This window comes from Actinoallomurus rhizosphaericola, assembly GCF_024055675.1.
GTDB classification, from domain to species: Bacteria; Actinomycetota; Actinomycetes; order Streptosporangiales; family Streptosporangiaceae; genus Actinoallomurus; species Actinoallomurus soli.
In genome coordinates this window covers 1-110896 of the sequence record NZ_JAMXMW010000004.1, presented here as the reverse complement: position 1 = coordinate 110896, position 110896 = coordinate 1, and the positions used below count along the sequence as shown (strand labels likewise).

The window sequence follows — 110896 nt, the reverse complement described above, 5'->3', positions numbered from 1 at the left end:
CGGCTCGAGGTAGCCGCGCGTGACGTCGAGGAGCTCGTCGCTCATCGTGATTCCTTGTTCCACGAGCTCTACGAAACGCGGACACGCGACGCTTGTCAGTGTCACATGAGGCGCAGCGGCGAACGCGTCCTCATACGACCGGCTCGTCACGGTCGCACGCGTCGCCACGAGTCCCACGCGTCCCGTACGACTGGCGCTGACCGCCGCGCGCACGGCCGGCTTGATGACCTCGACGACCGGGACGTCGTAGCGCTCGCGCGCGTCGCGCAGCACGGCGGAGCTGGCGGTGTTGCACGCGATCACGAGCATCTTCACGCCCTCGTCCACGAGGTGGTCGAGAACCTCGAGGGCATAGGCGCGTACCTCGGCGATCGGCTTCGGGCCGTACGGGGATCGCGCGGTGTCGGCGACGTACAGCATGGATTCGTTCGGCAACTGGTCGAGGATGGCGCGGGCGACGGTCAGCCCGCCGACTCCGCTGTCGAAGATCCCGATTGGCGCGTCAGACATGATCCCAACAGGCTAAAAGACCATGCCCTGATCAGCGGGCCGATGCGCCGCACATCACAGTGTGATTTAGAAGAAACTAGCCGCGGCCGACGCGGGCGATCTGGCGGCTCTGCGCGACGAGCCGGCCGGCGGAGTCCCAGACCTCCACCTCCTCGTCGAACCACCCGTCGCTGACGAGCCGGGCGCGGCCGTGGACGGCCAGCATGCCGGGCGCGGGAACGGCCCGCATGTGCCAGGTCAGCTCGACGGTCGGCGCCCAGCCGGACGCCCCGGCGTTCAGCACCACCGGGGGCAGCGCGTCGACGGCGAGCGCGAGGAGGATCCCGTCGGGCTCGTACGGTTCGCGCAGCCGGAGGTGCCCGCGCATCTCGGGCACTCCGGCGGGCCGCCCGTCGAGCCAGCCCATCGTGGCCGGGTCGTACCGCACGTCGACCTGCCGGGCGAAGCCGTTGTTCGGCGCGAACTCCAGACACTCCTCGACCGGCGGGAGCTTCTCCTGTTCCACCGAGTAGGTGGGAGCGGCGTCACCGTCGAGGGTGCCGGTGGTGATGAGGGCCTCGACCAGGGCCTGGTCGTTCTGGATGAGCGTGACACGCGCCACCGCCGCCGTACGCCCCCTCTTCAGGGGCTGGATCTGGACCTCGGCGGGCCCTGCCTTCGCGACGCGCAGGAAGCTCGCGCTGGTGGCGATCGGGTGCGGGTGCGGGGACTCCTCGAGCAGCGCGCGGGTCATCACCGCCATCGAGTAACCGCCGTTGATCGCTTGCTCGATGCCGAAGTCCCCGTCCAGCTCGGCGGCGTAGCGTCCCTCCGCCACCCGTCGCACCGTCGTGGCCGCCGCGAAGCCGCCCATTCCCCCACCCCACAGAGTCGAATCACATTCGGTAATACCCTACCGGCCCGGTGGCGTACGGTCCCGCCCGGAACGCAAATGGGACGATCGCCACATGTCCGGCACCGGCCGGGACTCAGCCCACCGCCCTGGCCGTCCCGGTGAGCGCGCCCGCGTGAGAGGCGACGATCCTGCGCAGCGCCTGCTCCGCAGCCGCGTCGGCCGGCGTGACGGCGATCAGGTACTGAGCGGAGTCGTCGAGCGTGGCCAGCGTCGTGTAACAGATCGTCAGCTCACCCCCGACCGGGTGCCGGATGCGCTTCGTTCCGTTGGCGCGCTCCTGCACCGTCTGGTCGTTCCACCAGGCCGAGAAGTCCTCGCTGCGATGGCGCAGTTCGTCGATCAGCGCGCGCAGCCGGGCGTCGGTGCGGTGGCGCGCGAGGTTGGCGCGCAGGTTCCCGACGGTCTCCCGGGCGATCCTGGTCCAGTCCAGCTGCATCTCGCGGATGCGCGGCACGAGGAACAGCATCCGCGCGACGTTTCCGGTGTCGCCGCTGCCGAAGTCCGCGCCGAACAACGCCGCCGCGGGCTCGTTGCGGGCCAGGACGTCGAAGCGGAAGTCCACGACGTAGGCGGGCAGCAGCGGCATCCCGCACAGGAGCTCCTGGAGGGCGGCTCCGACCGGGGCGGGCCGATGCCGTGACGGCGGGGCCTCCCCTCTCGCGATCAGGTGCAGGTGATGCCGCTCGGACTCCGACAGCCGGAGGGCCTGCGCCAGGGCGTCGAGGACGGTCGTGCCGGGCGAGCCCACCCGGCCCTGCTCCAGACGGGTGTACCACTCGACGCTGATCGCGGCCGACTGGGCGACCTCCTGTCGCCGCAGGCCCGGCGTGCGGCGGTGGCCCGCGACCGGCAGGCCGACGTCCTCCGGCCGTACGCGGGCCCGCATGACCCGCAGGAACTCCGCCAGGTCGGCGTTGTGCCGGCTCATCCGACTCACCCCTGATCCACATGATCCACGCCGCCGGCGCCCGCTGTCCACGAAGGGACCTGGCACTCCGGGTACCAGCATCCCGGCGGCCTTCCTCCGCTCGATCCGCGTCGCGATCGTTGGACGCACGATCGAGGAGGATGAGATGAAGAGATTCGTTCGGACCTTCGCGGCGGGCACCGCGGCCCCGCCGGTGACGGCGGCTACGGCTTCACCGTGATCCGCAAGGGCGTTCCGGACTCGGCGAAGCGGATGACGCTGACCAGCCCGGACGTCCGGGACGGCGGCGTCTTCCCGGCCGCGTCCTGGGCGAACGCCTTCGGCTGCTCGGCGGGCAACCGGCCACTGCGCCTGTCCTGGAGCGGAGCCCCGGCGGCGACCCGCGGCTACGCGGTCACGATGTACGACCCGGACGCGCCGTCCGGAAGCGGGTTCTGGCACTGGCTGGTCTGGGACATCCCCGCCGATGACACCACGCTGGGCGCGGAGCCGCCGGCGGGCGCCGTCTCCGGCACCAACGACGCCGGCGGCACCGGCTACCTGGGCGCCTGCCCACCCACGGGCGACATCGCGCATCGCTACCAGGTGACGGTGTACGCGCTGAACGTCCCGAGCCTGGGCCTGCCGGCCGGCACGCCGCCCGCCGTCGCGACCTTCACCATGAGCGGTCACGTCATCGCGTACGGCCGCATCACCGCCACGGCGCAGCGGTAGGGCGCCGTCTCACCCGGGAACCGGCGGGTGGAGACGCTCCGGTGGGGCTCAGAGCTCGAGATCGACCTCTTCCTCCTCCAGGAGCCGCAGGTTGATGTCCTGCGCCCATTCGGCCGCGAACCGCTTCACCCGCCGCACTTCTTCCAGCGTCAGGCCGTAGGCCTCGAACTCCGCGTCGTCGTGCAGTTCCGCCGCTTCGAGCCGGGAGGCCAGGCGTCGCAGGGAGAAGTCGGATTCGTGTGAGCGGCACAGCCATTCGAGACGCTCGAAGCCGTACTCCCCGGCGAGCGAAGCCGCGTCGATGAGGTCGCGCGCGATGCCGCGATCGTGCACGGCCCTCATCTTCAGGCCGATCGCGTCGTCGAAGCCGAGCACCGGCCAGGAGTCCACGACGACCGGGCTGACACGCAGCGTCGTCTTCATCAGGTCTACCGGGCAGATCTCGCCGGTCCGCGGGTCGCCGACGAGGAGGCGCGCGAACCGTGCGCCGCCCGGCCTGCCCTCCACCGCGAAGCCCTCGTTGCGGTACTCATCCGCGACCCGGTCGGCGAGGTCGTCGACCGGCAGCGGATGGCCGGTGGCGAGGTCGATGTCATCGCTGGGGCGCTCGACCAGCCCGTGTGCCATCATCGCGTAGCCTCCGGCGAGGCACAGCCCGTAGTCCTCGCACAGGTCGCGTCCGGCCTCCAGCAGCCGCCGGTGGAAGGGCGGCAGGCTCAGGCCCATCGGGCGCTCGCCATCGTCTCGGGCATGGGCCCACTATGCCAAGGAAACCGAACGTACACGGGCGCTCACCGAAATCGCATTCGATTCCGGTGAGCGCCCGTGTGGTGTTCGGTCAGGCCCAGAGCTGGCCTTCGAGGCGCTCCTCGGCCTCCTCCAGGGTGCCGCCGTACGCGCCGGTGGAGAGGTACTTCCAGCCGCCGTCGGCGACGATGAACGCGATGTCGGCGCGCTCGCCCGCCTTGACGGCCTTGTTCGCCATGCCGAGCGCGGCGTGCAGGGCGCAGCCGGTGGAGATGCCGGCGAAGATGCCCTCCTGCGCCAGCAGCTCACGGGTGCGCCGCAGCGCGTCCGCGGACGTCACGGAGTACCGCGTCGTCAGCACCGACTCGTCGTACAGCTCGGGCACGAAGCCCTCGTCGATGTTGCGCAGGCCGTACACCAGCTCGCCGTAGCGGGGCTCGGCCGCCACGATCGAGACGCCCGGCACCTGCTCGCGGAGGTACCGGCCGACGCCCATCAGCGTGCCCGTGGTGCCGAGGCCCGCGACGAAGTGGGTGATCGACGGCAGGTCGGCCAGGAGCTCCGGTCCGGTCGTCTCGTAGTGCGCCCGGGCGTTCGCCTCGTTGCCGTACTGGTAGAGCATCACCCAGTCGGGGTTCTCCTCGGCCAGCCGCTTGGCGACGCGCACCGCCTCGTTCGAGCCGCCGGCGGCCGGGGAGGAGATGATGCGCGCGCCCCACATCTCCAGGAGCTGCCGGCGCTCGGCCGAGGTGTTCTCCGGCATGACGCAGACGATGTCGTAGCCGCGGAGCTTGGCGACCATCGCCAGCGAGATGCCGGTGTTCCCGGAGGTGGGCTCCAGGATCGTACGGCCCGGCGCGAGCAGACCCTCCTTCTCCGCCTTCGCGATCATCCAGAAGGCGGGACGGTCCTTGACCGAGCCGGTCGGGTTGCGGTCCTCCAGCTTGGCCCACAGACGCACCTCGGGCGACGGCGACAGCCGTGGCAGTCCGACCAGCGGCGTACGCCCGAGGGAGTCGAGCAGGGAGTCGAAACGCACGTCAGCCGCCGGCGACGGCGGGCAGCACGGTGACCGTGTCGCCGTCGGAGACCTTGGTGCCGAGGCCGCCCAGGAAGCGGACGTCCTCGTCGTTCAGGTAGACGTTGACGAACCGCCGCAGGCCCTTCTCGTCGACCAGCCGGTCGCGCAGGCCCGGGTGGCGGGTCTCCAGATCGGCGATCAGCTCGTCGAGCGTGGCGCCGCCGCCCTCGACCGCCTTCGCGCCGTCGGTGTAGTTACGCAGGATCGTCGGAATGCGAACCTCGATCGCCATCGCGAGTGTGCTCCTTCGTCGTACGGTCCCGGCATGGCTCAACACGGCCGGATGCGCGGGGATTCCGGGCTTGGGGGGAAAAGCTCAGCCCTGGCGACAGTCGTAGACGACTTCGGCGCGGCAGTGGCCGAAGAGGAAGTTCTGCACGGGCGTGACGGGCCGGGCCGGGTTCGGGCGCTCCGTCATCGTCGTCACGGGATCAGTCTACCGAGTCGGTTTCGTACGACTCCACGACGCGGACCTCCTCCTCGTCCACCTTCCCGTCGACGATCCGGTAGGAGCGGAACTCCGTCTCGTCGTCGTCGCGGGTGGAGACCAGCACGTAGTGCGCGTTGGGCTCCGAGGCGTACGAGATGTCGGTGCGCGAGGGGTAGGCCTCGGTCGCGGTGTGGGAGTGGTAGATGACGACCGGCTCCTCGTCACGGTCGTCCATCTCCCGCCACACCTTGAACTGCTCCATCGAGTCGAAGCGGTAGAAGGTCGGCGAGCGCTCGGCGTTCGCCATCGGGATGAACCGGGTCGGACGGTCCGAGCCGGCGGCTCCGGCGACGACGCCGCACGCCTCGTCCGGGTGGTCGGCGCGCGCGTGCGCGACGATCTGGTCGACGATGGCCCGTTCGATGGTGAGCATGCGCAAAGCGTATCGACGGCCGGTCCGGGCGGGGCCCATGGCCCAAGGCGGTCACCCCGGGCGGGAGCCGCGGCGGGCGACCTCGCGGGCCCGGGCCCCTGACGGTCGGCCTCAGCGGGGCCCGTGGCCCATGTGGAGCCGTACGACCGAGCAGTCGGCGCCGGACCGGATCTCCACGAGGTCGCACAGTTGGCGGACCGCCCACATGCCCGCGCCCGCGGGCCGGTGCGGCGTCGGCGGGAAGTACCCGAGGTACCGGTCGTCGAGCGCGGTTCCGGCGTCGATGACGTCGCAGATCAGGCTGCCGTCCGGCGACCAGATCCACACCGATCCGCGACCTCCGCCGTTGCGTGCGACGTGCCCGGCCACCTCGGCCACCGACTGCACCAGGGCGAGGCGGCGTTCGCGGGGCAGCCCGTGGCGCTCGGCCTCCGCCGCGACGAAGGCGCGCAGTCCGGCCAGGTCGCCGCCCGAGAACGCCCGGCTCGTCACCGGGTCCACCGGCGGGGCGAGCGGGGCCCGGTTGCGTTCGGCGTAGAAGACCGCCGGGTCGGTGAACCGCGCGCTGCGCCGGATTCCGCCGGCGCCGATCAGCTCCGGGTGGGTACGGCCGACGTCCTCGGCGACCTCGGTGGGCAGCGAGCGCACGTCGTACGCGCACAGCAGGCTGGTCGGGGTGTCGGCGAACGCGACGTTGAGCAGCGACTCCAGCCGTCCCCACTCCCGGGCCTCCGGCCGGGTGCGCGCCCGCCACACCGGCTCCGCGACGAGGTACAGCGGCCCACGGGACCACCACCGCTCGCGCGCGGACGCGAGGTAGGCGGTGAGGGTACGGGCCGGCGCGCCGAACCAGCCCGGCGCGTCGAGGAACTCCACCCGGCTCGCGCCGCGGCCGAGCCGCCGGCGTACGAGCCCGGCCCGCTCACTGATCACGACCGGACGGCCGCCCCGCATCAGGCCCTCCCGTAAGAAGGGGATCGTCACGTCGAGGAACTCGTCCTCGTGGCCGTACAGCAGGGCCCGGTGGACGAGAACGTCGACGGATTCGGTGGCGGTCACGCCCGCTCCTCCCAGCGCGGAGTCGCCGCCAAACTACCAAGGCGTTGATCGGCGGAGAGGCGAGAACGGCGGATCGACCCCCGCCTTAGGACGAATGCTTACCAAAGGGCTCGAACCAGGTCCTCTTGGAGGTAGGTCAGCCAGTCGTAGGCCGCGAACGGGGCGGTCCGCGGATCGTTCCAGTCGAGCCTGCGAATCCGTTCGAGGGTCTCCTCGGTGATCCCCAGGCGGGTGCCGAGGGCGAGCCGCAGGTCGTTGAGCGACCGCAGCCACACCTGGGCCTGCTCGTCATCGAGGAGGATCTCGCCGCCGTCGCCGAGCGTGTCGAGCACGAGTTGGGCCGCGGCCCGCTTGCCGTCGCGCAGCCCGCCCTCGGTGTAGCGCCGGAACTCCGCCGACGCGGCGCCGTCGTCCTTGTAGGCGTCCGGGAACAGCCGCGCCAGGACCGGGTCGTCGGAGACGGTGGTGTTCTCCGAGAAGCTGAGGTTCGGCAGGCCGTCGTCGCGTGGCCCGGGCGCGGGCCCGCCGAGCAGATCGAGGAGCTGGGTCACCAGCGCCTGGACGACGGAGGCCTCCTCCCGGGTCATCCGCAGCCGTACGCCGCCCCCGTGAACCCGGGTGAACCAGGTGTTCATCTACACATCCTGCCGGACCGTGGCCCACAGACCGTACGAATGCAGGATCTCGCAGTCGCGCTCCATCTCCTCCCGCGTGCCGCTCGACACGACGGCACGGCCCTTGTGGTGCACGTCGAGCATCAGCTTCTCGGCCTTCATCTTCGAGTAGCCGAACACGCTCTGGAAGACGTAGGTGACGTACGACATGAGATTGATGGGGTCGTTCCAGACGATCGACACCCACGGACGGTCCGAACGTACGTCTTCGGCGGCGTCCGGCCGATCCAGTTCGACGGGAGCCGTGCTCACCTGAGTCCCTCCTTCCGGGGTGCTGCCCGCACATGGTGTACACACCACACCGTAATCTGCCACTCGTGGATCATTCGACGGCGCTGCTGACCGACCGCTACGAACTCACCATGCTCCAGGGTGCCCTGACCGCCGGTACCGCGGAGCGTAGGGCGATCTTCGAGGTGTTCGCCCGGCATCTGCCGAACGGCCGCAGGTACGGCGTCGTCGCCGGGACGGGCCGGTTCCTCGACGCGCTGGAGTCGTTCCGCTTCGGCGGCTCCGAGCTGGAGTACCTCATCTCCGAGGGCATCGTCGACGAGCCGACCGCGGCGTGGCTGGAGTCCTACCGCTTCTCCGGGAACATCTGGGGCTACGCGGAGGGCGACTGCTACTTCCCCGGCTCGCCGATCCTCGTCGTGGAGGGCACCTTCGCCGAGGCCGTGATCCTCGAGACCCTCGCGCTGTCGATCCTCAATCATGACTGTGCGATCGCCTCCGCCGCCTCCCGAATGGTGCGCGCCGCAGCGGACCGCCCGCTCATCGAGATGGGATCCCGGCGAACGCACGAGATGGCCGGGGTTGCCGCCGCCCGGGCAGCCTACCTCGCCGGCTTCCGTACCACGTCGAACTTGGAGGCGGGCCGCACGTACGGCGTGCCGACCGCCGGCACCAGCGCGCACGCCTTCACGTTGCTGCACGACAGCGAACGGCACGCCTTCCAGGCGCAGCTCGACGCGCTCGGCGCGGGGACGACCCTGCTGGTCGACACCTACGACGTCGCCCGCGCGGTCGCGGTCGCGGTCGAGCTCGCCGGGCCGGAGCTCGGCGCCGTCCGCATCGACAGCGGCGACCTGGGCGAGATGGCCCGCGAGGTCCGCGAGCAACTGAACGCGCTCGGCGCGCCGAAGACCAAGATCATTGTGACCGGTGACCTGGACGAGTACTCGATCGCCGGCCTCGCCGCCTCGCCCGTGGACGGGTACGGCGTGGGAACGTCGCTGGTCACCGGCTCCGGCGCGCCGACCGCGTCGCTGGTCTACAAACTGGTGGCCCGCGCCCAGTCCGACGACGGGCCGCTGCGGCCGGTCGCCAAGCACTCGGTCGGCAAGCCGAGCCGGGGCGGGCGCAAGTGGGCGGTCCGCCACCGCGACGAGAACGGCCGGGCCCTCGCCGAGGTCGTCTCGCTGAGCGAGCCGGTCCCCGGCCCGCACGACCGGCCCCTGCTGCGGCCGCTCGTCGTCGGCGGCGAGATCGTCGGCCGCGAGCCCCTGTCCGAGGCCCGCGGCCGGCATCAGCAGGCCCTCGCCGAACTCCCCCCGTCCGCCTTCCAGCTCTCCCGCGGCGACGCCGCGATCCCGACCGACTTCCTGAACGGCGCCTGAGCCCGGAGCGGCTCAGCCGTGCAGGTTGCGGCGGAGAAAGCCGTGCCAGGTCTGCTCGAACGAGCGGGTCAGGGCCGACGCGGCCGCGAAGCGGTCCCAGGCGTGGAACGCGCGGGCGTAGAGGTGCAGGTCGACCGGGACTCCGGCGTCGATCAGCCTGCGGGCGAAGTCGATGCCCTCGTCCCGCAGCAGATCGAACTGGGCCACGGCGACGAAGGTGTCCGGCAGGCCGGCGAGATCGGTCGCCCGGCCGGGTGCGGAGTACGGGTGCACGTCCTCCGCGCCGAGCCGGTCGCCCAGGACCGCGGCCCAGGCCAGCCGGATGTCCGGGCGGGCGAAGACGACCTCGGACACGGCCTCGGAACTCGACGGCGTCTCGAGGCGGTCGTCGAGCATCGGATAGAGCAGGGACAGCGAGCACGGCCGCGGAGCGTTCCGGTCGCGCACCATGAGCGCGGTGGCCGCGGCGGGCGCTCCGCCGCCGCTGGCGCCGGCGAGCCCGATCCGGTCCGGGTCGATCCCGTGCTCGGCGGCGTGCTCGGCGAGGTGGGTGTAGGCGAGATAGCCGTCCTCGGCCGCGCCGGGAGCCGGTGTCTCCGGGGCGAGCCGGTAGACGACGGCGGCCAGGACGCAGTCGAGGGCCAGGGCCAGGGCCGTGTGGTACGCGTCGTCGCTGCGGGCGTCGTCGCCGAGGACCTGGGCGCCGGCGTGGAACCAGACCAGGGCCGGAAGAGTGGGCTCGGCACCGGCCGGGCGGTACAGGACCACCTCCAGCTCGGTCCGGTCGTCCCGGGGGATGCGCAGGGCCTCGATCGTCACTCGCGGGTCCGGCGGGGTCGCGGGCATCCGGTCGTACGCCGCGCGCATCTGCGCGCGCAGCCCCGGGATGTCGGAGAGTTCGAGCAGGGTGCCGTTCGCGGCCTTGGGCATCACGGCGAACGCGGCGGCGAGTTCAGGATCGAGCGCGTCGATCATTCCAGGCATCGTGAGGTCCTTTCGGGAGAGGAAGAGTCGGTCTCGGAAGGGCTCAGAAGAGGGAGGGCTGGGCGCTGCCGGCGGTGATGCCACCGTCGACGGGCAGGATGACGCCGGTGATGAAACGGGCGTCGTCCGAGGCCAGGAAGCCGACGGCGGCGGCGATGTCGGCCGGGGTGCTGAAGCCGGTCAGCGCCCGGCGCTGCTCGAAGCGCTCGATCATGCCGGCGTACGTCGTCGCCGCCTCCTCCGGGAGGGTCAGTGACGGGGCGATGGCGTTCACCCGGATGCCGAACCGGCCGAGGTCGAAGGCGAGCCCGCGGGTGAAGTTCACGACCGCGCCCTTGGCCGCGTTGTAGGCGGTGAGCCGGCGGTCGCCGCCGAGACCGGAGGCGGAGGCGATCTGGACGATGCTGCCGCGGCTCTCCTTCAGGTACGGCAGCGCCGCCTGCGCACCGAAGAAGCAGCTGTCGACGTCGGTGGACATGATCGACCGCCAGTCCTCGACCGTGGTCTCCTCGAACTCCTTGGCGAGGCCGAAGCCGGCGTTGGAGACCAGGACGTCGATGCCGCCGAACCGGGCCGCGCCGGCCTCGATCATCGCCTGCACGTCGTCCTGGCTGGTGACGTCGGTGACGACCGGGAGCGCGCGGTGGGCGCCGAGCTCGGCCGCGAGGGCCTCCAGCCGGTCCTTGCGCCGCGCGGCGAGGACGACGTTGGCCCCTTCGGCGGCGAACCGCCGGGCGATGCCGTCGCCGATGCCGGAGCTGGCGCCGGTGACCACGACCGTCTTACCGGCGAAACGCTGTTCCATGATGACCTTCTTTTCGTCAGATACTGACGCTCCTGCGTCAGTGACTGACGGTACAGACCGTCAGTGACTGACGCAATGTGTGTCAGTGACTGACGATTGTGATAGCGTCAACGCCGTGCCACGGAACGGGGATGAAGTGCGGCTGCGGCTCCAGGAGGCCGCCCTGGAGCTGTATCTGGAGCGTGGCTACGACAAGACCACGACCGCGGACATCGCCGCCCGCGCCGGAGTCACCGAGCGGACCTTCTTCCGCCACTTCGCCGACAAGCGCGAGGTCTTCTTCGACGGCGAGGCGGAGCTGCGGGACCTGCTGACCGACGCGGTCGCCGCGGTGCCGGCCGGCACCAAGCCGCTCGCCGCCCTGCGGGCCGCGTTCCACCAGGCCGTGCCGCTGGTCGAGCGAAACCTCCCGGTCACCGAGCGGCGGGTGCCGGTCATCGCCGCCACGCCGGCCCTGCAGGAACGGGCGCTGGCCAAGACCGCGGCCCTGGTCGCCGCGCTCACCGACGCCCTGCGGGCGCGCGGCGTCGCCGAGCCGCTCGCCGCCCTGTGCGCCCAGGTGGGCATGGACACCTACTCGATCGCCATCCGCCGGTGGCGCACCGACCCTACCGACGACCTGCACACCCACCTCGACCGAGCCTTCAACGACCTACGGCTCGCCGCCAACGCCCTGAAGTGACCGGCCGAACCGGCAAGCCGGACGCAACGCCACGGCGGTCTCCTTGCCCCCGCCGCAGCCATCACGTTGCGCGCAGCCGTGACCTCGCCACCGCCGCAGTCCCGTTGTCACCGCAGGCTTGTTGCCGCCAGCGCGGCAGCCTCCTTGTCGCCGTCGCGGTCACCTTGCCGCCAGCGCTGTCACCTTGCCGTCGGTGGCGACGGATGGATGACCGATTCGCCAGGCTTGCTACGTCAGTGGCGACGTCGAAGTAGCCGGTCGGTCCGGCCGGGGAGCTCGCCGGAGTTCGCGCGAGTCAGGGCGCTTCCGAGGCCGGCGGGTCGAGCCAGATGAGCCGTACGTCGGCGCGCCGGGCCAGCAGCCGCCGCGCCCGGTCCGCGGTCTCCGTACGGAACAACCTCTGACCGGCGCCGTCGGTAGGGGCGTACACGATCGCCTCGTCGCCGAAGTCCAGACCCCAGCCCACCACTACGCCGTCGTCGCACTGGACGTCGAGCAGCCCCAGCGCGAACCGTCGCGGAGCCGTCTCGGCCGACAGCTCGGCGAGCTCGGCGAGCAGGTCGCGCTCCGCCTGCTCACGAACCCCCTCCACCGGTACTTCGCACATCCAGAACCCCCGTTCCCGCAGCGACCCTGCCGCCGCACCTGTCGCGCTTGTTGCAGCAACAGTGACAGCGCACAGTTATGATCGCAATACTTTTCGTGACATCGACCTGAGATCGACAGGCGCGCGCCTCTAGGGTCGACAGGCGAGGATCAGCGGAGGGGGCGGAGAATGCCGAGACGGCCCGCGACGGTGCGCGCTCGCGGCTTGGGCGCCGAGCTTCGGGAACTGCGGGAGAAGAGTCACCTCACGACCCGCGAGGTCGCCAGGAGGCTCGGCTGGTCGGCGAGCACGGTGAGCCGCACGGAGACCGGTCATCGCAACATCAGCAGCGAGGACGTCGCCGCCCTGCTCGCCCTGTACGGCGTGGCGGGCAAGGAACGCGATCACCTTCTGGCCCTGGCACGCGAGGCGAACCAGCCGGGCTGGTGGGAGACCCGCCACCCCGGACTGCCCAGCCAGCTCACCGCACTCATCGGCTTTGAATCGCAGGCGACGCGCATCACGGATGTGGCGCTCATAGTGGTCCCCGGTCTGCTGCAGACGGCCGATTACGCCCGTGCGGTGATGAAGGCGGCGGGAATCTCGGCGATGCACGCTGAGACGAGAGTCGCCACTCGGCTCGGCCGCCAGGCGGCGCTCAGCCGCCCTGCCCCGCCTCAATATCTCGCGATCCTGGACGAGGCGGTCCTACGCCGGCCGATCGGCGGCCGGGCGACCATGGCGGCACAACTCCGTCACATCCTCAGCGTCGCCGAGCGTCCCAACGTCGAGGTCAGAGTCCTCGCATACGACCAAGGGGCGCATGCCGGTCTCGCCGGCTCGTTTGTAGTGCTCACCTTCCCGAAGGCCCCGGCGATCGTTCATCTCGAGCACAAACGCTCGTCGCTGCTCCTCGATGAGCCAGGCGACGTCACGGCATTCATCGAGGCCGCAGACTTGATCCGAAACGTCGCGTTTGATCCCATTCGTTCAGCTGAGTTCATCGCCAAGGTGGCCGCCGAGTACGAAAGCTGAGGGCACCCATGGAGCTCTGCCGCACGGTATGGCGCAAGTCGACTCACAGCGCCGAGGAGACGAACTGCGTCGAGATCGCGGTCGTTCGAGGCTCACGCTGACATGATCGCTGGCGGTCGCTGCGCTCTATGGGCAGCGACCGCCAGTGATCAGAGCCCTACTTGGGGAGGGCGTCGGTCCACGCGGTGGTGATCCGAACGCCACCGCCGTCGGGGAACCGCTCCTCTCCGCCGCCGAGGGCGAGGAAGTTCGTCTCACGGACCTGTGCGGTCGCCGGATCGACGACCATGGTGGGCGGGTCGTCGTGGGTCTCGCCGCGGGCGGCCTGGGCCTTGGCCTGCGCTGCCCGGTCCTTCGCCCACCTGGCCGCCTTCTTCCGTTCCGCGGCGGTCGAGGGGGTCGGCCGGGCCGGCTCCGTGACCTTGGGCAGCGTGAAACGCACCACCTGGCCGCCGTTCGCCCGGCCGACGACCTTGACGTTCGGGTACGAAGCGAGGGCGCGGAAGGCCGCGGCGCGTACCTTCGGCGGGGCCGGAAGGGTGCTGAGCAGCATGACGAGCGACTCGAACGCCTCCAGCCGCTGCTCCTCAGCGGTGAGACGGCCGGCGCTGGTCCTCATGTCACTGTGCGCGGCGGAGCGGGCCAGCCATGCCTTCAGCCGATCCGAGTCGGTCGGGAGTCTCTGGATCTGCTGGAAGCTCACGAAGTCGGTGCCCAGGTCGAACGGCCGCCCCTTGGGCCGTCCCGGCAGAACGCCCTCGCGGAAGACCTCACCCTCGGTCTTGAGGTCCCTGCGCCAGACCTCGCCGTCGCGGCGCGTCCATCGTTCCGCGACGGTCGGCTTGGCGTTCGCGCCGTCCCTCTCCTCCTGCTTCACATACCAGTAGGTGCCGGACGTGGCAGGGGCCCTCTCCGCGGTCGTGGCGGCGGCGAGGAGGACCTGCCGGGCGGACAGCGGCGATCCTCCTGCCGTGGACGGCGGGCTGTTGGGGTGCGCGGTGTGCGTCGTCCCGGTCGTGCTCACGAGGACCGCGGTCGCCGCCGTGGCGGCGGTCAGGCCGAGGCCCCCGGCCAGCCGGCCGGTCCGGCGCTTGCGGACGGGGCCGCCGCGCATCGTGTTCTGGAGCCGGTGCCGGCTCCGGTCGGCCGCCCCCTCGGACGGCTCCGGCGCCGCCAGGGCGGTGGCGAGCATCGTCAGTTCCTCATCCATGGAATGCCTCCTTGAGCTTCTTGCGGGCGCGGCTGAGCCGGGAGCCGACCGTGCCGGCGGAGATGCCGAGCGCGTCGGCCACCTCGTCGTAGCCGAGTTGGCCGAGGGCGATGAGCAGGACGACGTCGCGCTCGCCCGGGGAGAGCCGGGCCAGGGCCCGGACCAGCTGCGGCCTCATGTGGGCGGCGGCCACCGACGCGACGACGCGGTTCTCGTGGCTGTCGGCGGCCGGCTCCGTACCGGCACGGGCGATGGCCCTGTAGTGCCGCGCCTCTTTGCGGCGATGCCGGGCCACGAGGTTCGTGGCGATGCCGAACAGCCACGGCCGCAGGGCGCCCCGGCCGGGATCGAACCGCTCGCGGTCGCGGAACGCCACGCAGAACGTCTCGGCGGCGATGTCCTCGGCGGTCTGCGCGTCCAGGCGGCCGGCCGCGTACAGGTAGATGGCGCGGAAGTACCGGTCGTGGACGGCCGTGAAGAGCTCCGGGTCCCGGCGGAATCGTGCGGCGAGCTCGGCGTCGCTCGCCTGTTCGCCGACGTCGGCGGTCATGGGCCCTCCTTCGTCGGAGGGGCGACTCGTAGGGCTGCGCCGTTGATTCCCTCGCTTCGCTCGGTCATGGCCCTGCCTCCGTCATGCGCTACCTCCTGGGTGAGGGATCGTGGTCACCCATGCTTCGCCGCACGCCGGAATCGTCTTCCGTGAGAATCATGAGGCCCGCGGATGATGTTTCCGGTCCCGGCGGGGTAGCTTCTCCTGTGCTGGAGATCTGGCCGGGGAGGCTGCCGTGAGCACGGCGTTCATCATTGTTGATGTGCAGAACGACTTCTGCGAGGGCGGATCACTGCCCGTGACCGGTGGGGCCAACGTCGCGACGGCGATCTCCACCTACCTGCAGGACAACCGACGGGCGTACACGCACGTGGTGGCGACGCGGGACTTCCACCTGGACCCCGGCGACCACTTCTCGGACACTCCCGACTTCGTCGACACCTGGCCGGCGCACTGCGTGATCGGCACACCGGGTGCCGACTTCCACCCGCGCCTCGACCTCGCGCCGATCGAGGCGGTGTTCAGCAAGGGCGAGAACAAGGCCGCCTACAGCGGTTTCGAGGGCGCCACCGACGACGGCACGCCGCTGGGCGACTGGCTGCGCAAGCACGAGGTCGAGTCGGTGGACATCGTGGGCATCGCCACCGACCACTGCGTGCGCGCGACCGCCCTGGACGCCGTACGCTCCGGCATCAGCACGCGGGTGCTGCTGGGGATGACGGCCGGAGTGGCCGAGGAGACCGTCGCGAGGGCGCTGGAGGAGATGGGCGCGGCGGGCGTGGAGCTGGCCGGGCAGCCGATCGTCCACCACTGAGTCCGGGGGCGGGACGCCTCATTTCGGGATCACTCGGTACGTTTCCACCTATGCAGAACCCGATAGTCCTCATCATGGGTGTCTCCGGCAGCGGGAAGACGACGATCGGCGCGATGCTGGCCGGCCGGCTCGGCTGGAAGTACGCGGAGGCGGACGACTTCCACCCGCCGGCGAACGTCGAGAAGATGCACGCCGGCATCCCACTGACCGATGAGGACCGCTGGCCGTGGCTGCGGGCCATCGCCACGTGGATGGCGGAACAGACCGACCCTGCGGTGGTCACCTGTTCGGCGCTGAAGCGCAAGTACCGGGACGTCCTGCGGGAGCCTCGCCCCGACGCACGCCTCGTCTACCTCGACGGCTCCAAGGAGCTGATCGCCGCCCGCCTCGCCGCCCGGCACGGGCACTTCTTCCCCCGGCAGCTCCTGGACAGCCAGTTCGCCGACCTGGAGCCCCCGGCACCGGACGAGGACGCGCTGGCCGTCTCGATCGACCAGCCGATCGAGGCGATCGTCGAGGAGATCCACCGGCGGCTCGACCTCCCGGACGGCCCGTCCCGCCGGTAGCCCCCGTTCCCATCGCCGCCGCGCTCCGCGGCCGGCTCGTCCCTCACCGACCACTCCGCTCGCTCGTCGGCTCGCCGCAGTGCCCTCTGCCGCGCTCCCCTCCTCACTCACTCCGCGGGGGGATCAGTCGCGGACGCGGGGCATCGGGCGGGCGGCCCACTCGCGGATCTTGGCGATGCGCTTGCGGACGTCCTCGCTGCTGGCCTGTGCGCTGGGCGGGCCGCCGCAGACCTTCCGGAGCTCGGCGTGGATCACGCCGTGCGGCTGGCCGGTGCGGTGGTGCCACGCGCCGACGAGGTTGTTGAGCTCCTTGCGGAGCGCGTGCAGGTCCTCGGCGGCGGTGTGGTCCTCGGCGGTCGGCGCCTCGCCCTTCTTGTTCCGGCGCTGGGCGGCCAGCTGCTCGGCCTGCCGCTGCTTCAGCAGCTGCGCGACCTGGTCCGGCTCCAGGAGGCCGGGAATGCCGAGGAAGTCCTCCTCCTCGGGTGAGCCGGGCGCGGCGGTCATGCCGAACTCGCCGCCGTCGAACACGACCCGGTCGAACGTCGCCGACGCCTCGACCGTCTCGAACGGCAGCTCCTCCCCGACGTCGGGGTTGTCGCGCTGGCGGTTCGCCTCGGCGATGAGGTCGTCATCGAGGCCGTCCTCGCGGACCGGGCGGTCCAGGACGTGGTCGCGCTCGGTCTCCATCTCGGCCGCGTGGCCCATCAGCGTGGGCACGGACGGCAGGAACACCGAGGCCGTCTCACCGCGCTTGCGCGCCCGGACGAAACGCCCGATCGCCTGGGCGAAGAACAGCGGCGTCGAGGTCGAGGTGGCGTAGACGCCGACGCAGAGACGCGGGATGTCGACGCCTTCGGAGACCATGCGGACCGCGACCATCCAGCGGTCCTCCGACGCGCTGAACTGCTTGATCTTCTTGCTCGCCCCCGGGTCGTCGGACAGCACGACGGTCGCCTTGGTGTTGGTGAGCTCGCGGATCATCTTGGCGTACGCCCGCGCGGACTCGTGGTCGGTGGCGATCACCAGGCCGCCCGCGTCGGGGACGCCCCGGCGCACCTCGGTGAGCCGCCGGTCGGCCGCGGCGATCACCTGTTTGATCCAGTCGCCCTTCGGGTCGAGCGCGGCGCGCCACGCCTGGGCGGTCTGGTCCTGGGTGAGCGGGTCGCTCAGGCTGGCGGTGATCTCGTCGCCGGCGCGGGTGCGCCAGCGCATGTCCCCGGCGTACGCCAGGAAGATCACCGGACGGACGACCCCGTCGGCGAGCGCCGGACCGTAACCGTAGGTGTAGTCGGCGCGGCTGCGCCGGATGCCGTCGGGACCCTCCTCGTACAGCACGAAGGGGATCGGGTTGATGTCGGTGCGGAACGGCGTGCCGCTGAGCGACAGCCGCCGGGCGGCCGGGTCGAACGCCTCCCGGATCGCGTCGCCCCAGGACCGGCCGTCACCGGCGTGGTGGACCTCGTCGAGGATGACCAGCGTCTTGAGCGTCTCGGTGCGGTTGCGGTGCAGCGCGGGGTGCGCGGCGACCTGGGCGTACGTCACCGCCACGCCCTGGAAGTCCTTGGCCGTACGGCCCTGGGAGTTCTTGAACTCCGGGTCGATCTTGATGCCGACGCGGGCGGCGGAGTCGGCCCACTGCCGCTTCAGGTGCTCGGTCGGACAGACCACGGTGATGCGGGCGACGATCTTGCGGTGCAGCAACTCGGCCGCGAGCCGGAGCGCGAACGTGGTCTTACCGGCGCCGGGCGTGGCGACGGCGAGGAAGTCGCGCGGGCCGGTGCGGAAGTATTCCTCCAGGGCCCCCTGCTGCCAGGCACGCAGCGCGGTCGCGGTGCCCCAGGGTGCCCGGTTGGGCAGCGCGGGTGGGGTGTCTGATGCGGCGAACGTGCTCACGGTGAAAGAAGGCTACCTTGACCGGCCGACAGGACGGGCCCGGCCTCCCGAGGTTCCCGGGACGCCGGAGACCGCGGTCACCGGTGTTCCGGCCCGTCTCACCTGGGGTTTCACCGGTAGCGCGCCTGGCCTCGGGACGACGACGCGCCGAGGCGGTAGGCGGCCCACATGGCCCTGATCCGAAGACCCTGGTCCGGGGTGAAGTCGCGCATGCAGCTGTCGAAGCCGTAGTCCATGAAGTTGTGAACCGGGTCGGTGCCCGGCGCCGGGCAGCTGTCCTTGGACGCCGGGCAGCCGATCGTGGGCACCGACTCGTCGGGCGTGTCGTCGATGCCGTCTCCCGGCGGCTGGCAGCCGTTCTCGAACGTGTGGAACAGTCCCAGCCAGTGGCCGATCTCGTGGACGGCGGTGAGGCCGCGGTTGAAGTGCGGGAACGTGCCGCCGGGAAGGCTACGGTAGTCGACCACGACTCCGCCGACGCCCGGCCGCTCCCGCGCCCACTTGGGGAAGGTCGAGAAGCCGAGCATCTCGAAGCCGACCGCGGCGGTGTAGAGGTTCAACGTGCCGTACCCGCCGCGGGCGAGCGCGCCCTCGATCTCGGCCCGATGGTCGTGGGGCTTGCCGAACCACTGGGCGTTGGTCGTCACGTCGATGCCGTCGAGCCGGAAGGACACCCCGGTGTCGGCGCCCTGCGGCGTTCTGGAGGCCGATCGCACCGCGCCTCCGGAGCCGGCCAGCCGGCCGCCGTACGCCGCGTTCAGGACCGCGACCTGCCGTTCCACGGCGGCGCGGGTGAGCCGGCCGCTCCGGCCGTCGGTCAGGACGTGAAACCGCAGCGGGACCACGATCCGGTCGGGGATCCGGTGCGCGGCGGCGAGGGTCCGCTCGTCGGACGAGCCGTACCGCGTGTGGAGCAGGCCGCTGAACTCGCCCAGCATCGCGCGGACCTCATCGGGGGTGAGGACGTCGCCGTCCGCCGGGCGCGCCGCCCGGACCGTCACCGTACGGGCGGCAGCCGAGGTCCGGCCCGTCACCGTACGGGCGGCCGGACTCCGGCCTGTCGCCGTCCCGGCGGCGGCCGAGGTCCGGGCCGTCGGCGTCCGGCGCGCGCAGGCCGCCGTCGTCCCGTGGGCCGGCTGGACACGTGCGCTGCCGCCGGGCACGGCGGCACACGACGCGAGAACGACTCCGAAGAGCCCGGTAAGACCTCTCCGCCTCATCACGATCCCCCCGAGACGGAGAGGCTAGACCGCCGCGCCGGGGGTCAGCGCCCGACGCGCGGGTCCATCACGCCGATTTGACGGTCAACTCTCGTCGTCGCCGCCGGCCATCGACTCGTAGATCTCCTTGCACTCCGGGCATACCGGGTACTTCTTCGGGTCGCGGTTGGGCACCCAGACCTTGCCGCACAGCGCGATCACGGGAGTGCCGCTGACGGCGCTCTCCATGATCTTGTCCTTCTGCACGTAGTGCGCGAACCGCTCGTGATCACCGTCGCCGTGGGAGAGATCAGGCCTGGTGTCGCTCTCCGGAAGGATCTTCGTACTCACGTGCTCAGTTTAGTGACGGATCCTCGGGAAACGTCGCGACGAAGGCGAGTTCGCCGCCCTGACGCCGCAGAACGGCGGGCCACAGGCCGTCCGGCTCCTCCGCGAACACGTCTCCGGACTCCGCCGAGAGGACGTACCACGCGCCCTCGTCGATCTCCGACTGCAACTGTCCGGTCCCCCAGCCGGCGTATCCGGCGAAGACCCGCAGCCGTGCCACCTCCGGGGCGAGGATCTCCGGTGGCACGTCCAAATCCACGAGGCCGACTCTGGCCACGGCCGGGCTGCCGTTGAGCGCCCGCCAGCCGAGCGGTTCGTCGGTGCCCGGCACCTGCGCCAGGGCGAGCGCGCTGTCGAGCGCCACCGGGCCGCCCTGGAACACCACCGACGGGCCGGTCACCAGCTCCGACCAGGGTGGCAGGACCTGGTCGACCGGTACCTGAGTCGGCCGGTTGAGCACGACTCCGAGGGTGCCGCCCTCCGGCTCGTGCTCAACGATCAGCACCACGCTGCGCCGGAAGTTCGGGTCGGTCAGCTGCGGCGTCGCTACGAGCAGCCGGCCGGTGGAAATGCCGTCGTCCATGCCTTCATCATGCTTTGCTCGGGGACGGTGGGAACACAGGACGGTCCGGTCCGTCGGTTACGCGCGCGAGGAGCGTGGGTAATCGGCAGAATACCGGCGTAGATCATCACCCCCCGGAGGATGCGATGCCGCTGTCGAGGGTCGCGATCGCGGCCGTCTTCTTCATCGTGGGGGCGCTGATCGTGTTCCCGATGCTCACGGACTCCTCACAGCCCTCACGGGCGGCGAGCAGCACTCCCCTGCCCAGCGTCAGCGCCTCGGCGACCGCGAGCCCGACCCGGAGCTCCCACCCCACGCACAAGGCGTCTCACAAGGCCTCGCCGACGCACTCGCCGACGCGGCCGTCGATCGGGGAGCCGTTGCCCTCCGCCGGCTCGTCCTCGCCGCTCAGCGTCGAGATCGGCAAGGTCCGCTGCCCGGGCCGTACGGTCCAGGTGTCGGTCGTCAACGGCAGCTCGCAGGCGGAGGACTACGCCATCCTGACCGACGGATCGATCTCGGTGGCCGACCGCATCCCGGCGGGCGCCACCCGCAGGTCCACCGTCAACGTCAAGGAGGACCGCACCACGACCGTCGCGGTGACCTGGCGCAATCTGCCGGTCAAGAGCGTCGACCGGCGCGCGAACTGCGTCCGCAGGACGTCGGACCAGACGCTGCCCCACACCGGCCCCGACAGCGGGATGATCGTCGCGCGGGTCGCGACCGGCATCGCCGTCATGCTGACCGGCGTCATCATCTTCTGGTACGGCCGCCAGTGGCCACGCCGCCACGGCAAGATGTTCGACCGGTAGGCGGCACCGCGCGGAGGCGGCTCCGGCCCGGCACCGCGCGGGAACGGCTCCAGGCGGGTGCCGCGCGGGAGCGACTCCGCGGCGGAACGACTCCGCGGCGCGGAACGACTCGAGCGGGTGGGCGCCGTTCGGCGCCGCGCCCGCTCACGTCGCGGTCAGGTCACTTGGCGGACTCGGCGGCCTTCTGCACGGCGGCGGCGACGGCGTGCGCGACGTCCGAGTGGAACACGCTCGGCACGATGTAGTTCGGGCCCAGCTCCTCGTCGGTGACCACGCCGGCCAGGGCCCGCGCGGCCGCCAGGAGCATGTCCTGCGTGACCGTACGGCTCTGCGCGTCGAGCAGCCCGCGGAAGACGCCGGGGAACGCCAGCACGTTGTTGATCTGGTTGGGGTAGTCGCTGCGGCCGGTGGCGACGACGGCGGCGTGCTCCCGGGCGGCGGCCGGGTCGACCTCCGGGTCGGGGTTGGCCAGCGCGAAGACCACGGCGTCGTCGTTCATCGTCGCGATGTCGTCGCCGGTCAGGATGCCGGGGGCCGAGACGCCGATGAACACGTCGGCCCCGCGCACGGCGCCGCGCAGGTCGCCGTCGTAGCCCTCGGGGTTGGTGTTCTCGGCGATCCAGCGCAGCGAGTCGTCCAGGTCGTCGCGGCCCGCGTGCACCGCGCCGTGGTAGTCGCAGACGACCAGGTGCTTGGCGCCGGCGTGCATGAGCAGCTTGAGCACGGCGTTCCCGGCGGCGCCCGCGCCGGCCAGCGCGATGCGCACGTCGGCCAGGTCCTTGCCGACGACCCGCAGTGCGTTGGTCAGCGCGGACACCACGACGATGGCCGTGCCGTGCTGGTCGTCGTGGAAGACCGGGATGTCGAGCAGGTCGCGGAGGCGCCGTTCGACCTCGAAGCACCGCGGCGCGGAGATGTCCTCCAGGTTGATCCCGCCGAACGCGGGGGCGAGGATCTGCACCGTACGGACGATCTCGTCGGTGTCCTGCGTGTCGAGGCAGATCGGCCAGGCGTCGATCCCGGCGAAGCGCTTGAACAGCGCCGCCTTGCCCTCCATGACCGGCAGGGCCGCCTGCGGCCCGATGTTGCCCAGGCCGAGGACCGCGGACCCGTCGGTGATCACCGCGACGCTGTTGCGCTTGACCGTCAGCCGCCGGACGTCCTCCGGGTTGCGCGCGATGGCCAGCGAGACCCGGGCGACACCCGGGGTGTAGGCCATCGACAGCTCGTCGCGGTTGCGCAGCGGCACCTTCGACTGCATCTCGATCTTCCCGCCGAGGTGCATGAGGAAGGTGCGGTCGCTGACCTTGTGAATGGAGACGCCGTCGAGCCCCTCCAGGGCGTCGACGATCTCCTGGGCGTGCTCGGTGTCACGGGTGGCGCAGGTGACGTCGATGCGGAGCCGGTCATGGCCCGCCGGCGTCAGGTCGAGCGCGGTGACGATGCCGCCTGCGCCCTCGACCGCCCCGGTGAGCTGGCTTACCGCCTTACCCCCTGCGGGGACCTCGAGACGGACGGTGATCGAATAGGACACGCTCGGCACGGTGGCCACGTCAATTGCTCCTTTGCAAGGCGAGGGTCCGCACGCCCATGGTGTCATCCCCGCGTACGGCGCGACGATGAGGTCAGCTGATCGCGTGTGCCGCCCTCACGACCATGTCGACGCAGGCAGCAGCGGCCAGCCGCGTACTGTCGATGACCAGATGATAAAGGCCGGGATCCGCCGGATCCGTCCGGTAGAAGTGTTTGACGTACGCGGTCCGTGCCCGGTCGTTCTCGGTCAGGAGGCGTTCGGCCTCCTGCGCGGACAGCTCCATCGTCTCCCGGACGCGGGCGATCCGGCGTTTCCGCGGGCCGTCGAGGCGGACGTGGAGGGTGCCGGGATGGCCGGCGAGCACGACCTGCGCGGCGCGGCCGAGGATCACCGCGCCCTCGCCCCGGTCGGCGACCTCCCTGATCACCTGTTCGGTGTGGCGGACGAACTCCTCTTCGGGGACGACGCCGCGCTGCGGGAGGTGGACGTCCATGCCGCCGAGCGTGACGTTCGGCAGGCGCGCGGCGTCGGCCAGGATGCGGCCCAGCCCGTGCTCGGTGCGGTCGTCGTGGGCGAGCGCCTCTTCGAGCGAGCAGCCGATGTCGGCGGCCACGGTGTACGGGATGGCGCGGTCGACGAACGGCACGCCGAGATGCTCGGCGACCGCGGGGCCGATGGCGCTGCCACCCGCCCCGAACGCCGCGGAGATCGTGACGACTGCCGTCATCACCCGCCCATCCCGTCGAGAGGTCTAGAAGAGCGCCGAGGCGAGCCTTCGCCGGGCGCGGGCCACGCGCGGGTCGTCCGGCGGCAGGACGTCGAACAGCGACAGCAGGTGCTTGCGCGCCGCGTCGCGCTCGTCGCCCGTCGTGCGGCGCACCGCGTCGATCAGGCGGTCGAACGCCTCGTCGACCCGGCCCTCCACCAGCTCGAGGTCGGCGGCCTTCGCCTGGGCGGCCGCGTCGTCGGGCCGGTCGGCGGCGTCCTTGCGCACCGCCGCCGGGTCGTACGATCCGGCGCGGCGCTGCAGGTCGACCAGGGCCAGACCGCTCTTGGCGAACGGGTCGTTCGGCCGGGTCTCCAGGATCCGCCCGAACGCCGTGGCGGCGCCGTCGAGGTCGCCCCGCTGCAGCGCGGCCTCGGCCTCGAGCTCCAGCGGGTCGGCGGCCGGCTGCTGCGCGGCGTCCGCGCCGTCGTCCTCGGGCAGGAGACCCTGCTGGCGGAGCGCGGCGAACAGCTGGTCCAGCACCTGGCGTACCTGCGGCTCGGGCGCCGCGCCGTTGAGGACGGGGAGCATCTGGCCCGCGACCACGGCCGCCACGAACGGGATGCCCTGCACCCCCATCCGGGCGAGCTGCTGGCCGAGCGCCGGGTTCGCGTCGATGTCGACCTTGGCGAGCACCCAGCGACCGCCCGCCTCGTTGGCGAGCTTCTCCAGGATGGGGCCGAGCTGCTTGCACGGCTGGCACCAGTCGGCCCAGAAGTCGACGAGCACCGGCACGCTGCGCGAGCGCTCGACGACCTCGGTGTTGAACGTCGCGTCGGTCACGTCGATGACGCTCGAAGAGGAGGAGTCTCCCGAAGCTCCCGAGGCCGGGCGCTGCTGCTGTCTCTGGGCCGCGGCACGCCGCGCGCCGAGGTCGATCGCGCCGTGCAACGAGAAGTCCGATGACGTCATGTGTCCATCCTGCCGCATGCCCCGCCGTACGAATACGCGCGGCCGCCACGAAATCGATCAAGCACGCTCTATGATCACCCGGCTGCGTGCCGTAGTCGTGCAACGACCATTCTGGGAATGTGCCGCCGAACGCGGACGGCCGGCCGCTACGTTGATCGCTTCCAAGATCATCCCCCCGAGGAGGCACCGTGAGCGGATTCCGGCGCACCCTGACCGTGATCGTATGCGGGGTCCCGGCGGCGGCCGGCCTCTACGCCGTGGCGAAGGTCGTTCCCACCGGCACGACGGCCCGCCCGGCGGCGGCGACCGCGCTGCCGCGCTGCCCCTACCTGTTCGGCCACGGCGGGTACTCCGCCTCCAACGATCAGATCCTCGGCCTGAACTCGGTCAAGGCCGTCGATGCCCAGAAGTCCAAGAGCGCCGACGGCGTCGAGGGCGACCTGCGGTTCACCCGCGACGGCACCAAGGCCGTCATGTGGCACAACATCACCACCAACGGCCTCACCGGGCGGTCCGCCGTGGTCCGGAACAGCACCTGGACGTCGCTCCAGCCACGGCGGATCACCCGCGGCCCGTACAAGGGCGAACGCGTGTACACCTTCCGCGAGTGGCTGCTGGAGCTGAAGAAGCAGCACCTGCAGGGCCTGGTGGAGCTGAAGTTCATGCCGCAGAACACCTCCGCGTGGCACGAGCTCGCCACGCCGCTGCGCTCGACCGGCATGGCCTCGCGCGTGATCCTGTACTCCACCGGCGCGGACGACCACAACGGCAAGCAGATCGTGAACGCGGTCCGGGCGAAGATCAAAGCGGGCGTGCTGCCCAAGGTCCGCACGCAGTACTCCCCGGCGACCACGAAGAACGACGTCCACGGGGTCGGCTGGCAGACGGCGCTCAAGGCCGGGTACTACGGCCTCTTCGTCGACAGCGGGCTCCGGTCGACGGCCACGGGCTGGACGCGGGACGACTCCCAGAGCGCCGTCGGCTTCCGCCGATGGGCCGTCGGCCGCTGCGCACGCCCATCGGCCTGATCGCCCCGCCCATCGGCCTGACCACCCGCCCGTCGGATGATCACCCGCCGCCGCCTGACCGCCCCGCCCGCCGTCTGACCGTCCGTGCGAGGTCAGCGGCGCCCGAGGCGGTCCGGCGCGGGGTCAGAAGCGGGCCGGCTCGGCGTAGTCGCCCCACTCCTCGCGCAGCGCGCCGCAGATCTCGCCGAGGGTCGCCTCGGCCCGTACGGCATCGAGCATGGCGGGGATCAGGTTCTCCTCGGTGCGGGCGACGTCGATCATCCGGCGCAGGGCCGTGTCGACGGCCGCCTGGTCGCGCGCCGCGCGCCGCTCGGCCAGCAGGCGGTTCTGCTCGCGCTCGACCTCGTGCCCGACCCGCAAAATCTCCAGAGGCTCCTCGATCGACTCGGTGTGGCGGTTGACGCCGACGATCTTCTTCTCGCCCTTCTCCAGCTGCTGCTGGTAGGTGAACGCGGCGTCGGCGATCTCGGCCATGAACCAGCCGTCCTCGATGCCGCGCAGGATCCCGCCCGTGATGGAGCCGTCCGGGCTCATGTCCTTGATCCGCGCGAAGATCCGCTCGGCCTCCTCCTCGAGGCGGTCGGTGAGCGCCTCGACGTACCAGGAGCCGCCCAGCGGGTCGACGACGTTGACGACGCCGGTCTCCTCCATGATCACCTGCTGGGTCCGCAGGGCGATCTCGGCGGCCTTCTCGCTCGGCAGCGCCAGGACCTCGTCGAGGGCGTTGGTGTGCAGGGAGTTGGTGCCGCCGAGCACGGCGGCGAGCGCCTCGACGGCGGTGCGCACGACGTTGTTGTCGGGCTGCTGGGCGGTCAGCGACACCCCGGCGGTCTGGGTGTGGAACCGCAGCCACTGCGCCTTCTCCGACGTGGCGCCGTACACGTCGCGCATCCACCGCGCCCAGATGCGGCGCGCGGCGCGGAACTTGGCGATCTCCTCGAAGAAGTCGATGTGGGAGTCGAAGAAGAACGACAGGCCGGGCGCGAACCGGTTGACGTCCAGCCCGCGGGACAGGCCGAGCTCGACGTAGCCGAAGCCGTCCGCGAGCGTGAACGCCAGCTCCTGCGCGGCCGTCGATCCGGCCTCCCGGATGTGGTAGCCGGACACGCTGAGCGGCTTGTACGCCGGGATGTCCCGGGCGCAGAACTCCATCAGGTCGCCGATGAGGCGCAGGTGCGGCTCGGGCGCGAAGAGCCACTCCTTCTGCGCGATGTACTCCTTGAAGATGTCGGTCTGCAGCGTGCCGTCGAGACCGTGGACGTCGACGCCCTGGCGCTCGGCCGCGACGAGGTACATGCAGAAGATCGGCACGGCCGGGCCGGAGATGGTCATCGAGGTCGTGATGTCGCCCAGCGGGATGCCGTCGAACAGCACGTCCATGTCGGCGGCGGAGTCGATCGCGACGCCGCAGTGCCCGACCTCGCCGAGCGACCGGGGGTCGTCGGAGTCGCGGCCCATGAGCGTCGGCATGTCGAAGGCGACGGACAGGCCGCCGCCGCCCGCGCCGAGGATCATCTTGTACCGCTCGTTGGTCTGCCGGGCGTTGCCGAAGCCCGCGAACTGCCGGATCGTCCAGGTCCGGCCGCGGTAGCCCGTGGCGTACAGGCCGCGCGTGTAGGGGTACTCCCCCGGCCAGCCGATGCGCTCGAAGCGCGGGTCCTCGGCCGGCGGCCCGTACACCGGGTCGACCTCCAGGCCGGAGAGCGTGGTGAAGTCGGCGTCGCGTCGGCGGGAGGCGTCGTACCGCTCCTGCCAGCGGCGACGGCCCTCTTCGATGTCCCGGATGTCCATGAGCGCTCCTCAGGCCGGTGGCTCTCCCTAGATACTAGGATGTCCTAGTATCTCGCCGCCAATCATCCCGGCCGGGTGACACCGGTACCGCTCAGTCCTCGAAATCCCCCGCCGCGACACGGAGACCGCGCAGCATCCGGAACATCCCCTCCAGCTCGGCGGCGTCGTACGCGCCCAGCCCGAAGTCGGCGGCGAGGAGGTCGGCCGTGGCGCGCTCCACGGTCTCGCGGCCGCTGTCGGTGATCTCCGCGAGCACGCCCCGGCCGTCACGGGGGTTGGGGCGGCGCCGGACGTAGCCCTGGCGCTCCAGCCGGTCGATGGTGTTGGTGACGCTCGTCGGGTGGACCATCAGCCGCTCGCCCATCCGCGACAGCGGCAGCGCGCCCTTCCGGCTGAAGGTCAGCAGCACGAGCGCCTCGTACCGGGCGAACGTCAGGCCGTACGGCTTCAGCAGGGCGTCGAGCTCGGCGATCAGGATGGCCTGGGCCCGCATGATCGAGGTCACCGCCAGCATGGCGGGCGACCGGCCCCAGCGGCGTTCCCAGAGATCCCCGGCGCGGGCGATCGGGTCGAAAGGCAGGTTGAGCGGCTTGGCCACTCACATACGTTATCGCCTGACCGGCCCGACATCGGCCGAATCACGCTTGATATAGGCGCGATCGACCTGGGAATCCCGCGAATCAACCGCAATCCCGGCGGCCGCCTAAGGAACGCCGACACGCATCATCAAGGCAAGTTATAGTTCCATTGTCGACGCGTGCGGACGACGGCAAAGAGGGGCGTCGCGCAGCGGTTCAGCGCCGCGATCGCCCCCGCCCTCGCGCACGCGTCGCCAATTCGGGGGGTAATTATGATCGTGAATTCTTCCGCGATCGTGGCACGGGGCCTGGGGATCCGCCGCAGACGGCGGTGGATCCTGCGTCCCACCACGGTCGAGGTGGCATACGGTGTCGTGGGCCTGGCCGCTCCGGCGGGCCCGGCCAGGTCGGCGGTGCTGCAGACGCTGGCGACCCTGCGCCACGCGTCCGTGGGCGATCTCGAGGTGCTGGGCCAGGACGTGACCCGGCGGGCCGGGCGGCGCGCGGTGCGCGCCCGGATCGGCCTGCTGCCCGCGCGATTCGCCTGGACGTCCGGCTTGTCGACCCGCGACTTCGTCGCCTACGCGTCTTACTACAAATGCACGCCCCGCCGGGCGGTCGACGCGATTCTGGAGCGATTCGGGCTGAGTGACGCCGCGGCGCTCGAAATGGACATGCTCCCGCAAGATCTGCGATTGCGCGCGGGCATCGCCGCGGCGTGCGCGCACGAGCCGGAGCTCGTCTTTCTCGACGAGCCGCTCGCCGGCATCGGCGATTCCGAGCGCGAAGAGCTGATCCCGCTGCTGCGGGCCCTGGCCCCGGCGGTCGTGGTGACCGCCGCCGATCCGGCGGAGCTGTCGGGGTGGTGCGACCAGGGTCTCAGCATGGTGCGGGGGCGCCTGATCGAGGCACCGTGCGTCCCCCGTCCACGGGCGCGGGTGCCCGCCGGTGTCTGACCTCGGCCGGGTGCTGCGGATCGACGCCCGCCGTACGGCGCTGTTCCTGGCCGTGCCGGCGCTCGCGTTCCTCGGCGCCGTCGCGGCGTGGCGGGCGCTGCTCCCGGGCGTCGCGTACTGGGACGACGCCGTCGCGGCGCTGTTCTCCTCGGTGTGCCTGCTCGGTCCCGCGTCGGCGGGCTTCGCCGCGTGGGTCGCCCTGCGCGAGCACCGCCTCGACTACCTCCGGGGGCTGACCGCGCGCTCCCCCGCCCTGGGCCCGCTGCTGGACCTGCTCCTGCTGGGGATCGTCACGCTGTGCGCGTACACCGTCGTGGCCGCGGTCGTCGCCGCCAAGACGATGATCCACGTGGAGGCGGGCCATCCGAAGCCGATCGGGCCGCTCGCCGGGGCCCTCACGCTGCTGGTCTACACCGTCCTGGGCTACCTCGCGGGCCGCGTGGTCCCCCGGCTGCCGACCGTCCCGGTCGTCGCGGCCCTCACCTACCTGTGGGGCGCCGTCCGCCCCGGGGCGTGGGCGGACCTGCTGCCGCCGCCGGGCATCGGGCACATCGGGCTGTTCGCCGCGCTGCGCACCGAGCTGCTCGCGGGTCAGGCGCTGTGGGCGTTCGGGCTGGGCACCGTCCTGGTCACCGGCTACCTCTGGGCGCTGACCCGGCACGTCTGGCTGGCGCTGCCGGCGGTCGCGGCGGCGGGCGTCGTCACGGGCACCACGCTGTGGCTCCACGGGCAGCAGCGCACCCCGCCGGTCGTGCCGCGGGCGTTCTCCTACGCCTGCCGCCAGTGGCCGCTGACCGTCTGCGTGCACCCGGCGCTGCGCGCGGCACTGCCGTCACTGGAGGCCGGGCTGACCCCCCTCGCGACCCGCCTCAGCGGCACCCCCGGGCGCTTCACCCGGGTCGAGCACCGGCCCGACAACGACTTCCCCCGGCCCGGCCGCGGCGTCGTCTACATCCACCTCGGCGACCTGTCCCCGGGGTACGCCCACCGCGCCGAGCAGGAGATCGACATCAGCCTGCTGGACGCGCGCACCTGCGGCGACCCCCGGCACGCGGCCGGCGCGCACTACAGCGCCCTGGTCTCGGCGTGGCTGCTCGACGAGGCGCCGCCGCGGATCACCGACACGGTGGCCGCGGACGACTTCGCCCGCTGGGACGAGCAGCGGCGGCGCCGATGGCTGCGCGCCCACTACGCGCGCTACCGCACCTGCACGCTGCGCGGCCGGGACTTCCGCGTCCACTGACGCGACCGTCCACGGGCGACGTGATCCGGCCGTCCGTGAACGACGTGATCCGTCTGTCCGCGAACGACGTGCTCTGTCTGCCGGTTTTCACTATCGTCGGGCCGTGGACTGGAGCCTGCTGAAGTGTGCCCGCTCGGGGCACGTCACCTACGCCCCCGACGAGCCGCCCCTGCGGGACCGGCTGCACGTGGCCACGCCGGCCGGTGAGGCCTGGCGCTGCCTGCGCTGCGGCACCTACGTCCACGGCGAGCCGCACGGGAAGGGCCCGGCCGACCGCGCCCCGCTCGTCGCGCGCGGCCGGGAGTTGCGCGACGAGCTGATCATGCGGTTCTTCGCCCTCGAACGGGTGATCCGCGGCCTGCTGATCATCGCCGCGGCGTACGGCGTGTGGCGGTTCTCGGCCAACCGCGGGTCGATCCAGCACGCCTTCGAGAAGGACGTCCCGCTGCTGCGGCCGCTCGCCAACCAGGTCGGCTGGGACCTGGACCACTCGCGCATCATCGAGGAGATCCGGCACGTCTTCACGCTCAAGTCGGAGACGCTGACCTGGTTCGCGGTGGGGCTCCTGGCGTACGCCCTGATCGAGCTCATCGAGGCGGTCGGCCTGTGGCTCGGCAAGCGCTGGGGCGAGTACTTCGCGGTGGTCGCCACGTCGTTCGGCCTGCCCGTCGAGATCTACGAGCTCACGGAGCGGATCACCGCCGTCCGCATCGGCGCGCTCGTCATCAACGTCGGCCTGGTGCTGTACCTCATCCTCTCCAAGAGGCTGTTCGGCGTCCGTGGCGGCAAGGAGGCGTTCGAGGCGCGCCGGCGCGGCGAGTCGCTGATGGAGGTCGAGCAGGCGGCCGTGTCCCCGCACGCCGAGACCGCTGGATAACGATTTCGACCGTACGACCAGGTCACCCCCTTTCGTGGGATGAGTGAGCCTCTTCGGGGGTAATTCCGGTCTTAGCCGAGCCCCCTAGAGGTGAGTGAGACGAGAATGGTGCGACCGGAAGCCCCCGAAGACGACCCCGCATCCCGGCGGCCGCGCCGGCGGCCGGGCCTTCGCTGGATCGCGCTCATCGTCGTGCTCCTGGCGCTGGCGTACGCCGTCCTGCAGGCGGTCAACGCGCTTCCGCACTGGCTTGACCCGTTCGGTGAGAAGACGAAGGACCGCAGCGGTCCCGCCGTGCTGCGGTCCATCCAGAACCTCTCGCGGTACGAGGCCGCGACCGGCGACTTTCAGGTCATCGTGGACCTGGAGAAGGACGCGCGCTTCCTGCCCGGCGCGGTCCGGGGCCAGCGGACGCTGTTCGTGGGCAGCGGGAGCGTCGACGCCTACGTCGACTTCTCCGGCCTGAGCAATGGAGCCGTCACGACGGACAAGGACCGCACGTCGGTGACGATCCGGCTACCGCACGCCAGGCTCGAGAAGACCAACCTCGATCCGAAACGCAGTTATGTCTTCGCGCAACAGCGCGGACTGTTCGACCGAATCGGGCAGTTCTTCAGCTCGAACCCGAATCAACAGCAGCAGCTCTACGTGCTCGCCGGCCAGAAGATCCAGGATGCCGCAAAGGACAGTGGCCTGGCCGAACGCGCCGACACGAACACCAAGCAGATGATCACGAACCTTCTGCGCGGTTTGGGCTTCAAAACCGTTACGGTGACCTATGCCACATCACCGTAATCTTACCGAGACGGTCCGCGGGGAATAGCACTACCAAACGGCCCGTTACGGATAAACCGGGGTGATCTTTGTGTCCGTGGCAGGCGTGTCAGCTCTCCACCGCGCGTCCGGCTCCCATCGGCGACCGACCTGGCCGCTCGCGCTGCCCATCGCGGCGGCCGCGGTCGCCGTCGCGCTCCCCGCCGTCGGCGGCTCGAGCCCCGAGCGCCCGGCGCACCTCGTCATCGGGGAACTCTTCCCGAACGGCCAGGAGCTCCTGCTCGCGCTGATCCTCCTGGCGACCGCGCGGGGCGTTCTCCTGCGCCGCCGGGTCGCGTACTACGTCATCCTCCTGCTCACCGGCCTGTCGGCCCTCGACGCGCTGGAGTCCTGGCAGCTCGGCCGCCTGGCCCTCCTCACCGTCGCCCTCGCCGCGTTCGTCCGGTATCGCGGGGAGTTCACGACCTCGCCGAGCCGGGTGCGCACCGCCGTCCGCGCCGGCCTCATCACCTACGGGCTCGCGATCTCGTACGGCCTGGCGGTGATGATCCTGCAGTGGCACCAGATGACGCCCGACCCGACCCCGGCCGACGCCGGACGGGAAATCCTCTCCGGCCTCACCGCGTCCGGCCCCGGCCCGGTCCACTTCAGCGGCTCGGCCGACCACTGGTTCGAGGCGAGCCTGGGCGTCATCGGCGGCGGCGGGCTGCTCGCCATGCTGGTCATGATGCTCACGCCCGCGCCCCCGCCCCCGCCGGGCAGTGACCGGGAACGCGCGGAGGCGGCGCGCCTGGTCGACGACCAGGGCTCCGACACCCTCGCCCCGTTCGTGCTGCGCAGCGACAAGTCCTACGTCTTCAGCCCCGACCGGCGGGCCGTCATCGGATACCGCGTGCTGTTCGGCGTCGCGGTCGCGGGCGGCGACCCCGCCGGCGACCCGCGCTCCTACCCGGCCGCGGTCGCCGAGTTCGCCGCGCTGGCGGAGCGCTCCGGGTGGCGGATGGCCGTCCTCGGGGCCCGCGCCGACCTGCTCGACCTGTGGCGCCCGTACGGCCTGCGCTCGATCGAGATCGGCGACGAGGTGCTGCTATCGCCGAAGGAGTTCGGGCTGAGCGGCCGGAGCATGCGCAACGTACGGCAGGCGGTGCAGCGCACCCGCAACGCGGGCGTGACCGCGCAGGTCGTCCGCGAAGGCGACCTGACCTCCGACGAGCGGACGCGGCTCCAGAGCGTGGCCGCCGAGGCCATGGACGGCGCCGAGGAGCGCGGCTTCTCCATGAACATGGACGACCTGCTGACCGGGCGGCACGCCTCCTCGGTCGTCGTGGTCGCCCGGGACGCCGACGGGGCGCCGATCGGCTTCCAGCGGTACCTGCCCAGCGCCTGCGGACGGCGGATCTCCCTCGACGCGATGCGCCGCCTCCCCGGCGCCCCGAACGGCCTGAACGAGCGGATGATCGTCGACGTCATGGAGTACGCCCGCGAGCGCGGCATCGAAGAGGTCTCCCTCAACTTCGCGGCGTTCCGCGAGCTGTTCGACACCGCGGAGCGCGGGCCGCTGGAGCAGGGCGGCTACCGCCTGATCCACCTGCTCGACCGGTTCATCAAGGTCGAGTCGCTGTACCTGTTCAACCGGAAGTTCCGGCCGCGCTACGTACGGCGGGCCGTGGCGTTCCCGTCGTGGACGAGCCTGCTGACCGTCGGGGCGGCCCTGCTGACCCTGGAGTTCGGCCACCGCCGCCCACCCCGCCCGGAACACACCTCCGCCGCCCCCGACCAGGTCCCCGAGGACGGCTACGCCCCCTCGTCCTGGCGCTCCGCGGGGTGACACGGAACGCCGACCTCACGAGCATTGCGCAAGATCGCGACCGTATCTCTGAGGGCGGTGTTCACCGTGTCGCGCTTCGTCCTGGTGCCCAGGACCTCCGCCGCCGCGGCGAGCGCGTCGTCGTCCACGTCTACGAGAATCTTCGTCATTCAGCGCCTCCACGGATGCCGAGGTCACCGAATGTACGCGTTCAGTCGCCGGTGAGGCCGGCGATGAGTTCGTCGGCGGCGGAGTAGGGGTCGCAGTCGCCGGACAGGACCTTGGCTGCGAGGACGTCGAGGCGCTGGTGGCCGTGCAGGTCGCCCATCCGCTCGCGGAGCGCGGTGACGGCGATGGCCTCGACCTCGTCGCGGACCCGCGCCAGCCGGCGCCGGCGGAGCTCGCCGGACTCCTCCATCCAGGCGTGGTGCTCGTCGAGCCGCCGGATGACGTCGTCGACGCCCTCGCCCTTGACCGCGACGGTCGGCACGATCGGCGGCTTCCAGCCGGCGTCGCCGGCGAGCGCGATCATGTTGCGCAGGTCGCGTACCGTCTGCTGGGCGCCGTCCCGGTCGGCCTTGTTGACGACGAAGACGTCCGCGATCTCCAGGATCCCCGCCTTCGCGGCCTGGATCGAGTCGCCCATGCCCGGCGAGACCAGCACGATCGTCGAGTCCGCCAGCGAGGCGATCTCCACCTCGGCCTGGCCGACCCCGACCGTCTCGACCAGCACGACGTCACAGCCGGCCGCGTCGAGCACGCGGATGGCCTGCGGGGCGGCCCACGACAGGCCGCCCAGGTGGCCGCGGCTGGCCATCGAGCGGATGAAGACGCCCGAATCGCTCGCGTGGTCCTGCATGCGCACCCGGTCGCCGAGCAGCGCCCCGCCGGTGAACGGTGAGGACGGGTCCACCGCCAGCACGCCGACGCGCATCCCCCGGTCGCGGAACGCCCTGACCAGCGCGCCGGTGGACGTGGACTTCCCGACGCCCGGCGCGCCGGTCAGGCCGATGACGCGCGCCCGGCCGGCGAGCGGGTTCAGCGCGGCCATGATGGGCCGCAGCTGCGGCGAGGCGTTCTCGACGAGGGAGATCAGCCGCGCCAGCGCGCGCGGCTGTCCCTTCCTCGCCCGTTCGACCAGATCCTCGACGTCGACGTGCCGTGCCACCCCGGGTCCTCAGACCTTCAGGATCAGGGCGTCGCCCTGGCCGCCGCCCCCGCACAGCCCCGCCGCGCCGATGCCGCCGCCCCGGCGGCGCAGCTCGTACGCCAGGTGCAGGACGATCCGCGCGCCGGACATGCCGATCGGGTGCCCGAGGGCGATGGCGCCGCCGTTGACGTTCACCTTGCTCGCGTCGACGCCGAGGTCGCGCATCGACTGGACGCCCACCGACGCGAACGCCTCGTTGATCTCGATGAGGTCCAGGTCGTCGACGGTCAGCCCCTGCTTGCCCAGGGCGTGCTTGATGGCGTTGGACGGCTGGGACTGCAGCGAGTTGTCCGGGCCGGCGACGTTGCCGTGCGCGCCGATCTCGGCGAGCCAGGTCAGCCCGAGCTCCTCCGCCTTGGCCTTGGACATGACGACGACCGCGCAGGCGCCGTCGGAGATCTGCGAGGACGAGCCCGCGGTGATCGTGCCGTCCTTGCTGAACGCGGGCCGCAGGCGACCCAGCGACTCGGCGGTCGTGTCGGGACGCACGCCCTCGTCGGCCGAGAACACGACCGGCTCGCCCGGCTTTCCACCCCCTTGGCTACGCCCCGCCGCCCCCGGGCGCTGCGGGATCTCGACCGGGACGATCTCGTCGTCGAAGAGCTGGTTCTTGATCGCGTCGGCGGCCCGCTGGTGCGAACGGGCGGCGAACTCGTCCTGCTCCTCGCGCGAGATGCCGAGCTTGGCGTTGTACCGCTCGGTCGACTCGCCCATCGAGACGCCGTCGAAGGCATCGGTGAGACCATCGTGGGCGGTGGCGTCGAGCACCTCGATCGAGCCGTACTTATAGCCCTGGCGCGCCTTCGGCAGCAGGTGAGGGGCGTTCGTCATCGACTCCATGCCGCCCGCCACCACGACGTCGAACTCGCCGGCGCGGATCAGCTGGTCGGCGAGGGCGATGGCGTCCAGTCCGGAGAGGCAGACCTTGTTGATCGTCAGCGAGGGGACGTTCATCGGGATGCCGGCCTTGACGGCGGCCTGGCGGGACGGGATCTGCCCCGCCCCCGCCTGCAGCACGTGGCCCATGATCACGTAGTCGACCTGGTCGCCGGTCAGGCCGGCGCGCTCCAGGGCGGCGCGGATGGCGATCCCGCCGAGGTCCACCGCTGCGAAGTCCTTGAGAGAGCCGAGCAGGCGCCCGATGGGCGTCCGAGCTCCGGCGACGATGACGGAACCGGCCATGGATCGAGACCTCCGACGAATGGTGGGGGCGACGTTTGCCAACATACCCACTAGACAGCCGCGACTTTCCAGGGAGGCCACCGCCATGCTCACCCGAATCGATCACGTCGGCATCGCATGCCATGATCTTGAGGAGAAGATCGGTTTCTACGAGAGCACGTTCGGTCTGGTCGTGGCGTCGCGGGAGGTCAATGAGCAGCAGGGGGTGAGGGAGGCGATGCTCCACGTCGCGGACGGGCCCGCGGGCGCCTCGTACGTGCAGCTGCTGGAGCCGCTGCACCCCGATACGCCGGTGGGGAAGTTCCTGGCGAAACGGGGAGAAGGCGTGCACCACATCGGATACGGAGTCGACGACGTGGTGGCCGCCCTCGAGAGCATCGGAGGCAAGGGCGTGCGCCTGCTGGACGAGCGGCCGCGGCACGGCTCGATGGGCGCCTCGATCGCGTTCCTGCACCCCAAGGACGTCGGCGGCGTTCTGACGGAACTGGTTCAGGCGAAGCCGCGCGAACACTGACTCATCAACACCCTGTGCGAACCGGGTTCCTTACCTGATCGCCACATGGGCTCTGACAATCGCGACAAAGTGCCCAGGTCGTAAAGTTGAGCCCCCAACACGGCAGTGTCGGGAGTACTCTGCTGTCGCCGGAAAGTGGTAGCGCCCGTGCCGTACCCCGTAACACGCAGTACTCGCGCGGCCATCGTCTGGTACCTCCACCACTTGTAGCCGTCTCGTCACAGCAGGATTGAGCCTCATGCAGTCCGACATCGACGCCCAGCTCAGCAACTTCTTCGAAGACAGCACGCCCCCACGTGAGTTCGACGTGGTGCTGCGCGGCTACGACCGGCACCAGGTCGAAGAGCACATCAAGCAGCTCGACGCCGAGGTCCGCCAAAGCCGCGAGCAGACCCAGGCGCTGCAACGGGAGCTCTCCGACGCACATCGTCAGCTTCAGGAGCAGGAGCGCCCCACCTATTCCGGCCTCGGCGCGCGCATCGAGCAGCTGCTGCGCCTCGCGGAGGAGCAGGCGACCGAGCTCGTACAGGCCGCCCGCACGGAGGCCAACGAGATCAAGGCTGCGGCCAAGGTCGACGCCGCGGAGTTGCGCGCCGCCGCGGAGAGCGAGGCGGCCGATGTCCGCGCCACCGCCAAGCGCGAGGGCGACGACATGCGCAACGCCGCCGAGCGGGAGGCCGAGGAGGTGCGCACGGCGGCCCGCCGGCACGCCGACGAGCTGACCTCCACCACCGAGCGCGAGGTCGCGAAGCTGCGCGCCACCGCCGACCACGAGGTCGCCGAGAAGCGCGCCAGCGCCGAGCGGGAGATCGCCAAGCTCCGGACCACGACCGAGCGCGAGGTCGCGCAGCTGCGGGCGTCCACCAAGCGCGAGCGCGACGAGATCCTCACCACCGCCAAGCGCCAGGCCGACGAGATGCGGGCGCAGGCCAACCGCATCCTGGAGGAGAGCGAGGCCCAGCGAGCCCAGGCCGAGGCGGAGTTCGAGATCCAGCTGGCCGCCCGGCGCGAAGAGGCCGAGCGGCAGGACGCCGAGCGGCACGCGGCGGCGCAGAGCGCCACGCAGAAGCTCGTGGCCGAGGCCGAGCAGCGCGCCGCGTCGGCCGAGCAGCGCGCCACCAAGGCGACCCAGCAGGCCGAGCAGACGCGCCGCGAGGCCGACAACCACGCCAAGCAGCTCGTCGCGAACGCCCGCAAGAACGCCGAGCAGATCATCTCCGAGGCCAAGTCCCAGGCCGAGCACCTGCTCAGCGAGACCAAGAGCGAAGCCGAGCGGATGCGCACCACGGCCCAGCGCCAGGTGGACGAGCTCACGCGCCAGCGCGACAGCATCACCAGCCACCTCAACCAGCTGCGTCAGCTCATCGGCGGCGTGTCCGCGCCGATGGGCGGTCCGACCGAGGAGGCCATCTCCGCGCCGCCGGAGAAGCCCGCGATCGCCCCGGCCGAGCCCAAGCCCGCCCCGAAGCCGGCGCCCGCCGCGCCGAGGCCGGCTCCGGCGGAGGCCAAGAAGAGCGACGACGAGGACGACTGGTGGCAGGAGTGACCTCGTCCGCCGTACGGCCGCACTGAGCCGCGGCCGCGCCGACCGGCTCGACCGGGCGGCGGGGCGACGATCCGGTCCGTGGTGGCGGCCGCCACCACGGACCGCTGCACGAGATGGCGGAGAGCCTAGGGGAGATGATCCCCTAGGCTCTTGTCAGCATCTAGCTCAAGGAGACGTGCGTGCCGGCCGAAACCCCCCACGACGGCGAACCGCGCGAGGAGGCCGGAGCCCTCGCGGACAGCGCCCGGCAGCCGACGGGTGAGGCCGGAACCCTCACGGAGACGACGGGCGAGGCCGGAGCTCCCGCGGAGACGACGGACGAGGCCGGAGCCCGCGCAGGAAGTCCCCGGAAGCCGACGGCCGAGGCCGGAACCCTCACGGAGAGCCCCCGGAAGACGGGCGAGGTCGCCACCGTCGACCCGGTCACCGACATCGAGGCCCGGGAGCGTGAGGCGGGCGTCGACGCGCTGTTCCCGTTCGGCCGTCCCGGCCGTCCGCTGACCCGCAATCATCCGTTCGTCTTCGGCTTCTACGGCGCGCTCGGAGTGCTCGCCGCGTACATGCTGGTCAAGGCGGTCACCGACGCCCGGCAGGTGATCATCCTGATCGTCGTCGCGCTGTTCCTCGCCGTGGGCCTCAACCCGGCGGTCGAGGCGCTGACGCGGGTCGGGGTCTCCCGCCGCTGGGGCGTGCTGATCGTCTTCCTCTGCCTGGTCGGGTTCTTCGTCGGTTTCGGCTTCGCCATCGTGCCGCCGATGACCGAGCAGGTCACCGCCTTCATCAACAACCTCACGAGCGGCCACGGCTACCTGGAGCAGTTGCAGCACAACTCCAAGCTGCAGGACTGGGACCACCGCTACCACCTGCTCGAACGCGCCCAGACGGCACTGCAGAGCAAGGACCTGGGCAAGCAGGCCGCCAACGGGATCCTCGGCGTCGGCCAGGTGGTGATCAGCGGCGTGTTCAGCACGTTCACCGTGCTGATCCTCACGCTCTACTTCCTCGGCTCGCTGCCGAACATCACCGGATTCATGTACCGCCTGGCGCCCCGCTCCCGGCGCGCCCGTGTCGCGCTGCTGGGCGACGAGATCCTCTCCCGCATCGGCGGCTACGTCGCCGGGAACGTCCTGATCTCGGTCATCGCCGGGATCGTGTCCTACATCTACCTGCTGATCGTCAACGTGCCGTACGCGATCGCGCTGGCCATGCTCGTGGCCATCACCGACCTGATCCCGCTGATCGGAGCGACGATCGGGGCCGTCCTCGTCACGGCGATCGCGTTCTTCTCCGGCTTCTGGACCGGCATCGCCACCGCGATCTTCTTCCTGATCTACCAGCAGATCGAGAACTACCTGGTTCAGCCGCGCGTGATGAAGAAGTCCGTCGACGTCCAGCCGGCCGTCACGATCATCGCGGCCCTGCTCGGCGGCGCGCTCCTCGGCGTGATCGGCGCGCTCCTGGCCATTCCCACCGCGGCCGCGCTCGCGCTGATCCTCCGCGAGGTCGTCATGCCCCGCCAGGAGAGCCTCTGAGCGGGCCGCCGGCGCCGAGCGACCGGGCGGGTCGTACGGCCGTCGGCCGGTGGTCAGCGGGTCGTACGGCCGAGCGCCGCCGCGAACTCCGCGACCGTCTCGTTGAACAGTTGCGGCTGTTCGACCGCGGTGAGGTGACCGGATCGGGGCACCAGGGTGAGCTCGGCGTTCGGCAGGGCGTCGGCCATCGCCCGCGCGTCCGCCTCCGTCGTGATCTCGTCCTCCACCCCGTAGACGACGAGCGCCGGGACGGGCAGCTCGCGGAGCAGGTCGAGCGCGTCCGGGCGGGCCGCCATCGCCCGCTGCGCCCACGCGGCGGCCGCCGGGGGTGCCGACTGCACCAGGCCGCGCACCCGCCCGTAGATCAGCGCCCGCTGCCGCATCGTCGTCGGCCCGACCAGGCGGGGCAGTAACTCCTCCAGGAGGACGTCGACGGTCTTGTCCGCCTCCAGCCGCTCGGCCATGCGCAGCCGCCCGGCCGCCGCCGTCTCGGTGTCGGCCGTGGCCTTCGTGTCGGCGAGCACCACGCCGAGGACGCGGTCGGCGTGCCGGCGGCAGAACGCCAGCGTGACGTAACCGCCCATCGACAGGCCGCCCACGACGGCCCGGTCGATCCCCTTCGCGTCGAGCAGCGCCGCGACGTCGTCCGCCATCACGTCGACCGACGGCTCGGCGGTGCCGAGCGGGGACCCTCCGAAGCCGCGCAGGTCCGGGGTGAGCACCCGGAACCGCGCGGACAGCGACTCTCGCTGCGCGAGCCACATGGCCGAGGACAGCGGGAACGCGTGCAGCAGCACCAGCGGTGTCCCGTCTCCGACGTCACGGCTGTACAGCTGCACGGCTATCACCTCATCAGCGAAGAATCCGGCTCAGCCCCGGCGAACGCCCGGACCCAGCTCATCCTCACCGCTTCGGATGATTCCGCCGAGAGAGTGGCCGTGTTCGGTCGCAGAGGTTTAGGGAACGTGAACGACCATTGCGAACCCTTATACCGCTGCGAAGGATCCTTCTACTCGACGTCGGTGGGCAGCGGATACGCGTCCGGCGCGACGCGGCGGACGATCTCGTTGAGCACGATCCGGACGTACGGCTCGCCGACCCACAGGTGCTTGGCGTCGTCGACGCCGACGACCTCCGCCTGCGGCACCCGCTTGAAGCGTTCGCGGGCCTCCGGCGGCCGCAGGTAGTCGTCGCGTTCGGGAACGAGCGCGACCAGCGGCCGGCCGAACTCCGCCCACGCGTCGAGGTCGGCGTCGGTCGCCCGGTGCAGCGGCGGGGACAGCAGGATCGCGCCCTCCACGAGCGGGTCGCGGCCCCACTTGAGGGCCAGCTCGGTGCCGAACGACCAGCCGAGCAGCCACGCGCGCGGCAGGTCGTGGTACTCCGCCCACTCCAGCGCCGCCGCCACGTCGTACCGCTCGGAGTCGCCACCGCCGAACTCCCCCTCGCTCGTCCCCCGCTCACTGGTCGTCCCGCGCGTGTTGAACCGCAGTACGGCGAGCCCGGCGAGGGCCGGCAGGCGGTACGACGCCTTGCGCAGCACGTGGCTGTCCATCATGCCGCCGTGCGTCGGCAGCGGGTGCAGGCAGATGAGGGTGGCGACGGGCGGCCGGTCCTCGGGCAGGGCGAGCTCGCCGACGAGGGTGAGCCCGTCGGCGGTCCGCAGCTCGATGTCCGTACGACGCGCGGGCAGCACCGTGCTCGCCCGGATCTCCCCCATCTCGATCCCTTCAGTAACGCGGGCCCCGGCGGGACCGCTGGATGTTGGGCAGCCGGTTGAGCCGGTGGTTCCAGCACGGCCGGTGCCAGTGCCGCCGGTCGTCGAGCCCACCACCCTCGGCGGGCCAGGCCACGAGGTGCCCGACGCCCGGCATGATCTCCTGGTCGCAGCCCGGGCAGCGGTACGCCTTGGTCCCGCCCGCCACCGGCCGTACGATCCAGTCGCCGTCGGGCCCCTCCTCGATCCGCTGCGGACCGCCGAACGCGCCCGCCCCGGTCTCCCGGACGGTGTCGCGGTCACGGCGGTTTCTGCGCGGACTCATGGCGTTCAGGGTAAAGGGACCGCATCGCAGGCGGACGAACCGGCCCTCAGCGGAACGTACGGCCCGCGGTGAACAGCTCCTCCAGCAGCGGCGCGGGCGCGTACGCCGGCTCGCGGGACTCGGTGTAGAGGGCGCGCAGCGCCTCCACCGCGTGACCGAGGCCGAGCCGGTCGAGGTCGGCGATCGGCCCGATCGGGTACCCGCAGCCGTACCGCATCGCGGCGTCGATGGAGTCCGCGTCGGCGTAGCCCGCTTCCAGCATCCGGACGGCGTCGTTGAGGTACGGGACGCGCAACGCGTCCACGATGTACCCGGCCCGGTCGCGGCAGCGCACCGGGCGCCTCCCGAGCGCCGTGAGGTACTCGGCGGCCCGGCGCGCGACCTCCGGCGCGGTCACCACGGTCGCGGCGATCTCGGCGAGCTCGCCCGCGGGGTCGGGCAGGTGCAGCCCGATGACGTCCTGCGGCCGGTCGGTCGCGGCGGCCACCTCGATGACCGGCGCCGTGGTCGTCGTCGTGGCGAGAACGGCGCCGGGCTTGGCGACGTCGTCGACCGCGGCGAACAGCGACCGCTTCACCGACGTGTCCTCGGCCACCGCCTCGATGATGAGGTCGCAGTCGGCGAGCAGCGCCAGCTCCGTACCGCCCTCGGCGGGCTGCTCCAGCGCCGTACGGACGGCGTCGGCCTTCTCCGCGTCCCCCGCGACGAACCGGACGTCGGCCCCGGCCCGCAGGCCTCCGCCGATGAGGGCGACGGCCAGCGGCCCCGACCCGACGACCCCGACCCGCAGCGGCGCCCCGGCGTTCCGGGCCGCCTCGGCCGCTGCGGAGGCCACGGCCGCCTCGGCGGCTGCGGCGGGCGCGGGAGGCTCGTCGTAGGAGTAGAAGCCGCGGCCGGTCTTGCGGCCCAGCAGGCCGGCGGTCACCATCTGCCGCAGGATCGGCGCGGGCGCGTGCCGCCGGTCCCGCGTCTCGCGGTAGATCGCCTCGCAGACCTCCAGCGAGACGTCCAGCCCGATGAGGTCCATCAGCGTCAGCGGCCCCATCGGCAGGCCGGTCGCCTTCATCGCCGCGTCGATGTCCTCACGGCTCGCGTGCCCGGAGTCGTACATGGCCGCCGCCTGGTTGAGGTACCCGAACAGCAGGCGGTTCGCGATGAACCCGGCCCGGTCGCCGACCGTCACCCCGACCTTGCCGAGCCGCTCGACCAGCCCCTGAACGACGGCCAGGGCCTCCGGCCGGGTCAGCACCGTGTGAATGATCTCGACGAGCCTCATCACCGGCGCGGGGTTGAAGAAGTGCACCCCGACGACCTGCTCCGGCCGGCTCGTGCTGACGGCGATCTCGGTGACCGACAGGGACGAGGTGTTGGTGGCGAGGACGGCGTCGGCCCGGCAGACCTCGTCCAGCTGCTCGAACACGCGCCGCTTGAGCGCAAGCCGCTCCGGCACGGCCTCGATGACCAGGTCGCAGTCGCCGAGCGCGCCGAACGACGTGGACAGCTCGATCCGGCCGAGGATCGCCTGCTGCTCCTCGGCGGAGAGCTTGCCGCGCTTGACCGCCCGGCCGGTGGACCTCTCCAGATGACCGCGACCGCGCCGCAGCGCCTCGTCGCCCACCTCGACCCCGACGACCGCCAGCCCGCTCCGGGCCAGCACCTCGGCGATCCCGGCCCCCATCGTCCCGAGCCCCACGACCCCGACCTTGTTCAGCGAAGCAGCCATGCCCGCAGTCTCCCAAAGCCCCCGCCCGCTCCCAAGCCCCGCCCCGCCCGGCACCGTCCACCCATACCGAAGCCCTGGCGAAGCCGCTCGAACGGCCGAGTCGGAGCGCCGTTCACCGAGCCTCCTGCACGCCACAGCCGATGGCGTCGAGAACGAACCGCGCGCGTTCCGCGACCCCGGCGCGCGGGAGGAGGACCGGTTCGTACCCGTAGTCGGTGTACGCCGCGACGCAGGCGTGGAAGGTCCGCTCCGCGTCCTCCGGGGACTGACGACGGTCGTCGTCCCGCCGGTAGATCTCCGGCCAGTGCGGGGCGACGAACACCCGGCGGTCGTACCGGAACCGCTGGGCGGCCGCGTGCAGGTGCGGCGGTACGGGCAGCCGCATCAGCCGGAGGTAGCCGATGACGTCGACGACACCGCGGTCGAAGAAGACCGGCGCGTTCCCGGTCGCCCCGTACTCCGTCGCGTGCCGGTAGGAACGCAGGTCCCAGCCGAGCATCAACTCGGCGAAGAGCCCGGGATCGCGCCACGGCAACGCCCGACCCCCGATGGCCGCCTGATCCTGGATGATGGCGCGGCCCCCTTCCGGCGCACACGCGAAGCGCTCACGGCGCAGATGCTCGATGAGCGTCGTCTTTCCGGCTCCGGGCCCTCCGGTGACCACGACGAACCGGTTCTGCGACTGCACGGACATCCGAGACCTCCTCGGTACGGGAACGGGGGACACGCTGAAATCAGCGGGAACGCGGCCGGTGGGGTTCACGGCAGCGAAGGGCGTGATCGGCTCAGCCGTGCAGGCGGAACCAGGTCGTGGTGCCGTGGCGTTCGGCCTCGACACCCCAGTCGGCGGCGAGCGCGGCCACGATGACGATGCCCCGGCCGTTCTCCGCGAACGCCTCGTCCCGCATATGGGGCAGGTCTCCGCTCGCGCCGTCGTCCGCGACGCGGATCTCCAGCACGTCTCCGTCCCGCGCGACCACGATCGTAACGTGGCCGCCCTCGCCCGACCTCGTGTGCACGACCGCGTTCGTCACCAGCTCGCCGGCGCACAACTCGGCGTCGTCGACGGCCGGATGGCCCTCCCCCACCAGGTCCCGGACGAAGCGGCGGGCGTACGCGACGCACCGCTCGCTGCCCGGAAGCGTCAGCGTCCCCAGCACGATCATCGCCCCCATGACGACTCCTCTCGCCTGATAACGCCGCAAGCATCGTCGCAGTCGGTAACGCGTTCAATACGCTTCGTTGAATGGGGATGACGGCGAGGAGCCGATTTGCACATAGCCGGTTCCCGTGGCGGCAGGGCCGCTGACCGGCGAAGATGCCGCCATGGCCACCATCACGCCGACGATCCGGCTGCGCAGGCTGGGCATGGCCCTTCGCGACCACCGCGAAGCGGCCGGCCTCACCTTAGACGAGGCGGCTCGCGTCCTGATGCGCTCGCCCTCCTCGCTGAGCCGCATCGAGAAGGGCTTGCACCACGTCCCGGTACGGGACTTGGAGTACATCCTCGGCAAGTACGGCGTCGCCGACCCCGCCGTACGGGACCGCCTGTTCGACTGGTGCCGCAACGGCCGCAAGAAGGGCTGGTGGCAGCGCTACGCCACCGACCTCTCCCCCGAGATGATGGACTTCATCGGCCTCGAAGCCGACGCCACCTTCATCGGGCTGTTCGAGCTGATCTTGGTTCCGGGACTATTGCAGACCGAGGCGTACTCCCGTGCCCTCATGGAAGGAGGGCAGTTCGCCGACGACCCGGAGCGCATCGACCGACTCGTCGCCGTGCGCATGCTCCGCCAGAAGCTGCTACACGCCTCAGATCCGCCCACGTTGTGGACAGTCCTTGACGAAGCCGCGTTGCGGCGGCGAATCGGCGGGACAAAGACCATGCGCGCCCAGCTACAGCATCTGATCGATGCTTCGGAACTACCCCAAGTAGGAATTCAGGTCATCCCTTTCACCACGGGCACGCACCGAGGAGTTTCTGGAGCGTTCGAAATCTTGGACATCGGAGACCGCGGTGACCTGCGAATCGTTACGGTCGACTCGTTGACCGTAATGTCCTACCGCGAGGAGCAGTCAGATATCCAGGCCTACGGCACGGCCTTCGATCGGCTTCGAGCCACCGCACTCTCTGAACGGGAGTCTCAGAAGCTGATCGCGGGACTATTGTCGGAGCTATGACGACCTTCTATCCACCTGATCCATCGTGGCGGACGAGCAGTTACAGCGCGGATCAAGGCGGTACGTGCGTACAGGTGACCGCGCTGTGGCGTACGAGTAGCCACAGCGGAAGCCAAGGTGGCGAGTGTGTCCAGGTCGCCGCCCTCAGTTCCGGCCCGGTCCGGCGGTAGGAGACCTCCCGGGCGGATCCTCGTGATCCCTTGCGAATACTGCGTGCTATCGGCAGCATCCGCCAGTGATCACTGCGAACTCACGTCCGGTGGTCACGTTGTCGCCGAGATTGCCGGGTCGAACGCCGCCGGTTTCGACGGCGTACGAATGCTCGACGAAGCGCTCCCCCAGCCGCACTTTGCCCTGGTGCGTCATATCTCTGCGATGCTTCACCGAGCGTTTCGCTCGGGTCGGCGCGGGAGGCGGCCGGCGGAGGCGGCTTGACCGTCGACCGTGGCTCGATGAATGACCCTCGCCCCCAGGGCCTGCTCTTCTCGCGCCGTCTACGGGGAGAAGAATTCGTCTCCTCCCAGTAGACGCTCCAGGACACGGCCCCCTCCCTCGCGATTCCCGATTATGCCGTTCGGGGCGATTCCGGCCCTTCCTGCGGCGATCTCGCCGCCTTCCTTGACGTTCGCAGGTCAGGCTCGCGGGTCGACGTTCCAGGCGGCGGGGAGCTCCGTGTCGCAGAAGACGCAGTGGTAGTCGTCGTCTCGGACGACGTTCCGCTCGTCGCAGGCCGGGCAGCGGCGGAAGACGACCGGATGGGTGAAGTCGCCCGGGTGCGCGAGGCCGGCGCGGTCGAGGGCGTCGCGAACCGCGGGCCAGGTCGTGACGTCCGGGCAGTAGCCGGTCGACTGGTTGCTGATCTCGTACACGATCCAGCGTCCCCGCTCGTGGCGGAAGGTGAGCTCGCCGGCGCCCAGAACGGGCGCTCCGCCCGCGCACGCCACGTGCTCGCTTCGCCGGGGTGCCAGCCGCAGCGTGCCGGTCAGGTCGACGACATAGGTAAAGGGCTCAGCGAGTTCGGCGGCGTCTCGGCCGGTGAACCAGCGAATGAGGTCGCCGGGAGAACCGATCGCGTGTCCCTCCTCGCCCGGCTTGACCGCCGAGAGGAGGTCGGCGGGACCGACATATCGGTATCGCCGCTCGGTCACCGGATCACGCTGCCCACCGCGTCGCGCTGCTTGAAGAGCCGGTTCAGGCGCGGGCGAGTGCGCGGGTGGAGGCTTCGAGGAGGTCGCCGAGCGCGGTGCGGGCATGGGTCAGGTCGGCGAGGCGGGAGTCCAGTTCGGCCAGTTGGGTTCGGAGGTGGTCGAGAACGCACGCCTGGAGTTCGGTGCCGTCACCGACGAAACACGGCATGAGCTCGCGGATGACCCTGGTGGGGAGCCCGGCGGCCAGAAGAGTGCGGATGCGGGCGACGGTGGCGGGGGCCTCGGAACCGTACTGGCGGTGACCGCCCGCGCTGCGATGGGAGGTGAGCAGACCCTGCGCCTCGTAGTAGCGGAGAAGGTGGATGGCCACACCCGTCTCGCGGGACAGCTCCCCGATCTTCATGTGACGCACCTCATAACAGAACGGCTTGAACCTCACATCGATCTGAGATTCTAACGTTGGGCGCATGACGACGACATCGACGGCGCAAGCCCCCGTTTCGCTCTACGGATTCCTGACCCCCAAGCCCGGGCACGCCGACGAACTCCGGCGGTTGCTGCTGGCCCTCGTCGAGCCGTCCCGAGGACACGAGGGCAGCCTTCAGTACCACCTTCACGAGCAGGAGGACGGCCGGTTCTTCCTGTACGAGGTCTGGCGTACGCAGGAGGACCTCGACCGGCACAACGCGACCCCGCTGCTGCGCGCCTTCATGGACGAAGCGCCGGCGCACCTGGAAGGGGCGCCCGAGGGCTACTTCGGCGTGATGAGGAGCCCCTACCCGGTCACGGACTGACCGGCCGACCGGGCGACCCGCCGGGGGCACCTGGTGAGGCGGGTCGCCCGGGAGTTCACGGGGTGGCGTCGGGGTTGACGCCGACGACGATGGTGGCGAGCAGGCCGTGTGCGACCGGCCCGTTGCGCAGCGGGCGGAGGGTCAGGAGACCTGCGGATCCGCCGCTCCGGTAGATGCCGTCCTCCTCCAGGGTCGTCCGTCGCGTGGTGTTGACGGCGTACGGCTGGAGTTCGGCGATCCGCTCGGTGACGTTCTCGTCGAAGAAGAACTGGCCGGTGTGGGCCACGTGGCCGCCGGTGTACCTGCGGCCGACGACCTTCCCGTCGAGGTGGACCTTGGCGTGGATGTGGATCGCCCGGCCGATGTACCAGCCGGGGTAGAGCGTGCGGAACTCCACGACGCCGTGCCGGTCGGTGAGCTGCACGCCCCGGAGGAAGGTGAGCTTGTCGGTCGGCTCCGCGTGTCCTCCTCCGCCGCCCGGAGGCGGCGAGCCGGGCGGAGGGGCGGTCGGCGTGCCGGTCGGCGGTGGCCCGCCCGGGCCGCCGCCGTTCGCGCCGCCCACGCCCATCGCCGTGTAGCCGGAGTACTCGCCGAGCGCGTCGCAGTGCCAGACGTCCAGGGCGGCCTTCGGGAGGGGCGCGCAGGTGGCCGCGTCGACGACGGTGGCGCGCATGATGAGGGGCACGCCGTCCTTGTGCTCGGTGATGTCGCGGCGGAAGAGTTCGTAGTCGAGGTAGTAGGGGCCTTCGATCATCTCCGGCGCCAGCACGCACGCCGGGCTCGGGCCGCCGGGCGTACGGGTGGTGGAGGCGCCGGCCGCCGCGCGGCCCAGCGCGACGACCCCGGCGGCGCCGAGACCCGCACCGCCCAGAGCGGTGAGTGCCGCCCGGCGTCCGACGGCTCCACTCTCCGGGGACTGCTCCTTGCCTTCGTGGTCGGTCATACGCTCCCCTACTCGGGTTGACAGCGTTCATGACGATAAGTCGAGACCTCAGTGTGGAGCGTCGGTGGCCGTGGCGCATGAAGATTGGATGAGAAGGAACTGAGAACCGTGGATTCCTCCCGATGGCGTCGATCGGGCGGAGTTCCGTTCGTGTAGGGGGTGAGACCCGGCAGAGCGCCGGGGCCCGGGAGAGGACCGCCGATGAGGCAGTACATGCTCAGCGTCTACCAGCCGGACACGCCTCCGCCGCCCTCCGTGGAACTCGAGAGGATCAACAAGGAGGTCCTGGCCTGGTGCCAGGCTCTCAAGGACGCCGGCGAGTGGGTCTTCACGGGGAGGCTGCACCCGGCGAGCACGGCCACCGTCGTACGGCGCCAGGACGACGAGGCGCTCGTCACCGACGGCCCGTACACCGAGGGCAAGGAGCACATCGGCGGCTTCACGATCATCAGGGTGGCCGATCTGGACGCCGCGCTGGAGAGGGCCGAGGGATTCACCCGCATCACCACGCTGCCCGTGGAGGTGCGTCCCATGGTGGATGACGACTGACGTGTCCGCGTCGTCCGCCGCCGCGCAGGTCGAGCGGGTCTTCCGCGAGCAGTACGGCCGCGCGGTGGCCGTCCTGGTCCGCGTCTTCGGCGACATCGGCGTCGCGGAGGAGGCGGTCCAGGACGCCTTCGCCGAGGCGCTGCGGCGCTGGCCGGCCGCCGGAACACCGCCGAGCCCGGCGGGATGGATCATCACGACCGCGCGCAACCGGGCGATCGACCGGTTGCGGCGCGAGGCCTCGCGCGCGGACCGGCACGCCCAGGCCGCCCTGCTGTACGCCGCAGACGAACCGCCCGAGGAGGGCCCGGTGCGCGACGACCGGCTCCGTCTGATGTTCACCTGCTGTCACCCGGCGCTGGCGCCCGCCGCGCGGGTGGCGCTGACGCTCCGGCTCCTGGGCGGGCTGACCACCGCGGAGATCGCCCGCGCCTTCCTGGTGCCCGAGCCGACGATGGCGCAGCGGCTCGTCCGCGCCAAGGGGAAGATCCGTGACGCGGGGATCCCGTTTCGGATCCCGGACGAGGCGGACCTGCCGGACCGGCTGCGGGCCGTGCTGACCGTCGTCTACCTGATCTTCAACGAGGGCTACGTCGCCGGCTCCGGGGATCGGCTGGTCCGGGAGGAGCTGTGCGGGGAGGCGATCCGGCTCGGGCGGCTCCTGGCCGAGCTGATGCCCGACGAGCCCGAGGTCGCCGGTCTGCTCGCGCTGATGCTGTTGCAGAAGTCGCGCCGGGCGTCCCGTACCGCGCCGGACGGCTCCCTCGTCCCGCTGCCCGAGCAGGACCGGAGCCGGTGGGACCGCGACCTGATCGCCGAGGGGCAGGACCTCGTTCGCCGGTGTCTGCGGCGCGACCGGCCGGGGCCGTACCAGATCCAGGCCGCGATCAACGCGGTGCACGGTGACGCGCCGGACGCCGCCGCCACGGACTGGGGGCAGATCCTGCGGCTGTACGACCTGCACCTCGTGCTCGCCCCGAGCCCGGTCGTGGCGCTCAACCGCGCCGTCGCCGTGGCCGAGGTCGCGGGGCCCGAGGCGGCGCTCGCACTCGTCGACGGCCTGGACCTCGACCGGCATCACGTGTACCACGCCGTGCGGGCCGACCTGCTGCGCCGTCTGGGCCGTACGGGCGAGGCGGAGGCGGCGTACGAGGCGGCGATCGCGCGCACGGGGAACGCGGTCGAGCGCAACTTTTTGCGGCGCCGCGTCCGGTCGCTCACCGAGACGTCGGGGCCCGACGGCCGCTGAGGAGCGGTCACCCCTTCGGGGTCCGCTCGGGCCCGACGCCGCCGTCGAGGCGCGTCAGGCGAAGAGGATGCGGAGGCGCTCGGACTCTCCGTTCGCCAGCTGCATGCGGAAGACGGTGCCGCGCGCCGTCTCGTCGCTCAGGAACTTGAACACGGCGAGCGCCCGGCGCACGGCCTCGCCTTCGGTGATCCCGTGCTCCTCGGCGAGCGCCTCGGCGGCGGCCATGGCCTCTCCGGTCAACGAGATGCTCACACGATTTCTTGGCCGGCCGGTATGCGCGGAAAAGTCGCGATCTTCGCCTTCGCGGCTTTTGGTCCGTTCCAATGGCGTGATCATGAGTCAACCGTACGGGAATGGTGTCGAGCGCACAATGCTGAATACCACAGATCACGGTAACAGTGACGTTCCCTGCGGCACGTTCGCCGCAAGTTTCGCTGCCATGCATGCCATTACCGCAGGTGATGTGGTTGCGAAGGCCTGGTGAATACCCCATGATGACACGACATGCGCTGCCGAGGGGAGCGTCGAAGATGTCGTGTAACGTACCTCACCCGATCGAAGAGCCGGACCCGGCCGAAGAGCCGAGAATTCCGCGCAACGATCGCCCGCATTACTTGATCTCCGATCTTCCGCAGAACGGGTCGGTGACGCGCGAACCCGACATCGACGCGAAGACGCGCCATCTGCTCGCGATCATCCTCTCGACCTCGTCCTCCGCGACCCTCCTCCTCGTCGTGATCGGAGGGCTGCTCGGCAGGTTCGACGCGAGCCTCGTCGAGGGCGCCATCACGGCGCTGAGCGCCTCGGCCGGCCCCGTCGCGGCCTTCTTCTTCTTCCGTCGCAACCGCCCCTGACCCCCCGGGAGACCTCGTCATGCCGGAATCCACGCTCGACCCGATCTTGGCGGCCCTCAGCTACGAAGTGATCGAATGGCTGCGGTCATTCCGGTACGACCGGTCGTTCAAGGAGATCGCCAGTCGGTTCGGCAGGGACGAACGGACCGTGTCCCAGCAGCTTCAGCGACTCGACCAGGCGTTCTGGGACACGCAGCAGGTCCATATCCTCGACCGGGAGTTCGGGCGTAAGACCTATCGGCTCACCAGGGCGGGTGAGGCGTTCGTCAATCGTCTTGAGGCGATATCGGAGATGACCCGGGCGGCGATCGACGCCGCCACGACCGTCAGCCGGCGGATTCCCATTCTGTGCACCTCGAACTGCCTGTCCTATTTACGGGACCTCAGCGATGGGCTGGGAGTCGCCTCCGGCTTCAACATCGTCCCGGAGAGCCGGCGCACCGCCGATGTCGATCTCACCTTTCCCGAGAACGGCCCCGACCGGCACATCGGCGTCTGCCTCTCCTCGGCGATGATGTCGTCCGAACAGAACCCACGGGTCGGGTCGATCGCCCAGTGGAACGAGCGGGTCGAGGTCCTCGTCCTCCGGATCGACCGGTTCAAACTGCTCTGTGCCGGTGACCGGAAACCGCGGGAGCCGGTCACCGTCCGTGAGCTCGTCGAGGACGGCATGACCTTCATGACCCCCCGCGGCGGCGTCGTGTGGGACTTCCTCAATCGCAGCTTCCCCGGCTGGTGGAAGCTCCGGCCGTTCCAGTACGTCCAGGTCGGCGACCTGGACTTCGGGCTGAGATGCCTGGCCAGCGGCCTGGTCGAACCGGCGGCGATGGTCGTCCACGGCGTGGAGCTGGAAGACCTCGAGTCCTACGGGCTCGACCGTCCCGCTCTTCTCGACTTCGCCGTCGGCGGCTCACACCGGCTGGTCGCCATCACGGGCGTCTTCCGCGTCCGTCACGAGAACCCGGACGACCAGGACCCCTACGACCTGGTCTGGAAGACCGCCCAGTCGCTCTGGGCGGAGAAGGAGCGCACGCTGTGACCATCGCACCCCGCTACCGGCGTCTCGTCCTGAAGGTCAGCGGCGAATCACTCGGTTCCCGCGACGCTCCCCTCGACCCCGAGCGGATGGGAGAGGTGGCCCAGTCGGTCGCCGCCATCCGCGCCATGGGAGTGGTCGTCACCCTCATCGTCGGCGGCGGCAACATCTATCGCGGAGCCCAGGCCACCCGATGGCACCTGGACCGCCCGCAGGCCGACGCCGTCGGCATGGCCGCCACCGCGGTCAACGCGCTGCTCCTCGACGGCATGCTCGACACGATGGGCGTTCCCGCGCACATCTTCGCCCGCGGGCCCGCCAGCGGCAGCGGCAACCTCTACCACCGCGAGGAGGTGCGCTCCGTGCTCGCCAGGAACGAGGTCGTGATCCTGGCCGGCGGGATGGGCGTGTCGGGGTTCTCGACCGACGTCCCCGCCGTCCACGCGGCCATCGACACCATGGCCGATGTGATCGTCATGGCCAAGCACGGCGTCGACGGCATCTACGAGAAGGACCCGCGCCGGCACTCCGACGCTCGCTTCCTGCCGTCCGTCACCGCGTCCGAGGCGCTCCGGCGGAACCTCCGCATCATGGACGCGAGCGCGCTGACGCTCGCCCGCGACCACGGCAAGACGATCCACGTCGTCGGCGCCGCCGATCCGAACGCCGTCAAGTACGCGGTCGAGGGCAAGGAGATCGGGTCCATCGTCCAGCCGCTCTGAGGCGCCCGGACGCGCGGCCGCGTACGCACTGCGGCCAAGGCGGGCGAACCCACGCGGACGCGTACGCCCCGCGGCCAAGGCCGGCGAACGCGCGCGGCCACGTACGCGCTGCGACTAAGGTGGGCGACCGTGCGCCTTGTCATCGCCCGGTGCAGTGTCGACTACGCCGGCAAGCTCACCGCCCACCTGCCCATGGCTCCACGGCTCATCCTGATGAAGGCCGACGGCAGCGTCTCCATCCACGCGGACGACCGCGCGTACAAGCCGCTGAACTGGATGAACCCGCCGTGCACCCTCAAGGAGGAAGAGGGCCGGTGGACCGTCACGCACGGCAAGTCCGGTGAGCAGCTGATCCTGACGATCGAGGAGATCCTGCACGACTCCAGCCACGAGCTGGGCATCGACCCGGGCCTGCAGAAGGACGGCGTGGAGGCCCACCTGCAGGAGCTGCTGGCCGAGCACATCACGACGCTGGGCGAGGGGTGGAAGCTGATCCGCCGGGAGTACCCCACGGCGATCGGGCCCGTCGACATCCTGTGCCGCGACGACAAGAGCGCGACGGTGGCCGTCGAGATCAAGCGGCGTGGCGAGATCGACGGCGTCGAGCAGCTCACCCGCTACCTGGAGCTCCTGAACCGCGATCCGCTCATCGCGCCGGTCCGCGGGATCTTCGCGGCACAGGAGATCAAGCCGCAGGCGCGGGTGCTCGCGGCGGACCGTGGCATCGACTGCGTCACCCTCGACTACGACGCGCTGCGCGGCATCGAACGGGACGGCACGCTCTTCTGAGTACCTGACAGAAGATGGCAGCCTTCGCCGCGATGCTCATCCCATGAGCAAGCGAGCAGAAGGCACGTTCGTCCTCGACGTGTGGGACGCCGAGAAGCCCTATGACGAGCGTGACGGGGTCACGTGCACGCGGGTGCACGTGGAGAAGACGTTCAGCGGCGGCCTCACCGGCACCAGCACCGCCGAGCTGACCACCGTCGGCACCGAGGCCGGGCCGGCCGCGTACGTGGGGATCGAGCGGTTCGAGGGCACGCTCGACGGCCGCAGGGGCGCGTTCCTCCTCCAGCACAACGCGGGCGCCGAGCGCGGCAGGCCCTGGCTGACCTGGAAGATCGTTGAGACGAGCGGCGCCGGCGACCTCCAGGGGATCAGGGGCGAAGGCCAGATCATCGTCACCGAGGACGGCGGGCACTCCTACGCGCTCGACTACGAGCTCGACTGATTCCCTCGTCAGCGCTTGTCGCGCTGGCCCTCGGCGAGGGCCCGGGTGAGCCGGTCCGCGCCGCCCCGCCGCTGAAGGCGGGCGAACAGGCCCGGAGCCAGGCCGCCCAGCACCACTCCGAAGCGGACCGGCAGCGGGGCGACGTCGACCTCCGCGCGGTCCCGCTCGATGGCGCGGGTCACCGCGCGGGCGACGTCGCCGGGCGTGTTCGTGCCGAGGCCCGGCGGCAGGCTCACCCCGGAGTCGGCGAACATCCCGGCGTCTCGGATGAACCCCGGATAGATCGCCGACACACCGACACCGTACGGCCGCAGGTCCTCGCGGAGCCCGAGGGCGAGACCGCGCAGCCCGAACTTGGTCGCGTTGTACAGCGCGGTGCCGCCCGCCGCGACCTTGCCCCCGATCGAGGACACGAAGACCAGGTGGCCGCGCCCACGTGAGGTCATCCGCTCGGCGGCCAGACGGGCCATGACGACCGGCACGCGCAGGTTGACGTTGACAGCCCGGTCGATCTCCTCGAGCGTGAAGTCGGTGAGGGGCCCGCTCGCGGGCAGCCCGGCGTTGGCGACGAGGATGTCGACCGGACCGGCCTGCTCCATGAGGCGTACGGCCCCGTCCCGGTCGGAGAGGTCGGCGACGACGGCTCTCGCGCCGAGTTCGGCGGCGAGGGGTTCCAGCACGTCGGCGCGGCGGCCGGTGAGCACCAGCGACGCGCCGTGCGCCGCCAACTCGCGCGCGATGGCCCGGCCGATGCCTCCGGTCGCCCCGGTGACGAGGGCGGTCGCGTCAGCGATCTTCATGTCGGCATCCTCACACCTCAGCCGCCGTCATGGGGCTCGCCGCGCAGCGTGTCCGTGCTTCGGCGCTACGCGGGTTCTGTGTTCACATTCCCTCCTGGTGGGACCGGTACCCTGCCAGGCATGCCGCAGGCCACCACCGACGTCCGGGAGCGGATCGTGGACGCCGCCGAGCGCTGTTTCGCGCGTTACGGCGTCGCCAAGACGACCGTCGAGGACATCGCGGCGGCGGCAGGCCTGTCCCGGGCGACCGTCTACCGCAGCTTCGCCGGTGGGCGGGACGAGGTGATCCTCGAGGTTCTCCTCCGCGACCTGCGTCGTTTCCTCGACCGGCTGGCCGCCCGGCTCGGCACGCAGCGCTCGGTGTCCGACGGCATCGTCGAGGGCGTGGTGGACGCGGTCGCGTTCGTGCGCGGCGAGCCGCGGGTGGCCGCCCTCCTGACCCCCGAGGCCGCCGGGCACACCCAGACGGCCGTCGCCGGGGCCGCCGAGAGCGTCCTGCGCCTGTGCGCCGACCGCGTCCGGCCGTACTTCGCGGCGGCCCAGCGGGAGGGTCTGCTGCGCGCGGACATCACGGTGGAGGGCGCGGTGGAATTCCTGTTCCGGATCATCTCCTCGATGATCGTTCTCCCCCACGACGGCGATCCCCGGGACTTCCTGCGCGTCTATGCCGTCCCCGCCCTCACAGAGAGCACCTGATCGATGTCCAACGTAAGCGCGGTGCGGTCCGCCGTACGGCCCAGCCCGGCGTTCCTGTTCGTCCTCGGCCTGTTCGCCCTGTCCGGCCTGGCGGTCTGGCGGTACGGCATGAGCCCGGAGCGGACCGCCCGGCTGTTCCTGTTCGTGTTCGTGGTCAGCGGCTGGATCGTGTCGCTGTGCCTGCACGAGTTCGGGCACGCCTTCTTCGCCTGGCGGTCCGGCGACCGGAGCGTCGCGACCAACGGCTACCTGACGCTGAACCCGCTCAAGTACGGCGACATCACGCTGAGCTTCCTGCTGCCCGTGCTGTTCGTGCTGCTCGGCGGGATCGGCCTGCCGGGCGGCGCCGTCTACATCGACCGGGGGGCGATCCGCGGGAGACTCCGGCACAGCCTCATCTCGGCGGCCGGGCCGATCGCCAACCTCGTCTTCGCGATCGTCCTCGGCGTCGTGATCACCAACCTGGCGAAGGACCCGGCGCACCTGCTGTTCTGGACGGGGATGGCGTTCCTGGCGTTCCTGCAGGTGACCGCGGCCGTGCTCAACCTGCTCCCGGTGCCCGGCCTGGACGGCTTCGGCATCGTCGAGCCGTACCTGCCACGCCCGTGGGTCGCGCAGGCGAACAGGATCGGCGGGTACGCCTTCATGGCGCTGCTCGCGCTGCTGTGGATCCCGGCGGTCAACGACCACTTCTTCTCGCTCGTCTACCACCTCACCGACCTGTTCGGGATCGACCCCGACCTCATCTCGGTCGGTCACGGGCTCTTCCGGTTCTGGGAGAACGTCGGCTTCTCGGGCTGAGCCCCTCGATCCCGTGTCCACCGTTCGGTGGACACGGGAATCACCGGACCGCCGATCCCGGACCGGCCGGATCGCCGCGACGCTGGAGGCATGAACGAAACGGCGGTGCGGGTCCGGGGCCTGCGCAAGCGATACGGCGACGTCGACGCGGTGAACGGCGTGGACCTGGACATCCTCCGGGGCGAGGTCTTCGCCCTGCTCGGCCCGAACGGCGCCGGCAAGAGCACGACGGTGGAGATCCTCGAAGGGCACCGGCGGCGGACCGGCGGTGAGGTGTCGGTGCTGGGGGCCGATCCCGGGAGACCGACCCGGGAGTGGCGCGCCCGCCTGGGCATCGTGCCGCAGAGCTCGAACGAGCAGCCCGAGCTGAGCGTCCGGGAGATCCTCCGGCACTTCGCGGGCTACTACCCGCGGCCGAGGGACGTCGACGAGGTGATCGAGGCGGTCGGGCTGACCGACAAGGCGGGGGCCCGCCTCGCGCACCTGTCCGGCGGCCAGCGCCGCCGGGTCGACGTCGCGCTCGGCATCATCGGCGGTCCCGAGCTGCTCTTCCTCGACGAGCCGACCACCGGCTTCGACCCGGACGCGCGGCGGCGGTTCTGGCGGCTGATCGAGGGGCTGGCGCACGGCGGCACGACGATCCTGCTCACCACCCACTACCTGGACGAGGCCGAGGCGCTGGCCGACCGGGTCGGCGTCATCGCCGGCGGCCGCGTCCTCGAGATCGGCTCGCCGATGGAGCTCGGCGGCCGGGCGACCGCCACCGCGCGGGTGGCCTGGGTCGGGCCGGAGGGCCGGCAGTCGATCGAGACCGACTCCCCCGCGCAGGTCGTCACCGAGCTGAGCCACAAGTTCGACGGCGAGGTGCCGGAGCTGACCGTCACCCGTCCCACGCTCGAGGACGTGTACCTCACGATGATCGGAGAGGGCCGATGACCGCCGTCGCCATGCCGTCCGCCGCACGGATCGGGCTGTCCCGGGGAGGGCTGGAGCTCAGGACGTTCCTCCGCGAGCCGCAGGCCGTGGTCTTCACCGTCGCGATGCCGGTCATCCTGCTGCTCATCTTCGGCACGATCTTCAAGGGCGAGGTCGGCAGTACGGGCGTCGACTTCCGGCAGTACTTCGCGGCCGGGATCATCGCCAGCGGCATCATGTCGACGACGTTCGTCAGCCTCGGCGTCGCGATCACGCAGGAGCGCGACGACGGCACCCTCAAGCGGTTGTACGGCACGCCGATGCCGAGGTCGTCCTACTTCATCGGCAAGGCGATCGCGGCGCTGGTCCTGTCGCTGCTGGAGACGGTCGTCCTGTTCGTGCTGGGGCACCTGCTGTTCGGGCTGGAGGCGCCGAAGACGCCCGAGCGGTGGCTGACCTTCGCCTGGGTGTTCGTCGCCGGAGTGACGGTCTGCACGCTGCTCGGCATCGCGGTCAGCAGCGTGCCGCGCTCGGGCCGCAGCGCGGCCGCCGTGCTGAACGTGCCCTACCTGGTCCTGCAGTTCATCTCCGGCGTGTACTTCACCTTCGGCGCGCTGCCGTCCGGCGTCCAGCAGGCCGGCGCGCTGTTCCCGCTGAAGTGGATCAGCCAGGGGCTGCGGTCCGCGCTGCTCCCGGACACGCTGCTGGCCGCCGAGCCGGCGCACTCCTGGGAGCACGGGCGTACCGGACTGGTGCTGGCCGCCTGGGGTGTCGCAGGGTTGGTCCTGTGCCTGACGACATTCCGCTGGAAGCGCCGCGACGGATGAGCACCATGTCCGCCAAGGACGCGTGGGACTGGGGGCTGGGCCGATGGGAGGCGTACTTCGGCCTGGTCCTCGTCGCCACGATCATCTACGTGCTGAACGACCATCTGACGGCGACAGGGCTGGTCGCGACGGGTCTCCTCCTCGCCCTGGTGCCGTGGTACGTCCTGTTCGGCCGGCGTTTCCTCGGACGGGAGACGCTCAGCCCGGGGCCGTACGTTTACGTCGCCGGGCTCATCGTGCTGTGCAGCGCGGCGGCGCTGACGGCCCCGGAGAGCTCGCTCGTGCTGTTCGCGGCCTGCGCGCAGTGCTTCATGATCGTGCGGTGGCGCGAGAGCGTGGCCGCGCTCGTGCTCCTCAACGCGGTCCCGGCCGTACGGTTCATGCGCGGCGACGCCGACGCGGGGACGGTCGTGTCGTTCGTGGTCTGGACCGTCGTGGTGATCGGGTTCTCCGCCTTCTTCGGCCTGTGGATCGAGCGGATCATCGGGCAGAGCGCGGAACGCCGGGAGCTGATCCGGGAGCTGGAGACGACGCGGGCCGAGCTCGCCGAGGTGAGCCGGGAGGCGGGCGTCATGGCCGAGCGGGAGCGGATGGCCGGGGAGATCCACGACACGCTCGCGCAGGGCTTCACGAGCATCCTGATGCTGCTGCAGGCGGCCGACGCGTACGTCGGACGCGACCCGGAGGAGGCGCGGCGGCAGGTCGGCCTCGCGGCGCGCACCGCGCGGGAGAACCTCGCGGAGGCGCGGGCCCTGGTCGCCGCCCTGCCGCCCGCGCCGCTCGGCGGGTCGTCCCTGGACGAGGCGGTCGGGCGGCTGACGGAGCGGATGTCGGAGGAGCTGGGGGTGACGGCGGACTACGACCTCACCGGCGAACCGCGGCGGCTGACCGCCGGGGCGGAGGTCGTGCTGCTGCGGATCGCCCAGGAGGGCCTCGCCAACGTCCGCAGGCACGCGAAGGCCGACCGGGTCGAGGTGCGCCTCGCGTACGCCCCGGCGTCGGTGCGCCTGGAGATCCGCGACGACGGCGTAGGCTTCGGCCCCGGCACGGCGCGCGGCTTCGGCCTGCACGGCATGCGTGAGCGGGTCGGCCAGGTCGGCGGCACGTTCGACGTACGGAGCGAGCCGGGAGCCGGAACGACCGTCACGGTGGAGGTGCCCGCGTGATCAGGGTGTTGCTGGTCGACGACCATCCGGTCGTCCGCGAGGGGCTTCGCGGCATGCTGTCGGCCGAGGACGACCTGACGGTCGTCGCCGAGGCCGGGGGCGCCGCCGAGGCGGTCGCGGCGGTCCGCGCGCACGAGCCGGACGTCGTGCTGATGGACCTGCGCATGCCGGGCGGCGACGGCGTGGAGGCGACCGCGCGCGTCCTCGCGCAGCGCCCGCAGGCCCGGGTCGTGGTGCTGACGACGTACGACACCGACGCCGACATCCTCCGCGCGGTCGAGGCGGGCGCCGCGGGCTACCTGCTCAAGGACGCCTCACGGCACGACCTCGCGCAGGCCGTACGGGCGGCGGCGCGCGGCGAGACGGTCCTGGCCCCCTCGGTTGCCGCCAAGCTCGTGTCCCGGATGCGCTCGCCGGTCGAGCTGTCCCGCCGGGAGATCGACGTGCTGCGGCTGGTCGCCCGTGGGCGTACGAACGCGGAGATCGGCCGGGAACTGCTGATCAGCGAGGCGACGGTGAAGACCCACCTGCTGCGGGCGTTCGGCAAGCTGGGAGTGTCCGACCGGACCGCCGCCGTCACGGCCGCGATCGAACGGGGCATACTCCCCGCCCCCGGCCGGTAACGGGTAACTTACTGGACTACAGCCATCTCGTTGGGACGAAGGTGACGCCGATGACCGCGACCGCGAGCGAGAAGACCGCCGAGACGTTCCGCTCACTGAACCCGGCGACCGGCGAGGTCGTCGGCGAGCATCCGATCCACGACGAGGCCGCGGTGAACGCCGCCGTCGAGCGCGCCCGCCTCGCGTCCGTGTGGTGGGCCGACCTGGGCTGGAAGGAGCGCCGGGTCCGGCTGCTCAACATCAAGGGCGCCCTGACCCGGTCACTGCACCGGATGGCGACCCTGATCCACCGGGAGACCGGCAAGCCGGTGGCCGACGCCCAGCTGGAGACCGTCCTGGCGATCACGCACCTGGACTGGGCCGCGCGCAACGCCCAGAAGGTCCTCGGCCCGCGCAGCGTCTTCCCGGGCCTCGTCTCCATCAACCAGAAGTGCGTCCTGGAGTACCAGCCCCTCGGCGTCGTCGGCGTGATCGGCCCGTGGAACTACCCGCTGTTCACGCCCATCGGCTCGATCGCGTACGCCCTCGCGGCGGGCAACGCCGTGGTGTTCAAGCCCTCGGAGTACACCCCCGGCGTCGGCCTGCTGCTCGCCGAGATCATCTCTGCGGTCATCCCGGAGGAGCCGGTGTTCCAGGTCGTGACCGGCCTCGGCGACACCGGCGCGGCCCTCGCCCGCGGCGCCGTCGACAAGATCGCCTTCACCGGGTCGGCACCGACCGCCCGCAAGGTCATGGCGGCGTGCGCCGAGCGCCTCACCCCCATCGTCGCCGAGTGCGGCGGCAAGGACGCGTTCATCGTGGACGCCGACGCCGACCTCGACGAGGCCGCCGAGGCCGCCCTGTGGGGCGCGATGTCGAACGCGGGCCAGACCTGCGTCGGCGTCGAGCGGGTGTACGTCGTCGACCGCGTGTACGACGACTTCGTCGCCAGGCTGACCAAGCAGGCGCGCGCGCTGCGGCCCGGCGAGGACCGCGACGCCGCGTACGGCCCGATCACGATGCCGGGCCAGCTGAACGTCATCAGGCGCCACGTCGACGACGCCCTCGCCCGCGGCGGCCGGGCGGTCGTCGGAGGCGCGGACGCGGTGAAGGAGCCGTTCGTCGAGCCGGTGATCCTGGTGGACGTCCCGGACGACTCCGCCGCCGTCCAGGAGGAGACGTTCGGCCCGACCATCACCGTGCACCGGGTGAAGAGCGTGGACGAGGCCGTCCGGCGCGCGAACGCCACGCCGTACGGCCTGGCCGGCGCGATCTTCTCCCGCAGCCGTTCGACGGCGATGGAGGCGGCCCGGCGGCTGCGCAGCGGTATGACCTCGATCAACGCGGTGATCGCCTTCGCCGCCGTGCCGGCGCTGCCGTTCGGCGGGGTGGGCGACTCCGGCTTCGGGCGCATCCACGGGGCCGACGGGCTGCGGGAGTTCGCACGCGCCAAGGCCATCACCCGGCAGCGGTTCGCCGCGCCGATGAACCTCACGTCGTTCAAGCGCACCGACAAGGACATGGCCAAGCTGCTGCAGCTGGTCAGCCTCCTGCACGGCAAGCACTACCGGTAGACGCGCGGCACGGCCGGCGGCGGGCCGGGCTCACCAGTCGTGCATGCCGCCGTCGGCCAGGCGTGCCACCGGCAGGTACTTCGGGTCGTACGGGTACCGCCGCGCGGCCTCCTCGTCGACCTCCACGCCGAGCCCCGGCCGGTCCGACGGCCACAGCATGCCGTTCTCGTAGCGGTAGCCCCAGTCGAAGACCTCGCCGGCCGGATCCCGGTGGCCCATGTACTCCTGGATCCCGAAGTTCGGGATGGCCAGGTCGAGGTGCAAGTTCGCCGCCAGGCCGACCGGCGAGATGTCCCCCGGCCCGTGCGAGCCGGAGCGCACGCCGTACAGGTCGGCCAGATCCATGATCCGCCGCACGTGGGAGATGCCGCCGGCGTGCGTCACCGAGGTCCTGATGTAGTCGATGAGCCGCTCGGTGATCAGCTCCCGGCAGTCCCAGATCGAGTTGAACACCTCGCCCACCGCCAGCGGCGTGACGGTGTGCGAGCGGATCAGGCGGAACGCCGTCTGGTCCTCGGCCGGCGTCGCGTCCTCGATCCAGAACATCCGGTACGGCTCCAGCGCCGCGCCCAGGCGCGCGGCCTCGATCGGGGTGAGCCGGTGGTGCACGTCGTGCAGCAGGTGGAACCCGTGACCGAACTCCTCGCGGACCCGCCTCATCAGCGTGGGGACGAAGTCGAGATACGCGGCGGTGTTCCAGACCTCCTCCGTGGGCAGCGCGCCGGAGGCGGGCTCGTACAGCTGCGAGCCGGTGTGCACCCCGTACGTCGCGTCCATCCCCGGGATCTTCGCCTGCACGCGCACGGCGGTGTAGCCGAGCTCGAGATGGCGCGCGACGTCGGCGAGGAGGTCGTCGACGTCCGCGCCGCTCGCGTGGCCGTAGACGGTCACCGCCTCCCGGGCCCGGCCGCCCAGCAGCTCGTACACCGGCAGGCCCGCGACCTTGCCCTTGATGTCCCACAGCGCCTGGTCGACCGCTGAGATCGCCGTCATCGTGACCGGCCCGCGCCGCCAGTACGCGCCCCGGTAGAGGTACTGCCACGTGTCGCCGATCCGGGAGGCGTCCCGGCCGGCCAGCAACGGCAGGACGTGCTCGCGCAGGTAGGCGTCGACGGCGAGTTCGCGCCCGTTCAGCGTCGCGTCGCCGTACCCGACGACGCCCTCGTCGGTCGTCAGCTTGAGCGTGACGTAGTTGCGGCCGGGAGCGGTGACGATGACCTCGGCGTCCTTGATCTTCATGCGTCCTCCGGGTCCGGGATGAGTCGCCGGGCCGGGTGCGCCTCGTCATCCACGGCCCGGGACTCCTGTGCCCGACCATTCTGCGCCCGCGTGTCACAGGGGACCGGGCTGTCTCGTCTCGGGATGCGAAGACGAATTCCGCGAAGAACACATCCCTCAACGGCAAGGAGCCGGTCATGAGCGAGCAGACCACACACCGGAGGATCGCGCTGGTCACCGGGGCGAACAAGGGGATCGGCCGCGCGATCGCCGCGGGACTCGGTGCGCTGGGCATGACGGTCCTGGTCGGCGCCAGGGACCCGCGGCGCGGCGAGGAGGCCGCCGCGGCGCTGCGCGCGGCGGGCGGCGACGCGCACGCGCTCACCCTGGACGTCACCGACCCGGACACCGTCCAGAAGGCCGCCGCGGAGATCGGGGAGCGCTTCGGCCACCTCGACGTGCTGGTCAACAACGCCGGAATCACCGGCTCCGGGCAGGTCTCGCCCACCGACGCCCACGATCAGATCCCCAGTACCGTCGACCTGGCCATGGTCCGTACGGTGTTCGAGACCAACGTCTTCGGGGTGATCGCGGTGACCAACGCCATGCTGCCGCTGCTGCGCCGGTCACCCGCGCCGCGCGTCGTCAACGTCAGCAGTCACGCCGCGTCGCTGACCCTCACCAGCGACCCGGACGGCCCGTTCACGGCGCTGCTGCCGTCGGCCGCGTACACGCCCTCCAAGGCCGCGGTGACGGCGCTGACCGTGCAGTACGCCAATGAGCTGCGGAAGGACGGCATCCTCGTCAACGCCGCCGCCCCCGGCTTCGTCGACACCGACAGCAACGCCCACACCGGGACCCTCACCCCCGCTGAGGGCGCCGCCGTCGTGGTGCGCCTGGCCACTCTCGGTCCGGACGGGCCGACCGCCGGGTTCTTCGGCGCGGAGGGCCGGCTGCCCTGGTGACGGTGGTCAATGGGGCGGCGGAGTCGCGGAGAGGAGCCGATGTGAAGCGGGTCGAGGAGTTCCAGGAGTTGCGGCCGCTGCTGTTCTCGATCGCCTACCGGATCCTGGGAAGCGTGAGCGAGGCCGAGGACGCGGTCCAGGAGACCTGGCTGCGCTTCTCGGCCTCTCCGACCCGGCCCGCCTCGGCCAAGGCGTTCCTGTCCGCCACCGTGAGCCGGATCTCGATCGACGTGCTGCGCTCGGCGCGGGTCCGGCGGGAGGAGTACGTCGGACCGTGGTTCCCCGAGCCGCTGCTGACCGACCCCTACCAGGACCCGGAGCGGTCGGCGGAGCTGGCCGACTCGGTGTCGATGGCGGCGCTGCTCCTCCTGGAGCGGCTCAGCCCGCTCGAACGCGCGGTCTTCGTGCTGCGGGAGGTGTTCGGGTTCGGCTTCCCGGAGGTCGCGTCGGCGGTGGGCCGGTCGGAGGCGGCATGCCGCCAGCTCCTGGTGCGGGCACGGCGCCACATGGAGGCGGGCCGCCCCCGGTTCGAGGCCGACCGGCGCGACCATGAGGAGCTCGCCGGGCGGTTCTTCGACGCCTTCCGGAAGGGGGACCTCGACGGGCTGCGGGAGCTGCTGGCCGCCGACGTCCAGCTGGTGGCCGACGGCGGCGGCAAGGCCCCGCAGTGGGCCGACCGCTTCATCGGCGCCCGGAACGTGGCGCGGGCGCTCGGCGCGCTCATCCCGCTGTTCGGCCGGAGCGGGGCGGAGCTGGAACCCCACCCGGTGAACGGCCAGCCGGGGGCGATCTTCCGCGACCGGGACGGCGGCGTCCTCACCGCCTGGGCGCTCGACGTCTCCGAGGGGCGGATCCAGACGATCCGCACGGTGCTCAACCCCGACAAGCTCGGGCACGTGGGTCCCGTGGCGGACGTCTGGGCCGCCCTCCACGAGGCGATGCGGGCTCGCCGGGCCACGGATCGAGGTTCCTAGACGCACCGCGGTGACTCAGACGCGCCGCGCCGGCTTAGCCGGCGAGACTTCACGGGTCACTCCTCCGACGGGTCCAGCGGGTCGTCGCCGAGGAAGACGTGCAGCGTGTCGAGGAGTTCCGTGACGCGGTCCTGCCCGATGGCATCGAACCGGCGTTGGAGCTCCGGTCGGATACGCCGCGCGATGAGGTCGGTGATCCGGCGTCCCTCATCGGTCAGACTCACCACGAGCCGCCGCGCATCGGTCACGGCGCTGGATCGCTGCAGCAGACCGGCGCGAACGAGATGGGTGATGGTGCGGCTGGTCGAGGTCGGATGGGTGCTCAGCCGCCGAGTCAACTCCGCGGGCGACACCGCCCCCCGGGAGGCCGCGCGCAGCACCATGAACTCGCTCACGTCCAGATCCGCGATCCCGGCGATGTGCTGCCGGGCGTCATCGACGATCAGCCGATTCACCCGATACAGCACCTCCAGGAAATCGAGCACCGCACCGTCCGTCTCCATACCGGGAGGGTAGCATGTGCAAATAATTGACAGATGCAAAGTATTGGAGTCATCGTGCAACGGTTCGATGTGCATGCGCACGCGGTCCCGGCCGGCACGGACGCCGCGTCTCAGCGGGCGGCCCAGGCGCTGATGAGGCAGGAAGGGTTCGCGGGGAGCATTCCGGGCGCGGGCTGGAGCGTCGACGGGGCGCTGCGATTCATGGACGATCAGAGCATCGCGCTCCAGCTGCTGTCGACGCCGGGCGCGCTGGACGCGGAGCAGGCGAGGAAGTGGAACGACCGGACCGCCGAGATCGTGGCGGCGTACCCGGACCGGTTCGGGCTGCTGGCGGCGCTACCGATGGCGGAGCCCGAGCGAGCCGTCGAGGAGATCCGCTACGCGATCGATCGGCTGCACGCCGACGGATTCGCCGTCGCGACCAACTACGACGGCGTGTACTTCGGCGACGGCCGCTTCGAGGCGGTGTTCGCCGAGCTCGACCGGCATCGGCTGCCGTTGTTCGTGCATCCGGCATTGCCGCCGGCGTTCGACCGGCTGGGGCTCGGCCGGCCGGGGCCGCTGATCGAGTACCCGATGGACATGGCCCGCACCATCGTCGACGCGATCTTCGCCGGAGTGTTGCTGCGGCACCGCGATCTCCGCCTCGTCCTCGCTCACGCCGGGGGCGTACTCCCCACGCTGCAGGACCGCATCGCGCTCCTCGCACGCGAGTCCTGGGTCGCGAATCCGCTGCGGCTGTCCTCGGAACAACTGACAGAACAGCTCGGCGCTCTCTATCTGGACACCGCGATCGGCGGCGGGCCCGCCGGCATCGTTCCCGCCGTCCAGATGGTCGGCGTTGATCACCTCGTCTTCGGCACGGACTACCCGCCCGCGGGCGCCGACACCATCGCCGACACGTCGAAGAACCTCCGGACCACCCTGGACCGTGCCGCGCAGCAGCAGTTGGAGGCCACCTTCACGCGCCTGTTCCCGAGCGCGGCAGGACGCGCCGCCGCATCGGGGACGTAGTCCCACCCTCCCGGCTCGGCGGGCATCCCCGGCCGTGACCGGTGGGTCGCGGCTTAGTCGCGCCGCGGTGACTTAGGCGACCGCCGGGGGCGGACGCACGGGCTTAGGACCGAAGGGCGATCGGGATGAGGCATTGTTCCGATGCCCCGACCACCGCCTTAGGACGAACCTTATGAGTGCGAGGCCGGACCGGCCGGCCCGCACCACGAGGAGCACCAACGATGCACCCGGACATCCTGAAGGCGCTGATGGACGAGCGTGACCGCGAGGCACGCGACGAGGCGGAGCGGCCCCGCGGCCTCCTGCGCCGCCGCGCCCGGTGAACCCGCTCAGGGCCTGTGCGCCCACGCCGAGCCCCGCCTGCACAGGCGCCCTCCATCCGGGCGGGGCTCAACGCGGGCGCACAGGCCGCCGCCGGACCCGGTCCACCGCCCCGAAGGCCCGGCGCGACCGCGCAGGTCGCCGCCGCGAGAACGCGCGCCCGGTCCGGCGGGCGGCGCGGCCCCACGGTCAGGCGAACTCGATCGGGGGCAGCAGCGGGCCGCCGGCGATCAGGTCGGCGGCCCGCTCGGCTATCGCGATCGTCGGGGCGTTGGTGTTGCCGCGCGGCACCGCCGGCATGACCGACGCGTCGACGACGCGCAGGCCCTCCACGCCGCGCACCCGGAGTTCGGGGTCGCAGACCGAGTCCTCGGTGCCGCCCATCGCGCACGTGCTCGTGGGGTGGTAGAGCGTCACGACCTGACGGCGGACCCACTCGGCGAGGTCGTCACCGTCGCGGCCGGGGGCGTACTCCCCGCCCACGATCCGGGCCATCGGCCCGGTCGCCGCGATCTCCCGGGCCTGGCGGACGCCCGCGAGGAGCACCTGCAGATCCGCCTCGTCGCCCAGGTAGTCCGGGTCGATGAGCGGCTTCCACCGCGGGTCGGCTGACCGCAGCGTCACGCTCCCCCGGCCGGCCACGGCCACGGTCGTGGCGAACACCGACATGGCGCGCTTGTTCGCGTCGGTGAGGCCCTGGTCGAGGTACGGCGTGGGAAGCACGTGGTACTGCAGGTCCGGGGCGGGCAGGTCGGGCCGCGTCCGTACGAAGCCGCCGCCCTCGGCGATGTTCGAGGCGTACGGGCCGCGTCCCAGGGCCTGGTACAGCATGAGGCTGCGCAGGTTGACGCCCTCCCAGAGCGCCTTCGTGTCCGGGGTGTGCCACATGACGGGCACCATCGGATGATCCTGCAGCCCGGCGCCCACGGCGGGCAGGTCGACGATCACGTCGATGCCGTGCGAGCGCAGGTGGTCGGCCGGCCCGATCCCGGACAGCATGAGGACCTGCGGGGAGTTGACCGCTCCCCCGGACAGGATGACCTCGCGCCGGGCGACGGCGCGCTGCTCGGTGCCGCCGCGCAGGTACGCCACGCCGGTGGCCCGGCCGTCCTCGATGACCACGCGGGTGACGAGCGCGTCGGTCGCGACGGTGAGGTTCGGCCGGTCGGCGGCGCGGGAGAGGTAGCCGTCCGCGGTCGACCAGCGGCGGCCACGCCGCTGCGTCACCTGGTAGAACCCAACCCCGTCCTGTTCGGCGCCGTTGAAGTCGTCGTTGGCGGCCAGGCCGAAGTCGGTCGCCGAGTCGATCCAGGCGCGGACCATCGGATGCTTGAAGCGCAGGTCCTCGACCCGGAGCGGCCCGCCGGTGCCGTGGTAGTCGGACGCGCCGCGCTGCTGGTCCTCGGCGCGCATGAAGTACGGCAGCAGGTCGGCGTATCCCCAGCCCTTGCAGCCGTACTCGTCGCGCCAGGTGTCGAAGTCGTGCCGGTGACCCCGGATGTAGATCATCGCGTTGGTCGACGAGCTGCCGCCGAGGGTGCGGCCGCGCGGCCAGTAGACGGTGCGGCCGGCGGCGTGCGGCTGCGGGGTCGTCGTGTAGTCCCAGTCGTACTGGCTCTTGAACAGCGCCGCGAGCCCGGCCGGGATGTGGATCTCGGGGGCGTCGTCGGGCGGACCGGCCTCCAGGAGCAGGACCTTCGTGCCGGGGTCCGCGGTCAGCCGATCCGCGAGCACGCAGCCCGCGCTGCCGGCACCGACGATGACGTAGTCGTACACGGCCGCCTCCACGCCTCGAGAGCCTGCGCGAAACGATAGCGATCAGGGACGATCTCGGACAGTGGCCCGAATCACGTTCTAGTCCCCGATTTCCGGCATCCGTACGACGAGCCGCCCACGCCGTCCAGGTCTTCGCGGGCAGCGCGCTCCCGGTCAACGGCGACCGCGTCGCCGCCTTTAGGGTGGCGGGCATGGCGAAAGAGCGTGACGACCAGCCCGTCGTCCTGTCGAAGATCTACACGCGGACCGGGGACGACGGCACGACCAACCTCGGCGACATGAGCCGCACGGCCAAGACCGACCCCCGGCTGGCGGCGTACGCCGACGTGGACGAGGCCAACAGCGCGATCGGCGTCGCGCTCGCCATGGGCGACCTGCCCGAGGACATCGCCACGCTGCTCACCCGGGTTCAGAACGACCTGTTCGACGTCGGCGCGGACCTGAGCACGCCGGTCGTCGCGGAGCCGAAGTTCCCGCCGCTGCGGGTCACCGAGGACTACATCACCCGGCTGGAGGCCGCGTGCGACGAGCACAACGCCGACCTGGCCACGCTGCGGAGCTTCATCCTGCCCGGCGGAAGGCCCGGAGCGGCGCTGCTGCACGTCGCCCGTACGGTCGCCCGGCGCGCCGAGCGGACCACCTGGGCGGCGCTGACGGTCCACGAGGACATGAACCCGCTGACCGCGCAGTACCTCAACCGCCTGTCGGACCTGCTGTTCATCCTCGCCCGCAAGGCGAACGGCGACCGCGGCGACGTGCTGTGGAAGCCGGGCGGCGAGCGCTGAGCCGAAAGTAACGGTTCGCCGGCCGTCCTGTCCGGCTGGGCGCCGGGCTCAAGGCGATCGGCGGGCCCGGCGGAGACACCTTGCGTCAGGCGGCCGGCGAAACCGGCGAGGCCTTGTTGCGTCAGGCGATCGGCGAGCCCGGGGGGGCGGCCTCCAGCCAGGCGAGGAAGCCGGTCAGCGCCGCTCCGCTCATCGCCAGCTCGACGGTGCCCTCGCCGTCCTGAATCTCGAGGATGCCGGCGTCCGGCTGCAGCGCCGCCTCCTCCTCGGCCTCCGGCTTACGGCGCCCGGATACGACGAGGCCCCGGCGGGATACGACCCGCCGGGGCCTCAGCCGAATGCCGAAAATCGCGAACCAGAGCAGCTCGTCACCGTTGTACCGGCCGATGCCGAGCCGCCATACGCCACGGCCGTGGGGGTCGCGGAGGCTGCACTCCACCGTGCCGCCGCGGCGTTCGAGCAGCCAACGCCGCAGCGACAGCAGGGCGAACGCGGCGAGCACCGCCACCAGGACGACAGCGAGCAACCCGCCGATGTCCCAAGCCAGGTACTCGCCCAACTCCCCCCTACTTCCCCCACGAGTCCTTAGACGGTCAGATCTCCTGGCCGGCCGCCCGCAGACGGGCCCGGGCCCGTCGTTGCGCGACCGCGGCCTCCTCGCCCTCCAGGCCGGAGACCCGCTCGTACTCCGCGCGGGCGGCCTCGAGGTCGATCTCACCGCCCAGCTCGGCGTACTCGGCGAGCACCGACACCTCGTCGGAGGCTACCGAGAAGAACCCGCCGGAGACCATCGCGGAGATGGTCTCCGACTCGTCGGCGGGCTTGATCCGCACGACACTGCCGTCCACCAGCAGGCCCAGGACCGGCGCGTGACCGGGCATGATGCCCATCTCACCCTCGATGGTCTTGGCAACGACCATATCGGCTTCGCCGGCCCAGATCTCACGCTCCGGTGAGACGAGCTCGACGTGCAGCTTTGCCACTTGCTCTCCTCCGAACGCGCGAGGCGTTACTTCTGCAGCTCCTGGGCCTTCTTCTCGGCCTGCTCGATGCCACCGACCATGAAGAACGCCTGCTCAGGGAGGTGGTCGTACTTACCCTCCGCGATCGCCTTGAAGGACGCGACCGTGTCGCTCAGCGAGACGTTCTCACCCGGCTGGCCCGTGAAGGCCTCGGCCATGTACATCGGGTGCGACAGGAAGCGCTCGATGCGGCGGGCGCGCTCGACCGTGACCTTGTCCTCTTCGGAGAGCTCGTCGATGCCCAGGAGGGAGATGATGTCCTGCAGCTCCTTGTAGCGCTGCAGGATCTGCTTCACGTGCTGGGCGGTCTCGTAGTGCTCCCGGCCGAGGATGACCGGGTCCATGATGCGCGACGTCGAGTCGAGCGGGTCCACCGCCGGGTAGATGCCCTTCTCCGTGATCGCACGGGAGAGCACCGTCGTGGCGTCGAGGTGCGCGAACGTGGTGTGCGGGGCGGGGTCGGTGATGTCGTCCGCGGGCACGTAGATCGCCTGCATCGAGGTGATCGAGTGGCCGCGGGTCGAGGTGATCCGCTCCTGCAGCTCGCCCATCTCGTCGGCGAGGGTCGGCTGGTAACCCACGGCGGACGGCATACGGCCGAGCAGCGTGGAGACCTCCGAACCCGCCTGGGTGAACCGGAAGATGTTGTCGATGAACAGCAGCACGTCCTGGTTCTGCACATCGCGGAAGTACTCCGCCATGGTCAGCGCGGACAGGGCCACCCGCAGACGGGTGCCCGGCGGCTCGTCCATCTGGCCGAAGACGAGCGCCGTGTCCTTGAGGACGTCGGCCTCCTTCATCTCCAGCAGCAGGTCGGTGCCCTCACGGGTACGCTCACCGACGCCCGCGAACACCGAGGTACCACGGTGGTTACGGGCGACACGGGTGATCATCTCCTGGATGAGCACCGTCTTGCCCACACCGGCGCCGCCGAACAGGCCGATCTTGCCGCCCTTGACGTACGGGGTGAGCAGGTCGATGACCTTGATGCCGGTCTCGAGGATCTCGGTCTTGCTCTCGAGCTGGTCGAACGCCGGCGCGTGCCGGTGGATCGGCCAGCGCTCGGTGACCTCCAGCGACGAGGTCGGGACGTCGAGGGACTCGCCGATGGTGTTGAAGACGTGGCCCTTGACGCCGTCGCCGACCGGCACCGAGATCGGGGCGCCCGTGTCGACCACCGGCGCGCCGCGGACGACGCCGTCGGTGGGCTGCAGCGAGATGGCGCGGACCATGTTGTCGCCGATGTGCTGGGCGACCTCAAGCGTCAGGGTCCGGGTCTCACCGCCGATCGTGACCTCGATCTGCAGCGCGTTGTAGATGTCCGGCATCGTGTCGACGGAGAACTCCACGTCGATGACGGCGCCGGTGACGCGGGCGACCCGGCCCGTCGCCGTGGCTGTTTCTACCGAAGCAGTCATGGTGACTCTCACTCACTCCCCGCGGAGCTCTCGGCGAGCGCGTTCGCGCCACCGACGATCTCGCTGATTTCCTGCGTGATCTCTGCCTGACGGGCCTGGTTCGCAACACGCGTCAGGTTCTCGATCACATCGTTGGCGTTGTCGGTCGCCGACTTCATCGCCCGCCGCCGCTGCGCGTGCTCGGAGGCGGCCGCCTGGAGCAGCATGTGCCAGATCCGGCTCTCGATGTAGTTCGGCAGGAGGGCGTCGAGCACGGCCTCCGCGGAGGGCTCGAACTCGTACGCCGGCAGCACGCCCTGGGTCTGCTCCTCCGGGGCCTGCTCGGACTCCTCGATCTCCAGCGGCAGCAGACGGCGGACCTGCGCCGTCTGCGTCAGCATCGACACGAACTCGGTGTAGACGACATGGATCTCGGCGACGCCGCCCTCGTCCGCGGGCTTCTCGAACTCCCGGACGAGGGTGCGGCCGATCGCCTCGGCGTTCTCGAACCGCGGGTTGTCGCTGAAACCGGTCCACTCCTCGGCGAACTCGCGCTCGCGGAAGCGGTACCAGCCGACGCCCTTGCGCCCGACGATGTACGGGATGGGCTCCTTGCCCTGCTCCCGCAGCATCGTCATCAGCCCTTCGGCCTCACGGATGACGTTGGCGTTGTAGCCGCCCGCGAATCCGCGGTCGCTCGTGATGATCAGCACGGCGGCGCGCTTGCTGTCGGTCCGCTCGGTCAGCAGCGGGTGGCCGACACCGACGTTGTGGCTGACCAGCGCGGAGATGGCGCGCGTGATCTGCCGGGCGTACGGCCCCGACTCCCGCACCCGCTGCTGTGCCTTGACGATCCGCGACGAGGCGATGAGCTCCTGCGCGCGCGTGATCTTCGCCATCGACCTGGTCGTGGCGATACGGCGCCGGATCGTCCGAAGCTGGGCACCCATGCCTTACTTCTTCCTTACGCGGGTGATCTTCTCCTGCTCGACGTCACCCTCGGCGATGGCCTCGACCGGCTGCTCCTGGACCAGCAGGCCGTGGTTCGTCGTCTCGAAGCCCTTCTTGAACTCCGCGATGGCGTCCTTCAGGGTCGACTGGGCATCGTCGCCGAACTGGCCGGTCTCCCGGATGCCGTCCAGCAGACCCGACTGGTTGCGCTTGACGTAGTCGAGCAGCTCGGCCTCGAAGCGGCGGATGTCCTCGATCGGCACGTCGTCGAGCTCGCCGTTCGTGCCCGCCCAGATGGAGACGACCTGCTGCTCCATCGGGAAGGGGTTGTTCTGCGGCTGCTTGAGCAGCTCGACCAGGCGGGCGCCGCGGTCCAGCTGGGCGCGCGACGCGGCGTCCAGGTCGGACGCGAACGCGGCGAACGCCTCCAGGTCGCGGAACTGCGACAGGAACAGCTTCAGGTTGCTCGTCGCCTTGCGCATCGCCTTGGTCATCGCGGCGCCGCCGACGCGGGACACCGAGATACCGACGTTGATGGCCGGCCGGACACCCTGGTTGAACAGGTCGGTCTCGAGGAAGACCTGGCCGTCGGTGATCGAGATGACGTTGGTCGGGATGTACGCCGAGACGTCGTTGCCCTTGGTCTCGATGATCGGCAGACCCGTCATCGAACCGGCGCCCATGTCGTCCGACAGCTTCGCGCACCGCTCCAGCAGCCGCGAGTGCAGGTAGAACACGTCGCCGGGGTAGGCCTCACGGCCCGGCGGGCGGCGCAGCAGCAGCGAGATCGCGCGGTACGACTCGGCCTGCTTGGACAGGTCGTCGAACACGATCAGGACGTGCTTGCCCTCGTACATCCAGTGCTGGCCGATGGCCGAGCCGGTGTAGGGGGCGATGTACTTGTAGCCCGCGGGCTCGGACGCCGGAGCCGCCACGATCGTGGTGTACTCCAGGGCGCCGGCCGCCTCGAGGGTGGCCCGCACCTGCGCGATCGTCGAGCCCTTCTGGCCGACCGCGACGTAGATGCAGCGGACCTGCTTGCTCGGGTCGCCGCTCTCCCACGCCTGCTTCTGGTTCAGGATCGTGTCGATCGCGACGGTGGTCTTGCCGGTCTGCCGGTCACCGATGATCAGCTGCCGCTGGCCGCGGCCGATCGGCGTCAGCGCGTCGATCGCCTTGATGCCGGTCTGCAGCGGCTCGCCCACCGGCTGGCGCTGCATGACGCCCGGCGCCTGCAGCTCCAGCTCGCGGCGGCCGGTCGTCTCGATCGCACCCTTGCCGTCGATCGGGTTCCCCAGCGAGTCCACGACGCGGCCGAGGTAGCCGTCGCCGATGGGGACCGACAGGACCTCGCCGGTCCGCTTGACCTGCTGGCCCTCCTCGATCTTGGAGAAGTCGCCCAGGATGACGACACCGATCTGGCGAACGTCCAGGTTCAGCGCGATGCCGCGCGTGCCGTCCTCGAACTCAAGGAGCTCGTTCGCCATGGCCGAGGGCAGGCCCTCGACGAAGGCGATGCCGTCGAAGCACTCGACGACGGTCCCGACCTCCTCGCGCGCGGCGGTCTCCGGCTCGTAGGCCTGGACGAAGCGCTCGAGCGCGCCCCGGATCTCCTCCGGCCGGATCGTCAGCTCCGCCATGTCTTCTTCGTCTCTCTCCGTGAGTCCGATGCTTGGTTCAGCTCGCCCGTTCGATTCGCCGGCGGACGTCTTCCAGCCGGCGAGCGATGGTGCCGTCGATTTCCTCGTCCCCGATCTGGACGGAAATACCACCCAGGACGGAGGGGTCGACCTCGATGTTCAGGTGAACGTCGCGGCCGTACTGCGCGGACAGCGCGGCCGTCAGCCGTGTCTTCTGCGCCTCGTCCAGCTCTACCGCCGTGCGGACCACCGCGACCAGCCGGTTGCGGCGCTCGGCGACGATCCGTCCGTAGCTCTCGAGCGCTCGCTCCAGACTACGTCCTCGCGGATGTGCGACGGCCTCGCTGACCAGCCGCAACGTCGCCGCGGTGACCTTGCCCTCGAGCAGCGTGGTCACCAGCTCGACCTTGCGCTCGCCCGGCACCCGCCGGTCCACCAGCGCGCCCCGCAGCTCCGGCTGCGCCTCGACGATCCGGCCGAAGCGGAAGAGCTCGTCCTCCACGTCGTCGATCCGGCTCTGCGCCTCGGCGGCGGCCGCGATCGCGGTCACCCCGAGCTCCTCGAGCGCGTCGGTCAGCTCGGTGGACCGCGCCCACCGCTGCCGCACGACGTCGCCGACGAAGTCGCGGACCGCCGGGGTGACGCTGCCGTCGAGCACGGCCGTGGCCAGCCCCGCCCGCCGGTCGGCCGGCTGGGCCGGGTCCGACAGGGCCCGGCGCAGCACGTGCTCCCGGTCGAGCAGGTGCACCACGGCGAACAGCTCACCGCCGAACGCCGCCGCGTCACGCGTGGCGGACAGGGCGGCCTCGAGCCGCTCCCTGGCCTCGACGAACGAGGCCCTGCTCGCGCCGATCATTGATTAAGCCCCCGCCCGCGCACGGTCCTCGAGCTCGTCGAGGAAGCGGTCGACGGTGCCGCGACGCCGGGCCTCGTCCTCCAGGGACTCGCCGACGATGCGGCCGGCCAGCTCGATCGCGAGCTCCCCGATCTCCGTACGGAGCTGGGTGAACGCGAGCTGCCGGTCGGCGTCGATCTGGGTGTGGGCCTGGTCGACGAGCCGCTGTGCCTCAGCCTGCGCCTGGTCGCGCAGCTCCGCGATGATCTGCGCACCCTGCTCGCGCGCCTCTTCGCGGATCCGTGCGGCCTCCTGCCGGGCCTCGGCCAGCTGCGTCTGGTACTGCTCGAGCGTCCGCTGAGCCTCGGCCTGCGCCTCCTCGGCCCGCTTGATCCCGCCCTCGATCGCGTCAGTGCGCTCCTCGAGCGCCTTCTGGATGCGAGGGACGAGAATCTTGCCGAGGAAGAACAGCACGACGAGGAACGAGAAGATGCCGACGACCATCTCCGCCGCATCGGGCAACAGAGGGTTCGGGTTCTTCGTGTTCTCGGCGAGTAGCCCGGCGGCGTGTTCGGCCAAAAACATGGCGTGCACAGCCTTCCGTCAGAAGTGAGCCTGGCTCAGGAGGTGTAGATGAAGGGCGCGACCAGACCGATGAGGGCGAGCGCCTCGGAGAACGCGAAGCCCAGCAGCATGTTGGTCCGGATCACGCCGGTGAGCTCCGGCTGACGGGCGATCGCGTTGACGCCCTGACCGAAGACGATGCCGACGCCGATACCCGGGCCGATGGCCGACAGGCCGTACCCGATGGACTTCAGGCCCGGGTTGATGTTGACCTGCTCGGCGACGGCGGCGAGGATCTGCATTCCTTTTCCTTTTCACTCGGCCGGCGGTCCGCCCGCCGGTCATGTGGTGGGGTTGTGCGGTTGGGTCTCAGTGGTCGGCGTGCAGGCCGGCGCTGATGTAGAACGCGGCCAGCAGCGTGAAGACGTAGGCCTGCACCGCCTGGATGAACAGCTCGAAGGCCGTCATGACGATGGTGAGGATCACACCGAGCACGCCGACCCCGAAGCCGAGCGGGGTGACCTTCTCCCACAGGAAGTGGAAACCGACGGTCGCGAACAGCGCGATCAGGATGTGACCGGCGAACATGTTGGCGAACAGCCGGACCGCGTGGGTGAAGGGCCGGATGAGGAAGACCGAGACGAACTCGATCGGGATGACGATGATGTAGAGCGCTGCCGGCAGGTCAGGCGGCATCGTCGAGTTCTTGAGAAGCCCGAAGAAGCCCTGGCTCTTCACGCCGACGGTCCAGAAGGTCAGGTAGACCAGCACGGCGAGGACCATCGGGAACGCGATCCGAGAGTTCACCGGGAACTGGGCCACCGGGATGACCGACATGAGGTTGCCGATCCAGACGAAGAAGAAGAGGGGCACCAGCAGGCGCATCCACTTCTCGGTGTCCTTACCCAGGAACGGGCGGCCCATCTCATCCCGGACGAAGATGTAGGCCATCTCGCCGAGGTTCTGCACGCCACGGGGGACGAGCTTCGGCTTGGCGAACGCCGCCCAGAAGAAGGCGACGACGACGACCATCACGATCAGGCTCAGCACCATCGGTTTGGCCACGGCGACCGGGCCGATGTGGAAGAGGGGCTTCCACTGGAAGAGCCAGAGCCCAGGGGCTTCGAAGTCCTTGGCGAGGACGTGCGGCGCACTCACCCGGCGTTCCTTTCGCAGTCGTAGCTCATCAAGGCGGCAACCTTGCTGTCGTCTCGGTGGGCTACGGCTCCGCCGGACGCGCTCAGCGGCCGTAGCGGGCGTAGACCAGGTAGCCAGCGAAGACCAGGCCGAACACCAGCCCGATGGGGAACAACGCTGACAGGTGCAGCCAGCGAGCGAGCAACCAACCCGCGCCGCCATAGACCAGCATCCCAGCCACGATGGTGGCAGGCGCGGCCGACACGTCGTTGGCGAACTTGCGGTTCTCTGCTTCGCTGGGCTGACGCCCATTCCCGGTCATCGCGTCTCGGACGATAGCAGGCCACCTCCCGCGTAGTCATATTGGAGTAGTCCATCGTCATCATCCGCCCGACTTGTCCTTGTCACGCGGCCGGGGGGTGGCTCCGGCGTACGGAGTCTTGGCGTTGATCGTCGCGTTCGTCTCCGCGGCGAGCCAGACGAGCGTCAGGGCGATCACGGTCCACCCGAAGGCGTGCGCGTTCCAGGCGGTGACGCCCTTGAACGCGGCGATCAGGGCGAACACCGCGATGAACTTGATCAGAAAGCTCAGCAGGCCGGCCATCAGCATCAGTTGCTGGGAGATTTTCGTGACATAGCTGACGACGAGCACTCCCAGGGTGAAGAATGCGATGACAACCGCGGCACCGATCGCGGAGCCGAGGGCTCCCTTCGAACCGGCGAGCACCAGACCAGCGGCGATCGCCACCAGCCCGACAATGCCGGTCGGGATCGCGGCGCCGCGGAGGATCCGGGCGTCGTTGGAGTGCATGAGTGCTCCGAGGTGTTCACGGTGGGTGTTCGGTTGCCCGCTCGTGAAAGGTATCACAAGCTTCTCACTGCTCGGAATGACCTACCAAGTAATGGTAAAACCCGCAGCTCACGCGGCCTGCCGAGGACGCTTGTCCGAGGGGGTCTCCTCACCCGTCCGGTGTCGCCGTCCGTGCGGGCGTAGCTGCGGAAACGCCATCACGACCAGCGCGGCGATCGCCACCACGCTCGCGGCCGCCAGCACGAGCAGCGGCGACTTCGCCGCCGACAGCGCCACCACCCCGAACGAGAACAACGCCGTCCACAGGTACATCACCAGCGCGGCCCCCCGGTGCGAGTGGCCGAGGTTCAGCAGCCGGTGGTGCATGTGCTTCTTGTCCGGCGCGAACGGCGACCGTCCGCCGTACGTCCGGCGGACCACCGCCATCAGCATGTCGGCGTAGGGAACGACCAGGATCGCCACCGGCAGCAGCGGCAGCAGCGTCGGGAACCGGTTGATGGAGCCCTTGAGGGCCGCCGGGTCGAAGCCCGAAACAGTGATCATGGACGTGGCCAGCAGCAGCCCGATCAGCATGGACCCCGTGTCGCCCATGAAGATCCGCGCTGGACTGAAGTTGTGCGGGAGGAATCCGACGCACATGCCGGTCAGTACGGCCGCGATCAGCGCCGGGGCGCTCTGGTGGTCGAGATGCGCGACGACCGTGACCAAGTAGGCGTACACGAAGAAGGCCATCGCCGAGATGCCCACGATGCCGGCGGCCAGCCCGTCGAGGCCGTCGATGAAGTTGACCGCGTTGATGGTCGCGACCACCAGAAGAATCGTGACCGGCACGCCGTACGACGGCGGCAGGGCCAGGGTCGCGCCGGGCAGCGGGATCCACAGCAGCTGGACGCCGTTCATGATGAGCAGCCCGGCCGCCGCGACCTGACCGGCCATCTTGGTCAGCGCGTCGATCTCCCAGCGGTCGTCGGCGATGCCCACCACGACCAGCAGGCCACCGGCCGACAGCAGCCCCACCCACGTAGGGCTCTCGGTGAAGACGTCGCGCATGTGCGGTAGCCGTGAGGCCATCAGCAGTGCGGCGCACATCCCGAAGAACATCGCCAGGCCGCCGATCCGCGGCGTGGGGATGGCGTGCACGTCGCGATCACGCACGGGCGTCATCGCCTTGAAGGCGATCGCGAACTTCCGCACCAGGGGGACGAGAAGGTAGGTGACGATCGACGCCGTCAGGAACGTGAGGATGTACTCCCGCACCGCCAGCCTCCCTCCACCGTCCGCCGAGCCCGCCGTGCGGGACCCAACTCTATTCCCGATGACCAAGCGGCGATGGTCACTCCGGCGGTCCCGGGCGAGACTCGATCGACCGGTCCCGTGCAGGCCGCGGTGGCAGTGGACGCTGCCGGCGTCCGCGAGTGTGCCGATGATCACATGTCCGCCCGCGCCACCCCACCGCCCGGACACGCCCCTCTTCGGTGCCGCTACGATCATCGCCCCACTGCGGCGATGTCTCCCGCTGAGGTCAGACGCTCCAGACCCCGCGAAGGTTCGGCTCCCGGCCAGTCACCGGCGGCCTGAATGCAGGAAAGAAGGACCCTAGACCCCGCCCCCGACATTTTTCGCCGCCGACGTCAGGACACACCCCCGCCTGTCCGTTAGATGTCGGTAGGCGCCCACCGGTTCCCGTCCTTTGGCGGCCAAAAATCACCCGAAAAACCGCCACAACGGATTCTTCGGAAGTGCTACGGTCCTTGACCGTTCATTCCAACTCCGAACACGGAGGATCAATGCGTCGTTTCGCGACTCTTGTCGCCACGGGGGCCGTCGCAGCCACAGCCGCCATCGCTCTTGCCGCCGGACCGGCGAGCGCCAGCACGACGGGCAAGGCCGAGGCCCTCAAGGTCAACGGCCAGCCGCAGGTCAGCACCGCCGCTGTCGCCACGCCCCACGCCTGGGCGCTCAGCAACACGAAGTCGAACAACGAGAAATACGGTGTCGCGGGAGCCTCGGCGTCCGGCCGCTGGGGCCTCTACACCTCCAAGGGCAAGAAGAAGATCAAGGTCACCATCCACCTGATGGACACCGACACGAAGGACGGCAAGTTCGCCGGCCTTCAGATCCTCAACCCCAGCACGAAGGTGGTCCACAACTACTACGTGCCCGCCGGCTACGTCGGCGCGAATGACACGAAGTACTTCTGGGGCAAGGACGTCTACGTCCGCGAGGCGCTGGTCAACTCGAAGGGTTCCGTCGTCAAGACCGGCAAGAGCTGGAAGAAGCTGGGCAGCTGACCCTTTTTCCGCTTGACGGGCCCCGCGGCGCGGCGGGGCCCGTTCCCTTTATGTCCGACGAACTTAACAAGTGCTAGCATCGCCGCCTGACACGCCAGAAACCGATTCTGGAGGGATCAATGCGGCGAATCGCGACGGTGACCCTCGCAGCCGGCATCGTGATCACGACCCTTTCCCTGACCACGACGCCCGCGGACGCGGCGGTCGGCTTCTGGCGCACCGTCGGCATGTCCGGCGTCGACGCCTACGGGTTCTACAACACCGAGGCCGCCAAGGTGACGCTGACCTTCGACCTCAAGGACACGGAGAAGGACGGCTACAGCGCCGCGCTCCGCTTCACCTTCACCGGAACGAAGAAGCAGAAGGACGACGTACGGGTCGTCGCGCTCACGGGCGACCGGCTCCAGGACAAGTGGCAGACCGTCACGTCCACCCGGATCAAGCACATGTACGTCCAGGAGTGCCGGGGCATCTGGAGCAAGGGCAAGTTCAAGACCAAGAAGTGCGCCGCCTGGCGCCAGCACTACTGAACTTCGTCCCGTCCGCCGCCAGGCGGCCGCCCGCATGTCTCGGGTCTGCCCCGGAACCTCCATCCTGCCGCACGTCGCCTCGGCTTTGCGCGCGATGGCTACGAGGCCGCAGACCACGTTGCGGACGACCGCCGGATCTGCTGATGCCGGGAATGCGGCCCTATATCGAAGTTAAGGTGATCGGCCGTCCCTCACCCGGCATCGCCGAGAAGGGCGAGGCCTTTCAGGCGTGTCGCCGGGACTCCGCTGACGGCGACTGCGGCACCAGCGCCGAGGGTTTTTGCCGCTACAACAACGCAAACCCTCGGCGCAAAGCTCAGCGGATGGCGAGATCCGAACGGCGTCAGCGGTCGGCGGGCGGGGCGTCCTTCTCGGTGTCCGTGCGCTCCGCGGAAGCCGGGGCCTTCACGTCCGGCTCGGGCTCCGGCGGGCGGCCGTTCTGCGGGCTCTCAGGAGCCCTCTCGGCGTCCTTCCGGTTTTCGGCCGGCTCAGCGGCCGGCGGCTCCGGGGCCGGGTCGTCCTCGTCGCTGAGGAGGACGCCGCAGACCTCGCGGAGGCGCTCCTCGGGGATGGCGCCCGCGCGGAGCAGGCGCGGGACCGCGCCCGTCAGGTCGACGATCGACGAGGGCATGTCGTCGCCGCTCGGGCCGTCGTCCAGGTAGACCGAGACGGAGTCGCCCAGCTGGGTCTCCGCCTCCTCGGTCGTGCGCGACGGTGCGGCGCCGGACCGGTTGGCGCTGCTGACCGCCATCGGGCCGGTCTCCTTCAGCAGCTCCAGCGCGAGCTGGTGCAGTGGCATCCGGATCGCGACGGTGCCCTTGGTGTCACCGAGGTCCCAGGCGAGGGTGGTGTTGGCGCGGCACACGATCGTCAGCGCGCCTGGCCAGAACTCGTCGATGAGGTCCTGGCCGTACGTGCCGAGGTCGTCGACCAGCGCCTGCGCCGCCCGTACCGATCCGACGAGGACGGGAGAGGGTATGTCGCGGCCACGGCCCTTGGCGTCCAGGAGCGCGGTCACCGCGCTCGGCGTGAACGCGTCCGCGCCGATCCCATACACCGTGTCGGTGGGCAGGACCACCAGCTCACCACGGCGGACCGCTGAGACGGCGTCCGCGATCCCCTTCGTCCGCTCCAGCGGGTCCGAGCAGTCGTATCGTCGGCTCACGCCCGCCATTCTTCCACCGCCGTACGGAGACCCGGGCCGGGATCACCCGTTCCGGCCGCGGGTCGCTCGGCCACGCTCAGGCGGCCTCGATCAAGGCCACCCTGACCGTCGACGGGTCCGGAACCAGCTCCCCCGCTTCACGAAGCCCTGCGAGGTGGACGGGTCAGTCGGTGCCGAGGCGGGCGGTGACGAAGCGGTCGCGGCCGGTGAGGTCCTTGTGGTTGCGGACGTCGCGCCAGCCGAGGTCCTCGGCGAAGATCCAGTAGACGGGGTGGCCCTGGAGGTCGCTGTGCTCGACGGCGACCCAACCGCCGGGGCGCAGGAGGCGCCGGGCGGTGCGCTCGACGACGCGGATGGCGTCGAGGCCGTCGTCTCCCCCGCCCCACAGGGCCGCGGCCGGGTCGAAGTCGCGGACGTCCTCCGGGACGTACTCCCACTCCGACATGGGGATGTACGGCGGGTTGCTCACGACCAGGTCGACCGCGCCGTCGAACTCGTGCAGCGCGTCGCCGAAGTCGCCGAGATGCAGCCGGACGCGACCGCGTTCGTCGAGGTCCTCGACGTTGCGGGTGGCGTGGACGTACGCCTTGGGATCCTTCTCCACGCCGTGGACGCGGGCGCGGGGGACCTCCTGGGCGATGGACAGCGCGATCGCGGCCGAGCCGGTGCCGAGGTCGACGACGAGGGGGTCGCCGACGTCCATCTTGTGGAGGGTGTCGATGGCCCAGCCGGCGAGGACCTCGGTCTCCGGGCGGGGGACGAACACGCCCGGCCCGACCTTCAGCTCGAGGTAGCGGAAGAACGCCCGACCCGTGATGTGCTGCAGCGGCTCGCCCGCCTCACGCCGCGCGATGCCCTCCCAGTAGCGCGCGTCGAAGGCCGCGTCGGGCACGGTGTGCAGCTCGGCGCGCTTGACGCCGTGCACGAATGCCGCGAGCTCTTCGGCGTCGGCGCGCGGTGACGGAATCCCGGCGGCGGCAAGGCGTGCCGTCGCACGGGCGATCTCGTCGGACAGCAGGTGGGTCATGTGGCTTCGGCGAGTCTTTGCTCCATGTCGGCGTCGACGAGGGCCTGCGTGACGTTGTGCAGGTCTCCGTCGAGTACCTGGTCGAGGTTATATGCCTTGTAGCCCACGCGGTGGTCGGAGATGCGATTCTCCGGAAAGTTGTAGGTGCGAACCCGCTCGGAACGGTCGACGGTGCGCACCTGGCTCTTGCGTTCGGCCGACGCGGCGGCCTCGGCCTCCTCCTGGGCGACCGCCAGCATCCGGGCGCGCAGGATGCGCATGGCCTGCTCCTTGTTCTGGAGCTGGCTCTTCTCGTTCTGGCAGGACACGACGATGCCGGTGGGCAGGTGGGTGATCCGGACGGCGGAGTCGGTCGTGTTGACGCTCTGGCCGCCGGGGCCGCTGGAGCGGAAGACGTCGATGCGCAGGTCGTTCGGGTCGATCTGGACGTCGATGTCCTCGGCCTCGGGCATGACGAAGACGCCGGCGGCGCTGGTGTGGATGCGGCCCTGCGACTCGGTGGCGGGGACGCGCTGGACGCGGTGCACACCGCCCTCGTACTTCAGGCGGGCCCAGACGCCCTCCTCGGTGCCCCGGGCCTTCACGGCGACCGTGACGTCCTTGTAGCCGCCGAGGTCGGAGTGCTGGGCGTCGATGATCTCGGTCTTCCAGCCGGCACGCTCGGCGTAGCGGAGGTACATCCGGAGCAGGTCGCCGGCGAAGAGCGCGGACTCCTCGCCGCCCTCCCCCGCCTTGATTTCGAGGATGACGTCCTTGTCGTCGTTGGGGTCGCGCGGCACGAGCAGGCGCCGCAGCGTCTCCTCGAGCTCGTCGATGCGCTTGTCGAGGTCGGCCGCCTCCTGGGCGAAGGCCGGGTCCTCGGCGGCCAGCTCGCGCGCGGCGGCCGCGTCGTCCTGGGCGGCCCGCAGGTCGCGGGCGGTCTCGACGATCGGGCGCAGCTCGGCGTAGCGCTTGCCGAGCTTCCGCGCCGTCGCCTGGTCGGCGTGCACGGCCGGGTCGGCGAGCCGCGTTTCGATGTCGGCGTACTCGCCGACGAGATCGTCGAGATTCACGTCAGGTCCTCGGTCGGCCGGGTGTGTGGGCGGACAGGCGGAACGCCGGCCGGAGCAGCGTGCCTCCGGCCGGCGCGACGATCTGACCTACTTCTGGGCGCCGCCCGCGGCCTTCTTGCCGAAGCGCTTCTCGAAGCGCGCGACACGACCACCGGTGTCGAGGATCTTCTGCTTGCCCGTGTAGAACGGGTGGCAGCTCGAGCACACGTCGGCGTGGATGACGCCGTTCTGCGCGGTGCTGCGGGTCTGGAAGGTGTTCCCGCACGTGCACGTCACGGTGGTGACGACGTAGTCGGGGTGGATCTCAGGCTTCACTATCTCTCCTCGCTCCTGGTGGTCGCCGGGTCATCCCCGAGGGAGTTCGGAAATGTGAACCGGTACCACAGCGTGTTCCAGTGTGCCAGACAGGACAACATGCCGAGGCCTCCGGGCATTCCCCGGATCAGGTGTGCCGTCCGTGGCGTCCGAACCGCGGTGCCCCGCCCGCCGGGCCGGGCAGGTATGCCGTGCGCCTCATGGTGCCGAGGCGAGAAAACGATCGACGTCGTCGCGGTCGGGCGCCGTCGCCGGGCCGTGCCGCGTGACGGCGATCGCGGACGCGGCGTTGGCCCGTCGTGCGGCCGCCGCCGGCGGCAGGCCGTCCGCCAGCGCGGCGACGAACACGCCGACGTGCGCGTCACCGGCGCCGTTGCTGTCGACGGCGGCCACGTCGAACGCGGGGATGTGCCGGATGCCGTGATCGGAGGCGACGAGCAGGCAACCGTCCGGACCCATGCGGACCACCACACCGGCCCGGCCGGTGCGCTCGGCCAGGGCGGTGGCCGCCCGCTCCGGGTCGGTCTCGCCGGTCATGGTCCTGGCCTCATGGAGATTGCAGCTCCACCAGTCGGTGCGTGCGAGCACCGGCTCGAGAACGGCGGCGGGGATGTCGGCGACGAGCGGGCCTGGATCGACGACCACGGTCGCGTCGCCGGGCAGTGTGCCGAGCCAGCGTCCCAGTGCGGCGCGGTTCGCCGGGAAGACCAGCCCGTAGCCGGAGACGTAGATCGCGTCGGTCGCGCCGACGCGGATCCCGGCCAGCTGCTCGTAGGTCAAGGTGGCCTCGGCCCCGACACTGGTGGCGAACGTTCGTTCCCCGCTGCCGTCGACGAGCGCGACGTCGAAACCGGTGTCGACGCCGGTGGTCGGCTCCTGGAGGATCGAGATGCCGGCCTCCGCGAGGCGTGCGCGGGCGAGTTCGCCGAACGGCCCGCTGCCGTGCGCGCCGCCGTACGCGACCGGCAGTCGCTGGCGGGAGGCTGCGACCATGACGTTGTACCCGCCGCCGGGAGTGACCTGGCTGGAGATGGCGAGGACGTCTCCGCCGGCCCGCGGCAGCGCGGGGATGTTCATGACCAGGTCGATCAGCACGTTACCGACGTGGACCAGTCGCTCGATCCGGGCGCTCACGAGGCTGCCCCTCGCGCGGAGGGGGCCGGTTCGGTCACCCGTGCCGCGCGGGCGGATCCCCTCGCGCCGTGCAGGGCGAGGTAGAGGACGGCGGCGACGGCGAAGGCGATGAGCCAGCCCAGGCCGTTGCGGGCGGGCCAGGTCTTCGACAGCGGCCCGGCGAACCACACGTCGGTGTCGGATGTCTCGGCGACGGTGAACAGCAGGCCGGTGACGATGCCCGCGATCCACGCGACGAAGGCGGACCAGGCCACACCGCCACGGTGCCAGTAGACGCTCGCGCGGGTGGTGTCCATCAGCCCGGCGGGGTCGTAGTCGCGCCGGGTGATCATGTCCACGAGGAAGACGGCGACCCAGGAGGTGATGGCGACGGCGAGCAGTGAGATGAAGGTGATGAACGGGCCGTAGAAGTTCTTGGCGATGAGCATCAGGTAGACGCCCCCGGCCAGGGTCAGCACCACGTCGATGCCGACGGCGAGGGTACGACGGAGCCGGACACCCAGGGTGATCATCGTGAGGCCGGCCGAGTACACGGACAGGTGGTTGGACAGCAGCAGGCCGCCGAAGGCCGCGAGCAGGTACGGAACGGCCATCCAGGACGGCAGCATCGCCTGGATCGCCGCGACCGGGTCGGAGGCGGCGGCGAGCGTGTGGTCGCCGGTCGACAGCAGCCCGCCCAGCGTGATGAGGAGGAGCAGCGGGATGCCGGCCCCGGCGGAGGCGGCCGCCACGATCCGGCCGCCGGCGACCCGGCGGGGTTGATAACGGGCCATGTCGGCGCCGGCGTTCGCCCAGCCGATGCCCGTGCCGCCGGCGATGATCCCGATTCCGGCGATCACGGCGCTGGCGGGTGCGGCGTGGGCGTGGAGGACCGCGTGCCAGTGCACCTTGGTCACGAGGAACCCGGCGACGACCAGGTTGAGGGCTCCGAAGACGTACGTCGCCTGCTGCTGGATCCACACCAGGGTGGCGTGGCCGAGCCCCGACACCAGAAGAGTGAGGGCCACGAAGGCGAGCAGGCAGACGATGGTGAGCGCCCAGTTCGTCCCGACTCCGAACGCTATGTGCAGGATGGCGAGCAGTGCGTACGCGGCGGTGGTGGTGTTCACCACCTCCCAGCCGACCCGCGACAGCCAGGACACCAGCGTCGGGCCCCGGTTGCCCCGGGGGCCGAAGACGGCGCGCGACAAGGTCATGCTCGGCGCCCCGCCCCATTTTCCGGCGACGCTGATCAGGCCCACCAGGGCGAACGATCCGAAGGAGCCGATGGCGCCGACGAGCACCGCCTGCCAGATGTTCAGGCCGCGCAGGGCGACCAGGGTCGCGCCGAGCGGCAGCGCGAGGATCGAGATGTTGGCGGCGAACCACACCCAGAAGAGCTGAAGCGGGTTACCGCGGCGTTCGTCGTTCGGGACCGGTTCGATGCCGCGGGTTTCCACGGCGCCGACCTTGTTGTCGCTGGCGCTTTGCATGGGAGGACCTCTTTTGACGCTGAGAGGGGGAGGGGCGGGTCACGGGCGCAGAGCGAGAAGCCGACCCGCGAGGTCGTCGAGGGGAAGCGCGTTCACCGCGCGGATCGTGTCGATGGCGTCGCGGGGGAAGCCCGCCACGCCGTGGCACGCGCCGGCGATGGCGCCGGCGATCGCCGCGATGGTGTCGCAGTCACCGCCGAGGGACGCCGCTCGCAGACACGCCTGCCAGGGGTCGTCCGGGTACACGGCCAGGATCGCGAACGCGGCCGGTACGGATTCCTGGGTTGCCAGGCTGGTGCCGACGAGGCGGTAGATGTCGTCGGCGGCGGCCTCCGCGGGTCGGCCGGCGACGAGTTCGGTGGCCCACCGTATGCGGGAGGCGATGTCGGCGGCGGCCACCCAATGACCGCGGCGGACGCCCATGGCGGCGGCGTCCTCCGCGTGGCGGGTGGCCTCCTTCACGTCGGCGCCGTCGATTCCCGCGCTGACGGCCGCCGCGACGGCCGCCGCGCCGGCCAGCGCGACGCTCGTGTTGTGGGTCACCGAACTCGCCTCCACGACGCTGTCGACGAGCGCGGTCAGGTCGCTCCCGGCCGTGATCCCGACCGGCGCGATCCGCATGGCGGCGCCGTTGGTGTCGCCGTAGCGGCCGGCCTCCTCGACCGATGCGCCCGCGGCGACGGCTGCCACCGCGCGCTTCGTCGAGGGGCCGAGCAGGTCCAGCGACCCGCGGCGGCGCATCTCCTCCTCCCATTCGAGGAGGGAGTGGGCCAGTGCGACGGGGTCCACATGGCCGGCGCCTTCGATCAGCAGTCGTGCGAGGAGGAGGGCCTGCTCGGTGTCGTCGGTGACGGATCCGGCGGGCATGCCGGCCGCGAGAGGGTGATCGGGTGCCGCGGGGAGGAACCCGGTGAGCACGCCGTAGGTGTCCTTCACCCGCTGCCGGGAGAGCGATTGCGTCGGCATGCCGAGTGCGTCGCCGATGGCCAGGCCGTGCAGGGTTCCCCTCGCGCGCTCCTCGGGCCGCGTCACGACGCGCTCCCGAATCGCAGGTGCAGTTGGAACCGCAGAGGGTCGAGCAGGCTCTCGACGTGCTCCACGAGTTCCCCGGCCGCCGTCCAGGAGACGCGGCGGGCTCTCAGGAACCACTCACCGGGCGGACGGCCCAGCTCGGCGGCGTCGGTCTCGTCCAGGGGCCCGGCCGACACCCATTCCTCGCCGTGATCGGCGACGAGCCCGGCGGAGGTCAGGGTCGCGGTCAGCGATCCACCGATCAGCCCGTGGGCGGGCAGATCGAGGAGGCCGTCGACGCCGGGGATCCTGCTGCGCTCCAGCGACACCGCCGGTCCGTGCGTCAGCGTGCGCACGCGGTCGATGGCGAAGAACGACGGCGAGTCCACGCCCAGCCGCTCCGCGAGCTCCGGATCGTCCACTCTCTCCAGGCGGAGAAGCTTCGTCTCGGTGGACACACCTTGGTCGGCCAGTGCTCGGGCCCAGCCCAGGCGGTCGTCGAGCGGCCGCCCGTCGAAGGTGACGAACGATCCCTTTCCGGAGTGGGTGGCGATGAGGCCTTCCCTGCTCAGCTCGGTCAGTGCGGAGCGGATCGTGTTACGACTGACCGAGAACCGAGCCGCCAGCGCATGCTCGCCGGGCAGTCGGCTGCCGCGCTTCAGCCGGCCGGTACGGATCTCACGCGCGAGAGTCTCCGCGATGCTCCGGTGCTTGAGTCCGGGCACGTCATCGGCCATGTCCACCCCTGTACTGAGACCTGTTCATACATGTTCAGTGCAGGGTACGCCCGAGATGTCCGTTTCACAAGGGATCGGCCCCGCGGCCGGCCGCGCGCAGCGGCCGGCCGCAAGGCCGTTGAGAGAAGAGCCGGACTAGCGCAGCGGCGCGCCGGCGGCGTGCAGGTGGCCGAGCGCGTGGGCGTACGACTCGAACAGGCCCTCCTCGGTGTACGGGAGGCCGAGCCGCGCGCAGTGCGCCCGTACGAGGGGCTGGGCGCGACGCAGGTTCGGGCGCGGCATGCCGGGGAACAGGTGGTGCTCGATCTGGTAGTTCAGCCCGCCCAGGAACCAGTCGGTGACGAGGCCGCCGCGGACGTTGCGGGAGGTCAGGACCTGCTTGCGGAGGTGGTCCCAGCGCTCGCCCGGGCCCGGCATCGGCATGCCCTTGTGGTTCGGGGCGAACGCGGAGCCCAGGTGGACGCCGAGCGCCGCCTGGTGCACGAGGATGAAGGCGACCGCCATGCCCGGGGACATCACGCTGAAGATCAGGCCGAGGTACGCGGCGGCGTGCGCGGCCAGCAGGACCGTCTCGAGGAGCGCCGTACGCCGACGGTCCCCGCTCTCGCCGCGTGCCGCCGCGATCACCGACCGGACGCTGGAGACCTTGAGGTTGAACCCCTCCAGGAGGAGCAGCGGGAAGAACAGCCGCCCCTGGTTGCGGGTGAGCCACCGGACGAGGGCACCCTGCCGGTCCGCGGCCTGTTCGGCGGTCCAGACGAGGACTCCGACGCCGACGTCGGGGTCCTTGTCCACGTGGTTCGGGTTGGCGTGGTGCCGGTTGTGCTTGTCGGTCCACCACCCGTAGCTCAGGCCGACCGCCAGGTTCCCGATGAACAGCCCCATGAGGCGGTTCACGCGACGGGTCCCGGCGATCTGCGCGTGGCCGGCGTCGTGCCCGACGAAGTACAGCCGGGTCGTGAGGACCGCCGCGGGGACGGCCAGGGCGAGCTGCCACCAGGAGTCGCCGACGACGGCGACCAGGGCGAACACGGCGCCGTACAGCAGCAGGTCCAGGCCCACCGTTCCGGCGTAGCGGCGGGTGCGGCGGTCCAGCAGACCGGCGGCGCGCACCTCCTGGATCAACGGGGCGAAGTCGCTCCTGGGCAGGGTGGCGGTTCCGGGCATACGCAAGTCCCCTAGCGGTCGTGAAATCGGGTTGCTGACTGTCACGAGACACTAGGGACGCGCCGGTGTCGCGCCCAGCCGGTCAGCACCCTAGGGACCGGAAGGTATGCCCCCGGTAAAGAGTGGTGCTGGCACCACCATCGCGCGGTTCTCAGGCCCAGTGACCGTCATGCCGCCCCCACGGCAGGCTCGGCGGTGAATGATGGAGCCCGGAATCGGAGGGAACATGAGAATCGGTGCCGCCCCGCTCGCGGCCGTACGGGGACTCGCGCTGGCGTTGCTGGCCTTGCCGGTGTCGCTGGTGTTGTTCGTCTTCTCCGTCGTGTTCTTCGCGGTGACGTTTCCCATCGGGTTCCTGCTGTTCCCCGTGGTGATCGCCGGGGTCCGCAGCTACGCCGGCGCGCGCCGGCGGCTGGCGTACACGTGGTTCGGGGTGGAGATCAAGGATCCGTACAAGCCGAGGCCGCGGTTCCGGCGCGGCCTGAGGGGCGTCTTCCAGCGCTACCGGTGGGCCGTGGCCGACCCGGCGACCTGGCGGGACGTGCTGTGGCTGTTCGTCGACGCGACGGTGGGTTTCGTCCTCGGGCTCATCGCCTTCGTCCTCCCCCTGTACGGCCCGTACGGCTGGGTGCTGGCGGCGGGGGTCTGGAAGCCGATCGTCCGCTCCGGCGGCAGCGAGTGGTACACGTTCATCCACGTCATGGACCAGAACTCGGCCGACAACGCGGCGCTGCTCGGCGTCGTCTACACGCTGATCGGCCTGTGGCTCGCCCCGAGGCTCATGCGGACGAGCTCCCTGCTGACCCGGGGGCTGCTGGCCCCGACGCGGCAGCGGCAGCTGGAGCTGCGGGTCGCGCACCTGACGGAGTCGCGCTCCGACGCGCTGGACACCCAGGCGGCCGAGCTGCGGCGCATCGAGCGCGACCTGCACGACGGCGCGCAGGCGCGGCTGGTCGCCATGGGGATGAGCCTGGGCGCGATCGAGCACCTGATGGACCGCGATCCGGAGAAGGCCCGGCGGCTGCTCGCGGAGGCCCGCGAGTCGTCGTCCAAGGCGCTGACCGAGCTGCGCGACCTCGTGCGCGGCATCCATCCCCCGGTGCTGGCCGAGCGCGGCCTGGGCGACGCCGTACGGGCGCTGGCGATGGCCAGTCCGCTGAACACCGAGGTCTCGGTCGAGCTGCCCGGCCGGCTGGAGGCCCCGGTGGAGTCGGCGGCCTACTTCGCGGTCTCCGAGGTGCTGACCAACGCCGCCAAGCACTCCGGTGCGCGACGGGTCTGGATCGACATACGGTACGAGGACGACCGGCTGCGCATCGTGATCACCGATGACGGCCACGGCGGCGCCGACGCGTCCGGCGGCACGGGACTGCGCGGGATCGAGCGCCGGCTCGGTACATTCGACGGAGTTCTGGCCCTCAGCAGTCCGCTGGGCGGTCCGACCATGGTCACGATGGAGCTGCCGTGCGTCCTCACCGCGCCCGGGCACTGATCCCCCGACAAGGAGAGTGATGCGCGTCGTCCTCGCCGAGGACCTGTTCCTCCTGCGCGACGGGCTGATCCGGCTGCTCGAGGCGTACGGCTTCGAGATCGCCGCGGCCGTCGACAACGGTCCCGAGCTGACCCGGGCGCTGTTGACGATCAAGCCCGATGTGGCGGTCGTCGACGTACGCCTGCCGCCATCGTTCACCGACGAGGGCCTGCAGGCCGCGCTGCACGCCCGGCGGGAGATCCCCGGCCTGCCGGTGCTGGTCCTGTCCCAGCACGTGGAGCAGCTGTACGCGCGGGAGCTCCTGGCCGACGGCAGCGGCGGAGTGGGCTACCTGCTGAAGGACCGGGTGTTCGACGCGGACCAGTTCGTCGACGCGGTACGCCGGGTCGCGGGCGGCGGGACCGCCATGGACCCGCAGGTGATCTCCCAGCTGCTGGCGCGCAACGCGCGGAACGAGCCGCTCGGCGGCCTGACGCCCCGGGAGCGCGAGGTGCTGGAGCTGATGGCCGAGGGGCGGTCCAACACCGCGATCGCCCAGCGGCTCGTCATCACCGAACGCGCCGTCGCCAAGCACACGTCCAACATCTTCGGGAAGCTGAACCTGCCGCCCTCCGACGACGACAACCGCCGCGTCCTGGCCGTCCTGGCCTTCCTCGACCGGTCCTGACTCCTACTGGCTCTGGCCCAGATAGGCGAGCACGGCCTTGACCCGGCGGTGGGTGCTGTCGGTGTGCTGCAGGTCCAGCTTGAGGAAGATGTTGGAGATGTGCTTCTCCACCGCGCCGTCGGTGACGTAGAGGCGGCGGGCGATCGCGGCGTTCGACAGGCCCTCGGCCATCAGGCCGAGAACCTCCCGCTCGCGCGGCGTGAGCGCCTCCAGCCGGTCCCCCCGGCGCCGCCGCCCCAGCAGCTGGCCGATGACCTCGGGGTCGATGACCGTGCCGCCGTCGGCCACCCGGCGTACGGCGGCGGTGAACTCCGCGACGTCGGCGACCCGCTCCTTCAGGAGGTACCCGACGCCGTCCGCGCCGTCGCCGATCAGGTCGGTCGCGTAGCGCTCCTCGACGTACTGGGAGAAGACGAGGATCGGCGTGCCGGGCACCCGCCGCCGGGCCTCCAGCGCGGCCCGCAGGCCCTCGTCGGTGAAGGAGGGCGGCATCCGAACGTCGACGATGGCGAGGTCGGGCCGGTGCTCCTCCACGATGGCGACCAGCCCCGGGCCGTCACCGGCCGTGGCGACCGTCTCGATGTCCTCGTCCGCGAGCAGGCGGATCAGCCCCTCGCGCAGCATTACGGCGTCTTCCGCGATCACCACCCGCACGCCCCCAGACTAGAGGAACGTCACCACACACAGGGCAGGTCCGCGCGGATCACCGTCGGCCCGCCGGGAGGGCTGTTCACCGTCAGGATGCCGTCGATGCCGGCCGCGCGGTCCGCCAGCCCGGCCAGTCCACCGCCCGGGGTGGCCTCGGCCCCGCCGACGCCGTTGTCGGAGATCTCGACGATGACCCAGGTCTGGTCCCGGGTGATGGTCACCGACGCCTGTGTCGCGCGGGCGTACTTGGCCACGTTGGTGAGCGCCTCGGAGACGATGAAGTACGCGATGCTCTCCACGGCGGCGGGCGGCCTGGTCGGCAGGTCGATCTCCACCTCGACGGGCATCGGGGCGCGGGCCGCGACGGCGGAGATCGCCGCGTCCAGCCCCCGGTCGGTGAGGATCGCCGGGTAGATCCCGCGCGCGAGGTTGCGCAGCTCGGCGATGGCCTCCTTGGCGCCCGCGTGGGCCTGCTGGAGGAGTTCCTGCGCGGCCAACGGGTCGGTGTCCAGCTTCGCCCGGGCGCGGCCGAGGTCCATCGCGACGGCCAGCAGCCGTTGCTGGGCGCCGTCGTGCAGGTCGCGTTCGATGCGCCGCCGCTCGGCCTCCGCGGCGTCCACCCCGCGCGCCCGGCTGGCCCGCAACTGAGCCGTACGGGCCCGGAGCGCCTGCGTCTCGCTCGGCCCCAGGAGGTAGGACGCGATCGCCCCGTGCGCAATGCCCACGATCCGCACGGCGTACATGGCCAGGACGAACACCCCGATCCCCAGCGGCACCGCGGGCAGCGTGGTCACCGGGTCGTCGAACCAGATGTCGTGACCGGCGACCGTGACGTACAGGTAGCCGCCCTGGTTCTGCGTGATCCAGATCGGCATCGTGATCAGCGCGGCGGTCGTCGCCCACAGCACCATGGACATGACGAACTCGGCGACGCCGAGAGGGAAGGCGAGGAGCAGGTAGACGAGGTCCTTCCAGGTGGCGGGGTCGGCGGCCATCGTCCGCCACTTGCGCAGGAGGTTGTGCCCGGCCGGCAGCGCGCGGTACGGGCTGGGGATCCGAACGCCGAACGCCAGCCGCGCGAGTCGGCGTTCCAGCATCGCGGCGGCCCGCCAGAGGATCATCGCCAGCGCCAGGCCGAGGACGCCCACCCAGATCACGACCGTTCCGACCGAGACCGAGAGCAGCACGGCCAGTCCGACGAAGTAGGCCAGGCCGAGCGGCGCGTGGAGCAGCAGGAAGGCCGCGGACCGCCAGGTCAGCGGATCCTTGAGCAGACGCAGGGGGCCGCGTCCGGAGGAGGCCGACGTCTCGACGGTGCCGTTCACCGGGGTCCCTTCCTGCCGTAGGAGTGTACGGGTCCAGCCTGCTGAACGGCGGGGTCTCCCACCATGGAGCATCCCAGCCTCCGGCAGGTAGGGCTAGCCCCACCTGATACGGCTCAGGCGTGTCGCGCCGCGCCACCTCGTACGGCTCCGGACATGACGACGCCCCGGAGGGGTGCTCCGGGGCGTCGTGTCAGACGTATCAGGCGGATTGCTGCCGCGCTCGCCTTCTCACTCGCTTCGCGGCCGGCTCGTACCTCACCGGCCACTCCGCTCGCTCGTCGGCTCGCCGCAGTGCTCACTGCCGCGCTCGCCTTCTCACTCGCTTCGCGGCCGGCTCGTACCTCACCGGCCACTCCGCTCGCTCGTCGGCTCGCCGCGGGGTCAGTCGTTGAGCGTGGTCTTCTGCACCTGCAGGAGGAACTCGGCGTTCGACTTGGTCTCCTTCATCTTCTCGATGAGGAGCTCCAGCGCCTGCTGGGTGTCGAGCGCGTGCAGCACGCGGCGCAGCTGCCAGACGATCCGCAGCTCCTCCGGAGCCAGCAGGATCTCTTCCTTACGGGTGCTGGAGGCGTCGACGTCGATCGCCGGGAACACCCGCTTGTCGGCGAGCTCGCGGCGGAGGCGGACCTCCATGTTGCCGGTGCCCTTGAACTCCTCGAAGATGACCTCGTCCATCCGCGAGCCGGTCTCGATCAGCGCGGTGGCCAGGATCGTCAGCGAGCCGCCGTTCTCGATGTTGCGGGCGGCGCCGAAGAACCGCTTCGGCGGGTACAGCGCCGTGGAGTCCACACCACCGGACAGGATCCGGCCGCTGGCCGGAGCCGCGAGGTTGTACGCGCGGCCCAGGCGGGTGATCGAGTCGAGCAGCACGACGACGTCGTGGCCCAGCTCGACGAGCCGCTTGGCGCGCTCGATCGCCAGCTCGGCGACCATCGTGTGGTCGTCGGCGGGCCGGTCGAAGGTCGAGTGGATGACCTCGCCCTTCACCGACCGCTGCATGTCGGTGACCTCTTCCGGCCGCTCGTCGACGAGGACGACCATGAGGTGGCACTCGGGGTTGTTCTTGGTGATCGCGTTGGCGATCGCCTGCAGCACCATCGTCTTACCGGCCTTGGGCGGCGAGACGATCAGACCGCGCTGGCCCTTGCCGATAGGGCTGACCAGGTCGATGATCCGCGTGGTGAGCTGGTTCGGCTCGGTCTCCAGGCGCAGCCGCTCCTGCGGGTACAGCGGGGTGAGCTTGGAGAAGTCGACGCGGCCCCTGGCCTGCTCCGGCTCCATGCCGTTGACGGTGTCGAGGCGGACCAGCGCGTTGAACTTCTCGCGACGCTCGCCCTCACGGGGCTGGCGCACCGCGCCGGTGATCACGTCGCCCTTGCGCAGGCCGTTCTTGCGGACCTGGGCGAGCGAGACGTAGACGTCCTGCGGGCCCGGCAGGTAGCCGGTGGTCCGCACGAACGCGTAGTTGTCACGGATGTCGAGGATGCCGGAGACCGGGATGAGGACGTCGTCCTCGCTGACCGTGGGCTCGGAGTCGCCGAAGCGCTCGCGCCCGCCACGGCCGCGGTTGCGCTCGCGGAACCGGCCGCGCCGGCGCCGGCCGCCGCCGTCCTCGTCGTCGGAGTCACTCTGCTGGCGCTGGTTCGGACCGCGCTGGCCCTGGCCGCGGTCATCACCGCGCTGCCCGCGGTTGTCCTCACCGCGCTGGCCGCGGTCGTCGCGCTGGCCGCGGTTGTCCTCGCGCTGACCCTGCCCGTCCCGGTTGCGGTTACCGCGCTCGCGCTGGCGCTGGCGCTGACCGCCCTCCCGGCCGGCGCCGTCGCGCGCGCCGGCGTCGCCGGCGGCCTCGGCCTCGACCTTGATCTCCTGCTGCTCCTGCGCCGGCGCCTCTTCGCGCTTGGCGGGACGCTCGCGCTTCGGCGCGGCCGCAGCCGCGGACTCGGCCACGGCGGGCGCCGCGGCGGTCTCCTGCGGGGCGGGGGCCTCGGCGGCGCTCTTCGCGGAGGCCGCCTGGTCACCGCCTCCGGCGTTCTGCGTCTGCCGCTCTTGAATGGCGGCGATGAGCTGGCTCTTCCGCATTCCGCCCGTACCGCTGATACCGAGGCTCGAGGCGAGGGCCTTGAGCTCGGGCAGCACCATCGCCGACAGGCCGGTGCCCGAGCGGCGGCGCCGCGGCGCAGCCGTCGTCGCCTTCTCGGCGGACGCGGCTTCAGGAGCCGTCGTGACTGCTGCGTCCGAGAGGAGTTCGGTGGATTCGCTCACTAAGGGTCCTTCCCAGGGAGCGGGTGTGGCCGCCGTCGGCCAGGCAACCCGGTCGTGCGAACCGGCGGGGGCGCCGGATCAGTCGAGCTCTGCTGATCTCCATGTGATCGGCGAAGAGTTCTGGCCACATCCAGATGGTGGAGGCAGGTTCTCGCGAGAGATCCCCGATCCCGATACGTCCGTAGTTTTGGTAGAACGCTGAACAACGAGCGGTTTCGTTGCCGGGGAACCACATCCGCGTCACACGGCCGACGTAAGCCGGAATGGCTGACGAGCCCATGCCCCCGTACGGGGCATCTGGTGCAGCACTTAGCCTAACATCACCTGGGCACACTGCTATTCCCCGGAGACTCGCGTTTCCTGATCGATTGGCTGAACGCATGCGCCGTGGGGGTCAACGTTCAGCGGGTGTATGTGCCACGAAGTACCCACTTCCGAGGCGATCGAATCAACCTCACCCGCGGAGACCAGCGCGAGAACCGTCGGCCCGGCCCCCGACACCACCGCCGGAACGCCGCCCGCGCGCAGCCGGTCCACCAGCGCGACCGACTCCGGCATGGCCGGGGCGCGGTACGCCTGGTGCAGCCGGTCCTCGGTGGCGTCCAGCAGCAGCTCCGGCCGGGCGGTGAGCGCAGCGATCAGCAGCGCGGCGCGGCCGGAGTTCGCCGCGGCGTCGGCGTGGGGCACGACGTCGGGCAGGAGGCCGCGGGCGCGCTCGGTGGCGAGCCGGTGCTCGGGTACGAACGCCACGGGCCGTACGCCCGGGACGACGTCCAGCCTGGTCGTGCGCGGTCCGGCGGTCGTCTCCCAGGCGATGGTCAGGCCGCCGGCCAGGCACGGCGCGACGTTGTCGGGGTGGCCCTCGATCCTCGTGGCCAGGGCGAGGACGTCCGCGTCGGTGAGGCCCGCGCCCTCCGGGTGCAGGGCACGGGCGGCGAGGATCCCGGCGACCGTCGCGGCCGAGGACGATCCGAGCCCGCGCGCGTGCGGGATCCGGTTGACGCAGCGGACCCGCAGGCCCGGCTCGGGCGCCGGCCCGATGGCCGCGTACGTCTCGCGGAACGTCTTGACGATCAGGTGCTGCTCGCCGCGCCTGGCGGTCTCCTCGCCCTCGCCCGTGACGTCGATCCACAGGCCCGAGTCGGCGAGTTCGACCTCCACGTCGTCGTACAGGGTGAGCGCCAGCCCCAGCGCGTCGAACCCGGGACCGAGGTTCGCGCTGGTCGCGGGGACCCGTACGTGGACTGCGGTGGGCGTGGCGCGCCCCGAGATCACGCGAGTTCCAGTGCGGACGCGGCGGCGTACGCGTCGACGGGCACCGTGATCGGCGCGGGGGCGCCCGAGATGGCCCAGTCGGGGTCCTTGAGGCCGTTGCCGGTCACCGTGCACACGACCCGCTCGCCGGGGCGTACGAGCCCCTCGTCACTGGCCTGCAGCAGGCCCGCGACGCTCGCCGCCGACGCCGGCTCGACGAACACGCCCTCCTCGCGGGCGAGCAGCCGGTAGGCGGCCAGGATCTGCCGGTCGGTGACGGCCTCGATGGCTCCGCCGGACTCGTCCCGTGCCTTGAGCGCCAGGTCCCAGGACGCGGGGTTGCCGATGCGGATCGCGGTCGCGATGGTCTGCGGCGACGTGACCGGCTCGCCCCAGACGATCGGCGCGGCGCCGGCCGCCTGGAAGCCCAGCATGCGCGGGCGCGCGTCGGACTCCTTGTAGCCCATCCAGTAGGCGGTGATGTTCCCGGCGTTGCCCACGGGCAGGCAGTGCACGTCCGGGGCGCCGCCGAGCGCGTCGATGATCTCGAACGCGGCGGTCTTCTGGCCGTGCAGCCGGTACTTGTTCACCGAGTTGACGAGCGCCACCGGATAGTCGACCGCGAGCTTGCGGGCGAGCTCGAGGCAGTCGTCGAAGTTGCCGTCGATCTGGAGCAGCTTGGCGCCGTGGACCAGCGCCTGCGCCAGCTTGCCCATGGCGATCTTTCCGCGCGGCACCAGCACCGCGCACACCATCCCGGCGCGCACGGCGTACGCGGCCGCCGACGCGGACGTGTTGCCGGTCGAGGCGCAGATCACCGCCTTGGCGCCGTCCTCGGCGGCCTTGCTGATCGCCATGGTCATGCCCCGGTCCTTGAAGGATCCGGTCGGGTTGGCGCCCTCGACCTTGAGGTAGACCTCGCAGCCGGTCAGCTGGGAGACGCGCGTCGCCGGGAGCAGGGGCGTGCCGCCCTCCAGAAGGGTGACGACCGGCGTCCCGGCCGTCACGGGGAGCCGATCGCGGTACTCCTCGATGACGCCACGCCATGCCCTGCTCACGATGTTCCTCCTGACCTGCGCTGTCGTTCAGCGAGTCTACGGGCACCGTGGGCACGCGTCTCACGTCGTTTCACATCGTGGACGACGCGCCGCGGATTAGGATCATCGACCGTGCACCCCCGAGCACGCGTCGCCGGATACGTCACGGCCGCCGTCCTGGTCGCCGTGGGGACACTCTGGGCGATCGGGGGCCTCGACCCGGCGGACACCCCGGTCCCGACGCCGCCCGGACGCGAGGTCGACCAGCACCTCTTCCGTACCCGGCTCATCGGCGCCCACGTGGCCACGGTCAAGAAGTTCGGGCAGTCCACGCGGATGCTGGTGATCAACGCGTGGGTGACCAACCCGACCCGCGAGACGCTCGGGACGTACGGCCTCGATGACGACGTGTTCGCGCACGGCATGTTCCTGCACTGGAGAACGCAGGACGGCCCCCGGCCGAAGCAGGTCGACGCCCAGGCCATCGCGGGCGACACCCTCTTCCGATCGCTGCAGCCGCGCCTGCCCACCTACGTCGCCGTGCAGTACGAACTGGCGTCCGGTGCCCGCGTGCCCGACCACGTGACCGTCGCCCTGGCGGACTACGAGCACACCGAGTCGGGCGTCCTGGACCCGCGCGGCTACTGGGAGTGGAAGGCCCGCCGCTACCAGACCCGGTACGAGACGAATCCGCTGACGCACCGATCCGGCCGGGTCACGCACATCATCCCGGTCCTGGTCGCCGACGTGAGACTCCCGGTGAGGTCATGAGACGGATCGCCTCGATCGCACTCGCCGTCGCCCTCGCCTGCGCCGCGGTGGCCATGCAGTCCGCGCGCTGGAGCTACACCCGGGCGTACGGCCCGTTCGTGAAGAACGGACGGATCGGCCGGACCGTCACCGAGCCGCGGTTCACGATCCGGGTCGACCGGGTCGACGGCGCACGAACGATCTACGTCCCGCCGACCGACTACGCCAAGGCGCAGCAGATCCCGGCGACCGGCGTCTTCGTCGTCGTCCTGGCCACCATCGAGGCCCGGCACTCCCTCGTGTACGCCGGGCAGGCACGGTTGCACACCCGGTACGGCGACTACGACCCGACGGACAAGCTCGGCGGCGGAGGCGGCCTGTCCAAGCCCCTCGTCACGCCGCTGAGCTACGTCCGGTTCGAACCCGGCATGCCGCGCCGGGGCGCCTACGTCTTCGACGTGCCGCCCGCGGCCGTGGCCGGCGCCCGGCTCTACGTCTCCGATCACGACGCGCAGGAGGCGCCGTTCGGCTTCTACCGCGACGACCCGCGGCGCTTCGCCGCCGAGGTCCACGTCGACCTCGGCCTCGACCCCGCCGAAGCCACCCGCCTGACCAGCAGACCGCCCTCCGGCTACGCGATCCCGGAGCCGTCGTGAGCCGCGCGGCAGCCCTGATGAGACGGACCGCGACCGCCGTGCGGAGCGGCGCGTCCCTCGTACGGCGCGGCGCATCGGGCGTACGGCGCGGCGCGGGTCCGACCGATCGTGGCGCGGCTCGGGCGCGGCGCGACGCGAATCGGGTTCGGCGTGGCGCGGCTCGGAGGGGGCGTGGCGCGGCCCACGTACGGCGGCCGACCCGGATCGTCGGCCTGCTGGCGCTGCTGGGCGGGGCGATGTACCTGCCGTTCCGCCCGGAGTGGGCCTACTACCGCGAGGACGTGCCCGCCACGCACACGCGGACGGTCGCGCCCGGGCGGCCGGCCGTATTCCAGCAGATCCGCTGGACGCTGCTGAACTACGGCAGGGCCGAGCTGAAGCACGGCGACCTGCCGCCCGACCTCATCGGGTGGCCGGCCCGGCCCGGCGAGACGCTCGTGGTGGCCACGCTGCGGGCCGAGCCGCTGACCAGGAACCCCCGCGATTTCACCATCGACTTCTCGCTGCGCGACCACGCCGGCCACCGCTGGAGCGCGTTCGAGTGGCACACGTCGATCATTCCCGGCGGCACGGACCCCGCGTACGTGATGGGGCTGGTCCCCGACTGGGCGGTCGGCACGTTCGAGCTGGTCATGCGTCACCAGCACCAGGATCTGTCGCCGGCGCTGGGCGGTCCGCAGCTGGTGTTCCGTCGCTGACCCTGCGCCGCACGAGGTCGAACGTCACCGCCAGCAGGGCCAGCCGCAGGATCTCGCCGACCATGCGGTGCCCGAACTCGACCGGCACCAGAACGAGGTTCCAGAACCGTACGGTGTGGTCCGTGCCGATCAGCGCGACGACGCCGCGCTGGAGCGGATCGAGCAGCACGCCGATCGCCACGTAACAGAGACAGAACCAGGCGAAGACGTACGCCCCCGCGCTGTGGGCCAGCCGGAGCGCGTGCACGATCGGCACGTACTTGTCCCGCAGGCTCCGGCTGGCCACCTCCGCCAGACGGCGCCGCCGGCCCTCCAGGCGGTCGGGCAGCCGCTCCAGCGGCGTGCCGCGGATCGCCTCCCGGTCGTGCATCTCCAGCCCGTACACGATCGCGGCGATGGCGAGCCACACCAGCGGCAGGACGAGGGCGTCCTTGACCGGGCCGGGACTGGGCACCGGCACGATCCGGGTGATCGCGTGCCAGAACGCCCGGTCCGCGAGCCACCGCTCGGCCGCCCTGACCACCTGCATGATCGAATACAGCGTGTAGAGGGTGAAGTTCACCTCGAAGAACGCGGTGAGGATCCCCATCACGCGGCCGTGCTTCTCCTCGTACCGGCGTTCGCAGACGACCCGTAGCAGCCACGACACCGCGGCGACCAGCAGGCAGGCCGCGATCGGCAGGTCGAGGACGTTGCCGACGTTCATGACGTCGCCGGTGTTCACCCGCCGCTGGGCGTCCGCCCGCAGCACCTCGCGCAGGTCCGTGGTGTAGAGGTTCCAGCCGAGGTAGACGAGCACGAATGGGAACAGAGTCCGGCCGACCGCGGTGACGTAGGGCTCGTCGGGATCCTCGATCACCGACAGGCCGCGGCCGAGCGTGAACAACATCCCGATCGTCACGACGAGCGAGGCCAGCACGGCGACGCTCAGCGGCAGCAGGACGGCGACCTGCCGGACCCCGGGATGACGGCCGCTCCCGAGATGGGAGATCCCCTGGAGAAGGAGGTACCGGACGATCGACCCGGCGCTGAACCACATCGCCAGGGGCACGAAGAAGCGGGCGGCGAGCCGAAGCGCCGACACCGGCAGCAGCGCCGCGCCGAGCGCTCCGTCACGTCGTGCGGCGGGGCGGCCCGGTTCGGCGGCTTCGTCGGCTGGTGCGGCGGAGGCGGCCATCGCCCGAATGCTAGTGCCGTGTCCAGAATCGTTGTTTGTGAGATGAGGCATTTTGCGAGCATTGATTCGGGCGGTATGAGGTTCGGAGCCGCTGACCGTCTCTGTTTTGTCGTAGGCACTTGCTGTAATCGCCTTGTGCCTCGACGTGTTGATCCAGATGCTCCACGGGTGGTGATGCGTACCGCCCGGGTCGGCCTGCGCCTCACGCCTGCCCAACGGGAGCGGTGTTTCGGGCTGCTGGCCTCTGCCGGGGACGTGTGGGCGTGCGTGCTGGATATGAACCGGTGGCGGCGCCAGCGCGGCTTGCCCGCCGTGGTGTCGTATCAGGAGTTGTGCCGGGAGTTGTCGGCTGCCGGGCCGGGCACGTTCGGTGAGCTGGACGCTCAAGGGGCGCGGTCGGTGCTGCGCCGTTACAGTGACGCCTGGTTCGCCGCCGCCAAGCGCCGCAAGGACGGGGATGCCTCGGCGCGGTTCCCGCGTCGCAAGCGCCGGTTGATGCCGGTGCGCTACTACCACGGCACGTTCACCCTGGAGGACCAGCGGTTACGACTTCCGGCCAGTCGCGGGTCCGCGCCGTTGTGGGTGCGGCTGGACCGGCAGGTACCCTATCCGGTCGATCAGGTTCGGTCGGTCACCTTGCTCAACGAGGGCCGCAGATTGTTCGTCGAGGTGACCGCCGAAGTCCCCGTCGCCACCTATGAGGCCGGGTGTGAGCCGGATCCGGACCGGGTGGCCGGAGTGGATCCGGGAGTGATTCATCCGTTCGCGGTGGCCGGTCCGGACGGGGAGGGACTGGTGGTGTCGGGGCGGGCGATCCGGGCGGAGTCCCACCTGCACCTCAAAGACACCAAACGTCGCCGCCGGAGGATGGCTCCCCGGGCTCCGAAGCCGGGGCAGGTGGGTTCGCGGCGGTGGCGGAAGTTCCGGGCTCGGCAGCGGAAGCTGGAGGCCCGGCACAAGCGGCGGGTCAAGCAGGCCCAGCATGAGGCGGCCAAGACCGTCGTCGACTGGGCCGTGAAACGGCGGGTCGGGACGCTGGTCGTCGGTGACCCGCGCGGGGTCCTGGTGCTCAAGGCCGGGCGGCGGCACAACCAGCGCGTCCGGGACTGGCGGGTCGGCTACCTGCTCCGCTGTTTGAAGGACAAAGCCGAACAGGCCGGGATCCGCCTCGTGCTCGTGGATGAGCGCGGCACTTCCTCGACCTGCCCGGCCTGCGGCCGTCGGGTTCCCAAACCCACCGGCCGCCTTTTCACGTGTATGCGTTGTGGTTTTCGTGGGCACCGCGACCTGGTCGGCGGCGCCAACATCGCCCGGCGTGACCCGGGCGGCACCATCACCACCAACAAGTTCCCAGTGGTGATCACGCACCGTCGAGCCGGACGGCACCTCCCCGGTACTGGACTAGCACGGCGTGACCCAAGACGACGCCCCCATCACGGCACCGTCAACGGGTCCATTGGCCGGCCGCGGCCCGCCCCACCGCCCGGTGGGGAGTCGCTCGCCCCAGGCGAGGATCAACCAACACAGTCGATACACGACCAACGTTGGTTGACGCGGCACTAGTGCGACGGCCTCCGTACGCCCTTCTACCGGTCTCTGCTCGCTGCGGCGGGCTCACTCGTCGCCTTCGACGCGCATGACGCTGGCGACCTCGCGGACGATCTCCTTGTCGCGGAGGTTCTCGACGGTGGCCGAGAGCGCGCCGTCGGGGGCGCGGTGGGTGACGATGACGAGCTGCGCCTTCTGGCCGTGACCCTCCTGGCGTACGGCCTGGATCGAGACGCCGTGGTCGGCGAAGACGTCGGCGACGCGGGCCAGCACGCCGGACCGGTCCGCCACGTCCAGGGAGACGTGGTAGCGCGTGACCGTGTCGGCCATGGGCAGGACGGGCAGGTCGGCGTAGGTCGACTCGGCGGGACCGCGGGTGCCGTGCACCCGGTTGCGGGCGACGGCGACCAGGTCGCCGAGCACCGCGCTGGCGGTCGGCGCGCCGCCGGCGCCCGCCCCGTAGAACATCAGCGACCCGGCGGACTGCGCCTCGACGAACACTGCGTTGTACGCCTCACGGACGTTCGCCAGCGGATGCGTACGCGGGATCATTACCGGGTGGACGCGGACGGACACGCCGCGGCCGTTCCGGCCGTCGTCCGACGGCACCCGCTGGCAGATCGCCAGGAGCTTCACGACGCAGCCCATCGCCCGGGCGCTCGCGATGTCGGCGGAGGTGACGTCTGCGATGCCCTCCCGGTGCACGTCCGCGGCGGTCACCCGCGTGTGGAAGGCGAGCTGGGCGAGGATCGCCGCCTTGGCCGCCGCGTCGAACCCCTCGACGTCGGCGGTCGGGTCGGCCTCGGCGTACCCGAGGGCCTGAGCCTGTTCCAGGGCCTCGGAGAAGCCGGACCCCGAGGTGTCCATCTTGTCGAGGATGTAGTTGGTCGTGCCGTTGACGATCCCCATCACCCGGTGCACGTGGTCGCCGACCAGCGACTCGCGCAGGGGCCGCAGCAGCGGGATCGCGCCCGCCACGGACGCCTCGTAGTAGATGTCGACGCCGTGCTCACGGGCGGCGCCGAAGAGCGTCGCGCCGTCCTCGGCGAGCAGGGCCTTGTTCGCCGTGACGACCGACTTGCCGGACTTCATCGCGTCCAGCAGGAGACCGCGGGCGGGCTCGATGCCGCCGATCACCTCGATCACGATGTCGACATCGGGGCGGGTCACCAGCCCGGTCGCGTCCGTCGTCAGCAGCTCCGGCGGCACCCCCTCGCGCCGCTTGTCCTTCCGGCGCACCGCGATGCCGACGAGCTCCAGCGGGGCGCCGACCCGCGCGGCGAGGTCGTCCGCCTGCTCGTCCAGGAGGCGCACGACCTCGGTGCCGACGACGCCGCAGCCCAGCAGGGCGATCTTCAACGGTGGCCTCAGGGACTGGACAGGGCTCACGGCGACACCTCCAGGCGCAGCAGATCGTCCTCGGTCTCACGGCGCAGGATCAGCCGCGCCCTGCCGTCCCGTACGGCGACGACCGCCGGCTTGGGCACGTGGTTGTAGTTGTTGGCGAGCGAGCGGCAGTACGCCCCCGTCGCCGCGACGGCGACCAGGTCGCCGGGGGCGAGGTCCGAGGGGAGCCACAGGTCGCGGACGACCATGTCGCCGCTCTCACAGTGCTTGCCGACCATGCGGCTCAGCATCGGCTCGGCGTCCGAACGCCGGGAGGCCAGCGCGGCGGTGTACTCCGCCCCGTACAGCGCGGTGCGGATGTTGTCGCTCATCCCGCCGTCGACGGAGACGTAGGTGCGCAGCCCCTCCAGGGGCTTCACCGTGCCGACCTCGTACAGCGTGATGCCGCCCGGCCCGGAGATCGTACGGCCGGGCTCGACGGTCAGGCGCGGGACGGGAAGGCCCTTCTCCTCGCAGACGCGGGTGACGATGCCCCGCAGGTTGTCGGCGATGTGCTTCGGGTCGAGCGGGTCGTCGCCCTCGAGGTAGGCGATGCCGTACCCGCCGCCGAGGTCGAGCTCGGGCAGCTCGACGCCGTGCTCCTCGCGGATGGCGTCCAGCAGCTCGACGACACGCCGGGCGGCCAGCTCGAAGCCGTCGGTGTCGAAGATCTGCGAGCCGATGTGGGAGTGCAGGCCGACGAGCTCGAGCTCCTTGATGCCGATGACCCGGCGGGCGGCCTCCTGCGCCGTCTCGCGGGCGAACCCGAACTTCTGGTCGTCGTGGGCGGTGGCGATGAACTCGTGCGTGTGCGCCTCGACGCCCGTCGTCACGCGGACCAGCACCTTGGGCCGAACGCCCATCTCCCGGGCGAGGTGGCCCAGGCGGGCGATCTCCTCGTAGGAGTCGACGACGACGTGGCCGACGCCGACCTCCAGCGCCCGCGCCAGCTCGGCCATCGACTTGTTGTTGCCGTGGAACGTGATCCGCTCCGGCGGGAACTCCGCCCGGAGCGCCACCGCAAGCTCACCGCCGCTGCAGACGTCGAGCCCGAGCCCCTCGTCCTTCACCCACCGGGCGATCTCGACGGACAGGAACGCCTTGCCCGCGTAGTAGACCTCGCCGTCGCTGAACGCGGCCGCGAACTCCCGGCAGCGGGACCGGAAGTCCTCCTCGTCGTAGACGTACAGCGGCGTGCCGAACTCCGTGGCGAGATCGCGGACGTCCACGCCGCCCACCGTCAGCACCCCGTCCTCACGGCGGGCGCCGCGCGGCCACACGCTCGGCGTGAGCGCGTTCAGGTCGCTCGGCGGCGGCAGGGGGTGGTCCTCGGGCAGCACGTCCGCGTGCCGAGGGCCGGCCGGGTGAACTCGACTCATCGACTGCTCTCTCTGTCGGGGCTCAAAGACGGTCGTTCGGGGTCTCGCCGAGCATGCGGAGGCCGTTGCCCAGGACGATGTACGCCGCTTCAGCCAGGCTAAGGCGTGCGGAATGGTGACCGGTGATGATTTCGTCGCCCTTCGGCAGCGGCGAGCACCACTCGTGGACGTCGTGGTACGCGTCGGCGATGAGCTCCAGCTGCCGGGTGAACGGCCGCGGATCCCCCGTCCGCGCCGCCTGCTCGGCCCGGCTCGGGAACTCCGCGAGCAGCGCGAGCAGCCGCTTCTCCCGCGGGTCGGTCAGCGGCCCCTCGGCGGCGTGCACGCCCAGGTCGGCGGCCTGCCGGCGTACGGCGGCCGCCCGCGCGTACGCGAACCGCACCACGAATCCGGGGTTGTCGAAGGTCAGCGGACGTTCGGGCCAGGTCGCTCGCGGCACGGGCACGGGCACGACGCCGTACGTCTCGTCGATGCGCGCGATCAGCGAGGCGCTCACGCCGATCGACAGGAATCCCGGCCCCGTCACGCGTACGTCGCCCACCCCGGGCATCCGGCCGAGCCGGTCGGCGAGCAGCTCCGCGATCTCCTTGGCGGGCCGCCCGGCGTCGCGCGCCAGCCGCAGCGGAAGCGGGGTCGCGTAGTCCCCGTCCGCGGTGACCGTGACGGGAACGCGGCCGGGCACGGGAACGGCGAACTCGCCCTCGTCGACCGCCCCGCGGACGGCGGCCACGACGGCGGCGTTCAACTCGGCCGGAGTCACGACATGAGATTAGCCGACCAGCATGTGGACATTCGATCGCCGTGGGCCGTCGTCACGCGAGATTCTCCGGCCCGCGACGCCGGATCCGGGTATCCGTCCGCTCCCCAGGTCAGACGACCGGACCCGCGCCGGCCAGCTCGCGCACCGTGCGGATCAGCTCGGCGGGGTCGAACGGCTTGGTCACATAGGCGTCCACTCCGATCTCGTGCCCGCGCCGGATGTCATGCTCCTGGGCCCGCGCGGTGATCATGACCACCTTGATGTCCCGCGTCTCGGGGTCGTCGCGCAGCTTGACCGCCGTCACCCAGCCGTCGAGCCGGGGCATCATGACGTCGAGCGTGATCACGTCCGGAGAGATGTCCCGCACCCGGTCGAGGCAGTCCTGCCCGTCCACGGCGGTCAGCACCTCGAAGCCCTCCAACTGGAGGTTCACGGCGATCAGCTGCCTGATCACCTCGTCGTCATCGACGACCAGCACACGTCCCAGTGTCACGACCGCCAAGCTAACGCTTTCCCGGGCCGGGACACGCGGATAACGGCCACACTGATGCCACACTCAGCCACACACCCCGCCGATCCACCGACCAACTCGGGCAGAAGGTGCAGCTCCCCCCTCCACGACGCCCTCGCGCGGCCGGGACGGACACAACGCCCGGGAAAGCCCCCCATGTCGGGCGCTTCGTCCCGATGCGCCCCGATCTCAGGGGCTTCGCGGAGCATCACGCCCGCCGCCACACCTTTCCGCACCCCGCCGCTCCGCTCGGGTCGAGGCTTCGTTCCAAGATCACTGGTGTCCACTGCCGATAGGAAGCAGTAGATGCCAGTGATCTTGAATGCGGCTTCAGTTTCAGCCCGGCATCCGCCGGCGCGCGTACGAGGCGCCCGGCCACCGGCGGGCGACCCCGCCGGCGACCCGCCGGACGGCGGCCCCCGCGCGAGACGATCTTTTCGCACCCCCGGTGAGCGACGTTCACCCAGCTCATCCGCGCCTCGGTGGCTCACAGGGTGGTGGAATGTGTTCGAGCAGGGTCGGTGGGCTGCTAGTCTTTATCCGTCCCGAGCCCCCTTAGCTCAGGGGATAGAGCACCGGCCTCCGGAGCCGGGTGCGCTGGTTCGAATCCAGCAGGGGGCGCCACCAGCAGTCAGCGTGATCTAGAGGCTGACCTGGCTAAACGCTCGAAGAACGGGCCGGACCGGTATCCCACCGGGTCCGGCCCGTTCGCATTGTTTCGCACTCCTCGCGAGAGGCCTGCGAGAGAGTTCCGCTGCCGGCTAGCTCCCTCAGGCAGAGCAGTCCCCTTGCACGGGAGGCACTCTGCGTGCAGTCAGATAACGCGTTGGCTGACCAGAACACCCCCACGTATTGGGGAGCACGGCCTGACGGTCGCCGGCTGAAGCTTCCCCGCCGGATCACCCCCACAGGCGTGGGGAGCACTACCCGTTGTGGATCATCTGGATGACCTCGAGCGGATCACCCCCACGGGCGTGGGGAGCACGACGCGGGCACCAGGGAACATCGTGGTGAAGGACGGATCACCCCCACGTGGGGGTGTTCCGACGTTCACCACGACGGAGCCGACGTCGTCCGCGTACTCCCCATGCACGTGGGGTGTTCCGCTTGCGGTCCCGCCACAAGCTCACTCGCGCATAATGCGACAGGCCTCGACCGTTGCGCTGTGGGCCAGGTGACGCCGTGAGCTGTCATGAGCTCGTCCGAGCTGGTGCGTGCCCGCGTTGGCTGTACTCCACTGCTGTACAGCAGTCGAGTTGAGCCGCTACTCCCACGTAGTCACCCTCCGGCTTCGAAGCGCGGCGGACGAGTTCGTGTCGAGCCGCCAGTCAGGCGGTGGGCTTGGGCAAGGGCGACTATTTTCTGCATCGGCGCACCCTTGGCCGATTCCGGCGAACAGGGCCCACTGGAGTGGGCACCACCGTAGCATGGCGAGGATCGCCATATTGAAGGCGTTGATCTGTACGTCTAGGAGTTGCATGGAAATCGAACTCGCTCAACTGCTCACGGCCTTGCGGTCGGAGATTGACCGCGCTCGGATTAGCGCGCTCGACCAGGACGTCCGCTTCCGGATCAACTCGATCGACCTGGAACTTCAGGTCGCCGTTGAGAAGTCCGCCGAGGCCAATGCGGGTGTGAAGTTCTGGGTGATCTCGATCGGCGGCAAGGCGGCAGCGAAGTCCGTGGGCACGCACATCGTTCGACTCAGTCTCAACGCGGAGACCGCTTCCGGCGAGCAGGTCCTCACCGGAGATGACATTTCGAATCTGGTGTCTGAGGGGTGATCACCTTTAGGTGGGCGTGATCGACAAAGCGCGGGTGGCCGAAGTCCTCGTCCGGCATGCAGGCAAGATCGAGTACGGGTCCGGATACCGGATTAGTTCCCGGCTGATCCTTACCGCGTCTCATCTGCTCAAGGGCCGACTGGATGCCGCGTGCACCGTCATCCTTGGCGGAAGTGGTGACGAGTTGTCGGCAGTGCCGGCGTGGTGCGGCGCCGGGCGGGACGTGGCGCTCCTGCGTCTAGACGTCGCCGTGGACACCGTGCCGCCGGTAATTCTCGGAAGGCTGCCGGCCGGCGTGGGCAGCATCCCGTTCGTTGGGGTCGGTTTTCCGGCGTTTGCGCAGCGGCCCAAGTCCGACACTGTTCAGGGGCTGCAGCGACGGGATAGCAGGCAGGTCGACGGGCTGGTCCAGCTCGGGTCCAATATAAAGTCAGGGCTGCTGGACCTTACCTTCATCACCGCCCCGCCAAGAGAGAACGGCCCCGACGGACCGGACCCCTGGGTCGGCATCTCGGGCGCGGCGTTGTTCGCTAAGGGCGGCTTCCTCATTGGGGTGCAGACGCACCGGCTGCCCGCTGCGGGAACTGGTAGCGCAGAAGCCGAGTCGGTCGCCGCTGCCCTGAACGATCCGGAGTTCGCCCGCCTGCTGGCCCTCAACGGCGTGAAGACCCAGGCCGCTCAGGTCAGTCCACCTGAGCACGAGCCGCAGAATCCGCTGCGCTCCGTCGTCTCGCAAGACGAACTCATCGAGGGTTTCGGCGACTTCAAGAAGTACCTCACCACGGAGCAGCTGCCCTTCGTCTCTCCCGGCGACCATCCTGCCGCACCGGAGAACGTATTCGTCCGGCTGATGAGCTCGGGCAACAGGGGCGTGCTGCTCGTGGGGGCGGCGGGCACCGGCAAGACTCGCATCGGTATTGAGGTGGGTCGCTTGGCGCAGGATGCGGGCTGGCGGGTGCTGCACATCCTGCCCGGCGAAGACACATCGGTCACCGGCCAGATCGCCGAACAGGTGTGCGCGGAAAGGAGGGCCGTCCTCCTGGTGATCGACTACCTCAACGAATCACTGCTCGACCTTTCCACGCTGCGCCACCAGCTCATCCCTGAGGCGAACCGTCGCGGCATCCCGATCGCGTTGCTCGCGGCCGTCCGTCCCGGCTGGCTACAGAAGGCCAACCGCGCCCTCCTGCACGAACTCTTCGACGAGGTCGAGCTACGGCAAGACGTTGAGTTCCAGCGCTCCGTCGCCGAGAATGCGCTGACGACGCTGGCGCCCACCGCCCTCCAACGCCTCGGCAAGGACCGCTTGATGGCGATCTGCGGCCACCGTCCCATTGTCGCCCTCTTGGTCGCCCGCGAGATCGAACGCCGCGTCAAAAAAGGTCTCGCGATCCCCGAAACGGCTGGTCTGCGGACGAACGGCGAACTCCCCGGCTGGCTGGAACGTCGGCTCGCTGAGGACGGCCTGATTGTCCCCGGCCGCGAAGATACTTTCAATCCCGCCCGTCCCTCTCATACGTTGATAGCGGCTGCCGCCGCCGCGGCCGCCTGCCCTCAATCCCGCGAAGCGGTGGAGAGGGCTGCCGAGGCCGTCCTCGCCGGTGCCACCGAGACCGTCCCAGAAGCGGAGGGCCTAGTGGCAACGCTGGTCTCACTCGGCTGGTTGGAAACAACCTCCGGCTCATTGTCGATCGCCCACGACCTGGTCGCCGACCAGCTCATGGATTCCGTCTTCCTCCCCGAGCATGATGCCTCCCCAAACGTTTCGGGCATCAAAGCCATGCTCTCCGGCTGTCTGGCCAGTGCCCGCACAATGGGCCGCTACGCCGTCAACATCGGCCGCCTCATCAACGACATGACCCTCGCCGACCGCGCAGTACCTGTAATTCGCGTCCTGGACGCCTGGTTCGCCGAACACTCCGCGGCGATCGGCAGCGTGCTGCGCAGGGACGCCGACATCGGCAGCTACGCTCTCGGCGCGATTTGCTCAGGTCCGCCCTGGTCGCCCTCCGTCGTCCGCTGCTGGAAGCAAGCCGTCAACCCCTGGCTCGCCGACTTCGGTACCAGCCTCAAGGCCCGCCATCTCCTTTATCGTGGCTTGCGCTACCTACCGACCGATGGAGCCCTGCTCCTTGTCCCCACGGCCCTGACCTGGCTCAGCCCACACGCCACCACGCCCGAAGCCGGATTCGTCCTCGGCCCGCTGCTGTCTCGCACCGACCTCACCCCTAAGGACGCCGAACGGGCAATCACCGCAGCCTTCACCTGGCTCACCCCACACGCCACCACGCCCGAAGCCGGATTCGTCCTCGGCCCGCTGCTGTCTCGCACCGACCTCACCCCTAAGGACGCCGAACGGGCAATCACCGCAGCCTTCACCTGGCTCACCCCACACGCCACCACGCCCGAAGCCGGATTCGTCCTCGGCCCGCTGCTGTCTCGCACCGACCTCACCCCTAAGGACGCCGAACGGGCAATCACCGCAGCCTTCACCTGGCTCACCCCACACGCCACC

Annotated in this window: 120 protein-coding genes and 1 tRNA gene (1 of these 121 cut by a window edge); 49 read left to right on the top strand and 72 right to left on the bottom strand. The window is 70.8% G+C overall.

The genetic code is table 11. From position 1 onward, the window contains the following. The 3 genes from murI to NE234_RS11680 form a co-directional block, all read right to left on the bottom strand. Positions 1 to 510: the 5' portion of a glutamate racemase gene (gene murI, locus NE234_RS11690; RefSeq protein ID WP_252778962.1), read on the bottom strand. The gene continues 309 nt to the left of window position 1, outside the view; only the first 510 of its 819 coding nucleotides appear in the window; it begins with the start codon at positions 508 to 510; its stop codon lies beyond the left edge, outside the window. Positions 511 to 586: 76 nt separating this feature from the next. After that, positions 587 to 1363: a thioesterase family protein gene (locus tag NE234_RS11685; RefSeq protein ID WP_252778961.1), complete on the bottom strand. Its 777-nt coding sequence runs from the start codon at positions 1361 to 1363 to the stop codon at positions 587 to 589. A 115-nt stretch (positions 1364 to 1478) separates the two neighbouring features. Continuing rightward, on the bottom strand, positions 1479 to 2333 hold the full coding sequence (locus NE234_RS11680; RefSeq protein ID WP_252778960.1) for a helix-turn-helix transcriptional regulator: 855 nt from the start codon (positions 2331 to 2333) through the stop codon (positions 1479 to 1481). Positions 2334 to 2549: 216 nt separating this feature from the next. Between NE234_RS11680 and NE234_RS11675 the strand changes: the two genes are divergently transcribed. After that, positions 2550 to 3047 carry a YbhB/YbcL family Raf kinase inhibitor-like protein gene (locus tag NE234_RS11675; RefSeq protein ID WP_252778959.1) on the top strand — a complete coding sequence of 166 codons (498 nt, stop codon included), beginning with the start codon at positions 2550 to 2552 and terminating at the stop codon, positions 3045 to 3047. A gap of 48 nt (positions 3048 to 3095) precedes the next feature. Here NE234_RS11675 and NE234_RS11670 read toward each other — a convergent pair whose 3' ends face one another. The 7 genes from NE234_RS11670 to clpS form a co-directional block, all read right to left on the bottom strand. Beyond that, a complete protein-coding gene (locus tag NE234_RS11670) occupies positions 3096 to 3773 on the bottom strand; it encodes a nucleotidyl transferase AbiEii/AbiGii toxin family protein (RefSeq protein WP_252778958.1) in 678 nt (225 codons plus the stop codon). A gap of 112 nt (positions 3774 to 3885) precedes the next feature. Next, positions 3886 to 4833: a PLP-dependent cysteine synthase family protein gene (locus NE234_RS11665; RefSeq protein WP_252778957.1), complete on the bottom strand. Its 948-nt coding sequence runs from the start codon at positions 4831 to 4833 to the stop codon at positions 3886 to 3888. A 1-nt stretch (position 4834) separates the two neighbouring features. Further along, a complete protein-coding gene (locus NE234_RS11660; RefSeq protein ID WP_252778956.1) occupies positions 4835 to 5107 on the bottom strand; it encodes a MoaD/ThiS family protein in 273 nt (90 codons plus the stop codon). 199 nt (positions 5108 to 5306) lie between these two features. Next, complete coding sequence (locus NE234_RS11655) at positions 5307 to 5738, bottom strand: Mov34/MPN/PAD-1 family protein (protein ID WP_252778955.1); 432 nt, start codon at positions 5736 to 5738, stop codon at positions 5307 to 5309. A 111-nt stretch (positions 5739 to 5849) separates the two neighbouring features. Then, positions 5850 to 6797 carry a sensor histidine kinase gene (locus NE234_RS11650; RefSeq protein WP_252778954.1) on the bottom strand — a complete coding sequence of 316 codons (948 nt, stop codon included), beginning with the start codon at positions 6795 to 6797 and terminating at the stop codon, positions 5850 to 5852. A 98-nt stretch (positions 6798 to 6895) separates the two neighbouring features. Then, a complete protein-coding gene (locus NE234_RS11645; protein WP_252778953.1) occupies positions 6896 to 7432 on the bottom strand; it encodes a DUF2017 domain-containing protein in 537 nt (178 codons plus the stop codon). Beyond that, positions 7433 to 7723, bottom strand: coding sequence for an ATP-dependent Clp protease adapter ClpS (clpS, locus tag NE234_RS11640; protein ID WP_252778952.1), 291 nt, complete (start codon positions 7721 to 7723; stop codon positions 7433 to 7435). It abuts the gene before it with no gap. A gap of 32 nt (positions 7724 to 7755) precedes the next feature. On the opposite strand from clpS, the gene NE234_RS11635 reads away from it, so the two are divergent. Beyond that, the gene (locus NE234_RS11635) at positions 7756 to 9087 is read left to right on the top strand and encodes a nicotinate phosphoribosyltransferase (RefSeq protein ID WP_252778951.1); all 1332 of its coding nucleotides are present in this window, start codon (positions 7756 to 7758) and stop codon (positions 9085 to 9087) included. A gap of 12 nt (positions 9088 to 9099) precedes the next feature. Here the strand turns inward: NE234_RS11635 and NE234_RS11630 are convergent, their stop codons facing one another. Both NE234_RS11630 and NE234_RS11625 read right to left on the bottom strand, forming a co-directional pair. Continuing rightward, a complete protein-coding gene (locus NE234_RS11630) occupies positions 9100 to 10071 on the bottom strand; it encodes an alpha/beta hydrolase fold domain-containing protein (RefSeq protein ID WP_252778950.1) in 972 nt (323 codons plus the stop codon). A 43-nt stretch (positions 10072 to 10114) separates the two neighbouring features. After that, on the bottom strand, positions 10115 to 10876 hold the full coding sequence (locus NE234_RS11625) for an SDR family NAD(P)-dependent oxidoreductase (RefSeq protein WP_252778949.1): 762 nt from the start codon (positions 10874 to 10876) through the stop codon (positions 10115 to 10117). A 115-nt stretch (positions 10877 to 10991) separates the two neighbouring features. On the opposite strand from NE234_RS11625, the gene NE234_RS11620 reads away from it, so the two are divergent. Next, positions 10992 to 11558: a TetR/AcrR family transcriptional regulator gene (locus NE234_RS11620; RefSeq protein WP_252778948.1), complete on the top strand. Its 567-nt coding sequence runs from the start codon at positions 10992 to 10994 to the stop codon at positions 11556 to 11558. A gap of 295 nt (positions 11559 to 11853) precedes the next feature. On the opposite strand, the gene NE234_RS11615 is transcribed toward NE234_RS11620, so the two are convergent. Continuing rightward, entirely contained in the window at positions 11854 to 12150 is a 297-nt protein-coding gene (locus NE234_RS11615) for a hypothetical protein (RefSeq protein WP_252778947.1), read from the bottom strand. A 219-nt stretch (positions 12151 to 12369) separates the two neighbouring features. On the opposite strand from NE234_RS11615, the gene NE234_RS11610 reads away from it, so the two are divergent. Together NE234_RS11610 and NE234_RS45880 are read left to right on the top strand one after the other, a co-directional pair. Continuing rightward, a complete protein-coding gene (locus NE234_RS11610; RefSeq protein ID WP_252778946.1) occupies positions 12370 to 13179 on the top strand; it encodes a helix-turn-helix domain-containing protein in 810 nt (269 codons plus the stop codon). A gap of 8 nt (positions 13180 to 13187) precedes the next feature. Continuing rightward, a complete protein-coding gene (locus NE234_RS45880; RefSeq protein ID WP_406566982.1) occupies positions 13188 to 13280 on the top strand; it encodes a DUF397 domain-containing protein in 93 nt (30 codons plus the stop codon). Between the two features lie 56 nt (positions 13281 to 13336). On the opposite strand, the gene NE234_RS11605 is transcribed toward NE234_RS45880, so the two are convergent. Together NE234_RS11605 and NE234_RS11600 are read right to left on the bottom strand one after the other, a co-directional pair. Next, positions 13337 to 14389 (bottom strand): CU044_5270 family protein, encoded by a 1053-nt coding sequence (locus NE234_RS11605; protein WP_252778945.1) that lies wholly within the window; start codon positions 14387 to 14389, stop codon positions 13337 to 13339. Further along, positions 14382 to 14939: an RNA polymerase sigma factor gene (locus NE234_RS11600; protein WP_252778944.1), complete on the bottom strand. Its 558-nt coding sequence runs from the start codon at positions 14937 to 14939 to the stop codon at positions 14382 to 14384. Before NE234_RS11600 ends, NE234_RS11605 begins: the two co-directional genes overlap by 8 nt. A gap of 235 nt (positions 14940 to 15174) precedes the next feature. On the opposite strand from NE234_RS11600, the gene NE234_RS11595 reads away from it, so the two are divergent. Both NE234_RS11595 and NE234_RS11590 read left to right on the top strand, forming a co-directional pair. Continuing rightward, on the top strand, positions 15175 to 15753 hold the full coding sequence (locus NE234_RS11595) for an isochorismatase family protein (RefSeq protein WP_252778943.1): 579 nt from the start codon (positions 15175 to 15177) through the stop codon (positions 15751 to 15753). Positions 15754 to 15803: 50 nt separating this feature from the next. After that, on the top strand, positions 15804 to 16319 hold the full coding sequence (locus NE234_RS11590) for a gluconokinase (RefSeq protein WP_252778942.1): 516 nt from the start codon (positions 15804 to 15806) through the stop codon (positions 16317 to 16319). Between the two features lie 123 nt (positions 16320 to 16442). Here the strand turns inward: NE234_RS11590 and NE234_RS11585 are convergent, their stop codons facing one another. From NE234_RS11585 to NE234_RS11570, 4 genes are all read right to left on the bottom strand, one after another. Beyond that, positions 16443 to 18176 (bottom strand): DEAD/DEAH box helicase, encoded by a 1734-nt coding sequence (locus tag NE234_RS11585; RefSeq protein ID WP_252779301.1) that lies wholly within the window; start codon positions 18174 to 18176, stop codon positions 16443 to 16445. A gap of 146 nt (positions 18177 to 18322) precedes the next feature. Continuing rightward, entirely contained in the window at positions 18323 to 19375 is a 1053-nt protein-coding gene (locus NE234_RS45280; protein WP_252778941.1) for a zinc metalloprotease, read from the bottom strand. A 141-nt stretch (positions 19376 to 19516) separates the two neighbouring features. Beyond that, positions 19517 to 19762 (bottom strand): DUF3039 domain-containing protein, encoded by a 246-nt coding sequence (locus NE234_RS11575; protein ID WP_252778940.1) that lies wholly within the window; start codon positions 19760 to 19762, stop codon positions 19517 to 19519. Positions 19763 to 19766: 4 nt separating this feature from the next. Continuing rightward, positions 19767 to 20342: a YqgE/AlgH family protein gene (locus tag NE234_RS11570; RefSeq protein WP_252778939.1), complete on the bottom strand. Its 576-nt coding sequence runs from the start codon at positions 20340 to 20342 to the stop codon at positions 19767 to 19769. Positions 20343 to 20467: 125 nt separating this feature from the next. Here NE234_RS11570 and NE234_RS11565 point away from each other — a divergent pair, with 125 nt between their 5' ends. Further along, positions 20468 to 21133 (top strand): hypothetical protein, encoded by a 666-nt coding sequence (locus tag NE234_RS11565; RefSeq protein WP_252778938.1) that lies wholly within the window; start codon positions 20468 to 20470, stop codon positions 21131 to 21133. 160 nt (positions 21134 to 21293) lie between these two features. Here the strand turns inward: NE234_RS11565 and NE234_RS11560 are convergent, their stop codons facing one another. The 3 genes from NE234_RS11560 to NE234_RS11550 form a co-directional block, all read right to left on the bottom strand. Further along, entirely contained in the window at positions 21294 to 22685 is a 1392-nt protein-coding gene (locus tag NE234_RS11560; protein WP_252778937.1) for an NAD-dependent malic enzyme, read from the bottom strand. Positions 22686 to 22758: 73 nt separating this feature from the next. Continuing rightward, positions 22759 to 23394, bottom strand: coding sequence for a cytidylate kinase-like family protein (locus NE234_RS11555; protein WP_252778936.1), 636 nt, complete (start codon positions 23392 to 23394; stop codon positions 22759 to 22761). Between the two features lie 24 nt (positions 23395 to 23418). After that, a complete protein-coding gene (locus tag NE234_RS11550; RefSeq protein WP_252778935.1) occupies positions 23419 to 24345 on the bottom strand; it encodes a tetratricopeptide repeat protein in 927 nt (308 codons plus the stop codon). Positions 24346 to 24533: 188 nt separating this feature from the next. Here NE234_RS11550 and NE234_RS11545 point away from each other — a divergent pair, with 188 nt between their 5' ends. Next, positions 24534 to 25373 carry a glycerophosphodiester phosphodiesterase gene (locus NE234_RS11545; protein WP_252778934.1) on the top strand — a complete coding sequence of 280 codons (840 nt, stop codon included), beginning with the start codon at positions 24534 to 24536 and terminating at the stop codon, positions 25371 to 25373. Positions 25374 to 25496: 123 nt separating this feature from the next. Here the strand turns inward: NE234_RS11545 and NE234_RS11540 are convergent, their stop codons facing one another. Then, positions 25497 to 27164, bottom strand: coding sequence for an acyl-CoA mutase large subunit family protein (locus NE234_RS11540; RefSeq protein ID WP_252778933.1), 1668 nt, complete (start codon positions 27162 to 27164; stop codon positions 25497 to 25499). Between the two features lie 91 nt (positions 27165 to 27255). Next, a complete protein-coding gene (locus tag NE234_RS11535; protein WP_252778932.1) occupies positions 27256 to 27762 on the bottom strand; it encodes a MarR family winged helix-turn-helix transcriptional regulator in 507 nt (168 codons plus the stop codon). Positions 27763 to 28020: 258 nt separating this feature from the next. Here NE234_RS11535 and NE234_RS11530 point away from each other — a divergent pair, with 258 nt between their 5' ends. The 5 genes from NE234_RS11530 to NE234_RS45275 all read left to right on the top strand — a co-directional run bounded on the left by NE234_RS11530 (position 28021) and on the right by NE234_RS45275 (position 33420). Beyond that, complete coding sequence (locus tag NE234_RS11530; protein ID WP_252778931.1) at positions 28021 to 28698, top strand: ATP-binding cassette domain-containing protein; 678 nt, start codon at positions 28021 to 28023, stop codon at positions 28696 to 28698. Beyond that, complete coding sequence (locus NE234_RS11525; protein ID WP_252778930.1) at positions 28691 to 29941, top strand: hypothetical protein; 1251 nt, start codon at positions 28691 to 28693, stop codon at positions 29939 to 29941. Before NE234_RS11530 ends, NE234_RS11525 begins: the two co-directional genes overlap by 8 nt. Positions 29942 to 30044: 103 nt before the next feature. Continuing rightward, positions 30045 to 30818, top strand: a complete 774-nt coding sequence (locus NE234_RS11520; protein ID WP_252778929.1) for a DUF2127 domain-containing protein — start codon at positions 30045 to 30047, stop codon at positions 30816 to 30818. Positions 30819 to 31010: 192 nt separating this feature from the next. Further along, positions 31011 to 31613 carry a DUF4230 domain-containing protein gene (locus NE234_RS11515; protein ID WP_252778928.1) on the top strand — a complete coding sequence of 201 codons (603 nt, stop codon included), beginning with the start codon at positions 31011 to 31013 and terminating at the stop codon, positions 31611 to 31613. Between the two features lie 76 nt (positions 31614 to 31689). After that, complete coding sequence (locus NE234_RS45275; RefSeq protein ID WP_252778927.1) at positions 31690 to 33420, top strand: bifunctional lysylphosphatidylglycerol flippase/synthetase MprF; 1731 nt, start codon at positions 31690 to 31692, stop codon at positions 33418 to 33420. Here the strand turns inward: NE234_RS45275 and NE234_RS11505 are convergent. The 3 genes from NE234_RS11505 to NE234_RS11495 are packed head-to-tail and all read right to left on the bottom strand — an operon-like array spanning position 33387 to position 35791. Then, positions 33387 to 33569 carry a type II toxin-antitoxin system VapB family antitoxin gene (locus NE234_RS11505; RefSeq protein WP_252778926.1) on the bottom strand — a complete coding sequence of 61 codons (183 nt, stop codon included), beginning with the start codon at positions 33567 to 33569 and terminating at the stop codon, positions 33387 to 33389. The genes NE234_RS45275 and NE234_RS11505 overlap by 34 nt on opposite strands. A gap of 41 nt (positions 33570 to 33610) precedes the next feature. After that, positions 33611 to 34567, bottom strand: coding sequence for a methylmalonyl Co-A mutase-associated GTPase MeaB (gene meaB / locus NE234_RS11500; RefSeq protein ID WP_252778925.1), 957 nt, complete (start codon positions 34565 to 34567; stop codon positions 33611 to 33613). Between the two features lie 9 nt (positions 34568 to 34576). Then, entirely contained in the window at positions 34577 to 35791 is a 1215-nt protein-coding gene (locus tag NE234_RS11495; protein WP_252778924.1) for an acetyl-CoA C-acetyltransferase, read from the bottom strand. Between the two features lie 85 nt (positions 35792 to 35876). Between NE234_RS11495 and mce the strand changes: the two genes are divergently transcribed. The 3 genes from mce to NE234_RS11480 all read left to right on the top strand — a co-directional run bounded on the left by mce (position 35877) and on the right by NE234_RS11480 (position 39383). Continuing rightward, entirely contained in the window at positions 35877 to 36305 is a 429-nt protein-coding gene (mce, locus tag NE234_RS11490) for a methylmalonyl-CoA epimerase (RefSeq protein ID WP_252779300.1), read from the top strand. 238 nt (positions 36306 to 36543) lie between these two features. Next, positions 36544 to 37851 (top strand): DivIVA domain-containing protein, encoded by a 1308-nt coding sequence (locus tag NE234_RS11485; protein WP_252778923.1) that lies wholly within the window; start codon positions 36544 to 36546, stop codon positions 37849 to 37851. Between the two features lie 179 nt (positions 37852 to 38030). Beyond that, a complete protein-coding gene (locus tag NE234_RS11480) occupies positions 38031 to 39383 on the top strand; it encodes an AI-2E family transporter (RefSeq protein ID WP_252778922.1) in 1353 nt (450 codons plus the stop codon). A gap of 53 nt (positions 39384 to 39436) precedes the next feature. Here NE234_RS11480 and NE234_RS11475 read toward each other — a convergent pair whose 3' ends face one another. From NE234_RS11475 to NE234_RS11450, 6 genes are all read right to left on the bottom strand, one after another. Continuing rightward, a complete protein-coding gene (locus tag NE234_RS11475) occupies positions 39437 to 40222 on the bottom strand; it encodes an alpha/beta fold hydrolase (protein ID WP_252778921.1) in 786 nt (261 codons plus the stop codon). 170 nt (positions 40223 to 40392) lie between these two features. After that, entirely contained in the window at positions 40393 to 41103 is a 711-nt protein-coding gene (locus NE234_RS11470; RefSeq protein ID WP_252778920.1) for an alpha/beta hydrolase, read from the bottom strand. Positions 41104 to 41113: 10 nt separating this feature from the next. Continuing rightward, positions 41114 to 41425 carry an ATP/GTP-binding protein gene (locus NE234_RS11465; protein WP_252778919.1) on the bottom strand — a complete coding sequence of 104 codons (312 nt, stop codon included), beginning with the start codon at positions 41423 to 41425 and terminating at the stop codon, positions 41114 to 41116. A gap of 46 nt (positions 41426 to 41471) precedes the next feature. Further along, the gene (locus NE234_RS11460) at positions 41472 to 43148 is read right to left on the bottom strand and encodes a 3-hydroxyacyl-CoA dehydrogenase family protein (RefSeq protein ID WP_252778918.1); all 1677 of its coding nucleotides are present in this window, start codon (positions 43146 to 43148) and stop codon (positions 41472 to 41474) included. Positions 43149 to 43260: 112 nt separating this feature from the next. Further along, the gene (locus NE234_RS11455) at positions 43261 to 43842 is read right to left on the bottom strand and encodes an AAA family ATPase (protein ID WP_252778917.1); all 582 of its coding nucleotides are present in this window, start codon (positions 43840 to 43842) and stop codon (positions 43261 to 43263) included. 91 nt (positions 43843 to 43933) lie between these two features. Then, positions 43934 to 44323 carry an ATP-binding protein gene (locus tag NE234_RS11450; protein ID WP_252778916.1) on the bottom strand — a complete coding sequence of 130 codons (390 nt, stop codon included), beginning with the start codon at positions 44321 to 44323 and terminating at the stop codon, positions 43934 to 43936. Between the two features lie 151 nt (positions 44324 to 44474). Between NE234_RS11450 and NE234_RS11445 the strand changes: the two genes are divergently transcribed. Next, the gene (locus tag NE234_RS11445; RefSeq protein ID WP_252778915.1) at positions 44475 to 45329 is read left to right on the top strand and encodes a helix-turn-helix domain-containing protein; all 855 of its coding nucleotides are present in this window, start codon (positions 44475 to 44477) and stop codon (positions 45327 to 45329) included. Then, positions 45326 to 45499: a DUF397 domain-containing protein gene (locus NE234_RS11440; protein WP_252778914.1), complete on the top strand. Its 174-nt coding sequence runs from the start codon at positions 45326 to 45328 to the stop codon at positions 45497 to 45499. Before NE234_RS11445 ends, NE234_RS11440 begins: the two co-directional genes overlap by 4 nt. A 462-nt stretch (positions 45500 to 45961) precedes the next feature. Here NE234_RS11440 and NE234_RS11435 read toward each other — a convergent pair whose 3' ends face one another. Beyond that, the gene (locus tag NE234_RS11435; protein ID WP_252778913.1) at positions 45962 to 46477 is read right to left on the bottom strand and encodes a hypothetical protein; all 516 of its coding nucleotides are present in this window, start codon (positions 46475 to 46477) and stop codon (positions 45962 to 45964) included. Between the two features lie 43 nt (positions 46478 to 46520). Next, positions 46521 to 46880 carry a MerR family transcriptional regulator gene (locus NE234_RS11430; RefSeq protein WP_252778912.1) on the bottom strand — a complete coding sequence of 120 codons (360 nt, stop codon included), beginning with the start codon at positions 46878 to 46880 and terminating at the stop codon, positions 46521 to 46523. Between the two features lie 64 nt (positions 46881 to 46944). Here NE234_RS11430 and NE234_RS11425 point away from each other — a divergent pair, with 64 nt between their 5' ends. Beyond that, a complete protein-coding gene (locus tag NE234_RS11425) occupies positions 46945 to 47271 on the top strand; it encodes a putative quinol monooxygenase (protein WP_252778911.1) in 327 nt (108 codons plus the stop codon). Positions 47272 to 47326: 55 nt separating this feature from the next. Here NE234_RS11425 and NE234_RS11420 read toward each other — a convergent pair whose 3' ends face one another. Beyond that, complete coding sequence (locus NE234_RS11420; RefSeq protein WP_252778910.1) at positions 47327 to 48214, bottom strand: intradiol ring-cleavage dioxygenase; 888 nt, start codon at positions 48212 to 48214, stop codon at positions 47327 to 47329. Between the two features lie 201 nt (positions 48215 to 48415). Between NE234_RS11420 and NE234_RS11415 the strand changes: the two genes are divergently transcribed. After that, the gene (locus NE234_RS11415; RefSeq protein WP_252778909.1) at positions 48416 to 48763 is read left to right on the top strand and encodes a YciI family protein; all 348 of its coding nucleotides are present in this window, start codon (positions 48416 to 48418) and stop codon (positions 48761 to 48763) included. Continuing rightward, positions 48753 to 50009, top strand: a complete 1257-nt coding sequence (locus tag NE234_RS11410; protein ID WP_252778908.1) for an RNA polymerase sigma factor — start codon at positions 48753 to 48755, stop codon at positions 50007 to 50009. The genes NE234_RS11415 and NE234_RS11410 overlap by 11 nt, the downstream gene beginning before the upstream one ends. 54 nt (positions 50010 to 50063) lie before the next feature. On the opposite strand, the gene NE234_RS11405 is transcribed toward NE234_RS11410, so the two are convergent. Then, entirely contained in the window at positions 50064 to 50345 is a 282-nt protein-coding gene (locus tag NE234_RS11405; RefSeq protein ID WP_252778907.1) for a hypothetical protein, read from the bottom strand. A gap of 107 nt (positions 50346 to 50452) precedes the next feature. On the opposite strand from NE234_RS11405, the gene NE234_RS11400 reads away from it, so the two are divergent. The 5 genes from NE234_RS11400 (at position 50453) to NE234_RS11380 (ending at position 53852) form a co-directional block, all read left to right on the top strand. After that, positions 50453 to 50863, top strand: a complete 411-nt coding sequence (locus NE234_RS11400; RefSeq protein WP_252778906.1) for a hypothetical protein — start codon at positions 50453 to 50455, stop codon at positions 50861 to 50863. A gap of 19 nt (positions 50864 to 50882) precedes the next feature. After that, positions 50883 to 51902, top strand: coding sequence for a hypothetical protein (locus NE234_RS11395; protein ID WP_252778905.1), 1020 nt, complete (start codon positions 50883 to 50885; stop codon positions 51900 to 51902). Further along, complete coding sequence (locus NE234_RS11390) at positions 51899 to 52621, top strand: amino acid kinase family protein (protein WP_252778904.1); 723 nt, start codon at positions 51899 to 51901, stop codon at positions 52619 to 52621. Before NE234_RS11395 ends, NE234_RS11390 begins: the two co-directional genes overlap by 4 nt. A 129-nt stretch (positions 52622 to 52750) precedes the next feature. After that, a complete protein-coding gene (gene nucS, locus NE234_RS11385; RefSeq protein WP_252778903.1) occupies positions 52751 to 53410 on the top strand; it encodes an endonuclease NucS in 660 nt (219 codons plus the stop codon). Positions 53411 to 53453: 43 nt separating this feature from the next. After that, entirely contained in the window at positions 53454 to 53852 is a 399-nt protein-coding gene (locus tag NE234_RS11380; RefSeq protein ID WP_252778902.1) for a DUF3224 domain-containing protein, read from the top strand. Between the two features lie 8 nt (positions 53853 to 53860). Here the strand turns inward: NE234_RS11380 and NE234_RS11375 are convergent, their stop codons facing one another. Continuing rightward, positions 53861 to 54652 carry an SDR family NAD(P)-dependent oxidoreductase gene (locus NE234_RS11375; RefSeq protein ID WP_252778901.1) on the bottom strand — a complete coding sequence of 264 codons (792 nt, stop codon included), beginning with the start codon at positions 54650 to 54652 and terminating at the stop codon, positions 53861 to 53863. A 120-nt stretch (positions 54653 to 54772) separates the two neighbouring features. On the opposite strand from NE234_RS11375, the gene NE234_RS11370 reads away from it, so the two are divergent. From NE234_RS11370 to NE234_RS11340, 7 genes are all read left to right on the top strand, one after another. Continuing rightward, positions 54773 to 55348, top strand: coding sequence for a TetR/AcrR family transcriptional regulator (locus NE234_RS11370; RefSeq protein ID WP_252778900.1), 576 nt, complete (start codon positions 54773 to 54775; stop codon positions 55346 to 55348). Positions 55349 to 55351: 3 nt separating this feature from the next. Beyond that, entirely contained in the window at positions 55352 to 56149 is a 798-nt protein-coding gene (locus NE234_RS11365; RefSeq protein WP_252778899.1) for a site-2 protease family protein, read from the top strand. A 90-nt stretch (positions 56150 to 56239) separates the two neighbouring features. Continuing rightward, positions 56240 to 57085: an ABC transporter ATP-binding protein gene (locus tag NE234_RS11360; protein WP_252778898.1), complete on the top strand. Its 846-nt coding sequence runs from the start codon at positions 56240 to 56242 to the stop codon at positions 57083 to 57085. Beyond that, positions 57082 to 57891, top strand: a complete 810-nt coding sequence (locus NE234_RS11355) for an ABC transporter permease (protein ID WP_252778897.1) — start codon at positions 57082 to 57084, stop codon at positions 57889 to 57891. The genes NE234_RS11360 and NE234_RS11355 overlap by 4 nt, the downstream gene beginning before the upstream one ends. 5 nt (positions 57892 to 57896) lie before the next feature. Further along, positions 57897 to 59057 carry a sensor histidine kinase gene (locus NE234_RS11350; RefSeq protein WP_252778896.1) on the top strand — a complete coding sequence of 387 codons (1161 nt, stop codon included), beginning with the start codon at positions 57897 to 57899 and terminating at the stop codon, positions 59055 to 59057. Next, entirely contained in the window at positions 59054 to 59680 is a 627-nt protein-coding gene (locus NE234_RS11345) for a response regulator (RefSeq protein WP_252778895.1), read from the top strand. The genes NE234_RS11350 and NE234_RS11345 overlap by 4 nt, the downstream gene beginning before the upstream one ends. A gap of 50 nt (positions 59681 to 59730) precedes the next feature. Further along, a complete protein-coding gene (locus tag NE234_RS11340) occupies positions 59731 to 61233 on the top strand; it encodes an aldehyde dehydrogenase family protein (protein WP_252778894.1) in 1503 nt (500 codons plus the stop codon). Between the two features lie 30 nt (positions 61234 to 61263). On the opposite strand, the gene manD is transcribed toward NE234_RS11340, so the two are convergent. Further along, positions 61264 to 62472: a D-mannonate dehydratase ManD gene (gene manD / locus NE234_RS11335; RefSeq protein WP_252778893.1), complete on the bottom strand. Its 1209-nt coding sequence runs from the start codon at positions 62470 to 62472 to the stop codon at positions 61264 to 61266. Positions 62473 to 62648: 176 nt separating this feature from the next. On the opposite strand from manD, the gene NE234_RS11330 reads away from it, so the two are divergent. Beyond that, entirely contained in the window at positions 62649 to 63416 is a 768-nt protein-coding gene (locus tag NE234_RS11330; protein ID WP_252778892.1) for an SDR family NAD(P)-dependent oxidoreductase, read from the top strand. Positions 63417 to 63457: 41 nt separating this feature from the next. Next, on the top strand, positions 63458 to 64390 hold the full coding sequence (locus NE234_RS11325) for an RNA polymerase sigma-70 factor (protein ID WP_252778891.1): 933 nt from the start codon (positions 63458 to 63460) through the stop codon (positions 64388 to 64390). A gap of 56 nt (positions 64391 to 64446) precedes the next feature. On the opposite strand, the gene NE234_RS11320 is transcribed toward NE234_RS11325, so the two are convergent. Then, positions 64447 to 64968, bottom strand: a complete 522-nt coding sequence (locus NE234_RS11320) for a MarR family winged helix-turn-helix transcriptional regulator (RefSeq protein ID WP_252778890.1) — start codon at positions 64966 to 64968, stop codon at positions 64447 to 64449. Here NE234_RS11320 and NE234_RS11315 point away from each other — a divergent pair. Next, positions 64948 to 65907 carry an amidohydrolase family protein gene (locus NE234_RS11315; protein ID WP_252778889.1) on the top strand — a complete coding sequence of 320 codons (960 nt, stop codon included), beginning with the start codon at positions 64948 to 64950 and terminating at the stop codon, positions 65905 to 65907. The genes NE234_RS11320 and NE234_RS11315 overlap by 21 nt on opposite strands. A 510-nt stretch (positions 65908 to 66417) precedes the next feature. Here the strand turns inward: NE234_RS11315 and NE234_RS11310 are convergent. Beyond that, a complete protein-coding gene (locus NE234_RS11310; RefSeq protein ID WP_454923397.1) occupies positions 66418 to 68004 on the bottom strand; it encodes a GMC family oxidoreductase in 1587 nt (528 codons plus the stop codon). A gap of 191 nt (positions 68005 to 68195) precedes the next feature. Between NE234_RS11310 and NE234_RS11305 the strand changes: the two genes are divergently transcribed. Next, positions 68196 to 68789 carry a cob(I)yrinic acid a,c-diamide adenosyltransferase gene (locus tag NE234_RS11305; protein ID WP_252778887.1) on the top strand — a complete coding sequence of 198 codons (594 nt, stop codon included), beginning with the start codon at positions 68196 to 68198 and terminating at the stop codon, positions 68787 to 68789. A gap of 121 nt (positions 68790 to 68910) precedes the next feature. Here NE234_RS11305 and NE234_RS11300 read toward each other — a convergent pair whose 3' ends face one another. From NE234_RS11300 to NE234_RS11245, 12 genes are all read right to left on the bottom strand, one after another. Then, positions 68911 to 69348, bottom strand: coding sequence for a DUF2550 domain-containing protein (locus NE234_RS11300; RefSeq protein WP_252778886.1), 438 nt, complete (start codon positions 69346 to 69348; stop codon positions 68911 to 68913). A 34-nt stretch (positions 69349 to 69382) separates the two neighbouring features. Then, positions 69383 to 69772 (bottom strand): F0F1 ATP synthase subunit epsilon, encoded by a 390-nt coding sequence (locus tag NE234_RS11295; RefSeq protein ID WP_252778885.1) that lies wholly within the window; start codon positions 69770 to 69772, stop codon positions 69383 to 69385. Between the two features lie 26 nt (positions 69773 to 69798). Continuing rightward, entirely contained in the window at positions 69799 to 71229 is a 1431-nt protein-coding gene (gene atpD, locus NE234_RS11290; RefSeq protein WP_252778884.1) for a F0F1 ATP synthase subunit beta, read from the bottom strand. 8 nt (positions 71230 to 71237) lie between these two features. Further along, positions 71238 to 72158: a F0F1 ATP synthase subunit gamma gene (locus NE234_RS11285; protein WP_252778883.1), complete on the bottom strand. Its 921-nt coding sequence runs from the start codon at positions 72156 to 72158 to the stop codon at positions 71238 to 71240. A gap of 3 nt (positions 72159 to 72161) precedes the next feature. After that, on the bottom strand, positions 72162 to 73799 hold the full coding sequence (atpA, locus tag NE234_RS11280) for a F0F1 ATP synthase subunit alpha (protein WP_252778882.1): 1638 nt from the start codon (positions 73797 to 73799) through the stop codon (positions 72162 to 72164). A 37-nt stretch (positions 73800 to 73836) separates the two neighbouring features. Continuing rightward, complete coding sequence (locus tag NE234_RS11275; protein ID WP_252778881.1) at positions 73837 to 74655, bottom strand: F0F1 ATP synthase subunit delta; 819 nt, start codon at positions 74653 to 74655, stop codon at positions 73837 to 73839. Positions 74656 to 74658: 3 nt separating this feature from the next. Then, positions 74659 to 75219: a F0F1 ATP synthase subunit B gene (locus tag NE234_RS11270; protein ID WP_252778880.1), complete on the bottom strand. Its 561-nt coding sequence runs from the start codon at positions 75217 to 75219 to the stop codon at positions 74659 to 74661. A gap of 35 nt (positions 75220 to 75254) precedes the next feature. Continuing rightward, positions 75255 to 75500: an ATP synthase F0 subunit C gene (gene atpE / locus NE234_RS11265; protein ID WP_252778879.1), complete on the bottom strand. Its 246-nt coding sequence runs from the start codon at positions 75498 to 75500 to the stop codon at positions 75255 to 75257. A gap of 67 nt (positions 75501 to 75567) precedes the next feature. Beyond that, positions 75568 to 76356: a F0F1 ATP synthase subunit A gene (gene atpB / locus NE234_RS11260; protein WP_252778878.1), complete on the bottom strand. Its 789-nt coding sequence runs from the start codon at positions 76354 to 76356 to the stop codon at positions 75568 to 75570. An 82-nt stretch (positions 76357 to 76438) separates the two neighbouring features. Further along, positions 76439 to 76657 (bottom strand): hypothetical protein, encoded by a 219-nt coding sequence (locus NE234_RS11255; RefSeq protein WP_252778877.1) that lies wholly within the window; start codon positions 76655 to 76657, stop codon positions 76439 to 76441. A gap of 60 nt (positions 76658 to 76717) precedes the next feature. Then, positions 76718 to 77146, bottom strand: a complete 429-nt coding sequence (locus tag NE234_RS11250; protein WP_252778876.1) for a hypothetical protein — start codon at positions 77144 to 77146, stop codon at positions 76718 to 76720. A gap of 108 nt (positions 77147 to 77254) precedes the next feature. Next, entirely contained in the window at positions 77255 to 78403 is a 1149-nt protein-coding gene (locus NE234_RS11245; RefSeq protein WP_252778875.1) for an MraY family glycosyltransferase, read from the bottom strand. Positions 78404 to 78933: 530 nt separating this feature from the next. Here NE234_RS11245 and NE234_RS11240 point away from each other — a divergent pair. Beyond that, complete coding sequence (locus tag NE234_RS11240; protein ID WP_252778874.1) at positions 78934 to 79437, top strand: hypothetical protein; 504 nt, start codon at positions 78934 to 78936, stop codon at positions 79435 to 79437. 119 nt (positions 79438 to 79556) lie between these two features. Further along, positions 79557 to 79967: a hypothetical protein gene (locus NE234_RS11235; protein WP_252778873.1), complete on the top strand. Its 411-nt coding sequence runs from the start codon at positions 79557 to 79559 to the stop codon at positions 79965 to 79967. 343 nt (positions 79968 to 80310) lie between these two features. Here the strand turns inward: NE234_RS11235 and NE234_RS11230 are convergent, their stop codons facing one another. The 9 genes from NE234_RS11230 to NE234_RS11190 form a co-directional block, all read right to left on the bottom strand. Further along, positions 80311 to 81132 (bottom strand): L-threonylcarbamoyladenylate synthase, encoded by an 822-nt coding sequence (locus tag NE234_RS11230; protein ID WP_252778872.1) that lies wholly within the window; start codon positions 81130 to 81132, stop codon positions 80311 to 80313. Between the two features lie 163 nt (positions 81133 to 81295). Further along, entirely contained in the window at positions 81296 to 82159 is an 864-nt protein-coding gene (gene prmC / locus NE234_RS11225) for a peptide chain release factor N(5)-glutamine methyltransferase (RefSeq protein ID WP_252778871.1), read from the bottom strand. Further along, positions 82156 to 83211, bottom strand: coding sequence for a peptide chain release factor 1 (gene prfA, locus NE234_RS11220; RefSeq protein ID WP_252778870.1), 1056 nt, complete (start codon positions 83209 to 83211; stop codon positions 82156 to 82158). Before prfA ends, prmC begins: the two co-directional genes overlap by 4 nt. Before the next feature lie 87 nt (positions 83212 to 83298). Beyond that, a complete protein-coding gene (rpmE, locus tag NE234_RS11215) occupies positions 83299 to 83526 on the bottom strand; it encodes a 50S ribosomal protein L31 (protein ID WP_252778869.1) in 228 nt (75 codons plus the stop codon). A gap of 198 nt (positions 83527 to 83724) precedes the next feature. Beyond that, positions 83725 to 84660, bottom strand: coding sequence for a PfkB family carbohydrate kinase (locus tag NE234_RS11210; RefSeq protein WP_252778868.1), 936 nt, complete (start codon positions 84658 to 84660; stop codon positions 83725 to 83727). Continuing rightward, positions 84657 to 86132, bottom strand: coding sequence for a purine-cytosine permease family protein (locus NE234_RS11205; protein WP_252778867.1), 1476 nt, complete (start codon positions 86130 to 86132; stop codon positions 84657 to 84659). Before NE234_RS11205 ends, NE234_RS11210 begins: the two co-directional genes overlap by 4 nt. A gap of 39 nt (positions 86133 to 86171) precedes the next feature. Further along, on the bottom strand, positions 86172 to 87164 hold the full coding sequence (locus NE234_RS11200; RefSeq protein WP_252778866.1) for an ADP-ribosylglycohydrolase family protein: 993 nt from the start codon (positions 87162 to 87164) through the stop codon (positions 86172 to 86174). Beyond that, positions 87161 to 87880, bottom strand: a complete 720-nt coding sequence (locus NE234_RS11195; protein WP_252778865.1) for a GntR family transcriptional regulator — start codon at positions 87878 to 87880, stop codon at positions 87161 to 87163. The genes NE234_RS11200 and NE234_RS11195 overlap by 4 nt, the downstream gene beginning before the upstream one ends. Positions 87881 to 88015: 135 nt before the next feature. After that, entirely contained in the window at positions 88016 to 89047 is a 1032-nt protein-coding gene (locus NE234_RS11190; protein ID WP_252778864.1) for a fatty acid desaturase family protein, read from the bottom strand. A 226-nt stretch (positions 89048 to 89273) separates the two neighbouring features. Between NE234_RS11190 and NE234_RS11185 the strand changes: the two genes are divergently transcribed. Continuing rightward, positions 89274 to 90539: a sensor histidine kinase gene (locus NE234_RS11185; RefSeq protein WP_252778863.1), complete on the top strand. Its 1266-nt coding sequence runs from the start codon at positions 89274 to 89276 to the stop codon at positions 90537 to 90539. Positions 90540 to 90558: 19 nt separating this feature from the next. After that, entirely contained in the window at positions 90559 to 91206 is a 648-nt protein-coding gene (locus NE234_RS11180; RefSeq protein WP_252778862.1) for a LuxR C-terminal-related transcriptional regulator, read from the top strand. Positions 91207 to 91209: 3 nt separating this feature from the next. Here NE234_RS11180 and NE234_RS11175 read toward each other — a convergent pair whose 3' ends face one another. The 5 genes from NE234_RS11175 to thrC all read right to left on the bottom strand — a co-directional run bounded on the left by NE234_RS11175 (position 91210) and on the right by thrC (position 97753). Further along, positions 91210 to 91860, bottom strand: coding sequence for a response regulator transcription factor (locus NE234_RS11175; protein ID WP_252778861.1), 651 nt, complete (start codon positions 91858 to 91860; stop codon positions 91210 to 91212). Between the two features lie 20 nt (positions 91861 to 91880). Then, a complete protein-coding gene (locus NE234_RS11170; RefSeq protein ID WP_252778860.1) occupies positions 91881 to 93179 on the bottom strand; it encodes a sensor histidine kinase in 1299 nt (432 codons plus the stop codon). A 381-nt stretch (positions 93180 to 93560) separates the two neighbouring features. Further along, positions 93561 to 95441 (bottom strand): transcription termination factor Rho, encoded by a 1881-nt coding sequence (gene rho / locus NE234_RS11165; RefSeq protein ID WP_252778859.1) that lies wholly within the window; start codon positions 95439 to 95441, stop codon positions 93561 to 93563. A gap of 336 nt (positions 95442 to 95777) precedes the next feature. Further along, positions 95778 to 96716 carry a homoserine kinase gene (thrB, locus tag NE234_RS11160; protein WP_252778858.1) on the bottom strand — a complete coding sequence of 313 codons (939 nt, stop codon included), beginning with the start codon at positions 96714 to 96716 and terminating at the stop codon, positions 95778 to 95780. Further along, the gene (gene thrC / locus NE234_RS11155; protein ID WP_252778857.1) at positions 96713 to 97753 is read right to left on the bottom strand and encodes a threonine synthase; all 1041 of its coding nucleotides are present in this window, start codon (positions 97751 to 97753) and stop codon (positions 96713 to 96715) included. The genes thrB and thrC overlap by 4 nt, the downstream gene beginning before the upstream one ends. Before the next feature lie 111 nt (positions 97754 to 97864). On the opposite strand from thrC, the gene NE234_RS11150 reads away from it, so the two are divergent. The 3 genes from NE234_RS11150 to NE234_RS11140 are packed head-to-tail and all read left to right on the top strand — an operon-like array spanning position 97865 to position 99836. Next, on the top strand, positions 97865 to 98503 hold the full coding sequence (locus NE234_RS11150) for a hypothetical protein (RefSeq protein ID WP_252778856.1): 639 nt from the start codon (positions 97865 to 97867) through the stop codon (positions 98501 to 98503). Further along, positions 98500 to 99138: a hypothetical protein gene (locus tag NE234_RS11145; RefSeq protein WP_252778855.1), complete on the top strand. Its 639-nt coding sequence runs from the start codon at positions 98500 to 98502 to the stop codon at positions 99136 to 99138. The genes NE234_RS11150 and NE234_RS11145 overlap by 4 nt, the downstream gene beginning before the upstream one ends. Further along, entirely contained in the window at positions 99135 to 99836 is a 702-nt protein-coding gene (locus NE234_RS11140; protein ID WP_252778854.1) for a hypothetical protein, read from the top strand. The genes NE234_RS11145 and NE234_RS11140 overlap by 4 nt, the downstream gene beginning before the upstream one ends. Here NE234_RS11140 and NE234_RS11135 read toward each other — a convergent pair. Further along, entirely contained in the window at positions 99769 to 101013 is a 1245-nt protein-coding gene (locus tag NE234_RS11135; protein WP_252778853.1) for a hypothetical protein, read from the bottom strand. The two genes, NE234_RS11140 and NE234_RS11135, sit on opposite strands and share 68 nt — an antisense overlap. Before the next feature lie 174 nt (positions 101014 to 101187). Between NE234_RS11135 and NE234_RS11130 the strand changes: the two genes are divergently transcribed. Then, positions 101188 to 102576 carry an RNA-guided endonuclease InsQ/TnpB family protein gene (locus tag NE234_RS11130; RefSeq protein ID WP_252779299.1) on the top strand — a complete coding sequence of 463 codons (1389 nt, stop codon included), beginning with the start codon at positions 101188 to 101190 and terminating at the stop codon, positions 102574 to 102576. A gap of 51 nt (positions 102577 to 102627) precedes the next feature. Here NE234_RS11130 and NE234_RS11125 read toward each other — a convergent pair whose 3' ends face one another. From NE234_RS11125 to NE234_RS11110, 4 genes are all read right to left on the bottom strand, one after another. Beyond that, positions 102628 to 103914 (bottom strand): homoserine dehydrogenase, encoded by a 1287-nt coding sequence (locus tag NE234_RS11125; protein ID WP_252779298.1) that lies wholly within the window; start codon positions 103912 to 103914, stop codon positions 102628 to 102630. Between the two features lie 32 nt (positions 103915 to 103946). Next, positions 103947 to 105326, bottom strand: a complete 1380-nt coding sequence (gene lysA / locus NE234_RS11120) for a diaminopimelate decarboxylase (RefSeq protein WP_252778852.1) — start codon at positions 105324 to 105326, stop codon at positions 103947 to 103949. Between the two features lie 22 nt (positions 105327 to 105348). After that, complete coding sequence (locus tag NE234_RS11115) at positions 105349 to 106086, bottom strand: DALR anticodon-binding domain-containing protein (RefSeq protein ID WP_252778851.1); 738 nt, start codon at positions 106084 to 106086, stop codon at positions 105349 to 105351. A gap of 109 nt (positions 106087 to 106195) precedes the next feature. Next, the gene (locus NE234_RS11110) at positions 106196 to 106573 is read right to left on the bottom strand and encodes a response regulator transcription factor (protein WP_252779297.1); all 378 of its coding nucleotides are present in this window, start codon (positions 106571 to 106573) and stop codon (positions 106196 to 106198) included. Between the two features lie 573 nt (positions 106574 to 107146). Here NE234_RS11110 and NE234_RS11105 point away from each other — a divergent pair. The 3 genes from NE234_RS11105 to NE234_RS11095 form a co-directional block, all read left to right on the top strand. Then, a tRNA-Arg gene (locus NE234_RS11105) sits at positions 107147 to 107221 on the top strand. 854 nt (positions 107222 to 108075) lie between these two features. Further along, entirely contained in the window at positions 108076 to 108381 is a 306-nt protein-coding gene (locus NE234_RS11100) for a trypco2 family protein (protein WP_252778850.1), read from the top strand. A gap of 16 nt (positions 108382 to 108397) precedes the next feature. Next, positions 108398 to 110896: trypsin-like peptidase domain-containing protein (locus NE234_RS11095; RefSeq protein ID WP_252778849.1), on the top strand; the 2499-nt coding region annotated here is incomplete at its 3' end.

What these genes read in the sequence shown, in the direction of transcription:
- NE234_RS11685 (WP_252778961.1), bottom strand. Translation starts at nt 1,363, where the DNA reads ATGGGCGGCTTCGCGGCGGCCACGACGGTGCGACGGGTGGCGGAGGGA.
- NE234_RS11405 (WP_252778907.1), bottom strand. Translation starts at nt 50,345, where the DNA reads ATGATCACGCCATTGGAACGGACCAAAAGCCGCGAAGGCGAAGATCGC.
- NE234_RS11445 (WP_252778915.1), top strand. Translation starts at nt 44,475, where the DNA reads ATGGCCACCATCACGCCGACGATCCGGCTGCGCAGGCTGGGCATGGCC.
- NE234_RS11410 (WP_252778908.1), top strand. Translation starts at nt 48,753, where the DNA reads ATGACGACTGACGTGTCCGCGTCGTCCGCCGCCGCGCAGGTCGAGCGG.
- NE234_RS11455 (WP_252778917.1), bottom strand. Translation starts at nt 43,842, where the DNA reads ATGTCCGTGCAGTCGCAGAACCGGTTCGTCGTGGTCACCGGAGGGCCC.
- mce (WP_252779300.1), top strand. Translation starts at nt 35,877, where the DNA reads ATGCTCACCCGAATCGATCACGTCGGCATCGCATGCCATGATCTTGAG.
- NE234_RS11185 (WP_252778863.1), top strand. Translation starts at nt 89,274, where the DNA reads ATGAGAATCGGTGCCGCCCCGCTCGCGGCCGTACGGGGACTCGCGCTG.
- NE234_RS11635 (WP_252778951.1), top strand. Translation starts at nt 7,756, where the DNA reads ATGGTGTACACACCACACCGTAATCTGCCACTCGTGGATCATTCGACG.
- NE234_RS11135 (WP_252778853.1), bottom strand. Translation starts at nt 101,013, where the DNA reads ATGGCCGCCTCCGCCGCACCAGCCGACGAAGCCGCCGAACCGGGCCGC.
- NE234_RS11630 (WP_252778950.1), bottom strand. Translation starts at nt 10,071, where the DNA reads ATGCCTGGAATGATCGACGCGCTCGATCCTGAACTCGCCGCCGCGTTC.
- NE234_RS11670 (WP_252778958.1), bottom strand. Translation starts at nt 3,773, where the DNA reads ATGGGCCTGAGCCTGCCGCCCTTCCACCGGCGGCTGCTGGAGGCCGGA.
- atpE (WP_252778879.1), bottom strand. Translation starts at nt 75,500, where the DNA reads ATGCAGATCCTCGCCGCCGTCGCCGAGCAGGTCAACATCAACCCGGGC.
- NE234_RS11305 (WP_252778887.1), top strand. Translation starts at nt 68,196, where the DNA reads ATGGCGAAAGAGCGTGACGACCAGCCCGTCGTCCTGTCGAAGATCTAC.
- NE234_RS11180 (WP_252778862.1), top strand. Translation starts at nt 90,559, where the DNA reads ATGCGCGTCGTCCTCGCCGAGGACCTGTTCCTCCTGCGCGACGGGCTG.
- NE234_RS11100 (WP_252778850.1), top strand. Translation starts at nt 108,076, where the DNA reads ATGGAAATCGAACTCGCTCAACTGCTCACGGCCTTGCGGTCGGAGATT.
- NE234_RS11395 (WP_252778905.1), top strand. Translation starts at nt 50,883, where the DNA reads ATGCCGGAATCCACGCTCGACCCGATCTTGGCGGCCCTCAGCTACGAA.
- atpD (WP_252778884.1), bottom strand. Translation starts at nt 71,229, where the DNA reads ATGACTGCTTCGGTAGAAACAGCCACGGCGACGGGCCGGGTCGCCCGC.
- prmC (WP_252778871.1), bottom strand. Translation starts at nt 82,159, where the DNA reads ATGACCCACCTGCTGTCCGACGAGATCGCCCGTGCGACGGCACGCCTT.
- NE234_RS11600 (WP_252778944.1), bottom strand. Translation starts at nt 14,939, where the DNA reads ATGACCGCCGACGTCGGCGAACAGGCGAGCGACGCCGAGCTCGCCGCA.
- NE234_RS11505 (WP_252778926.1), bottom strand. Translation starts at nt 33,569, where the DNA reads ATGACGAAGATTCTCGTAGACGTGGACGACGACGCGCTCGCCGCGGCG.
- NE234_RS11660 (WP_252778956.1), bottom strand. Translation starts at nt 5,107, where the DNA reads ATGGCGATCGAGGTTCGCATTCCGACGATCCTGCGTAACTACACCGAC.
- NE234_RS11625 (WP_252778949.1), bottom strand. Translation starts at nt 10,876, where the DNA reads ATGGAACAGCGTTTCGCCGGTAAGACGGTCGTGGTCACCGGCGCCAGC.
- NE234_RS11320 (WP_252778890.1), bottom strand. Translation starts at nt 64,968, where the DNA reads ATGCACATCGAACCGTTGCACGATGACTCCAATACTTTGCATCTGTCA.
- NE234_RS11400 (WP_252778906.1), top strand. Translation starts at nt 50,453, where the DNA reads ATGCCATTACCGCAGGTGATGTGGTTGCGAAGGCCTGGTGAATACCCC.
- NE234_RS11360 (WP_252778898.1), top strand. Translation starts at nt 56,240, where the DNA reads ATGAACGAAACGGCGGTGCGGGTCCGGGGCCTGCGCAAGCGATACGGC.
- NE234_RS11415 (WP_252778909.1), top strand. Translation starts at nt 48,416, where the DNA reads ATGAGGCAGTACATGCTCAGCGTCTACCAGCCGGACACGCCTCCGCCG.
- NE234_RS11355 (WP_252778897.1), top strand. Translation starts at nt 57,082, where the DNA reads ATGACCGCCGTCGCCATGCCGTCCGCCGCACGGATCGGGCTGTCCCGG.
- NE234_RS11275 (WP_252778881.1), bottom strand. Translation starts at nt 74,655, where the DNA reads ATGATCGGCGCGAGCAGGGCCTCGTTCGTCGAGGCCAGGGAGCGGCTC.
- NE234_RS11465 (WP_252778919.1), bottom strand. Translation starts at nt 41,425, where the DNA reads ATGAGTCCGCGCAGAAACCGCCGTGACCGCGACACCGTCCGGGAGACC.
- NE234_RS11425 (WP_252778911.1), top strand. Translation starts at nt 46,945, where the DNA reads ATGACGACGACATCGACGGCGCAAGCCCCCGTTTCGCTCTACGGATTC.
- lysA (WP_252778852.1), bottom strand. Translation starts at nt 105,326, where the DNA reads ATGAGTCGAGTTCACCCGGCCGGCCCTCGGCACGCGGACGTGCTGCCC.
- NE234_RS11540 (WP_252778933.1), bottom strand. Translation starts at nt 27,164, where the DNA reads ATGGACATCCGGGACATCGAAGAGGGCCGTCGCCGCTGGCAGGAGCGG.
- NE234_RS11255 (WP_252778877.1), bottom strand. Translation starts at nt 76,657, where the DNA reads ATGACCGGGAATGGGCGTCAGCCCAGCGAAGCAGAGAACCGCAAGTTC.
- NE234_RS11130 (WP_252779299.1), top strand. Translation starts at nt 101,188, where the DNA reads ATGCGTACCGCCCGGGTCGGCCTGCGCCTCACGCCTGCCCAACGGGAG.
- NE234_RS11460 (WP_252778918.1), bottom strand. Translation starts at nt 43,148, where the DNA reads ATGGCTGCTTCGCTGAACAAGGTCGGGGTCGTGGGGCTCGGGACGATG.
- NE234_RS11205 (WP_252778867.1), bottom strand. Translation starts at nt 86,132, where the DNA reads ATGCAAAGCGCCAGCGACAACAAGGTCGGCGCCGTGGAAACCCGCGGC.
- NE234_RS11235 (WP_252778873.1), top strand. Translation starts at nt 79,557, where the DNA reads ATGCGGCGAATCGCGACGGTGACCCTCGCAGCCGGCATCGTGATCACG.
- NE234_RS11655 (WP_252778955.1), bottom strand. Translation starts at nt 5,738, where the DNA reads ATGCTCACCATCGAACGGGCCATCGTCGACCAGATCGTCGCGCACGCG.
- NE234_RS11430 (WP_252778912.1), bottom strand. Translation starts at nt 46,880, where the DNA reads ATGAAGATCGGGGAGCTGTCCCGCGAGACGGGTGTGGCCATCCACCTT.
- NE234_RS11550 (WP_252778935.1), bottom strand. Translation starts at nt 24,345, where the DNA reads ATGACGTCATCGGACTTCTCGTTGCACGGCGCGATCGACCTCGGCGCG.
- NE234_RS11590 (WP_252778942.1), top strand. Translation starts at nt 15,804, where the DNA reads ATGCAGAACCCGATAGTCCTCATCATGGGTGTCTCCGGCAGCGGGAAG.
- NE234_RS11570 (WP_252778939.1), bottom strand. Translation starts at nt 20,342, where the DNA reads ATGGACGACGGCATTTCCACCGGCCGGCTGCTCGTAGCGACGCCGCAG.
- NE234_RS11605 (WP_252778945.1), bottom strand. Translation starts at nt 14,389, where the DNA reads ATGGATGAGGAACTGACGATGCTCGCCACCGCCCTGGCGGCGCCGGAG.
- NE234_RS11190 (WP_252778864.1), bottom strand. Translation starts at nt 89,047, where the DNA reads ATGCCCGGAACCGCCACCCTGCCCAGGAGCGACTTCGCCCCGTTGATC.
- NE234_RS11240 (WP_252778874.1), top strand. Translation starts at nt 78,934, where the DNA reads ATGCGTCGTTTCGCGACTCTTGTCGCCACGGGGGCCGTCGCAGCCACA.
- NE234_RS11495 (WP_252778924.1), bottom strand. Translation starts at nt 35,791, where the DNA reads ATGGCCGGTTCCGTCATCGTCGCCGGAGCTCGGACGCCCATCGGGCGC.
- atpA (WP_252778882.1), bottom strand. Translation starts at nt 73,799, where the DNA reads ATGGCGGAGCTGACGATCCGGCCGGAGGAGATCCGGGGCGCGCTCGAG.
- NE234_RS11330 (WP_252778892.1), top strand. Translation starts at nt 62,649, where the DNA reads ATGAGCGAGCAGACCACACACCGGAGGATCGCGCTGGTCACCGGGGCG.
- NE234_RS11565 (WP_252778938.1), top strand. Translation starts at nt 20,468, where the DNA reads ATGCCGCTGTCGAGGGTCGCGATCGCGGCCGTCTTCTTCATCGTGGGG.
- manD (WP_252778893.1), bottom strand. Translation starts at nt 62,472, where the DNA reads ATGAAGATCAAGGACGCCGAGGTCATCGTCACCGCTCCCGGCCGCAAC.
- NE234_RS11380 (WP_252778902.1), top strand. Translation starts at nt 53,454, where the DNA reads ATGAGCAAGCGAGCAGAAGGCACGTTCGTCCTCGACGTGTGGGACGCC.
- NE234_RS11440 (WP_252778914.1), top strand. Translation starts at nt 45,326, where the DNA reads ATGACGACCTTCTATCCACCTGATCCATCGTGGCGGACGAGCAGTTAC.
- NE234_RS11420 (WP_252778910.1), bottom strand. Translation starts at nt 48,214, where the DNA reads ATGACCGACCACGAAGGCAAGGAGCAGTCCCCGGAGAGTGGAGCCGTC.
- NE234_RS11555 (WP_252778936.1), bottom strand. Translation starts at nt 23,394, where the DNA reads ATGACGGCAGTCGTCACGATCTCCGCGGCGTTCGGGGCGGGTGGCAGC.
- NE234_RS11370 (WP_252778900.1), top strand. Translation starts at nt 54,773, where the DNA reads ATGCCGCAGGCCACCACCGACGTCCGGGAGCGGATCGTGGACGCCGCC.
- NE234_RS11470 (WP_252778920.1), bottom strand. Translation starts at nt 41,103, where the DNA reads ATGGGGGAGATCCGGGCGAGCACGGTGCTGCCCGCGCGTCGTACGGAC.
- NE234_RS11340 (WP_252778894.1), top strand. Translation starts at nt 59,731, where the DNA reads ATGACCGCGACCGCGAGCGAGAAGACCGCCGAGACGTTCCGCTCACTG.
- NE234_RS11145 (WP_252778855.1), top strand. Translation starts at nt 98,500, where the DNA reads ATGAGACGGATCGCCTCGATCGCACTCGCCGTCGCCCTCGCCTGCGCC.
- NE234_RS45880 (WP_406566982.1), top strand. Translation starts at nt 13,188, where the DNA reads ATGGAGCTCTGCCGCACGGTATGGCGCAAGTCGACTCACAGCGCCGAG.
- NE234_RS11285 (WP_252778883.1), bottom strand. Translation starts at nt 72,158, where the DNA reads ATGGGTGCCCAGCTTCGGACGATCCGGCGCCGTATCGCCACGACCAGG.
- NE234_RS11350 (WP_252778896.1), top strand. Translation starts at nt 57,897, where the DNA reads ATGTCCGCCAAGGACGCGTGGGACTGGGGGCTGGGCCGATGGGAGGCG.
- NE234_RS11375 (WP_252778901.1), bottom strand. Translation starts at nt 54,652, where the DNA reads ATGAAGATCGCTGACGCGACCGCCCTCGTCACCGGGGCGACCGGAGGC.
- NE234_RS11485 (WP_252778923.1), top strand. Translation starts at nt 36,544, where the DNA reads ATGCAGTCCGACATCGACGCCCAGCTCAGCAACTTCTTCGAAGACAGC.
- NE234_RS11195 (WP_252778865.1), bottom strand. Translation starts at nt 87,880, where the DNA reads ATGGCCGATGACGTGCCCGGACTCAAGCACCGGAGCATCGCGGAGACT.
- NE234_RS11680 (WP_252778960.1), bottom strand. Translation starts at nt 2,333, where the DNA reads ATGAGCCGGCACAACGCCGACCTGGCGGAGTTCCTGCGGGTCATGCGG.
- NE234_RS11250 (WP_252778876.1), bottom strand. Translation starts at nt 77,146, where the DNA reads ATGCACTCCAACGACGCCCGGATCCTCCGCGGCGCCGCGATCCCGACC.
- NE234_RS11365 (WP_252778899.1), top strand. Translation starts at nt 55,352, where the DNA reads ATGTCCAACGTAAGCGCGGTGCGGTCCGCCGTACGGCCCAGCCCGGCG.
- NE234_RS11270 (WP_252778880.1), bottom strand. Translation starts at nt 75,219, where the DNA reads ATGTTTTTGGCCGAACACGCCGCCGGGCTACTCGCCGAGAACACGAAG.
- NE234_RS11450 (WP_252778916.1), bottom strand. Translation starts at nt 44,323, where the DNA reads ATGGGGGCGATGATCGTGCTGGGGACGCTGACGCTTCCGGGCAGCGAG.
- NE234_RS11645 (WP_252778953.1), bottom strand. Translation starts at nt 7,432, where the DNA reads ATGAACACCTGGTTCACCCGGGTTCACGGGGGCGGCGTACGGCTGCGG.